At 67.8% G+C, this 115343-nt stretch carries 93 protein-coding genes and 1 pseudogene (1 of these 94 running past the window's edge); 43 read left to right on the forward strand and 51 right to left on the reverse strand.

Annotation, left to right across the window (positions count from 1 at the left end; genetic code table 11):
* Nucleotides 1-329, reverse strand: the 5' portion of a protein-coding gene (locus PDM28_RS06025) for a barstar family protein (protein ID WP_311184162.1). It extends 76 nt beyond the left edge of the window; the window shows 329 of its 405 coding nt (coding positions 1-329); the start codon lies at nt 327-329; the stop codon falls past the left edge of the window.
* Nucleotides 330-456: 127 nt separating this feature from the next.
* On the opposite strand from PDM28_RS06025, the gene PDM28_RS06030 reads away from it, so the two are divergent.
* The 5 genes from PDM28_RS06030 to PDM28_RS06050 all read left to right on the forward strand — a co-directional run bounded on the left by PDM28_RS06030 (nt 457) and on the right by PDM28_RS06050 (nt 8219).
* Entirely contained in the window at nt 457-1650 is a 1194-nt protein-coding gene (locus tag PDM28_RS06030; RefSeq protein WP_311184163.1) for an OsmC family protein, read from the forward strand.
* Entirely contained in the window at nt 1631-4645 is a 3015-nt protein-coding gene (locus tag PDM28_RS06035; protein WP_311184164.1) for a TonB-dependent receptor plug domain-containing protein, read from the forward strand. The genes PDM28_RS06030 and PDM28_RS06035 overlap by 20 nt, the downstream gene beginning before the upstream one ends.
* Nucleotides 4646-4650: 5 nt before the next feature.
* Complete coding sequence (locus PDM28_RS06040) at nt 4651-5619, forward strand: DUF1684 domain-containing protein (protein ID WP_311184165.1); 969 nt, start codon at nt 4651-4653, stop codon at nt 5617-5619.
* A 144-nt stretch (nt 5620-5763) separates the two neighbouring features.
* Nucleotides 5764-6123, forward strand: a complete 360-nt coding sequence (locus PDM28_RS06045; protein ID WP_425507637.1) for a glycine zipper 2TM domain-containing protein — start codon at nt 5764-5766, stop codon at nt 6121-6123.
* Between the two features lie 212 nt (nt 6124-6335).
* The gene (locus PDM28_RS06050) at nt 6336-8219 is read left to right on the forward strand and encodes a metallophosphoesterase family protein (protein WP_311184166.1); all 1884 of its coding nucleotides are present in this window, start codon (nt 6336-6338) and stop codon (nt 8217-8219) included.
* Here PDM28_RS06050 and fabR read toward each other — a convergent pair.
* Nucleotides 8216-8881 carry an HTH-type transcriptional repressor FabR gene (gene fabR / locus PDM28_RS06055; RefSeq protein WP_311184167.1) on the reverse strand — a complete coding sequence of 222 codons (666 nt, stop codon included), beginning with the start codon at nt 8879-8881 and terminating at the stop codon, nt 8216-8218. The genes PDM28_RS06050 and fabR overlap by 4 nt on opposite strands.
* Nucleotides 8882-8975: 94 nt before the next feature.
* On the opposite strand from fabR, the gene PDM28_RS06060 reads away from it, so the two are divergent.
* Entirely contained in the window at nt 8976-10049 is a 1074-nt protein-coding gene (locus PDM28_RS06060) for a ferredoxin reductase (protein WP_311184168.1), read from the forward strand.
* Nucleotides 10050-10051: 2 nt separating this feature from the next.
* Nucleotides 10052-11173, forward strand: coding sequence for a fatty acid desaturase family protein (locus PDM28_RS06065; protein WP_102946742.1), 1122 nt, complete (start codon nt 10052-10054; stop codon nt 11171-11173).
* Between the two features lie 10 nt (nt 11174-11183).
* Here the strand turns inward: PDM28_RS06065 and PDM28_RS06070 are convergent, their stop codons facing one another.
* The 5 genes from PDM28_RS06070 to PDM28_RS06090 all read right to left on the reverse strand — a co-directional run bounded on the left by PDM28_RS06070 (nt 11184) and on the right by PDM28_RS06090 (nt 16913).
* On the reverse strand, nt 11184-12311 hold the full coding sequence (locus PDM28_RS06070; protein WP_425507638.1) for a metallophosphoesterase: 1128 nt from the start codon (nt 12309-12311) through the stop codon (nt 11184-11186).
* A gap of 111 nt (nt 12312-12422) precedes the next feature.
* The gene (locus PDM28_RS06075) at nt 12423-14660 is read right to left on the reverse strand and encodes a TonB-dependent siderophore receptor (protein WP_311184170.1); all 2238 of its coding nucleotides are present in this window, start codon (nt 14658-14660) and stop codon (nt 12423-12425) included.
* A gap of 23 nt (nt 14661-14683) precedes the next feature.
* Nucleotides 14684-14989 carry a DUF3325 domain-containing protein gene (locus PDM28_RS06080; protein WP_311184171.1) on the reverse strand — a complete coding sequence of 102 codons (306 nt, stop codon included), beginning with the start codon at nt 14987-14989 and terminating at the stop codon, nt 14684-14686.
* Nucleotides 14986-16563 (reverse strand): PepSY-associated TM helix domain-containing protein, encoded by a 1578-nt coding sequence (locus tag PDM28_RS06085; RefSeq protein WP_311184172.1) that lies wholly within the window; start codon nt 16561-16563, stop codon nt 14986-14988. The genes PDM28_RS06080 and PDM28_RS06085 overlap by 4 nt, the downstream gene beginning before the upstream one ends.
* A complete protein-coding gene (locus tag PDM28_RS06090; protein ID WP_311184173.1) occupies nt 16560-16913 on the reverse strand; it encodes a hypothetical protein in 354 nt (117 codons plus the stop codon). Before PDM28_RS06090 ends, PDM28_RS06085 begins: the two co-directional genes overlap by 4 nt.
* A 217-nt stretch (nt 16914-17130) precedes the next feature.
* Between PDM28_RS06090 and PDM28_RS06095 the strand changes: the two genes are divergently transcribed.
* From PDM28_RS06095 to PDM28_RS06105, 3 genes are all read left to right on the forward strand, one after another.
* Nucleotides 17131-18126: a cation diffusion facilitator family transporter gene (locus PDM28_RS06095; RefSeq protein WP_311184174.1), complete on the forward strand. Its 996-nt coding sequence runs from the start codon at nt 17131-17133 to the stop codon at nt 18124-18126.
* Between the two features lie 57 nt (nt 18127-18183).
* Complete coding sequence (gene gpmA, locus PDM28_RS06100; protein WP_102946735.1) at nt 18184-18933, forward strand: 2,3-diphosphoglycerate-dependent phosphoglycerate mutase; 750 nt, start codon at nt 18184-18186, stop codon at nt 18931-18933.
* A gap of 290 nt (nt 18934-19223) precedes the next feature.
* Nucleotides 19224-21320: a M13 family metallopeptidase gene (locus PDM28_RS06105; protein WP_311184175.1), complete on the forward strand. Its 2097-nt coding sequence runs from the start codon at nt 19224-19226 to the stop codon at nt 21318-21320.
* Nucleotides 21321-21490: 170 nt separating this feature from the next.
* On the opposite strand, the gene mfd is transcribed toward PDM28_RS06105, so the two are convergent.
* From mfd to PDM28_RS06120, 3 genes are all read right to left on the reverse strand, one after another.
* The gene (gene mfd / locus PDM28_RS06110) at nt 21491-24958 is read right to left on the reverse strand and encodes a transcription-repair coupling factor (protein WP_311184176.1); all 3468 of its coding nucleotides are present in this window, start codon (nt 24956-24958) and stop codon (nt 21491-21493) included.
* Nucleotides 24959-24996: 38 nt separating this feature from the next.
* Nucleotides 24997-25548, reverse strand: coding sequence for a GNAT family N-acetyltransferase (locus PDM28_RS06115; RefSeq protein WP_070208934.1), 552 nt, complete (start codon nt 25546-25548; stop codon nt 24997-24999).
* 75 nt (nt 25549-25623) lie between these two features.
* Nucleotides 25624-26481 (reverse strand): 23S rRNA (adenine(2030)-N(6))-methyltransferase RlmJ, encoded by an 858-nt coding sequence (locus tag PDM28_RS06120; protein WP_311184178.1) that lies wholly within the window; start codon nt 26479-26481, stop codon nt 25624-25626.
* A gap of 45 nt (nt 26482-26526) precedes the next feature.
* On the opposite strand from PDM28_RS06120, the gene creB reads away from it, so the two are divergent.
* The 6 genes from creB (at nt 26527) to PDM28_RS06150 (ending at nt 37789) form a co-directional block, all read left to right on the forward strand.
* On the forward strand, nt 26527-27222 hold the full coding sequence (gene creB / locus PDM28_RS06125) for a two-component system response regulator CreB (protein WP_311184180.1): 696 nt from the start codon (nt 26527-26529) through the stop codon (nt 27220-27222).
* A 1-nt stretch (nt 27223) separates the two neighbouring features.
* Nucleotides 27224-28654: a two-component system sensor histidine kinase CreC gene (gene creC / locus PDM28_RS06130; protein ID WP_311184181.1), complete on the forward strand. Its 1431-nt coding sequence runs from the start codon at nt 27224-27226 to the stop codon at nt 28652-28654.
* A 107-nt stretch (nt 28655-28761) separates the two neighbouring features.
* Nucleotides 28762-30081: a cell envelope integrity protein CreD gene (gene creD, locus PDM28_RS06135; RefSeq protein ID WP_311184182.1), complete on the forward strand. Its 1320-nt coding sequence runs from the start codon at nt 28762-28764 to the stop codon at nt 30079-30081.
* Nucleotides 30082-30391: 310 nt separating this feature from the next.
* Nucleotides 30392-35818 (forward strand): dermonecrotic toxin domain-containing protein, encoded by a 5427-nt coding sequence (locus tag PDM28_RS06140; protein WP_311184183.1) that lies wholly within the window; start codon nt 30392-30394, stop codon nt 35816-35818.
* 65 nt (nt 35819-35883) lie between these two features.
* The gene (gltX, locus tag PDM28_RS06145; RefSeq protein WP_311184184.1) at nt 35884-37287 is read left to right on the forward strand and encodes a glutamate--tRNA ligase; all 1404 of its coding nucleotides are present in this window, start codon (nt 35884-35886) and stop codon (nt 37285-37287) included.
* Between the two features lie 16 nt (nt 37288-37303).
* Nucleotides 37304-37789: a Fur family transcriptional regulator gene (locus PDM28_RS06150; RefSeq protein ID WP_068850345.1), complete on the forward strand. Its 486-nt coding sequence runs from the start codon at nt 37304-37306 to the stop codon at nt 37787-37789.
* A gap of 133 nt (nt 37790-37922) precedes the next feature.
* Here PDM28_RS06150 and PDM28_RS06155 read toward each other — a convergent pair whose 3' ends face one another.
* The 4 genes from PDM28_RS06155 to PDM28_RS06170 all read right to left on the reverse strand — a co-directional run bounded on the left by PDM28_RS06155 (nt 37923) and on the right by PDM28_RS06170 (nt 43654).
* Complete coding sequence (locus PDM28_RS06155) at nt 37923-39083, reverse strand: HlyD family secretion protein (protein WP_311184186.1); 1161 nt, start codon at nt 39081-39083, stop codon at nt 37923-37925.
* Between the two features lie 7 nt (nt 39084-39090).
* Nucleotides 39091-40752, reverse strand: coding sequence for an MFS transporter (locus PDM28_RS06160; protein WP_311184656.1), 1662 nt, complete (start codon nt 40750-40752; stop codon nt 39091-39093).
* Nucleotides 40749-41315: a TetR/AcrR family transcriptional regulator gene (locus PDM28_RS06165; protein WP_102946787.1), complete on the reverse strand. Its 567-nt coding sequence runs from the start codon at nt 41313-41315 to the stop codon at nt 40749-40751. The genes PDM28_RS06160 and PDM28_RS06165 overlap by 4 nt, the downstream gene beginning before the upstream one ends.
* Nucleotides 41316-41467: 152 nt before the next feature.
* On the reverse strand, nt 41468-43654 hold the full coding sequence (locus PDM28_RS06170) for a TonB-dependent receptor (protein WP_425507639.1): 2187 nt from the start codon (nt 43652-43654) through the stop codon (nt 41468-41470).
* Between the two features lie 160 nt (nt 43655-43814).
* Here PDM28_RS06170 and PDM28_RS06175 point away from each other — a divergent pair, with 160 nt between their 5' ends.
* Nucleotides 43815-44228: a MerC domain-containing protein gene (locus PDM28_RS06175; protein ID WP_311184188.1), complete on the forward strand. Its 414-nt coding sequence runs from the start codon at nt 43815-43817 to the stop codon at nt 44226-44228.
* A 108-nt stretch (nt 44229-44336) separates the two neighbouring features.
* Nucleotides 44337-44519, forward strand: coding sequence for a 30S ribosomal protein THX (locus PDM28_RS06180; protein ID WP_070208646.1), 183 nt, complete (start codon nt 44337-44339; stop codon nt 44517-44519).
* 197 nt (nt 44520-44716) lie between these two features.
* On the opposite strand, the gene PDM28_RS06185 is transcribed toward PDM28_RS06180, so the two are convergent.
* From PDM28_RS06185 to PDM28_RS06195, 3 genes are read right to left on the reverse strand one after another with little or no spacing between them, the layout of a single operon-like run.
* Nucleotides 44717-45976 carry an alkaline phosphatase family protein gene (locus PDM28_RS06185; RefSeq protein ID WP_311184189.1) on the reverse strand — a complete coding sequence of 420 codons (1260 nt, stop codon included), beginning with the start codon at nt 45974-45976 and terminating at the stop codon, nt 44717-44719.
* Between the two features lie 52 nt (nt 45977-46028).
* Nucleotides 46029-46520, reverse strand: a complete 492-nt coding sequence (locus PDM28_RS06190) for a methylated-DNA--[protein]-cysteine S-methyltransferase (protein WP_102946722.1) — start codon at nt 46518-46520, stop codon at nt 46029-46031.
* A gap of 4 nt (nt 46521-46524) precedes the next feature.
* Nucleotides 46525-47982: an AlkA N-terminal domain-containing protein gene (locus PDM28_RS06195; RefSeq protein WP_311184190.1), complete on the reverse strand. Its 1458-nt coding sequence runs from the start codon at nt 47980-47982 to the stop codon at nt 46525-46527.
* A gap of 158 nt (nt 47983-48140) precedes the next feature.
* Between PDM28_RS06195 and PDM28_RS06200 the strand changes: the two genes are divergently transcribed.
* From PDM28_RS06200 to ubiM, 4 genes are all read left to right on the forward strand, one after another.
* Nucleotides 48141-49283 (forward strand): COG3904 family protein, encoded by a 1143-nt coding sequence (locus PDM28_RS06200; protein WP_311184657.1) that lies wholly within the window; start codon nt 48141-48143, stop codon nt 49281-49283.
* A gap of 61 nt (nt 49284-49344) precedes the next feature.
* Complete coding sequence (locus PDM28_RS06205; RefSeq protein ID WP_311184191.1) at nt 49345-49893, forward strand: DUF4019 domain-containing protein; 549 nt, start codon at nt 49345-49347, stop codon at nt 49891-49893.
* Nucleotides 49894-49911: 18 nt separating this feature from the next.
* Nucleotides 49912-50313, forward strand: a complete 402-nt coding sequence (locus tag PDM28_RS06210) for an MAPEG family protein (RefSeq protein WP_311184192.1) — start codon at nt 49912-49914, stop codon at nt 50311-50313.
* 88 nt (nt 50314-50401) lie between these two features.
* Nucleotides 50402-51598, forward strand: coding sequence for a 5-demethoxyubiquinol-8 5-hydroxylase UbiM (ubiM, locus tag PDM28_RS06215; protein WP_311184193.1), 1197 nt, complete (start codon nt 50402-50404; stop codon nt 51596-51598).
* Here the strand turns inward: ubiM and PDM28_RS06220 are convergent.
* Nucleotides 51595-51825, reverse strand: coding sequence for an RNA-binding S4 domain-containing protein (locus PDM28_RS06220; RefSeq protein ID WP_070208654.1), 231 nt, complete (start codon nt 51823-51825; stop codon nt 51595-51597). The genes ubiM and PDM28_RS06220 overlap by 4 nt on opposite strands.
* A gap of 237 nt (nt 51826-52062) precedes the next feature.
* Between PDM28_RS06220 and PDM28_RS06225 the strand changes: the two genes are divergently transcribed.
* The 6 genes from PDM28_RS06225 to PDM28_RS06250 all read left to right on the forward strand — a co-directional run bounded on the left by PDM28_RS06225 (nt 52063) and on the right by PDM28_RS06250 (nt 61453).
* Nucleotides 52063-53994 carry a DEAD/DEAH box helicase gene (locus tag PDM28_RS06225; protein ID WP_102946716.1) on the forward strand — a complete coding sequence of 644 codons (1932 nt, stop codon included), beginning with the start codon at nt 52063-52065 and terminating at the stop codon, nt 53992-53994.
* A 112-nt stretch (nt 53995-54106) separates the two neighbouring features.
* A complete protein-coding gene (locus tag PDM28_RS06230; protein ID WP_311184658.1) occupies nt 54107-56521 on the forward strand; it encodes a putative bifunctional diguanylate cyclase/phosphodiesterase in 2415 nt (804 codons plus the stop codon).
* 171 nt (nt 56522-56692) lie between these two features.
* Nucleotides 56693-58294, forward strand: coding sequence for a sensor domain-containing diguanylate cyclase (locus PDM28_RS06235; RefSeq protein WP_311184659.1), 1602 nt, complete (start codon nt 56693-56695; stop codon nt 58292-58294).
* Between the two features lie 37 nt (nt 58295-58331).
* Nucleotides 58332-59054, forward strand: a complete 723-nt coding sequence (locus PDM28_RS06240) for a pseudouridine synthase (protein WP_311184194.1) — start codon at nt 58332-58334, stop codon at nt 59052-59054.
* Nucleotides 59055-59118: 64 nt separating this feature from the next.
* Nucleotides 59119-60189: a sensor domain-containing diguanylate cyclase gene (locus PDM28_RS06245; protein ID WP_311184195.1), complete on the forward strand. Its 1071-nt coding sequence runs from the start codon at nt 59119-59121 to the stop codon at nt 60187-60189.
* A 103-nt stretch (nt 60190-60292) separates the two neighbouring features.
* Complete coding sequence (locus tag PDM28_RS06250; RefSeq protein WP_311184196.1) at nt 60293-61453, forward strand: AAA family ATPase; 1161 nt, start codon at nt 60293-60295, stop codon at nt 61451-61453.
* Here PDM28_RS06250 and PDM28_RS06255 read toward each other — a convergent pair whose 3' ends face one another.
* The 3 genes from PDM28_RS06255 to PDM28_RS06265 are packed head-to-tail and all read right to left on the reverse strand — an operon-like array spanning nt 61454 to nt 63704.
* Entirely contained in the window at nt 61454-62401 is a 948-nt protein-coding gene (locus tag PDM28_RS06255; protein WP_311184197.1) for a DMT family transporter, read from the reverse strand.
* A 53-nt stretch (nt 62402-62454) separates the two neighbouring features.
* Complete coding sequence (locus tag PDM28_RS06260) at nt 62455-63273, reverse strand: DUF72 domain-containing protein (RefSeq protein ID WP_311184198.1); 819 nt, start codon at nt 63271-63273, stop codon at nt 62455-62457.
* Entirely contained in the window at nt 63270-63704 is a 435-nt protein-coding gene (locus PDM28_RS06265; protein ID WP_311184199.1) for a VOC family protein, read from the reverse strand. The genes PDM28_RS06260 and PDM28_RS06265 overlap by 4 nt, the downstream gene beginning before the upstream one ends.
* 133 nt (nt 63705-63837) lie before the next feature.
* Here PDM28_RS06265 and PDM28_RS06270 point away from each other — a divergent pair, with 133 nt between their 5' ends.
* Together PDM28_RS06270 and smrA are read left to right on the forward strand one after the other, a co-directional pair.
* Nucleotides 63838-65388 (forward strand): serine hydrolase, encoded by a 1551-nt coding sequence (locus PDM28_RS06270; RefSeq protein ID WP_311184200.1) that lies wholly within the window; start codon nt 63838-63840, stop codon nt 65386-65388.
* 78 nt (nt 65389-65466) lie between these two features.
* Nucleotides 65467-67302, forward strand: coding sequence for a multidrug efflux ABC transporter SmrA (gene smrA / locus PDM28_RS06275; RefSeq protein ID WP_311184201.1), 1836 nt, complete (start codon nt 65467-65469; stop codon nt 67300-67302).
* A 411-nt stretch (nt 67303-67713) separates the two neighbouring features.
* Here smrA and PDM28_RS06280 read toward each other — a convergent pair whose 3' ends face one another.
* Entirely contained in the window at nt 67714-69522 is a 1809-nt protein-coding gene (locus tag PDM28_RS06280; protein ID WP_311184202.1) for a DUF885 domain-containing protein, read from the reverse strand.
* A 105-nt stretch (nt 69523-69627) separates the two neighbouring features.
* On the opposite strand from PDM28_RS06280, the gene PDM28_RS06285 reads away from it, so the two are divergent.
* Nucleotides 69628-69984, forward strand: coding sequence for a GFA family protein (locus PDM28_RS06285; protein ID WP_102946706.1), 357 nt, complete (start codon nt 69628-69630; stop codon nt 69982-69984).
* Between the two features lie 16 nt (nt 69985-70000).
* On the opposite strand, the gene PDM28_RS06290 is transcribed toward PDM28_RS06285, so the two are convergent.
* Together PDM28_RS06290 and PDM28_RS06295 are read right to left on the reverse strand one after the other, a co-directional pair.
* Nucleotides 70001-70294 carry a hypothetical protein gene (locus PDM28_RS06290; protein ID WP_102946705.1) on the reverse strand — a complete coding sequence of 98 codons (294 nt, stop codon included), beginning with the start codon at nt 70292-70294 and terminating at the stop codon, nt 70001-70003.
* A gap of 85 nt (nt 70295-70379) precedes the next feature.
* Complete coding sequence (locus PDM28_RS06295) at nt 70380-71315, reverse strand: LysR substrate-binding domain-containing protein (protein ID WP_311184203.1); 936 nt, start codon at nt 71313-71315, stop codon at nt 70380-70382.
* A gap of 160 nt (nt 71316-71475) precedes the next feature.
* Between PDM28_RS06295 and PDM28_RS06300 the strand changes: the two genes are divergently transcribed.
* A complete protein-coding gene (locus PDM28_RS06300; RefSeq protein ID WP_070209576.1) occupies nt 71476-72354 on the forward strand; it encodes a DMT family transporter in 879 nt (292 codons plus the stop codon).
* Nucleotides 72355-73098: 744 nt separating this feature from the next.
* Here the strand turns inward: PDM28_RS06300 and PDM28_RS06305 are convergent.
* A complete protein-coding gene (locus tag PDM28_RS06305) occupies nt 73099-73998 on the reverse strand; it encodes a peptidylprolyl isomerase (protein ID WP_311184204.1) in 900 nt (299 codons plus the stop codon).
* Between the two features lie 209 nt (nt 73999-74207).
* Between PDM28_RS06305 and PDM28_RS06310 the strand changes: the two genes are divergently transcribed.
* From PDM28_RS06310 to PDM28_RS06315, 3 genes and pseudogenes are all read left to right on the forward strand, one after another.
* Nucleotides 74208-74573: a PadR family transcriptional regulator gene (locus PDM28_RS06310; RefSeq protein WP_070207550.1), complete on the forward strand. Its 366-nt coding sequence runs from the start codon at nt 74208-74210 to the stop codon at nt 74571-74573.
* 11 nt (nt 74574-74584) lie between these two features.
* A pseudogene (locus PDM28_RS19260) lies at nt 74585-74845 on the forward strand (DUF1700 domain-containing protein); the annotation flags it as partial.
* 183 nt (nt 74846-75028) lie between these two features.
* Nucleotides 75029-75586: a sensor domain-containing protein gene (locus PDM28_RS06315; RefSeq protein ID WP_484605322.1), complete on the forward strand. Its 558-nt coding sequence runs from the start codon at nt 75029-75031 to the stop codon at nt 75584-75586.
* A gap of 44 nt (nt 75587-75630) precedes the next feature.
* Here the strand turns inward: PDM28_RS06315 and PDM28_RS06320 are convergent, their stop codons facing one another.
* Both PDM28_RS06320 and PDM28_RS06325 read right to left on the reverse strand, forming a co-directional pair.
* Entirely contained in the window at nt 75631-76944 is a 1314-nt protein-coding gene (locus PDM28_RS06320) for a polyhydroxyalkanoate depolymerase (protein WP_311184206.1), read from the reverse strand.
* Between the two features lie 104 nt (nt 76945-77048).
* On the reverse strand, nt 77049-77642 hold the full coding sequence (locus tag PDM28_RS06325; RefSeq protein ID WP_102946700.1) for a class I SAM-dependent DNA methyltransferase: 594 nt from the start codon (nt 77640-77642) through the stop codon (nt 77049-77051).
* A 126-nt stretch (nt 77643-77768) separates the two neighbouring features.
* On the opposite strand from PDM28_RS06325, the gene PDM28_RS06330 reads away from it, so the two are divergent.
* Nucleotides 77769-78224: a CopD family protein gene (locus PDM28_RS06330; RefSeq protein WP_311184207.1), complete on the forward strand. Its 456-nt coding sequence runs from the start codon at nt 77769-77771 to the stop codon at nt 78222-78224.
* Between the two features lie 58 nt (nt 78225-78282).
* Here the strand turns inward: PDM28_RS06330 and PDM28_RS06335 are convergent, their stop codons facing one another.
* The 15 genes from PDM28_RS06335 to PDM28_RS06405 form a co-directional block, all read right to left on the reverse strand.
* The gene (locus tag PDM28_RS06335) at nt 78283-79242 is read right to left on the reverse strand and encodes an acetyl-CoA carboxylase carboxyltransferase subunit alpha (RefSeq protein WP_102946698.1); all 960 of its coding nucleotides are present in this window, start codon (nt 79240-79242) and stop codon (nt 78283-78285) included.
* Nucleotides 79243-79320: 78 nt separating this feature from the next.
* Complete coding sequence (dnaE, locus tag PDM28_RS06340; protein ID WP_311184208.1) at nt 79321-82902, reverse strand: DNA polymerase III subunit alpha; 3582 nt, start codon at nt 82900-82902, stop codon at nt 79321-79323.
* A gap of 210 nt (nt 82903-83112) precedes the next feature.
* Nucleotides 83113-83757 (reverse strand): ribonuclease HII, encoded by a 645-nt coding sequence (locus PDM28_RS06345; protein ID WP_311184209.1) that lies wholly within the window; start codon nt 83755-83757, stop codon nt 83113-83115.
* A complete protein-coding gene (lpxB, locus tag PDM28_RS06350) occupies nt 83754-84935 on the reverse strand; it encodes a lipid-A-disaccharide synthase (protein WP_311184210.1) in 1182 nt (393 codons plus the stop codon). Before lpxB ends, PDM28_RS06345 begins: the two co-directional genes overlap by 4 nt.
* Nucleotides 84932-85717 (reverse strand): acyl-ACP--UDP-N-acetylglucosamine O-acyltransferase, encoded by a 786-nt coding sequence (lpxA, locus tag PDM28_RS06355; protein ID WP_070207542.1) that lies wholly within the window; start codon nt 85715-85717, stop codon nt 84932-84934. Before lpxA ends, lpxB begins: the two co-directional genes overlap by 4 nt.
* Nucleotides 85714-86169 carry a 3-hydroxyacyl-ACP dehydratase FabZ gene (gene fabZ / locus PDM28_RS06360; RefSeq protein WP_102946694.1) on the reverse strand — a complete coding sequence of 152 codons (456 nt, stop codon included), beginning with the start codon at nt 86167-86169 and terminating at the stop codon, nt 85714-85716. Before fabZ ends, lpxA begins: the two co-directional genes overlap by 4 nt.
* The gene (gene lpxD / locus PDM28_RS06365; RefSeq protein WP_070207540.1) at nt 86166-87188 is read right to left on the reverse strand and encodes a UDP-3-O-(3-hydroxymyristoyl)glucosamine N-acyltransferase; all 1023 of its coding nucleotides are present in this window, start codon (nt 87186-87188) and stop codon (nt 86166-86168) included. The genes fabZ and lpxD overlap by 4 nt, the downstream gene beginning before the upstream one ends.
* 355 nt (nt 87189-87543) lie before the next feature.
* Nucleotides 87544-89910, reverse strand: coding sequence for an outer membrane protein assembly factor BamA (bamA, locus tag PDM28_RS06370; RefSeq protein ID WP_311184211.1), 2367 nt, complete (start codon nt 89908-89910; stop codon nt 87544-87546).
* Between the two features lie 73 nt (nt 89911-89983).
* Nucleotides 89984-91342, reverse strand: a complete 1359-nt coding sequence (gene rseP / locus PDM28_RS06375) for an RIP metalloprotease RseP (RefSeq protein WP_311184212.1) — start codon at nt 91340-91342, stop codon at nt 89984-89986.
* Between the two features lie 34 nt (nt 91343-91376).
* On the reverse strand, nt 91377-92567 hold the full coding sequence (gene dxr / locus PDM28_RS06380) for a 1-deoxy-D-xylulose-5-phosphate reductoisomerase (RefSeq protein WP_311184213.1): 1191 nt from the start codon (nt 92565-92567) through the stop codon (nt 91377-91379).
* Between the two features lies 1 nt (nt 92568).
* Nucleotides 92569-93393: a phosphatidate cytidylyltransferase gene (locus PDM28_RS06385; RefSeq protein ID WP_102946689.1), complete on the reverse strand. Its 825-nt coding sequence runs from the start codon at nt 93391-93393 to the stop codon at nt 92569-92571.
* A complete protein-coding gene (gene uppS, locus PDM28_RS06390; RefSeq protein ID WP_102946688.1) occupies nt 93390-94160 on the reverse strand; it encodes a polyprenyl diphosphate synthase in 771 nt (256 codons plus the stop codon). Before uppS ends, PDM28_RS06385 begins: the two co-directional genes overlap by 4 nt.
* A gap of 5 nt (nt 94161-94165) precedes the next feature.
* Nucleotides 94166-94723 (reverse strand): ribosome recycling factor, encoded by a 558-nt coding sequence (gene frr / locus PDM28_RS06395; RefSeq protein ID WP_102946687.1) that lies wholly within the window; start codon nt 94721-94723, stop codon nt 94166-94168.
* A gap of 47 nt (nt 94724-94770) precedes the next feature.
* A complete protein-coding gene (pyrH, locus tag PDM28_RS06400; protein WP_102946686.1) occupies nt 94771-95499 on the reverse strand; it encodes a UMP kinase in 729 nt (242 codons plus the stop codon).
* A 124-nt stretch (nt 95500-95623) separates the two neighbouring features.
* Nucleotides 95624-97129 (reverse strand): HDOD domain-containing protein, encoded by a 1506-nt coding sequence (locus PDM28_RS06405; protein ID WP_311184214.1) that lies wholly within the window; start codon nt 97127-97129, stop codon nt 95624-95626.
* A 170-nt stretch (nt 97130-97299) separates the two neighbouring features.
* Between PDM28_RS06405 and PDM28_RS06410 the strand changes: the two genes are divergently transcribed.
* Nucleotides 97300-97995 (forward strand): AIM24 family protein, encoded by a 696-nt coding sequence (locus tag PDM28_RS06410; RefSeq protein ID WP_102946684.1) that lies wholly within the window; start codon nt 97300-97302, stop codon nt 97993-97995.
* A 253-nt stretch (nt 97996-98248) separates the two neighbouring features.
* Here PDM28_RS06410 and tsf read toward each other — a convergent pair whose 3' ends face one another.
* From tsf to PDM28_RS06450, 8 genes are all read right to left on the reverse strand, one after another.
* Nucleotides 98249-99130: a translation elongation factor Ts gene (tsf, locus tag PDM28_RS06415; RefSeq protein WP_102946683.1), complete on the reverse strand. Its 882-nt coding sequence runs from the start codon at nt 99128-99130 to the stop codon at nt 98249-98251.
* Between the two features lie 125 nt (nt 99131-99255).
* Nucleotides 99256-100062 (reverse strand): 30S ribosomal protein S2, encoded by an 807-nt coding sequence (gene rpsB / locus PDM28_RS06420; RefSeq protein ID WP_102946682.1) that lies wholly within the window; start codon nt 100060-100062, stop codon nt 99256-99258.
* 212 nt (nt 100063-100274) lie between these two features.
* Nucleotides 100275-101006, reverse strand: coding sequence for a fimbrial biogenesis chaperone (locus PDM28_RS06425; protein ID WP_311184215.1), 732 nt, complete (start codon nt 101004-101006; stop codon nt 100275-100277).
* The gene (locus tag PDM28_RS06430; RefSeq protein WP_146033480.1) at nt 100985-101302 is read right to left on the reverse strand and encodes a hypothetical protein; all 318 of its coding nucleotides are present in this window, start codon (nt 101300-101302) and stop codon (nt 100985-100987) included. The genes PDM28_RS06425 and PDM28_RS06430 overlap by 22 nt, the downstream gene beginning before the upstream one ends.
* Before the next feature lie 38 nt (nt 101303-101340).
* Nucleotides 101341-102381: a Csu type fimbrial protein gene (locus PDM28_RS06435; protein WP_311184216.1), complete on the reverse strand. Its 1041-nt coding sequence runs from the start codon at nt 102379-102381 to the stop codon at nt 101341-101343.
* Nucleotides 102378-104759 (reverse strand): fimbria/pilus outer membrane usher protein, encoded by a 2382-nt coding sequence (locus tag PDM28_RS06440; protein WP_172448163.1) that lies wholly within the window; start codon nt 104757-104759, stop codon nt 102378-102380. The genes PDM28_RS06435 and PDM28_RS06440 overlap by 4 nt, the downstream gene beginning before the upstream one ends.
* A 7-nt stretch (nt 104760-104766) precedes the next feature.
* On the reverse strand, nt 104767-105522 hold the full coding sequence (locus tag PDM28_RS06445) for a fimbrial biogenesis chaperone (protein WP_311184217.1): 756 nt from the start codon (nt 105520-105522) through the stop codon (nt 104767-104769).
* An 8-nt stretch (nt 105523-105530) separates the two neighbouring features.
* Entirely contained in the window at nt 105531-106064 is a 534-nt protein-coding gene (locus tag PDM28_RS06450) for a Csu type fimbrial protein (protein WP_102946678.1), read from the reverse strand.
* Between the two features lie 236 nt (nt 106065-106300).
* Here PDM28_RS06450 and map point away from each other — a divergent pair, with 236 nt between their 5' ends.
* The 6 genes from map to dapE all read left to right on the forward strand — a co-directional run bounded on the left by map (nt 106301) and on the right by dapE (nt 114138).
* On the forward strand, nt 106301-107074 hold the full coding sequence (gene map / locus PDM28_RS06455; RefSeq protein WP_084738912.1) for a type I methionyl aminopeptidase: 774 nt from the start codon (nt 106301-106303) through the stop codon (nt 107072-107074).
* A gap of 2 nt (nt 107075-107076) precedes the next feature.
* A complete protein-coding gene (locus PDM28_RS06460; protein WP_311184218.1) occupies nt 107077-109716 on the forward strand; it encodes a [protein-PII] uridylyltransferase in 2640 nt (879 codons plus the stop codon).
* Nucleotides 109716-110786: a 2,3,4,5-tetrahydropyridine-2,6-dicarboxylate N-succinyltransferase gene (gene dapD / locus PDM28_RS06465; RefSeq protein ID WP_311184219.1), complete on the forward strand. Its 1071-nt coding sequence runs from the start codon at nt 109716-109718 to the stop codon at nt 110784-110786. The genes PDM28_RS06460 and dapD overlap by 1 nt, the downstream gene beginning before the upstream one ends.
* Nucleotides 110787-110944: 158 nt before the next feature.
* Nucleotides 110945-112591: a hypothetical protein gene (locus tag PDM28_RS06470; protein ID WP_311184220.1), complete on the forward strand. Its 1647-nt coding sequence runs from the start codon at nt 110945-110947 to the stop codon at nt 112589-112591.
* Nucleotides 112592-112648: 57 nt separating this feature from the next.
* A complete protein-coding gene (locus tag PDM28_RS06475) occupies nt 112649-113011 on the forward strand; it encodes an arsenate reductase (RefSeq protein WP_102946673.1) in 363 nt (120 codons plus the stop codon).
* Nucleotides 113008-114138: a succinyl-diaminopimelate desuccinylase gene (gene dapE / locus PDM28_RS06480; protein ID WP_311184221.1), complete on the forward strand. Its 1131-nt coding sequence runs from the start codon at nt 113008-113010 to the stop codon at nt 114136-114138. The genes PDM28_RS06475 and dapE overlap by 4 nt, the downstream gene beginning before the upstream one ends.
* 60 nt (nt 114139-114198) lie before the next feature.
* Here the strand turns inward: dapE and PDM28_RS06485 are convergent, their stop codons facing one another.
* The gene (locus PDM28_RS06485; RefSeq protein ID WP_311184222.1) at nt 114199-114882 is read right to left on the reverse strand and encodes a pentapeptide repeat-containing protein; all 684 of its coding nucleotides are present in this window, start codon (nt 114880-114882) and stop codon (nt 114199-114201) included.
* Nucleotides 114883-115343 lie beyond the last annotated feature (461 nt).

Raw genomic sequence — 115343 nt, forward strand, 5'->3', positions numbered from 1 at the left:
CCAGCGTCCAGCGCCTGCAACTGGCCCGCGATGTGCGGTCGGTTGAACCTGTCGTTTCCATCCAGCTTAGCCTGCAGCCAGGCACGGGTAGTCTCCACACCGAGCGCTCTGCGGCTATGTTCGATGTCCTTCCAGATCAACGTCGCGCCTGCGTGTCCGGCCAACACCCCGTAGCCGCCGTAAAGCATGTCATCCAGCGCATCAAGGCTATGCCCGAGCTGCCAGTCCTCGTCGGCCATGAAGACGCGGTTGATCTCCGCGTAGAAGCTGGGGATGTCGTGCACGGCGCCGCCCTCGAAAACCAGCACCAGGGGATCCGGGTTCGTCATTCCGTCCTGTCCGTCGGGATGGGGTGTCACACATGTATATGGGAATCGCCAACGGTTATTTAACTGCGGCGTTGCGGCATGGAAGAGTGGGCTTCTGTTCACGATCCGCCTCGGAGACCGCTCGCCCATGTCCATCGCCCGCTCCATGTCGCCGCTCAAGGTTATCGGTGCCACCGCACTGTCTGCAATGCTGCTGTTGGCTGCCCCGCAGGTCGTTTCCGCCGAAGACGCGGCCTCGCCGCTGCGTGCCTACCTGGCCGCCAAGCACGATGCCATCCAGGCACAGTCGACCAAGCCGGCCACGCCCACCGCCATCCACGCCAAGGTCACCGCCGAAAGCCGCTCGGGCGTGCGCCGCCTGCGCATAGGTCAGACCGGGGAATTCCAGTACATCAGCGACAGCGGCCGCGATTACGCCGGCTACAACCTCGGCGCCGGTTCCTGGGACTCGCTGGTGGGCACGCTGGCCAGTGCCGTGGCCGACGAATACATCGTGCAGGCGGCTGCGCAGGGCGTGCCGCTGGATGCGCTGGACGTGGTGTTCACCAGCATTCCCGAGCGCAAGAGCGAGAACCTGGCCTACCCGAACAACCTTTCCTACGTGGCCTACATCGACTCACCGGCCACCGATGCGCAGCTGCAGGCACTCAAGCGCGCCGTGCATGAGAAGTCCTCGGCCATCGACCTGGTGACCCGGCCGCAGCAGGTCAGCCATGCCGACGTCGAGTACATCCACAGTCCAGCGACGCGCGATTCGAAGCTTCCGCCTGGCCTGCGTGACTTCATCACCGAAGAAAAGCGTCCGGCGGTGCTGGCAAGGCAGGTCAAGCCGGCCGCCGGGAAGGCCAAGCCGGCTGGCCCGGAGCCGCTGGTCGCACGCGCCCACGTCGAGCCCCACACCGGCCTGCGCCGCACATTCCTGGGCAAGGACGGGTACCACCAGCAGCTGCACGACAGCGCGCCCGAACTGCTGGGCTATGCGCTCGCCCCGACCGTCGAGGAACACCTGCTTGGCGTGACCGGTACCTGCCTGACCCACATCTTCGAGGTGCAGGCCGCCTCGCGGAACGTGCTGCTGGATTCGCTTGAACTCACCGTGGACGGCCAGGTGAGCCCGCGCTTCGGCAGCAACGTCACCTCGCCGGCCCGCTTCAGCGATATCCGCTACAAGGTGCGCATTGAATCGCCGGCGTCGGAGCAGGAGATCGACGCGCTGCGCCAGTCGGTCGAAGCCACCTGCCCGCTGTACAACCTGGTCAAGGACGAACAGAAGCTGGAAGGCAGCATCGTGCGAGGCGCGTATGCAGAAGCCGCGCGCTGAGAGCGGGCTGGTGCGCCGCAGCCAACGCGGACTGCCGTGGCGTCGCAGCCACCTGGCGCTGGCGTTGTGCACGCTGCTGGCGCCCGTGGGCGAGGCTGCCGAGCCTGCCGAGGAAAGCACTGCGTCCGCCTCGCAGACCCAGGGCTCCAACGCCCGGTTGCTGGACAAGGTCTCGGTGCTCGGTTCGCAGATCGCCGGGGGCGGCGCGCAGGCGGCGCTGCCGGTGGTTGCGGTGGACCGTGAGCAGATCGACGCCACGGCGGCGACCAACGGCAACGAGCTGTTCCGCAGCCTGCCGCAGTTCGGCGATGTGGCCATCACCGAGAAGGGCACCACCAATGCAGGCCGCAACTCCAACGTTGCGCGCGGCGATGTCGGCTCGGTGAACCTGCGCAACCTGGGCTCCAAGTACACGCTGCTGCTGGTCAACGGCCGCCGTACCGTGCAGCACCCGATCAGCAACAGCGGCGACGACACCACCTACAACGCCAATGCCATTCCGGTGTTCGGCCTGGAACGGGTCAACCTGCTGCTGGATGGCGCGTCGTCCATCTACGGCTCCGACGCCATCGCAGGCGTTGTCGACCTGGTGATGCCGAGCAACCTGGCCGATGGCGGTGGGATCAAACTGAACTACGGCAAGGTGAGCGACGGCCACCGCGAAGACGTGTCGCTGGAAGGATACTTCGGCAGCGACTTTGCCGGAGGGCGCGGCAACCTGTCGCTGCTGTACGGCTTCTCGAAGCGCACCGCACAGCTGAACTCCGATGCGTGGTTCACCGCCACCGATGGCCGCCGTCCGCTCGGCGACGGCACCAGCGTGCCGGACCCGAACGGCACCACCGGCTTCAGCACGCGAACCCCCTGGGGCCACTTCGAGACCTACACCGGTGGGCGCCGTACCGGCAGCTGGTACGTCAATCCGACCACGGGTGCCTTGACCAGTGGTTCGGTGCCGACGCGCTACCACTACGATTCGGCGGCCGAGCCCGGCATCACCTCGTCGCCGGCAATCCGCAAGGGCAACGTGTTTGCCAGCGGCCGCTACGACCTGACCGACAACCTGCAGCTGTTCGGCGAACTGGCCTATTACCGTGCCAGTTCCGAGTCCTGGGTGAGCAGCGAGTCCGGCTTCGGCGGTGATGGCTTCCTGCTGCACATCCGCCCGGACGCATATTGGGTGCCGCAGTCGCTGCGCGGTGCGGACGCGATCCGGCTGCTCAACTATCAGTTCGCAGACTCCGGCATTCGAAAGGTCAAGGTGGACAACGACCAGTCGCGGTTCCTGCTGGGCGTGCGCGGCTGGACCGAAGGTGGCTGGAACTGGGAAAGCGCGCTGCTGTACTCGCGGGCGCGCAGCACCGACACCCAGCAGGGCGGGCTGACCGATGCTTTCATCGAAGCGGTGAACCGCACCGATGCCAGCGCCTACAACCCCTTCAGCGGCGGCGACCCGGCCAGCATCCGCGTCGGTGACGCCACGCCCTACGACACCTCGACGTTCATCGGCGAGGCCACCCGCGAAGGAACGGCGGAACTGGCGCTGTGGGACTTCAAGATCAACCGTTCCGACCTGTTGAGCTGGTACGCGGGTGACATTGGCATGGCGGCGGGCGTTGAGTACCGTTATGAGAGCCGCACCGACGACCGCGATGACAACATCGACGGCAGCAACCCCTACACGGACTGGTACACCGGCACCATCGCGCGCAGCAATTTCTTCACCCATAGCCCGCGACCGGATGTCCACGGCAGCCGCAACGTCAAGTCAGCGCTGATCGAGTTCGCGGTACCGCTGGTCTCGCCCGCGCAGAACGTGCCGTTCGTGCAGTCGTTGGACCTGCAGTTGGCCGGACGGTGGGAGGACTACAGTGATGCGGGGCAGGTCGCCAAACCGAAACTGGCGGCGGCCTGGAAGGTTAACGACAGCGTGCTGCTGCGCGGCTCGGTAAGTGGTGGCTTCCGCGCACCCGGACTGGAGCTGGTCAACTCGCCGCCGACCTACGGGTTCGGTTTCAACAACGATGCCATCCGCTGCCACGCGCTGATCGCCAAGGGTGCGCAGCCAGACTACAGCGCCTGCTTGAATGCTTTCAGCAGCGGCTCGGTGGTAAAGCCGTCGGTAAGCGCAGTGACCTCCTACGGTGAGGATGTCAAACCGGAAACCACCCGGCAGTCGTCGTGGGGCGCAGTGTTCGAGCCGCGGTTCGTGCCGGAACGCTTCGGCACGATCAGCCTGAGCGTGGATGCGTGGCGGGTAAAGGTCGAGAATCCGATCAGCACGCTGGGGGATGAATTGCTCTACGACGCGTACCTGCGCGTGGTGGAGGGCAGCAGCAACCCGAACGTGGTGCGCGCTGCGGTGACCGCCGAGGACATTGCGCAGTTCGAAGGTTCGGGTCTGGCGCCGGCCGGCGTGGTGACGCATGTCTACAACCGCTACCAGAACCGCAATCCGCTGACCGCCTCGGGCGTGGACTACAACTTCAACTGGCGCCTGACCGGGACCGCGTGGGGCAACTTCGCGTTTCTGGTCAGTGCCAGCCAGCTGAGGGAATACACCCAGCAGAAGCCCGCCGAGGTGCAGCTGGTGGCGGCCGCCATCGCCAGTGGGCAGCTGAACATCATCGCGCCGGACCTGGGCGCGGCCAACGAAGTCGGCATCAATGGCGCCAAGCCCGAATGGCGGGCCAGCGCCACCCTGATCTGGAACCTGCAGGACTGGACGGTGCGCCTGCGCGACGACTACATCGACAGCGTGACCGCCGGTGCCTACGCCGACCGCACGCCGTTCGTGGTGGGCTCCACCCAGCGCTGGACGCTGTCGGTGAAGAAGGAGTTCACCCAGGGCGCGCTCGCTGGCGCTGCGGTGGAGGTGGGCGCAAGAAACCTGTTCGACAAGGAACCGCCGCTCAATGCCTCCGGCAATTACCTGAGCGCGCTGCACGAAACCTACGGGCGTTACCTCTACGCCGGCATTTCCAAAAACTGGTGAACGACATGAAGACACGCGCACGTGCCTGTTTGTTTGTAACGAGCCTGTTCGTAACGGCCTGCAGCCAGCAGGACAGGGTGGCAGTCGCCACGCCCGCCGTTGCGCCGGTGGCCGATGCGTTCCAACGCGAGCACGCCGCGTGGGTCCGCGAGCGTGCCGCCGACCTGGGCAAGCCCGACGGCTGGATCAGCCTGATCGGACTGCACTGGATCGAGCCCGGGACGCACAGCGTGGGCGGCGGCGAGGAGAACGCCATCCACCTGGCGATCGCGCCGGATCGGCTGGGCCAGGTGGAGCAGCGCGCCGACGGCCTGTACTTCCAACCCACCGAGGGCGTGCCGATCACCGCCGACGGCACGCCGCTGCACGGCGAGCTGAAGTTGACGCCGGAAGGCGCGGGCGGAGGGACCAAGCTGGAGTATGACGGGGGCAAGGGCCAGATCACCGCGATCAAGCGCGGCCAGCGGCTGGCGCTGCGGGTGCGCCATGCGGACGCGCCGGCACGCTTGGCCTTCCATGGCCTGGACTTCTTCCCAGCCGACCCGGACTGGCGGGTGCAGGCGCACTTCGTGCCGCACCCGGCCGGCAGGACGCTGCCCATCGCGAGCGTGATCGGCACGGTGACCGACACGCCCAATCCGGGCTATGTGACCTTCGAGAAAAAGGGACGCGAGTGGCGGTTGGAAGCGCTGGGGGATCCGGAAAAGGGGTTGAACCTGATGTTCCAGGACCAGACCACCGGCAAACTGAGTTACGGGGTAGGGCGCTACCTGCACACCGATCCGGTCGCGGCGGACGGCACGGTTGTCGTGGACTTCAATCGCGCCTACAACCCGCCCTGCGCGTATACCGATTACGCGACCTGCCCGCTGCCGCCGCCGGAAAACCGCCTCGCCTGGCAGCACGGCAACGGTCAGCGCGAACGGCTGGCGGTGCTTGCCGGGGAGAAGAAGTACGCGTTGGCAAAGCACTGAGCTGCACGCTGCATGCCAGGTTCGCGCCCCCGGCTGCCGCCTGAACGGGGCGAACCACCTTGACGCGGTATCGACGGGTTTTCACGGTGGATTGTCAGCCGCGCGCCGACACTGGCGCTACGTGATGAGACGAGGGAGACAACCATGAATCTTTCAACCCGGAACATGCTGTGTGCAGCCGCCCTGATGGCCTCGGTATTCAGCGCCAGCGCCCAGACCTACGGGCCGAAGGACGAAGGGCGCCGCTTCAATGACGGCACCAAGGTGGTCTGCAAGAACGTCGAGGTACAGCGCAACAGCAAGGATCCGAACCGCATTGCCGGTACCGCTACCGGTGCGGTGGTCGGTGGCCTGCTCGGCAATCAGGTCGGCGGCGGTAGCGGCAAGAAGATCGCCACCGTGGCCGGCGCGGTAGCCGGTGGCGCGGCCGGTCGCCAGATCCAGGGCAACTCGCAGAGCAAGAACGGCGACCGCATAGTCGAGCGTCAGTGCTATCGCCGCTGATTCAGGCGTCGGTACAACCAGGCAAATGAAAAGGGCTGGCCTTGTGCCAGCCCTTTTCACGTCTGTTGAATGTTCGCAGGCTCAGCATCGAGCGTGATCGGGGGATCACCAGCGGGGGCAATGCTTCAGACTGCGATGAGTGCGGCCGGTCTTCTGCCTGTCCGATGGACGGCGGGTAACCGGCGGGTGCCGCTTGTCGCCGGGAGAAGACCGTGGCAAGCCTCTGTTCCCGGGTGCTTCGGGCGCTCGTATTGGGCTGCGTGGGTGCCGTATCGATCGATGTTGCCTGCGCGCAGGGTGCTGGGGCCGATGAGGGCCCAGGCGTGCTGTACAACGGGTGCGCCCGCACCGACACGCAATCGTATGCAGGTTACATACAGCCCGGCTGGGCATCAGCAGCCCGTTCGGGCCAGTTCGTGGTGGCATCCGACCCGCAGTACCCGAGGACGCTGCTGAACTCCGGCGCAGAGGGCGAGGATCGAGCGCTGTCGGAGCAGCGGCTGTCAGCTGTATTCGACGACATCGCGGGGTTCCGAAAGACCAACGCCAGCTACGTTCCGGTGTTGATCAACGGCGACCTGACCGAGTTCGGGCACGGCTGGCAGCGCAGCACCACGCAGACCCTGTTTCGGCGGCTGGCCGGCACCGCCAAGGGGCCGCTGATGTTCCCGGGCATGGGCAATCACGATTACCGCAACAACGTGGACGACTGCGCCAATAATGGCTGCGCGCGCGACAGCATCTGCGATGTGATCCGGTGGTATTCGGAGATCCATCCGACCGCGCTGCAGCCGGCTTCCATGGACCATTACGCCTCCGAGGACCTGCATCGCGGCAGCTTCGGCTACTCCATCACCTATGGGCCATTGCACTTCATCCAGCTCAACGATGAACCCACCTACCGGAGGGAGTTCGGGTCGGACATCATCATTCCGTTCGACAAGGTCAAGTTCTCGATCGTGCCTTCGCTGCGGTGGCTGCAGGCCGATCTGCGCGAAGCGCGTCGCAAGGGCCTGATCATCTTCGTCAGCCTCCACAAGCGCGTGGACTGGAATGGAAGCCTGGTGTTCAAGGAGCTGATCGAATCGTACGGCGTCAGTGCGGTCTTTGCCGGGCACGTGCACGCCCAGCTTGGCGCCTATCCCACACCCGCCTTCTTCGGCAACATACCGGTGTTCCAGAGTGGTGCGCTGGCGTATCGCAGCTATCTGACCGTCAGCTACAACGCGGATGCGGGTACTGCAACGGTCTTCAAGGTGCCGCCGGGGCGGTCGCACACGCAGAAAGAGCGGGTCCAGGACATTGCGCTGAAGGCGGGGACACAGCTTCCTGCGCCGATCATCTTCGACGATGCGCTGACCTTCTTCGAGGGCAACAGCGCCACCGAGAAGGCGATCTGCGATGTTCCGCTCGGTCCACAGCAGTTCAACATGGGCGGCACGCACGGGTGCCCGAACGATGAGGCGCGGTCGCTGCTCATCATGCAGGCCAGCAAGGGCACCGTGATCCATCTGTACGGAAACTACAACTACAACGGCGACCAGGGCTATGCGGCGATCACGGTCACCGACGACATCGTCCAACCCACGTTGGTGGGATCGTTCAATCGCGACTACAACGGCACGCAGTGGAACATCCGCAAGTTCGGGCCGGATACGCTGGATGGCAAGATATCGAGCGTCAGGATAAGCCGGCTCAACTATGACAACGGATACATCACGCTGTACGAGGGTCACGGCCAGACGCAGAACGTTGTGTGCACGGAAACCGTCGCCTACAACCGCTCGTACAATATGGGAGGGAAGTGCGCAAACGATGAGGCGCAGTCGGGCATTCTGCACTACGTAAAGCGCGGCACAGAGGTGTGCTACTACGGCGACTGGGACAACAAGACCGGGCAGGGGTATGCGTGCATTGTCGTCTACCGGAACATGGACGAGATCCGGATAGACACGTTCGACGCCAGCGTCGCCGTGCCCGGCAGCTACACCATCACCAGCTGGGGCAAGATGATCGACGGCAAGATATCCAGCACCAAGGTGTATCACTACCCGTGGAACAAGGAAGACGGGTCCGAAGCGCAGGTGTCGGACTAACGCGTCGGCGGATACCCGGCAATCGTGCGCGCCCCGGTGATGATCATGCGCAGCATCTGCGCGGTCTGTTCGATCATTTCCGGGTCGCGCTCGGGCGGCTGGTCCAACGCGGTGCCGCCCATGGCGAACACCAGCCGGGTGATCGCCTTGGCCACCAGGTGCGGCTCATGCAGCCGCGCGCCGTTGTCGGCATGCGCCAGCCGGATCAGGTCCACGCAGAGCTCTTCTTCGAAGTAGTTCAGTTCGCGCTCCACCGCCTGCTTGAACGCGTCCGAACCGGCGCTGCCTTCGCGCAGCAGCACGTGCAGCAGGCGGTCGTCGGCGCGCAGCTGCTCGAAGAAGGTTTCCACCGAAAGGCGGATCACGCTGCGGTCGGACGACGCCGCGCGCTGCCGCGACTCACCGATGATGGTGCGCAGCGAACGGCCGGCCAGGTCGATCAGCGCCACGGTCAGCTCGTCCATGTCGCGGAACTGGCGGTAGAACGAGTTCGGCGCGATCCCCGCTTCGCGGGCCACTTCGCGCAGGCTCAGGGTCGAGACGCTGCGGTGCGGGCCGATCAGCGCCAACGCGGCGGCCAGCAGGTCCTCGCGGGAAATCGAGGCTTTGCGGGCCGGCAGGGCGTCGTCGTGGACGGTCAGGTGCGAATCGGGCGGTGTCATCCAGGGGCCAGACGGTCAAGTCCCTGAATCATAGCCGGTCTGGGCAATATACAAGTGTATACACAGCTGTATGCTCGCCCGTATAGTGTGCTCCATGAGCGCTCTCCCTCGTCCTGCCGCCCGCCGTTCGTCCCTCTCACCCCGTCACTGGGTATCTGAAGAGCTGTTCGACTTCTGGGCCGGTCGCGTGAATCCCCTCTGGACCCAGCGCCGTGCGCGGGCCCGGCTGGTGGCCCGCGATGCGGCCAGCGCCGATGCGGTCACCCTGGTGCTGCGCCCGAACCGGCATTTCCGCGGCGTGGCGCCGGGCCAGCACATCACCCTGGGCGTGGAGGTGGACGGCCGCCGGCTGAGCCGCAGCTACAGCCCCACCGTGCTGGACGACGGCAGCCTGGCGATCACGGTCAAGGCCGTGGCCGGCGGCAAGGTCAGCCAGCATCTGGCGCAGCACGCACAGGTGGGCGAGGTATTCGAGCTGGGCGAGGCGTTCGGCGAGATGACCCTGCCCGCAGTTCCTTCCGCTCGCCTGCTGTTGCTGGCGGCCGGCAGCGGCATCACCCCGATGCGCGCGCTGCTGCGTCAGCTGGACAGCGCAGGCATGCCGGTACAGGTCGACCTGGTGTACTGGGCGCAGCAGCGCGATGCCCTGTGCTTTGCCGAGGAGCTGGCCAGCATCGCGGCGCGCCACCCTGGCTTCCAGGTGCATCTGGCGCTGACCCGCGACCCGGCCGCGCGTGCAGCGCGGGTCGGCGACTACGATTTCAGCGCGCTGGGCGATCTGTCCGGCGCGCACGTGATGGCCTGTGGCCCGGGTGGGTTCGTCGACGCCGCACAGGCCCGCCTGCACGGCCAGGTGGCCACGCTGCAGTCCGAGGCCTTTACCCCGCCTGTGCTGCCGGATGTGGAAACCGGCACGGTGCAGGTGGAGCTGCGCCGCAGCGGCCGCACCCTGGAACTGCCGCGCGGCACCTCGCTGCTGCAGGCGCTGGAAGCCGAAGGGCTGCGCCCGGCCAGTGGCTGCCGCATGGGCATCTGCAATACCTGCGTGTGCGGCAAGGCCAGTGGCGTGACCCGCCACACCCTGACCGGCGAATACGCGGCCGAACCGGCCACGCAAGTGAAGCTGTGCGTGAACAGCGCCAGCACCGACCTGATCCTGGAGCTCTGAGCATGCCTGCCGTGCAGAACCGCGTGTTGTCCGCCGCCGAACTCGATGCATTCGGCTCTGAACTCGACGCCTTGCGCGCGCGCCACCTGGAAACGCTGGGTGCCGCCGACGCGCGCTACATCCGCCGCGTGGTGGCCGGCGTGCGCTGGACCGGCGTGGCCGGCCGTGCGCTGCTGTTCCTGGGTGCGTTCGTGCACAGCGTGCTGATTCCCGCGTGGATCGCCGGCGTGGTGCTGTTGGCGCTGTCCAAGATCCTGGAAAACATGGAGCTGGCGCACAACGTCATCCATGGCCAATACGACTGGATGGGCGACCCGCAGCTGCAGGGCAGCACCTACGAATGGGACATCGTCGGCACCGCCGACAACTGGCGCAAGACCCACAACTTCCGCCACCACACCTACACCAACGTGCGCGGGCTCGACGACGACATCGGCTATGGCCTGCTGCGGATCTTCCCCGAACAGCGCTGGCGCCCGTTCTACCTGGCCCAGCCGGTGGTGGCGGTGGTGTTCGCGCTGCTGTTCGAATGGGGTATCGCCATACAGGATCTGCGCCTGGGCCGCTGGTTCGCCGGCAAGATCACCTTCCGCCAGCTGCTGGCGCAGGCGCGCCCGGTGGGCCGCAAGATGGGCACGCAGATGTTCAAGGACTACCTGCTGTTCCCGGCGCTGGCCGGCCCGTTCTTCCTGCCGGTGCTGCTGGGCAACGTGGTGGCCAACCTGATCCGCAACGTGTGGACCTACGTGGTGATCTTCTGCGGGCATTTCACCGCCGACGCGGAAACCTTCCCGAAGGAATGCGTGCGCGACGAGCGCCGTGGCCACTGGTACCTGCGCCAGCTGCGCGGTTCCTCGAATATTGCCGGGGGCAAGGTGATGAACCTGATGACCGGCAACCTCAGCCACCAGATCGAGCATCACTTCTTCCCGGACGTGCCGGCCAACCGCTATGCGGCCATTGCCGTTGAAGTGCGCGAGATCTGCACGCGCTATGGCCAGCACTACAACACCGGGTCGCTGCCGAAGCAGTTCGGCCAGGTGGTCTGGCGCATCCTGCGCCACGCGTTCCCGAGCCGACCGGCACGGGTGCGTCCGCTGGTGGCGGCGGAGCAGGGGGCGTAACGCCCCCGCTTCAGTCGCTTTCGCCCATCCGGCCTTCGGCCAGCGGCATCCGCGAACCATCCAGCAGCCCGCGCGTCACCTTGCCGTCTTCAATGAACAGCAGCTCGCCGTTCTCGCCCTTCTTGATGCTGCTGTCGATGGCGATGATGCGCCCGTCGTGGAAGCTGCTGACGTGCGGCATCGAGGTGTGGCCGACCACGATGCGCTTGAGTTCCAGCTGCTTGAGCAGCGCATCGACCTGGGCGGTGTCCATGCGGCCGTCGAAGTAGCCGCGGTACCAGATCGGGCTGGTCTTGCCGTCGAACAGGCGGGCGGTATCCGGTGCGGCTTTCACCTGATCCTTGGGCAGGCCGACCGAGGCCTGGTATAGCGTGTTGGTGGCCTCCAGGTTGCGCACCAGGTCCAGGTTCTCCGGCGCGATGCCGCCGTGCAGGAACAGGGTGTCGCCGATCTGCAGCAGCACCGGGCGGGTGCGCAGCCACTGGCCGATCACCGAGTCGGCGCCGTACAGGGCCGGGTAGCTGCGGCCCAGCAGCTGTGCGCTCTTGAGGTACTTCGGGTTGACGTAGCGGAGGTCGTCGTAGAGCACCATGGTTTCGTGGTTGCCCAGTACGAAATGCACCGCACCGCCGGCAGCGGCTGCCTGCTGCTGCAGGCTGTACAGCAGCCAGAACGCTTCGGTCACCTGCGGGCCACGGTCGAACACGTCGCCGGCCACCACCAGGGTGGCGTTGCCCAGCGACCAGCGGTCTTCATGGTCGATCACATGGTGGGCGCGCAGCAGTTTCACCAGCAGGCCGTACTGGCCGTGGATGTCCGACAGCGCGATGATGCGCGGCGTGGCCGGGTAGCGCGCGCGGGTGGCCTGCTTCGGCCCCATCACGGCCAGGGGGTGCGGATACCCGCATTCGGGCAGCACAACGGTGGTGTTGCCGCGCGTGGGCAGGTCGCGCTGGACCACATGGTCGTTGCAGACCCACTGCGCCTGGTGGCCCTTGGCGGTGGTGAACACATACGGGCCGTCGGCGTCCACGTGCTCTGCGGGAGCGGCGACCTCGCGTGCGACGCCCAGCAGCGGCATCAGCAGCAGGCCGGCCAGCAGCAGTCGCGCGGGGGTGGAACAGGAAGAGTGCGGCATTGGGGGCTTTCCAGCAGGGCGGGCGGCCAGCTGCCGCCTGCCCGATGCTACCCGCCGGTCGTGCCGGCGGGTATGCCCCATTGGTCAGCTTGCCATGCGCAATGCGGTCGATCAGAAGTTCGCGCGCAGGTTGAACAGGACCCGCCGCGGCTCGCCCCAGTAGCCGGAATTGAAGAAGCCGACGTTGCGGTAGTAGACCTTGTCGAACACGTTGGTCACCGTGACGCCGACGCTCACGTTGTCGTTGATCCGGTAACGCCCCATCAGGTCGAACAGCATGTAACCCCCCTGGGTCATCTTGCCGGTCGCCGTGATCGGTGCACCGGTGGCGGTGTAGCGGCCGGTGGGGATCGGCTGCAGCTGGTAAATCTCGCTCTGCACGGTGAACCCGCCGCCCACCATCCAGCGACCATGGCGCCAGGTGGTATTGAAGCGGGCCAGGTGCATCGGGCTGGTGCTGGCGAAACGGCTGCCGTCCGGGTTGGTGCTGTAGGCGTAGGTGTAGCCGCCGGTCACGCTCCAGTTGTCGGTGATCGAGCCGGACAGTTCGAACTCGGCGCCGTTGGTTTCGATGCCCTTGCTGGCGATGTACGGCACGCTGCCGTCGGGCAGGATGACGTCCGCACCGGCCGGGTCGCGCGTGGCCACGTTGTCCTGCTTCATATGGAAGCCGTTGAGTGAGCCGTACAGCCGGCCACCGAAGAACTCGCCCTTGAAGCCGTATTCGTAGTTGTCGCCGGTGACCGGGTCCAGCAGCTGGTTGTTGATGTCGCGCAGCGCGGTGGCCTGGAACACGTCCGAGTAGCTGGCAAACGCGGAGATGTTGGCGTTGATGTCGTAGATCGCGCCCAGGTAGGGCGTGGGCTCGTGCGCGGTGGTGCGTGCGCTGCGGCCGGTGAAGTTGCCGTTGACGTCGAAGTTGTCGGTGGTGGTTTTGTAGTCCGAGTAACGCGCGCCGGCGATCACCTTCAGGTCGTCCATCGGGTTCAGGCGAACGGCGGCGTAATAGCCGGTCTCGGTGGTGTTGACCGTGCTCGACGGGATGCCGTAGTTGACTGTGGTCGGTTTGCCGATGTTGCCGTCCCAGCTGAAGATGCTGGGGAAGGCGGCCACGTTGTACGGGCGCGCGGTGATGCTGGCGCGGATCGTGTCCAGGTCGCGGTCGTAGTGGTTGATGCCGGCCACCAGCTCATGCGAACGGCCGAACAGCTGGAACGGGCCGGAGGCATACAGGTCGAACGCGTCCTCGCGGGTTTCCGACACCGAGTAGGTGTCGGCAATGCGCAGCCCCAACCCGGTGACCGGGTCGGCCCAGTTGCCGGTGTTGGAGCCCGCCAGCAGCAGGCTGTCGGTGTCGGTGTTGCGGCGGTTGTAGGCCAGGCGACCGCTCCAGCCCGCGCCGAACTGCTGCTCCAGGGTGAGGAAGTAATTGGTGCTTTCGCGGTTCCACGCGTTCCAGCGCGCCGCTGCGCTGTACGAACGCGGCATCTTCGCCGTGCTGCCGTCGCGGAAGTACAGCGGCGACGCGCTCCACGCACCGCCGTCGGATTCGGTTTCCAGGTGGTCGATACCGGCGCGCAGGCGGGTGCTGTCGGTCAGGTCGGCTTCAACCACGCCATACAAGCTGGGCGAGGTGTCGTGCTGGAAGCGCACCCAGCTTTCCTTGTCGGTGTAGGCGCCAACGAAGCGGCCGCGCACGCGCCCGCCGGAGGTCAACGGGCCGGACACGTCCACTTCGGCGCGCCGGTAGTCCCAGGAGCCGGCGCTGAGGCTGGTGCTGGCCTGGAAGGTGTCGGTGGGGCGCTTGCGCACCATGTTGACCGTGGCCGACGGGTTGCCCGAGCCGGTGACCAGGCCGCTGGCGCCGCGCACGATCTCGATGCGTTCGTAGATGGAGGTGTCGCTGAGGATCGAGTTGCCGCCGGCGCCGGTGGTGTAGTTGGTCGGCACGCCGTCGAACATGAAGTTGTTGATCGCAAAGCCGCGCGCGGTGAACAGGGTGCGGTTGCTGTCGTAGGACTGCACGGTCACGCCGGGGGTCTGCTGCAGCACCTCGGCAATGGTGATGAGGTTGAAGTCTTCGATGCGCTGGCGGGTGAACACGGTCAGCGACTGCGGGGTTTCGCGCAGGGTCAGCGGCAGCTTGGTCGCGGTGTTGGTGCCATACACCTGGTAGCCCTCGGTGCGCTGGGTCACCATCACCTTGTCCAGCTCTGTGGTACGCGGGGTGTCGCCCTCCGGCGTGGCAGGGGCCTGCGCGAATGCCTGCGGTGAGGCAGCGGCGGCCAGCGCCAGGCACAGCGCAAGCGTGTTCCGGCGCGGAGCGCCAGCGGTGGGGGAACGGGACATGGGGACCTCGGTGGGAGCGGATATCAGGGTTTGGAAGGGGCGCGTGGCGTGGGTCGCGCCTTGGGCGCGGTCCGGTAGCTGAGCCAGAGCAGGGGCAGGGCGGCGCCGATCGCGAAAATGCCGCAGCCGGCAATCACGCCATAGGCCACGCCCCAACCGACGATGCAGCAGGCGACAGCGGCCAGCAGCGCGGCCCAGCCGCCCAGGCGGAACAACCGGCGGAGCCGCGCGACGGGCAGGGCGCCGAACACATCGCGATGATGGCGGTCCATCGCCAGCGACAGGCAGGCGAAACCCACCAGTGCCAGCAGCAGGGCGAGCACGGTCATGCGCTGGGCTCCGCTGCCACGGCCGTAGTCGCGCGCGGAACGCGCACGCGGCGCTGCGCCGGAACGTGGCGATGCACGCGGCGCGCGGTCCAGAGCAGGCCCGCGCCGATCAGCAGCAGGCCCACGTCGAGCCCACCCTTGGCCAAATCCCCTGCGGCGAATGCGCCGAACAGCCCGCCGTGCCAGGCCACCATGTTGAACGCCGGCAACAGCAGGGCCAGTACACCGGCGGCGGCCAGCTGTTCGACCCAGGCGCGGCGCGGCTGGCGCAGCGTGGCGTGTACCAGACACAGTGCCCAGGCGGCGAAGAACACGCTGATTTCAGTTTTGGAGCGCTGCTCGAGCGCTGCCGGCAGCAACCGGTTGCCCCACAGGAACGCCAGCATCGCCACCGGCAGGCCGGCTACGAACGTGATGTTCATGCGTTCGACGAAGCGAAACGCGCGCGGCGGCCGGGTCGGGTCGGGCAGCTGCTCGCGGCGCTTCACCGTCCACAGCACCAGCCCGCTGGCCACCATCAAGGTGCCGGCCACGCCAGAGAGGAAGAACAGCCAGCGCATCGCCGTGGGCGCAAAGCGTCCGGCATGCAGTCCGATCATGCCGTCGCGGGTGTACACCGTGGCCGAGCGCTGCGGTGCTTCGTCCATCAGCATGCCTTGGGCATCGAAGCGCAGCGGTTCGCCGCTGTCGGCGATGCGGTCGCCGCTGTCGCGGCGCAGGGTGATGCGCATGGCGGCATCGCCGGGCTGCTCGACCACCACCGAAGCGGCATGGCCGTCGCCCCATTGGCGCGCGGCGACCGGAAGCAGGCCCGCCAATGCCGGCGGCGTCACCGTTACACCACTGGGTTCGACCTTCGCATCGCGTGGGAACAACTCTGCGAAAAACGCGTCGCGCCCGCCGAAGTTGGCGTCCACGGCCCAGGGCATGTACACCGTCATCAGGGTGATCAGGCCGGTGTAGGTGATCATCAGGTGGAACGGCAGCGACAGCACCGCCAACGCGTTGTGCCCGTCCAGCCAGCTGCGCTGGCCCTTGCCGCGGCGCAGGGTGAAGAAGTCGGCGAAGATCTTCTTGTGCGTGATCACGCCGCTGACGATGGCCACCAGCATGAACATGGTGCAGAAGCACACGAACCAGCGCGCCCAGATCACCGGCACGTAATGCAGGTCGAAATGCAGCCGGTAGAAGAAGTCGCCACCGCGGGTCTCGCGCGCCTGCACCGGCTGGCCGCTGGCGTCGAGCGTGGCCTGCCACGGATTGGGCTGGCCGCGCTTCGGCTCCGGCGCGTCCTTGGGTTGCCAGCGCACGCTGGTGGCATTGCTGCGGCTGCCAGGCAGTTCGATCTGCCAGCGGTTGGCGTCCGGTGCGGTGCGCGCCAGGAACGCCTGGGCCTGGTCGAGGGCGACCTCGGCGCTGGCCGGCAGGGTCAGTTCCGGCTGCATCCAGCGGGTCAGTTCCACCCGCCAATAGCTGGCGGTGCCGGCGATGAAAATCAGGTACAGCACCCAGCCCACGACCAGCCCGGACCAGGTATGCAGCACCGCCTGCGACTGCCGGAACCCCTGGCTCATGCCGCGCCCCCGGCCAGCAGCAGCGACAGCCCGCCGCCGAGTGCGGCCACCACGGCCAGCCCCACGGCAGCGCGCACGCTGCTGCGCGCGGCGTAAGCCCAGATCGCGGCCAGCGTGTAGATCACGAACGAGGCCATGGTCGCGGCCAGCGCGGTGTCGGCCAGGCTGCCGGGCAGCAGCCGGGCCAGTGCCGAGGCCCAGGTCGCGGCGACCGCGTAGCCGCCGAGCAGGGCCAGCAGTCCGCGCGCCCAGAGCACGCCATTGCCACCGCCCTTGCGGGTAGCGCTGCGGCGGGGAGGAGAAGCGGCGGGCGCGGTGTGCGGCGGGGCAGGCGGCAGCGGGAGGGACATCGCGGGAATCGGCAGGACGACAGGTAATTGAGAATCAATATTATTTGACCGGGGCGGCCCTGTCGAATCACCCGATGGAGGGATGTATGCGGCCAGCCCTTGTGCTGCGGGGGTTCCGGGCGCGCATCGGGGTGCCGGCTGCAATGTTATAAACAGCGTAATAGTCTCCTTCGCGCCGCCCGCAGTAGGCTCTTGCCATTGCACAGGAGCTGTTCCGATGGGCCACGACCACGATCACCTGCCAAGCGAGATCCGCCACGAGAAACCCCTGTGGTGGGCGCTGGGACTCACCACCACGTTCCTCGTGGTCGAGGTCGTGGGCGCGTTCTGGACCAACAGCCTGGCGCTGCTGTCCGACGCGGCGCACATGGCTACCGATACGCTGGCGCTGATGATCGCGCTGGTGGCGGTGCGGCTGAGCCGGCGCCCGCCAGACGCGCGCCGCACCTACGGCTACGCGCGGCTGGAAGCGCTGGGTGCGATGATCAACGGCGGCATGCTGTTCGTGGTGGCCGCCTACATCCTGTGGGAAGCGGTGGCGCGGTTCCGCGAGCCGCAGGAGATCGCCTCCACCGGCATGCTGGTGATCGCCGCGTTCGGACTGCTGATCAACCTGATCTCGATGCGCCTGCTGCGCGCCGGCAGCGGTGAGAGCCTCAACGTGAAGGGCGCATACCTGGAAGTGTGGGCCGACATGCTCGGCTCGGTGGCGGTGATCATCGGTGCGCTGCTGATCCGCTGGACCGGCTGGAAGCCGATCGACCCGATCCTGGCGGTGCTGATCGGCCTGTGGGTGCTGCCGCGCACCTGGGTGTTGATGCGCGAGGCGATCAACGTGCTGTTGGAAGGCGTGCCCAAGGGCATCCAGGTCGACGCCGTGCGCACGCGGCTGTGTGCGCACGAGGGCGTGCTGGACGTGCACGACCTGCACGTGTGGGCACTCGCCTCCAGTACCCCGGCGTTGACCGCGCACGTGGTGATGGGCGAAGGCGTGGATGCCGACGCGCTGCGCCGCCGGCTGGGCAGCGCATTGCACGAGGACTTCGGGATCGACCACGTGACCCTGCAGATCGAAGCGGACCATTGCGGCGATGACTGCGGCGACGGCACGCCGGCGGGCAAGGCCGGGCATGCCGGACACGACCACGGTCATGATCACGATCACGACCATGGCGCCGACGCGCAGGGCCACCACGGTCATCCGCACGCCTGAGCGGGGGAACGCCGCTACAATGGCAGCCTGCCTTGCCACCCCCTCGGAGAAACCGCAGTGACCCGGAAACTCGTACTGTTGCGCCACGGCCAGAGCCAGTGGAACCTGGACAACCGCTTCACCGGTTGGGTGGACGTGGAACTCACCGAGCAGGGCCGCCGCGAAGCCGCCGCCGCCGGGCGCCTGATGCGCGAAGAAGGCCTGCAGTTCGACGTGGCCCACACCTCGGTGCTCAAGCGCGCGATCCACACGCTGCAGGGCGCGCTGGCCGAGCTGGACCAGGACTGGCTGCCGGTGAGCAAGAGCTGGCGCCTGAACGAGCGTCATTACGGTGGCCTGCAGGGCCTGGACAAGGCTGAAACCGCCGCCAAGCACGGCGAGGACCAAGTCAAGATCTGGCGCCGTTCGTACGACATCCCGCCGCCGGCGATGGACCGCGAAGACCCGGGCCACCCGATCCACGACCGCCGCTACGCCGGCCTGGACCGCAACGCGCTGCCGGGTACCGAGTCGCTGGCGACCACGCTGGAACGCGTGCTGCCGTACTGGTTCGACGCGATCGCGCCGCAGCTGAAGGACGGCAAGACGGTGCTGGTCACCGCGCACGGCAACTCGCTCCGCGCGCTGTACAAGTACCTCAACAACGTCTCGCAGGAAGCCATCCTGGAATTGAACATCCCCACCGGCATCCCGCTGCTGTTCGAACTCAACGACGACCTCACCGTGCAGTCGTTCCGCTACCTGGGCGACCCGGAAGCGGCGCGCAAGGCGGCTGAAGCCGTGGCGAACCAGGGCAAGGCCAAGTAACAAAGAACACGCTTTGGGCTTGTCCTACCGGCCTCGACCCACTATCGGGGGAGACCGGCGGGTAGCCCCCGGAGGGACGCTAGAAAACATGGATGTTTTCTAGCAGCCCCCATGGATGGGTTCACGGCGTGTCCCGGAGCGGGGCTGCCCGCCGGTCTCCCCAGCCCGTAGCCCATCGGAGCCAGCGCTTTCCGCCTGTGACCTTTGGCCGGTCCACCCGGCGCACTCCCGCGCTACGCTGCAAGATTGCCCGCCTCGCGGGTAATGCCTTTCCGCAGCTGGAGTGACGCATGACCCTTTCCAAGCTGGCCCCGCTGGGCCTGAACCTTGCCATTGCCGCCTCGCTGGCCGCGTGTGGCAAGACCGAGACCGCTCCGGCGGCCACCACGACCGATGCCAAGCCGGCCTTCGACCTGTCGCAGATCAAGACCCCGCTGATCTCGCTCAACAGCGCCGACCTCGACCCGGCCATTGCCGCCTGTACCGACCTCAACGGCTTCGTCAACAGCAAGTGGCTCAAGGCCAACCCGGTGCCGAACGACCAGACCACCTGGGGCAGCTTCGAAATCCTGCGCGAGCGCTCGCTGGAAGTGCAGCACGCACTGGTCCAGCAGGCCGCCGCCAGCCAGGCCAAGGCCGGCTCGGTGGAAGCCAAGATCGGTGATATCTGGAAGACCGGCTCGGACGAAGCCAAGATCGAAGCCGCCGGCATCGCCCCGCTGCAGCCGCAGCTGGACAAGATTGCCGCGCTGAACGACACCGCCGCCATCAGCCAGTACCTGCGCGACAGCCAGGCGCAGGGCCAGGGCGTGCTGTTCTCGCTGTTCGCCAACGCCGACTACAAGGATTCGGCGAATGTGATCGCCTACGTCGGCCAGGGCGGCCTCGGCCTGCCGGAGAAGGGCTACTACTTCGACGAATCGCAGGCCAAGATCCGCGACGCCTATGTGGCCTACATCGCGCAGGCGCTGACCCTGTCCGGCGTCGACGCCGCGCAGGCCAAGACCGATGCACAGGCGGTGATGGACTTCGAAACCCGCCTGGCCAAGGCCTCGCTGTCGCGCATCGAACTGCGCGACCCGGCCAAGCGCTACAACCCGCTCAGCGCCGCCGAAGCCGACAAGCTCACCCCGAACTTCAGCTGGACCGCGCTGTTCGACACCCTGAAGATTCCGGCCGCGCAGAAGTTCTCGCTGGCCCAGCCGGCCTTCTTCAGCGAAGTGGACAAGATGCTGACCGACGTGCCGGCCTCCACCTGGCAGGCCTACCTGCGCTTCCACACCGTCGATGACGCCGCGCCGTACCTGAGCAGCGCCTTCGAAAAGGCCAACTTCGACTTCTACGGCACCACCCTGCGTGGCCAGAAGGAAATGCAGCCGCGCTGGAAGCGCGTGCTGGAATCGGTCAACAGCTCGATCGGCGAAGGCCTGGGCCAGCTGTACGTCGACGCCGTGTTCCCCGCCGAATCCAAGGAGCAGATGCAGCACCTGGTGGAAAACCTCTCGGTCGCACTGAAGGCGCGCCTGGAGAAGCTGGAATGGATGGGCGAAGACACCCGCAAGAAGGCGCTGGAGAAGTGGGCCAGCTTCACCCCGAAGATCGGCTACCCGGACAAGTGGCGCGACTGGTCGGGCTTTGAAACCAACGCCGACAGCTACCTGGGCAACATGCAGGCCGCGCGCGCGTTCAACTACCGCTACATGCTGGACAAGGTCGGCAAGCCGGTCGACAAGACCGAGTGGGGCATGACCCCGCAGACCGTCAACGCCTACTACAACGCGACCAAGAACGAGATCGTGTTCCCGGCGGCGATCCTGCAGGCGCCGTTCTTCGACGCCAAGGCCGACCCGGCGTTGAACTACGGCGGCATCGGCGCGGTGATCGGCCACGAAATGATGCACGGCTACGACGACTCGGGCAGCCAGTTCGCCGCCAACGGCAACTTCGACAACTGGTGGACCGACAGCGACCGCAAGGCCTTCACCGGCCGCACCGACCAGCTGGTCGCGCAGTTCGACGGCTACGAGTCGCTGCCGGGTGTGAACGTGAAGGGCAAGCTGACCCTGGGCGAGAACATCGGCGACCTCGGCGGCCTGACCGTGGCCTATGACGCGCTGCAGATGGCGCTGAAGGAAAACCCCAAGGCGAATGTCGAGGTCGACGGCCACAGCCAGGACCAGCGCTTCTTCATGAACTGGGCCACCGTGTGGCGTCGCAACTTCACCGACGGTGAGCTGCGCGTGCGCCTGAACACCGACCCGCACGCCCCGGCGAACTTCCGTGCCAACGGCGCGCCCTCGAACATGCCGGCCTTCGCGCAGGCGTTCGAGTGCAAGAGCGGCGACGCGATGGTGCGCGCCGACGACAAGCGCGTGGTGATCTGGTAACAGCAACAGCGATGTAACAAGGAGGCCCGGCATCTGCCGGGCCTCTGCGTATCTGGCACCGCCTGGGTCGGCCAACGGCCGACGCTACCCGAAGCGGGCGCAGATAACGGAACGGGCACGACCTGGTAGCGTCGGCCGTTGGCCGACCCAGGCGGTGCCGGCTTCGTTCGTCAGCCCGGCGTCAACGTAGTCAACAATGCCTTGGCCGCATTGAAACGGTCTTCCGGCAACGGCAGCGGCACCTTGATGCGCAGCTTGTCCGGGCCGTCCATCGTGTACAGCTTGGGCTGCTTCTGGATCATCTGGATCACCGCCATCGGGTCGATGCGCGGCTGCGCCTCGAACACGATGCGGCCGCCGTTCTCGCCCAGCTCCAGCTTGCGGATGCCCAGCGCGTTGCACTGCAGTTTCAACTCCGCCACCGCGAACAGATGCTTGGCCGCGTCCGGCAATAGCCCGAAGCGGTCGATCATCTCCACCTGCAGCTCACGCAGCTCACCACTGTCGCGCGCGCTGCTGATCCGCTTGTACAGGGTCAGGCGGGTGTGCACGTCGGGCAGGTAATCGTCCGGGATCAACGCCGGTACATGCAGCTCCACTTCGGCACCGCGCACTTCCTCGCCCGCATCCAGGTCGGGCAGCTTGCCCAGCCGGATGCTGCGTACCGCGCGCTCCAGCAGCTCGGTGTACAGGCTGAAGCCCACCTCGGCCATCTGCCCGCTCTGGTCTTCGCCCAGCAGCTCGCCCGCACCCCGGATCTCCAGGTCGTGGGTAGCCAACGTGAAACCGGCGCCCAGCGAATCCATCGAGGAAATGGCTTCCAGCCGCTTTTCCGCATCCGGCGTCATCGAACGCTTGTCCGGCACCACCAGGTACGCATACGCGCGATGGTGCGAACGGCCGACACGGCCGCGCAGCTGGTGCAGCTGGGCCAGGCCGAAGCGGTCGGCGCGGTTGATGATGATAGTGTTGGCGTTGGGGATGTCGATGCCCGACTCGATGATCGTGGTCGACAGCAGCACGTTGTAGCGCTGCTTCTGGAAGTCCAGCATCACCCGTTCCAGCTCGCGCTCGGGCATCTGCCCATGGGCGATGCCGATGCGCGCTTCGGGGACCAGTTCGGCCAGGTCGCGCTGCATTCGGCCGATGCTTTCCACGTCGTTGTGCAGGAAATACAGCTGTCCGCCGCGCGACAGTTCGCGCTGGAACGCCTCGCGCAGCAGCGCGTTGTCCCACGCAGTAATGATCGTCTGTACCGCCAGCCGGTTCGGCGGCGGGGTGGCGATGATCGAAAGGTCGCGCAGCCCGGCCATGGCCATGTTGAGCGTGCGCGGGATCGGCGTGGCGGTCAGGGTCAGCAGGTGCACGTTGGCGCGCATCGCCTTCAGCGCTTCCTTCTGGCGCACGCCGAAGCGCTGCTCTTCGTCCACCACCACCAGGCCCAGGTCCTTGAACTTCACGTCCGGCTGCAGCAGGCGATGGGTGCCGATGATTACATCGATGGTACCGGCGGCCACCTTCTCCAGCTCGGCCTTGATTTCCTTGGCGGTCTTGAAGCGCGAGAGCACTTCCACCCGCAGCGGCCAGTCGGCGAAGCGGTCGCGGAAGTTGCGGTAATGCTGTTCGGCCAGCAGCGTGGTCGGTACAAGCACCGCCACCTGCTTGCCGGCACTGGCCGCCGCGAAGGCGGCGCGCACGGCCACTTCGGTCTTGCCGAAGCCGACGTCGCCGCAGACCACGCGGTCCATCGGCTGGCTGCTGGCCAGGTCGCGCAGGGTCGCTTCAATGGCGGCGATCTGGTCCTGGGTTTCCTCGAACGGGAAGCCGGCCGCGAACGGTTCGTACATCGCCCGGTCCACGTGCAGCGCCAGCCCGGCGCGCGCGCGGCGGCGGGCCTGAATTTCCAGCAGCTCGGCGGCGACGTCGCGGACCTTTTCTGCGGCGCGGCGCTTGGCCTTGCTCCACTGTTCGCCGCCCAGCGAATGCAGCGGTGCGGTTTCCGGCGATGCACCGGAGTAGCGGCTGATCAGGTGCAGCTGGGCCACGGGCACGTACAGCCGGTCGCCCTTGGCGTATTCGATTTCCAGGAACTCGCCCGGCATGCCACCGGCGTCGAGCACGATCAGGCCGCGGTAGCGGCCGACACCGTGGTCTTCGTGGACGATCGGCGCGCCTTCGGTCAACTCGCCCAGGTCGCGGATGATCGCTTCGGGCTCGCGCCCGGCGCGACGGCTGCGCCGGGTCTGGCCGGCGCGCTCGGGGAACAGCTGGCGTTCGGTCAGCACCGCCAGTGGCGGCATGTCGAGCGCGAAGCCATCTTCCAGCGGCGCCACCGTGATCGCGAAGCGCTGGCTGTCGTCGGCCAGGAAGGTGGGCAGGTCAGCTACCACCGGCGGCTTCAACTCCGCTGCCAGCAGGACCTCGAGCAGCGCTTCGCGACGGCCCGGCGAGTCGGCCGCGATCAGTACCCGGCCCGGATAGTGGCCGATGAAGGATTTCAACGCCTCGCCCGCCGGCGCGTCGCGCGCGGCCACCGGCAACGGCGGCAGCGGCTGGTCGCCGAGCGGCGAAGCCTCCTCGATGCGCGCATGGTCCGCGCCCCACACTTCGATGCGGGGCAGGGTGTTCAGGTGTGCGTTGAGTGCTTCCGGACTGAGGTACAGCTCGCTCGGCGCCAGCAGCGGGCGCTCCACGTCGTGACGTCGCTGCTCGTAGCGGTTCTGGGTCTGGGCCCAGAACGAAGCCGCCGCTTCGCCCACACCGTTGGCGATCACCGGCAGCGCGTTCGGCTGCAGGTAGTCGAACAGCGTCGCGGTCTCATCGAAGAACAGCGGCAGGTAGTACTCCACGCCGGCCGGCGCCAGGCCCGCCTTGAGATCCTGGTACAACGCGCTGCGCCGGGTGTCGACGTCGAAGCGCTCGCGCAGGGTGGCCAGCACCCGCGACACGCTCAGCTCGTCCAGCGGCACCTCACGGCCAGGCAGCATGCGCACCGCGTCGACCTTGTCCAGCGAACGCTGGCTTTCCGGGTCGAACGCGCGGATCGAATCGATGTCCTCGTCGAGCAGCTCGACCCGCAGCGGCGCGTCGGCACCCATCGGGAACACGTCGAGCAGGCCGCCGCGCACGGCGAAATCGCCCGGGTCCATCACCTGCGGCACGTTGCGGTAGGCGGCCGCTTCAAGGCGGCGCTTCTCTGCGTCCAGGTCAAGGCGCTGCCCGACCTTCAGGTCGAAGCTGCCACCAATGATGTACTTGAGCGGGGCCAGCTGCTGCAGCAGCGTCTGCACCGGCACCACCACGATGCCGCGCTTGAGCGTGGGCAGCTGGTGCAGGGCGGCGAGGCGTTGCGAGATGATGTCCGGGTGCGGGCTGAAGGCGTCGTACGGCAGCGTTTCCCAGTCCGGGAACGCCACCACCGGCAGGTCCGACGCGCTGCCCAGCAGGGTGCGCAGGTCGGACTCGATCTGGTTGGCGCCGTGGTTGTCGCGGGCGATGACCAGCAGCGGGCCGGCATGCGCATCGGCGGCGCGCGCGATGTACCACGCCAGCGCCGTCGGCGATGCAGGAGCGCGCCACCAGGCGCGGAGCTGCCCGGAACGGGGCAGCGGCGGAGCGGGATAGGAAGTGCGTGACATGAGCTGCCGATTTTAGCAGACGCCCACGTGATGACTTCCTATTGGCCCGGGTCGAGCTCCAGCACCATCCGCACCAGGCCGGAGCCTTCATTCGGGTGCGGCACCTGCTTGAAGCCGAGCGAGGCGGCCAGCTGCTTCATCGGCACGTTCGCTTCCAGCACGTCGCCGTACAGGCGGTCCAGGTACTTGCCGCGCGCCCACTTGACCAGCTTGCGCATCAGCTGCCGGCCCAGGCCCTGGCCGATCAGGAAGCGGCTGATCAGGATGGCGTACTCGGCCTCGCGGGTACCGGGCACGATGGAGGCGCGCGCCAACGCACCGACCACGGCATCGCCGGGCGTTTCGTTTTCGGCAGCCACCAGGGTGATCTCGCCCTTGGGGTTGGGATGGGTCAGGCGCTGCATCGACTCGTCGGACAGCTCGGTGACCGACTGCAGCAGGCGGTCGCGGATTTCCTCCGGCCCGAACAGGCTGAAAGCGGCCTTCAACGGTGCGCCGTCTTCCGGACGGATCGGGCGGATCAGCAGTTCGTGGCCGCTGGGAGCCTTGAAGATTTCGTGCCAGGGCGGCATGCGGTTACGGGTAGCCATACCGGTGATTCCTTGGTGGTCTTCGGATTCTCGCATCCCCGGGGGCGCGTTCCGTGAACGGAACGCTCACGCCGGTCATTCGGCCTGCTTGAGCCACTGCAGGCGGGTAGTGGCGCCAGCTTCGCCCAGATGCTGCTTGAGCGCGGGCATGGCCGGGGCCAGCACCTGGTCGAACTGCCAGGGCGGGTTGAGCAGCAGCATGCCACTGCCGTTTAGCCTGAGGGGAGAGTCGTCGGGCCGCACCAGTAGTTCTACTGTAAGCACCGACTTCACCGGCAGGGCGCAGGCCTTGCGCAGGAAATGCAGGATGGTGCGGCGCTGCTTGATCGGGAACCAGATCGCGAAGCTGGCCTGCGGCCAACGCCCCAGGATCTCGCCCACCGAGGCGAGGATGCGCTGGTACTCGGCGTCCTGGCCCTCGTACGGCGGGTCGATCAGGACCAGGCCGCGGCCGATCTTGACCCCGTTGGCCTTGGGCGGCAGCAGCGCCTTGTTCTGTGCGTACCCGTCGGCGTGCAGCACTGCAACCCGACTGTCGTGCGCGAACAGGGCCTTCAGCGACGCCGTTTCGGCGTCCTGCAGTTCGCACACCGCCATGCGGTCCTGCTCGCGCATGGCCTGCGCGCTGAGCAGCGGCGAACCCGGGTAGCTGACCATCGCGCCGACCGGATTGTCGGCCTGCACCGCCTTGAGATAGCGCTCCACCACGGCCGGCAGGGTCGGCTGTGCCATCAGTCGCATCACGCCGTCTTCGGCCTCCAGGGTCTTGCGGCTCTCCTCGCTGGCCAGCAGGTAGCGGCCGGCGCCGCCATGGGTGTCCAGCACGAAGAACGGGCTGTCCTTGCGCTTGAAGCTGTCGAGCAGGGCAAGCTGCACGATGTGCTTGAGCACATCGGCGTGGTTGCCGGCATGGAAGGCGTGGTGGTAATTCATCGGCGCAGTGTACGGCGCGGCGGCCCCAGCGGCTATGCTGCGCGCATGAACCGCCCCCCGCATACCGTCCTGGTCGTCGAAGACGAGGCTGCCATCGCCGATACCGTGCTCTATGCGCTGCGCAGCGAGGGCTACGCTGCGGAGCACTGCCTGCTGGGCGCGCATGCCCTGCAACGGCTGCGCCAGGTGCCGGTGGACGTGGTGGTGCTGGACGTGGGCCTGCCGGACATGAGCGGGTTCGAGGTGTGCCGCGCGCTGCGCACCTTCAGCCAGGTGCCGGTGATCTTCCTGACCGCCCGCAACGACGAGTTCGACCGGGTGCTGGGGCTGGAGCTCGGGGCCGACGACTACATGGCCAAGCCGTTCTCGCCGCGCGAACTGGTGGCGCGGGTGCGTGCCCGGCTGCGCCGCAGCGGGCCGGTGGAGGAGGCCGGGGTGGTGCGCTGGCAGCCGCACGGCCGTTTCGCGATCGACCGAGAGGGCCGCCGCATCCGGTTCGACGACAAGGCATTGGACCTGACCCGCTACGAGTACGCGCTGCTGGCCGCGCTGCTCCAACGCCCCGGTGCCATCCTCAGCCGCGCCCAGCTGATGGACCGGGGCTGGGACAGCGACACCGACAGCGCCGACCGCACCGTGGACACCCACGTGAAGACCCTGCGCATCAAACTGCGCGCGGCCGGGGCGGACCCCGACCCGATCCGCACCCATCGCGGCGTGGGTTACGCCCTGGAGGTGTAGCGTGCGGCTGGGCCTGAAACTGTTCCTGGGCTTCTTCCTGATCGTGGGCATCGCCGCGTTCTTCGTGATGCGCGTGTTCGTCAATGAAGTGAAGCCGGGGGTGCGCCAGGCGATGGAGGCGACCCTGGTGGACGCGGCCAACGTGCTGGCGGAGATGGCCGCGCCCGACCTCAAGGCTGGCCATATCGACAACGGCCCGTTCGTAGCCAACCTGGCGCGCGCGCAGCGTCGCGACCCGAAGGCGATGGTGTGGCGCTTCCCCAAGCGCAGCCTCGACTACCGCGTGACCATCACCGATGCGCGCGGGATCGTGGTGTACGACTCCACCGGCCAGGACATCGGCCGCGACAATTCGCGCTGGAACGACGTCTACCGCACCCTGCGCGGCGAGTACGGCGCGCGTTCCAGCCCGGAGACGCCCGGCGACGAGGTGCACTCGGTGATGCACGTGGCCGCGCCGATCCATGACCCGGCCGATGCCACCCGCCTGATCGGTGTGCTCACCCTGGCCCAGCCCAACCGCAGCATCGACCCGTTCATCGCGGCCAGCCAGCGCGCCATCCTGCAGCGCAGCGCGTGGCTGATCGGGATTTCGGCACTGATCGGGTTGTTGATGACCGCTTGGCTGATGCATGGCGTGAACCGGCTGAACCGTTATGCCCAGGCGGTCAGTGCCGGTGAGCCGGTAGCGCCGCCCAAGCCGCGCCGCGACGAGATCGGCGACCTGGGCCGCGCGCTGGAAACCATGCGCCGCAAGCTGGAAGGCAAGGCGTACGTGGAGCAGTACGTACAGTCGCTGACCCACGAGATGAAGAGCCCGCTGGCGGCCATCCGCGGCGCGGCCGAGCTGCTGCAGGAGCCGCTGCCTGAGGCGGACCGGGTGCACTTCGCGCGCAGCATCCAGGGCCAGGAGCAGCGCCTGACCGAAACCATCGACAAGCTGCTGGCGCTGGCGGAGGTGGAGCAGCATGGCTGGCTGCAGACGCGCGAGCGGATTGCGGTGGCGCCGCTGCTGCAGGCCGCCGCAGATGCAGTGGCGGTGCGGGCGCAGGCGGCCGGGGTCGGCGTTGACGTTGAGGCGGGGGCGGACCTGGAAGTGCAGGGCGACGCCTACCTGCTGCGGCAGGCGTTGAACAACCTGCTGGAAAATGCGCTCGCGTTTTCAACGGAGGGCAGTCGGATCACCTTGGGCGCGGTGCGCGAGGGCGATGCGGTGGTGCTGCGCGTGGCCGACCGGGGAAGCGGGGTGCCGGACTACGCGTTGGAGCGCGTGTTCGAGCGGTTCTATTCGCTGGCGCGGCCGGCCACCGGACAGCGCAGCTCGGGGTTGGGGTTGTCGTTCGTGCAGGAAGTGGCGCGGTTGCACGGGGGCAGGGTGACGTTGGTGAATCGAGAGGGTGGGGGAGCGGTGGCCGGCGTCTGGCTTCGGTGAGTCTGCAGCCACGCAGGGCGTGGCTCTACCCTCTGACTTCACATTCGCTTCAAACCTGGCGCACAGTCTGTTGGGAAGCTGGCACCCTTCCCAACCGAGGACGGGTGATGAAATCCCTGAAAATGCTGTTGCGGTTCGCCATCGTGGGCGGGCTGATCCTGTTGCTGCTGATTCCGTTGATGATGATCCGCGGGGTGATCAGCGAGCGCGAGGCGTATCGTGACCAGGCCTACCTGCGCGTGGCGCAGAGCCGGGCCGGGGCGCAGACCCTGACCGGGCCGATCCGGGTGGTGCCGTGGACCGACACCCGCCAGGTCGAAGTGGTGGATGCCACCGGCGTCCGCAAGGTCGAAACGCAGGTCGAGCAGAGCTACTGGCTGCAGATGCCGTCGAAGCTGGTCGTGGACGGCGGCATGGTGCCAGATGAACGCCGGATCGGCCTGTTCCGCGTGCCGGTGTACACCTGGAAGGCCAAGGTCAGTGCAGTGTTCAGCGATGACGACTACCCGATCAAGGTCGGCCGCGTGTACGGCACCCCATACCTGGCGGTCGGCATCGCAGACGTGCGTGGCCTGGTCGGCTCGCCCGACCTGAAGGTCGACGGCGAAGCGCTGACCCTGCAGCCGGGCATCGGCGATGTCAGTGGCATCGGCAAAGGCCTGCACGTGCCGCTGCAGGGCTTCACCGATACCACCGGTGGCCTGCTCAAGGCGAGCAAGGTGGACTTGTCGCTCGTGCTCGACGGGACCCGTTCGCTGGCGGTGGTGCCGGTGGGCGACGACAGCCGCATCGCGATCCGCTCGCCGTGGCCGCACCCGCTGTTCGGCGGCAGCTTCCTGCCGAACGAGCGTCGGGTGGACGAGAAGGGATTCGATGCGCAGTGGGCCGTTTCCTCGTTGGCTTCCGAGGCGCAGCGCCAGCTGCGCAGTGCCCGCGACGTGGAGCCGGAAACGGTCAGCGTGGAGCTGGTCAACCCGGTCGACATCTATACCCAGGCCGACCGCGCCAGCAAGTACGGCATCCTCTTCATCGTGCTGACGTTCGTCGGCTTCATCCTGTTCGAACTGATCAAGCAGCTCCGTATCCACCCGCTGCAGTACCTGATGGTCGGGCTGGCGCTGGCGATCTTCTTCCTGCTGCTGCTCAGCCTGTCCGAACACATCCCGTTCTGGGTGGCCTACGTGGTCTCGGCCGTGGCCTGTATCGGGCTGCAGGCGGTGTATCTGTCCGGGGTGCTGGGCAGCTGGCTGCGCGGCCTCGGGTTTGCCGGCATGCTCACCGTGTTGTACGGCGCGCTGTATGGCCTGCTGGTCTCGGAGAACAACGCGCTGCTGATGGGCTCACTGCTGCTGTTCGGCGTGCTGACCACCGCGATGTGGATCACCCGTCGGATCGACTGGTACGAACTCGGCGCGAGCCTGAAGTAAGGCGATGGCCCGTGCGCCATACGGTGTGGCGCACGGGCGAGTGCTGTTGCCGACACAGAGCGAGTGCGGGTTCGGTTGGCGGCGTTGACGCTTCCGGCTTCTGCTTGCGTGGCGCGATGCTGCTGGCGCAAGGACGGACTGGAAATGCTGGAGGATCGCGTTAGGTTTACGCCACTCGTCACCTCACTCTGTATCCATGGCGAACCTGACCCTGTCCCCCGCAGGACGCGCTGACGTCGCATCGACCGCGGCGTCGGCCCTGCCGATGTCGCGGCGCTCCACGACCGCTGTTTCGGTATCGAACCGCAGCATGCATCCCATTCCCAACGCGCGTCGTCTGTGGCTGGACGGCGTACCGCAGGACGAGCTTGACGCGCTCGCCACGGCGCTTGGCAAGGGCCCATTGGACGCCCATTTTTTCCTGACACTGGAATCGGGTTTCCACCGGACCGCGCTGGCTACGTCGATGGCACAGGAACTGGTGGACGACGCGCTGCCCGGGCTGCTTCCCACCCAGCTGCCGGAGGAGCAGCGTGCCGCGTGGCGAATCTGCCTGACCTCGCTGCTGACCGTGCCACGGGTGGACTGGGAAGTGCAGTGCGTCCCATTGCGTACGCTGCTGGCCGACGTCGTGGCAGCACGCAACTCACTGTTTCGGGCCATGCGTGATGCGCTGTACCGGCCGCTGGATGTTCCGCGCGCTGAATGGAACGCCACCCTCGACGCGCGGCGAGTGAACGCTGCACATGATGTGCGGGCGTCAGCGCTGGAGCTGCGGCCGCATTCCCCGGCACTGCAGTGGGAGATCGCCCGCAACCAGCTGTCTCAGTGGTTGCCGGCGCTGCCGTCCGCGCAGGTCGAACGTGCGCTGGCACGGGTGGCCGCCAGCGCTGCGGCAGCGGGCGATGTAATCGATGCGCGGGCCGCGCTGCCGGCCTTGTTTGACGTGCTGGACTTCGACCGGCGTCCACTGATCAGCGATGGGCAGCGTGCGACGTTGCTGGAGAGGCTGGATCATGCGGCGGGTGGCGCTGCTCCTCCGCTGCTGTGCACCGACGGCGGCAGCGGTGACCGCCTGGGGCAGTGGTTGCTGTCGGTGGCGCAGCGAGCGAGCGCGCCGCCACATCCTTCCACCGGACTGCGCCGCGCGCTGGCGGATGCGCTTCTGTACGTCGCGTCCCTGGCGCCAGGCCGGCAGCCACTCCTGTCCCGCGATGCGGTTGCGTCACCGGCGCCGATCAACACACCCGGCACTGTGCGCGCTGCAGACGATGTTGAAGGCGTGCCGCTGCCGATGGCCTCCGGCGCGGCGCGGCACGGCGGGCACGGCATGCTGGCCGCGGCCGCTGGGCTGGTTGGCAGCGGGGTGGGCCTGGTAGCGCTGGGATGGCACCTGGCATTCAGCGACTCGCGGCCCGCAGTGCCTGTGCCTTCACCCACGCCTGCATCGCCCCGGCGCGTAGCGCATGCCGTGGCGCTACTGGACGAGATCATCGACCGCGAAGCCGGCGGGTCGATCTGGCACGCGCTCTGGCATCGGGTACACGGCGTACCGTACCCGGACATGGCAGGGTTGACCGCACAGGTCGCCGAACTGCTCGAGGGCAACCACGTCGCGCGCGAGGTGATCGCTGCATTGGCGCCGCCAACACCGACAGACGCCTTGGAGACGCGGCATCGCATGCGTCGATCCATCGCAACCCCCTCGCTGATCGGCCACAGCGAAACCGTTCTGGATGCCAGCGAACGCAGCCAGCTGGATGACGTCAGCCGGGTGCTGGTGGACGTGGCGCGGCAGGCGCCGCCGCCGGATCCTGAGCCTGCCATTCCGCTGCCCGGATTGGACCTGGCGCTGACCCGCTCGCGGATGCTGACCTGGGTGCAGTCGATGGGACGCAATGCCAGCGAACAGCATCATCGCCTGCGCACAGCCTGGCGCCAGGTGGTGGCGTCCGAGCACAGCCTGGTCCTGGCTTACGCCGAGCTGCCCCACCTCGACCGTGACCTGACGCAGCTGGTGACGGCGGACCTGCGCAGCGTGACCGGCAAGGAGATCGACCCCACCCAGATCTACCTCAATACCTTCCAGACCAGCGAGACCTGGCCGCAATGGGAGGCCCGACAGTTGCGCCCGCCGGGGGCAACCTTCCGCAGCCAGCACCGGCTGGTACCGCCCGACCAGCGCGTGCGCAGCGGGCTGGTCAGTGCGCACACGCTGGTGGCTGCGGCACTGCTGCCGGTCCCGCCCGACAGGAAGTACGCCGGTCTGTATTACCGGGGGGTGCCGGAGATCTATTTCCCGGTGCAGGAGTGTCGAGAGCTGACCCTCGACCAGTTTTCCCGTGCGGTGGACGGCCGCGATTACCTCGGTGCGTTCGGGCGCCGCCATTACGCATGCCTGGAAGAGGCCTGGCATGGACGACCCGTTGCCGGTTCGTCGCGCTTTGTCACTGCCATCGGCCGCCGCCTGGCAGGTGCAGCGGTCCTGCTCAACGCGGCCGGCCAGCTCAGCGACCCGGCGGCGGCCGCGATCAAGGCGCTGGTCGATTTCCCGACCCGATTCAACGTGGCAGAAGCGGGCGACGGCCGCGCGCTGGCCCTGCCGGGCTGGCAGGTCGATGTGCACGCATTGGCCGCCAACGCGTCCGGCCACGTGGTGCCCCTGCACGGCGTGCTGCTGGTCACCGCCGTGGCCGGCGAGCTGCAGCCGGCGCCGGTCACGCTGCTGGTCAGCACCACGCGTACGCCACTCATCGAGGCGTTCGATTCCGCTGCCGAGGCGATGCAGCAGCTCGCCACCGAAGTGCCGCACCAGCTTCCGCTGCGGGTGGCGGTGAACCAACACGCGCGCTGGCAGGATGGCGTTCTGCCGGTGATGCCCGCCTATGTGATTGATGGCGACTTCCGCTGGGCGTTGTTCCTGCAGGCACTCGAGCTGCGGCATGCGCAGTTGAGCGCTACGGGCCTGCCCTCGCGGGCACAGCTGCGCCAGGCGTTCAATGCACTGGACGCAGAACTTGCCTCGCCCTACCTGCCCATTCCGGTACCGGTGTTGGCCGCCGCCGGCGAGCTGGCGGCGCTGGATGCTGTCGGCCTGGCGGCGCGAAGCTCCGCTCATTGGCTGGCGCGGTTCCCGCCGGGCACTCCGGGCGCGCTGCAGAACGCCGGCATGGACGGCGCGCGCTGGCTCCATGCGCTGAGTGTAGGGCGCAGCCTGGTCGAGCGCGCCTACCCGTTGCTGGTGCCGTTCGTGCAGCAGCGGCTGGACGATGAAATCATGCGCCGTCACCGCACCGCGTTCGACAGCAGCTGCTGCTTCGTCGTGTCGTTCAAGGATGGACATGCCGGCGAGCAGACCTACAGCGGCTGGGTGCACAACCGCGCGCAGAAGAAGGCCGCCGCCAGTTTCGCCGAATGCGCGATGACCCGCGCGGCCGGGTTCGACGACCCGCCCGGGCGCCTGCTGGGCCTGTACACCAGCAGTGACAGCGCGCTGTTCGACGAGAACAACGAAGTGGTGGGGCTGGAGGCATCGCAGCTGCTTTCGATCGCACGTGAACTGGACGTGCAGGGTGATTACCTGCGTGCGCTGGACCAGTTCTGGCAACGCCATCAAACCGATGTGCTGGCCACCCTGCGCGGCGGCTACCTGTACGGCTGCGCCCAGCAGCATGCCGACGGATCGCTGTCCACGCGCGGCGCGCACCTGGCCCTGGGGGTCTTCGGCACCATGACGGCAGCCCAGTCGCAGGACCCGCGCTACACGCCCGTGCCGCGCAGCGGCATGCGCACCGGCTGGTTGCAGATCCACGGCATTGCCTCGACGGTCCTGCATATTGGCGACGCGGATGGCCCGGAAGTGCTGCTGTACTTCCCCAACGACCGACACCGCTTCCATGAGTTCGCCAGCGATGCGGACATGTTGGGCTGGATCGAACGCGCCGCCGCCACCGACATCGGACGGAAATGGCTGGAGACGGCGTTCGACCTGGCCGACCTGCAGGACGGCTGGATCTCCAACGGCGTGCATACGGCGTTGGGTGACGGGGCGCAGGCGATGTTCGGGCATGGCGGTGCGGTGCTTCCGATCGAAGGCGAAACCTCGCGGGCGCTGATGGCGCGGCTGCAGCAACGCGCGCGTCGCGATGCGCAGACCCTGATGACGTCACCGTGGGAAGCGTTCCGACGGACGTGGATGCCACGCCTGGAACGCTGCCAGGAAGCGATGGGCCTGGTCGCCCTCGTGCTCCCCGAGGTGCTGCCGGTCGTGGCATTGTTGTCAGCCGCGGAACTGGGCGTGGGCGTGCAGCAGGCCGTAGGCGGCAATACCGCAGCCCAGCGTCGCGACGGTGCCGGTGCTGCGCTGTTCGGCGCGTTCGGCGTGGCACTTTCGGCCCCCTTGGGGACGGCGCGCTTGGCAGGGCTTGCCGCGCGCGATGGAGCGCGGTTGCAACCGGCCATACAGGCGCCCTCGTGGGAGCGTGTGGTCGACCCGCTTGAGCACCTGGCGGAGCGGTATGCGCGGCCAGTGTCGCTGTCAGGCTCGCGCGCGGCCGACAACGGCGTGCACGACTACCTGGGAGGCAAGTACATCGAGCAGGGCGGGCACGCCTATCAGGTGGCGTTCGACCGGTCGCACGGCACCTGGCGCCTGCAGAACCCGGCGCCGGGAAACTTCTACCACCAGCCGGTGCGCCTGAATGCCGACGGCGCGTGGGAGCCACATAGCGACGTCGGGCTGCGCGGTGGCGCGCCCAACAGCGGCTCGCGCAGGCGCCAGCAGTGGGTGGACCGCAGCTACCGTGGGTCGTTGAACTCGCTGGTTGAGCGCTCGGTGTCGCGCTCGGTGGACAGCAGTTCGCAGGACTTTGCCTGGGGCCAGGAGAACTGGGGACGGGTGACCACGCCAACGAACGCCGACACGGTGTCGCTGGAGCGCATGAAGGAACTGTTCGTGTCGGGCAATCTCGACCCGGTGCAGCAGGGCGCGCTGTCGGTGATCATCGAGCGGCTGGACAACACCCTGCGCGCCGAGCGTTACATCGTGGTCAACGAGGTGGTACACGACTCGGTCTACATTGCCGGGGGCGAATTCGTTCCCGCATCCCAGACGCTGCTCGGCGAGGACATGGGCATTGCCGCGTCCGGCATGTGCACCGGGTTGTCGCGGATCATGGTCACCGCGATGGGGCAGGGCGAAGAAATGCATGTGCTCAACCAGCTGCGCAGGGCCATCCGCGAGCCGGGTAGCGCCCACGCCGGGGTGGTGCGTGCCCTGATCCGCGACGCCCAGGGTGCGGCGTTGCAGCCGGGTTCGGTCTCGGCCGCCTCGCTGATCGGGATCGACGAATTGGCCGATTTCCTGTCGAAGGTCGCCCGCAGCAGCCAGTTCATCCTCAACGGCGCCAGGCACAGCATGGCCCTGGCGGTGGACGTGCTTGCCAACGGGCAGCGGGAGTACAAGCTTCTGGATCCGAATTTCGGCCTCATGGTGTTCAAGCGACGGTCCAAACTGGACCGCTGGATGAACAACCTGTTCGGCTCGCGCTATTTCAGCCGACTGTCGGGCGGCGCGACCGGCAGCAAGGCCGATGAAACCCTGGCCGAAATGTACGGCGCGGTGCCTGTGCCAGGGACGGCGCGCATGCAGTTCCACCTTCGCCAGGTCGACACCGAACGCATGAAGGCCCAGGCCGCCGCACGCGGCTGGACCGCCCTGTTCGAGCATGTCCGCTGACCCCCGGCCCCCATTGCCGCCCGGGGCAGGTAAAATTGTCCCGGACCCTGTACCCCGAGCCTTCCATGACCTGCCGCACCCGCTTTGCCCCCAGTCCCACCGGCTACCTGCACATCGGCGGCGCCCGCACCGCGCTGTACTGCTGGCTGGAAGCGCGCCACCGTGGCGGCGAGTTTGTGCTGCGCATCGAAGACACGGACCGCGAGCGCAGCACCCAGGGCGCCATCGACGCGATCCTGGAGGCGATGGACTGGCTGGGCCTGGGCTATGACGAAGGCCCGATCTACCAGACCCAGCGCGTGGCCCGTTACAAGGAAGTGGCCGAGCAGCTGGTCGCCGACGGCAAGGCGTACTACGCCTACGAAACCCGCGAAGAGCTCGACGCGATGCGCGAAGCGGCGATGGCGCGCCAGGAAAAGCCGCGCTACAACGGCGCCGCGCGCGAGCTGGGCCTGCCGTACCGTGACGACCCGAACCGGGTGATCCGCTTCAAGAACCCGCAGGAAGGCACGGTCGTGTTCGACGACCTGATCAAGGGCCGCATCGAGATCGCCAACAGCGAGCTCGACGACATGGTGATCTTCCGTCCGGACGGCTTCCCCACCTACAACTTCGCGGTGGTGGTGGACGACTGGGACATGCGCATTTCCGAAGTGATCCGCGGCGACGACCACATCAACAACACCCCGCGCCAGATCAACCTGTACGAAGGCATTGGCGCTCCGGTGCCGAAGTTCGGGCACATGCCGATGATCCTGGACGAGCAGGGCGCCAAGCTGTCCAAGCGCACCGGCGCGGCCGACGTGATGCAGTACAAGGACGCCGGTTACCTGCCCGACGCGCTGCTCAGCTACCTGGCCCGCCTGGGCTGGTCGCACGGCGACCAGGAGCTGTTCAGCCGCCAGGAGCTGATCGACCTGTTCGACGTGACCCACTGCAACTCCAAGGCCTCGCGCCTGGACATGGCCAAGCTGGGCTGGGTCAACCAGCACTTCCTGAAGAGCGAAGACCCGGCCAGCATCGCCCCGCACCTGGTTTACCAGCTGAATAAGCTGGGCCTGGACCTGACTGCCGGCCCGGCCCCGGCCGACGTGGTGGTGGCGCTGCGCGACCGCGTGCAGACCCTGAAGGAAATGGCCGAAAAGTCCGTGGTCTGGTACCAGCCGCTGGTCGAATACGACGACGCCGCGGTGGCCAAGCACTTCAAGCCGGGCGCCGAACTGGCGCTGGGCAAGACCCGCGAGCTGCTGGCGGGGCTGGGCGAGTGGACCTTGGACGGCGTGGCGGTGGCCCTGCATGACGTCGCAACGGCGCTGGAGATCGGCATGGGCAAGGTGGCGCAGCCGCTGCGCGTGGCCATCACCGGCACCCAGGTCAGCCCGGATATTTCGCAGACCGTGTTCCTGGCCGGGCGTGAAGAGGCCTTGAAACGCATCGACGTCGCACTTACTAAAGTACCGACCGCCTGACGCCAGGAGACCGCGCATGTCCGCCAAGACCGCTTGTACCGCCCCCCATCACCACGTTCACGATGCCTCGGACTTCGTGAAGGTGGTGGAGCGCGTGTGCACGGAACGCGGACTGCGGCTGACGCCGATCCGCGCCAACGTGCTGCGCCTGATCGCCGAGGCCGGCAAGCCGGTCAAGGCGTATGAGCTGCTGGAGTGGGTGCGCAGCGGCAAGGGCGTGGGCGCCGACGCCCCGCCCACCGTGTACCGCGCGCTGGACTTCCTGATGGCCAATGGCTTCGTGCACAAGCTCGAGTCGGTGAACGCCTTCGTGGCCTGCCACCACCCGAGCAGCGCCCAGCACTCGGTGCCGTTCCTGATCTGCAACAGCTGCCACAGCGCAGTGGAGCTGGAAGACCGCGACATCGTCAGCCAGCTGGAGAAGCGCGCCAAGGAGCTGGGGTTCCAGCCGCAGGCACAGACCCTGGAAGTGCATGGTCTCTGCGCCCGCTGCGCGGGCTAGGACACGCATGGCGTGTCCCTACGCGGTTCGCCGCATCGCCTGATCTGGACACGCATGGCGTGTCCCTACGCAACGCCCGCGTAGTGACACGCCATGCATGTCATCGCGGTGCCGGATCATCGCAGTGCCCGAATCATCGCGACGCGTCGGCGGTATTGACCCGAACCACCACCGACATCCCCGGCCGCAACCGCTCTACCAATTTCTGATCCGGATCAATCGCAATCCGAATCGGCAATCGCTGCACCACCTTGGTGAAATTGCCGCTGGCATTGTCCGGCCGCAGCACGCTGAATTCCGACCCGGTCGCGGGCGCGATCTGTTCCACATGTCCGGTCATCCGCTCCCCATCAAACGCATCCACGGAAAACGACGCCGGCTGGCCAATCCGCATGCGCCAGGTCTGGCCTTCCTTGAAGTTCGCCACCACCCAGAGCGTGTCCGGCACCAGGAACAACAGCTGCGAGCCGGCGGTAACGTACTGGCCCAGGCGCACCGAGGCTTCGCTGACCTGACCGTCGCGCGGTGCGTGGATCACCGTATTGGCGAGGTCGATACGCGCCAGTTCCAGCTGCGCCTTCGCCGTTTCCACGCCCGCTTCCAGCCCTTTTCGCGCGACCTGGGTGGAGGTCAGGGTTTCTTCGGCAATCCGGATCTGCGCCTGCGACTGCTGCACGGACGACTGCGCGGCCTGCGCGCTGGTACGGAACTTGTCGCGGTCGTTGAGCGCCACCAGTTGCTGGTCGGCCAGCTGTTCGTAACGCTTGAGCTCACTGCGCGAGCGCGAGAGCTCGGATTGACCGGCCGACAGATTGGCCTTGGCCGCCCCGATCTGCGCCCGGTTCTGCGCCTGGGCCTGGTCGGAGTTGGCCAGCGCCGCCAGCGCGCTGTCGACGTTGGCCTGCGCCTGCGCCACCTTTTCCTTGTAGATGAGGTCGTCGATGCGCACCAGCGCCTCGCCCTGCTTCACGTGCTGGAAGTCCTTGACCAGCACCTCGGTGACATACCCATTGACCTGCGGCGCCAGCACCGTGATCTGCCCGCGCACATAGGCGTTGTCGGTGCTCACCCAGGTGCTGTTGAACGGCCACAGCGACCACGCGCGCAGGATCAGCGCGATGCCGATCAGCGCCACCACGATCATCACCACCACCGCGCGCGCGCTCGGCTTGAGGTACTTCGGCGCGCCGCCGCCGCTGGGGGCGGCCGCGGCGGCCGGGGCCGGCGCGGCGTCGGTGGGCGGTGGCGGGTTGACGTCGTCGGGGGCGTCGTCGCGCGGGGGCGTGCTGGACATGGGGAACTCAGGGCGAAGGGGAAAGGACAGGGCGCGGGTGGCGCTTGCGCCACTGCTTGAGCACGGCGGTGCGCACCGACAACAGCAGCAGCCAGCCGAGGAAGCAGAGCGCAACGCGCCCGCTGAGCGAGAACACGTCATTGAAGCCGCGCACGTTGGCTTCGCGGCGGGTCACCTGGGCCAGCTGCGCGGTGCCCTGCGCGCTGCGCTGCACCGGGTCGGTGATCTGCGCGGTGTACACCTGCTGCTGCAGCTTCAGGCGTTGCGCAACGACGTTGTCGGCCGGGTCGAGCTGGCTGACCAGCGCGCTGGAATAGACCTGCTCGCGGTGGACCTGGTAGGTGCCGAGCAGCGCTGAGCCGGCCAGCCCGCCCAGGGTCTGGGTGATCGAGACCGTGACCAGGAAGGTGATCATGTGGTCGGTGCCCTGTTTCAGCGCCTGGGTGATGCCGAGCATGATCAGCGGGCCCATGAACATGCCCGAGCCCATGGCCGCCAGGAACTGGCTCAGGAAGAAGTCGTGCGGGCGGTCCTGGCTGGTGCGGCTCTGGTCGAGCAGGGCGGCGCTGCCCAGCAGCAGGATCGCCATCAGCAGCTGCGCGATGATCCGCTTCGGGCCAAACGTCAACGAACTGGTCGCGATGCCGGTGATCACTCCGGCCAGAATGACCGCGAACAACGGTCGCATCTGGTCAGGCCCCATGCCGAGCTGGCGCATCAGTCCGACCACGCCGAACGATTGCTCGGTGGTCAGGAAGCGCAGCAGGAACGCGCCGAGGATGAAGTGCAGCATCGGCAAGGTGGCCAGCCAGCGGATCTGCAGCAGCGGATTGCGTCGATAGTGCTCCACCACCAGCCCGGCGGTGCCCAGTGTGATCGAGGCAATCAACGCCCAACCCAGCCACGGCGTGTCGAGCCACCAGCGCAGGGTGCCCTGTGCGAGCACCACCACAAGCAGCGCAACCGCAGGGGCAAGCAGCGCGAAGCTGACGAAATCCATCGGCTCGAATACCTTGATCTGTGCACCGGGCGGCAGCTTCAGCATGACCACCGCCGCGAACGCACATAGCGCCAGCCCGGCTTCGAACAGATAAAGGTTATGCCACTGGCCGGTGTCGATCAGGCCGGGCGAGACCAGCCAGGCAATCGGCACCGCCATCTGCGAAATGCCGACGCCGATCACCAGCAGGTTGCCGGTGAAGCGACGTGGCAAAGACTGCAGCATGTACAACGTGCCGAGTGTGCTGCAGGCCGCGCCGGCAAAGCCGCTCGCCGCGCGCATCATCATGGTGGTTTCGAAACTGCCCACGAACAGGTGCAGCACCGCCAGCGCGGCGTACAGCCCCAGGCCGATCTCGGCAAACAGGCGGATGCCGTACTGCTGGCGGAACTTGAAGGCGAGCAGGTTGGCGGTGACGTTGACCATCGCATAGGCCGCCACCAGCCAGCTGCCCTGGGTAGGGGTGAGCCCGAGCTGACCCTGCAGGAACGGCAGGTTGGCGGTGACCAGCGCGCTGCCCAGGCCGCCGGTGATACCGACCAGCAGCGACACCAGCGCATAGGCCAGGCGGCGGTGCGGCGGATGCCAGGGCATTGAAGCGGAGCCGGGCAGGGTCGGCTTTTCGTGTTCCTCCCAGTCGGGAATCGGCTTGAGGTACTCGGGCATCAGCCGCTCCCGTCGACCTGCCCGCCCAGCCCTCCACGCAGCAGCTGCAGGGCGCGCGTGGCAAGCCGTGCGCGTTCGTCCTTGGTCTTGCCGCGCAGCGCCGCGCCGAGCATGCTGGAGATCAGCGAGATGTCGGCCGCCTGCAGGTCCGGGCGGCACAGGCCGGCATCGATCGCGCGCTGGATCGGCACTTTGAGCAGGGCGTGCACGGTCTGCCGCGCAGCCTTGATGCTGGGTTCGTCCGGATCCACCGCACGCCAGTAGTCAGCCAGCGCCGGCGAATGCACCAGCCGTGAGGCCATGCCCTGCAGCACTTCGAACAGTACGTCGTCGCGGTCGCCCAAGGTCTCGACCTGCCGCGCGATTTTGGCCACGGTGCGATCCAGCAGCGCTTCGATCAGGGCGGTGCGGTCGGGAAAGTTGCGGTAAAGCGTGGCGCGCCCGACCTGTGCCTTTTCCACCACCAGGTCAAGCGGTGCGGTGACGCCATGCTGGCCGAACACCGCATCGGCGGCATCCAGGATGAGGGCGCGGCGGGCAGCCGCATCGGCACGTTGACTTTGCATGGGCTATTTTCGGACAGGAATGTCCGTAATGGAAGCCGGGGCAGGCGTTACCGGTATAAGGCGGCTGGGGATGGTCAACGAGGCGTGAATTCAGGACAACAAAAAACGGGGGCCTCGCGGCCCCCGAAGATCAGGCATGACCCCAGCGGGAATCAGAAGTACGCGCGGATGCCAAAGGCGACACCACGGCCCGGCAGCGGCGAGTAGTCGCGCAGCAGCGAGGTGTGGGCACGGGCCTCGCGGTTGGTCAGGTTGTTGCCGTCCAGGAACACCTCGTAGCTGTTGCTGTCGCTGCGGTCCCAGCGGTAGGCGAAGTGCGCGTCGACCAGGGTGTAGCCGGCGCTCGGTTCTTCGTTCTGGGCGGTGTCCTTCTGGCTGCTGTAACGCACCGCGCCCACCGAGGCGCGCCAGCCGTCACGCGACCAGCGCAGGTCGGCACCGACGCGGGCCGGGGCGATGCGCGGCAGGTAGCCGCTGTTGGCCAGGTCCACGGTGTAGTTGTGGTCGTGGTCGCCATGCGGCACGGCGATGTCGACCGTGCGGCTGCCGCTGCCATCCAGTTCGGCCTTCACGTAGTCGCCGAACACGCGCAGGTCCCAGTCGCCGCTGTTGCCTTCGAACAGGTGCACCAGCGCTTCGGCCTCGGCGCCCTTGAAGGTGGCGTCCTGCTGCGTCCACAGGCGCACGGGCAGGCTTTCAACCACGCCGGTATCGGCCAGGTAGATGAAGTCCTTGAACTTGGTCTGGTAGATCGACGCAGAGAAGTCCAGGCGGTCGCTGTGGGTGTGGATGCCCAGCTCCACGCGCTGGCCGCGCTCGGTCTTCAGGTTGGCGTCGCCGATTTCCAGCGAGCGGGTGGCGATGTGCGCACCGGCGGCGTACAGCTCTTCGTTGGTGGGGGCACGCTCGGAGCCGTCCACGCCAAAGCGCAGGTCGACCGCATCGTTGAGCTTCCAGATACCCGCTGCCGACAGGTTGGTGGCGTCGAAGGTGCGCGCGCGGTAGTCGCCGGTGGGGTCCAGCTTGACCTGGTCGTGGCGGCCGCCGAGTTCCAGCTTGAACGGACCGAACTGCTTTTCCTGCAGCACGAACACGCCAAGGTTGCGGGTGCCGGTGTCGGGCACGAACGCTTCTTCCCCCTTGGCGCCGAAGTCGCTGTTGCCGAACTGCAGGCCGAACGCGCCGTCCCAGCCGCCGATCTGCTGCTGCACCGCTTCCAGACGGCCTTCGATGCCGCGGTTGGTGAAGCGGGTGGAGGGCGTGCCGGCTTTGAGTTCGACGTGTTCGTAATCGGTGTAGGCGGTGCGCAGGTTGATGTTCTTCAGGAACGAGACCGGGTTGTAGATGCCGCCCTTGGCTTCGAAGCGGTTCTGCACCATGTCGATGCGCACGTCGTGCTCGTCGCCTTCTTCCTCTTCGTCGCCATGGTCGTGATCGTGGTCATGGTCGTCGTCGGCGTGCACGTGGGCGCCGTTGGGAATGCCGTAATTGGTGCGGTAGGTGCTGGCCGAGGCACCGAAGAAGCCGCCTTCGCCGAGCCAGGTCGCGCCAACGCCGCCGGCGCGGGTGCGGATCGAGCTGTTGTCCAGGGTGCCGCGACGCGGTTCGTCGGTGTCGCCTTCTTCGTGGTCGTGGCCGCTGTGGTCTTCCAGGCCGTCGATCACGGCGTAACCGGGAATGCGGTAATCGTCGCCGTTGCGCACCAGGCCGTCGACATGCAGCACCCAGTTGCCGTTGACGCCGTCGAGCCGGAACATGCCGCTGCGCTCGTCGTTGACCGAGTTGCCACGCAGTTCAGCGCGGCCGCTGAGCGGTCGGTCGGGCAGGTCGCGGGCGATGCGGCCGTCCACCACGTTCACTGCACCACCGATGGCGCCGCTGCCGAACAGCAGGGTGGCCGGGCCCTTGAGCACTTCGATCTGGTCGGCCAGGAACGGTTCGATGCTGGTGGCATGGTCGGCGCTGACGGTGGAGGCATCCATGTTGCCCATGCCGTTGGAGAGAACGGCCACGCGCGGGCCTTCCTGGCCGCGGATGATCGGGCGGCCGACGCCGGGGCCGAAGAAGGTGCTCTGTACGCCGGGCAGCTTGGCCACGGTGTCGCCGAGGGTGCCGGCCTTCTGTTCATCCAGGCGTTCGCCGGCGAGCACGTCGACCGGACGTGCCAGCGATTCGGCATCGCCCTGCAGCGGGGTAGCGGTGACCTTGACCGCAGACAGCTCGGTCAGGTGGTGGTCACGTTCGCCGGCATCGTCGGCGGCCGTGGCCAGGGAGGGAACCAGGGCCACGGCGAGGGCCAGGGAGAGGGCGTGCGGCGTGAGGGAGCGGGAAGAACGCATGGTCAAAGGGTCCGTCAGTCAAATGTTATAACGTATCAAACATGGGGCGCGCCGATCCCCGGAGAAGTGGGGGGTGGAGGCAGGAAACGACAGGGGAGGGAGTGCGCGTCGGGATTGATGTTATATTATTCCATATCGTTTCGCCGCCCTGCTGGAAGTCATGCCCCTGCTCTCGCGCCTCCGCCATCTGCTGGATCGTTTCGGTTCCACCGCCTCGCTGCTGTGTGCGGTGCACTGTGCGGTGCTGCCCGTACTTCTCGCCGCGGCGCCGTCGCTGGGGCTGTCGGTGTGGCTGGGTGATGAGGTGGAGCTGGCGCTGGTCAGCTTCGTGTCCCTGCTGGGTCTGTTCAGCCTGGTGTGGGGCTACCGCCGCCACGGGGCGCTGCGCGCGCTGGGCTTCCTGATCCCGGGCCTGACCGCGCTGTGGGCGGGCCTGCTGTACGGCCCGCTGCATCATGCGCCGGTGCCGCACGCGGTGGTGATGACGCTGGGCGGGGTGCTGGTGGGCGTGGCCCATCTGGTCAACCTGCGCTTGAACCACGGGCACGTCCACGACGCGAGCTGTGCGCACTGAGGGGCTGTGATAGTCTTCTTGATCGTGCGCGGGGGCGTCTGAGAGACGGGCCCGCCGAACCCGTGCCAGCACGGGGTAATCAGAATTCAGACTTAAGGAGTTGACGACATGGGTAAGGGTGACCGCAAGACCGCCAAGGGCAAGCGCTACAACGCCAGCTACGGCAATTCGCGCTCGCATGTGGTGAGCAAGGTGGCCGTGGGCGCAGCTGCGCCGGTCGCCAAGAAGACCGTGGCCAAGGCCCCGGCGAAGAAGGCCGTGGCCAAGAAGGCTGTTGCCAAGGCTGGCTGAGTCTCGCCAAACGCCTGAAGAAAAAACGCGGCGCATTGCGCCGCGTTTTTTTTGTGCGCGAACAGCAGCGTTGCAAACCGGCACCGGGCGGCCCAAGCCAGGGAAACCGCGCACCCCAGGGTTGTTCGCCCAAATGCGTGAAGCCGGGCGCAGCCCGGCACCAGGTGATCGCCCGCAATCATGGGCGCCGGCCGGCGTTACCGCAGTGCCGGCAGCAACGTTTCCGGGTTGCCGTCGTTCGGCGCGGCAGGAATACCCAGCAGGCGCGTCGTCAGTGGATAGACGTCGACGTTGTCGAATGCAGGAAGCGTTACGCCCTGCTTGAACGAAGGGCCGTGCGCGATGAACACCGCGCGCATCGAGGGCAGGGCGTTGTCGTAGCCGTGCGAGCCGCGGTCGCCCGGTTCGCGCTTGGCCAGACGTTCGCGCTTCAGCGCGTTCCAGCCTTCGTGCATCTGGCAGATGATCGGCGGGATGCGTGGATTGGAGCCGTATTCCCAGCGTGCCGGCAGCGTCTGCCGCGTCCAGCAGTCGTAGGTGGCGTGCTTGCCCAGCAGAATCTTTTCGGCCGCGGCCTGCTTTCCCGGCATTGGCGCAAAACCTATCGACTGGCCCGTGGAAATGTTCGTGGCGATCGTCGGATCCACCATGTCTTCCACCGCGATGGTCTGGCCATCGGGCACCTGCGCCATGCCGTGGTCGGACAGCACGATCACGTTCGTGTCGGTGTCCAGTCGACGCGCAGCAAGGCCGTCCAGCAGGCGGCCGATCGCCGCGTCCACCGCCACGATCGCGGCCGCATATTCCTGCGAATCCGGGCCGTAGTGATGCCCGGCCTTGTCCACCTGTTCCATGTACAGCGTGACCAGGCGCGGCGCGTCCTTGTCGGTCTGCGACAGCCAGCCCAGCACCTGGTCGACCCGATCGTCCAGTGGCACGTCGGCGTTGTACACCCGCCACTGGCTGGGGCGCACGCCCTGGATCGCAGCCTCGCTGCCCGGCCACGACCACGTCGCGCTGCGCACCCCGGCCTTCTCCGCGCCTACCCAGATCGGTTCGCCGCCCCACCAGCGCGAATCGGTCACGGCTGCGGGCAGGTTCACCTGGAACCGGCCCAGGCCGTCTTCCTGCATGCTGTTGTGGATGATGCCGTGGTGGTTCGGGCGCAGCCCGGTCACCAGGGTGTAGTGGTTCGGGAAGGTCAGCGACGGGTAGGACGGGGTCATCCACCGTGCGCGGACGCCGTCCTGCGCGATCCGCGACAGGTTGGGCGTGATGCCCTTGTCCAGCATGTCCGCGCGCAGGCCGTCGATCGACACCAGCAGCAGTTTCGGCGCGTGCGCGGCGACCGGGGTGCCTGCACCGGCAGCCGCGGCCGGCGGGGTGGGCGGGGCGCTGGCACAGCTGGTCAACGCGAGGGCGGCGGCAAGCGCCAGCGAAAGGCGGACGGAAATCATCCGCCCATCATAGTTCCCCGCAGTGACGCAGCGAAGACAACCAATGGCACGGTCAGGCGAACAGCGGCTGCGTGCGCGACTCCAGTTCCAGCAGCGCCGCCTTGGTTTCCAGCCCGCCGCCGAACCCGGTGAGTGCACCGCTGCTGCCGATCACGCGGTGGCAAGGCAGCACGATCGGCAAAGGATTGCGCCCGTTGGCGGCGCCAACCGCGCGGCTGGCGGTGGGGTGGCCGATATGGCGCGCCAGCTGCACGTAACTCCACGTCTCACCGAATGGAATGTCGGCCAGCGCCTTCCATACCCGCAGCTGGAACGCCGTACCATGCGGCGCCAGCGGCAGCGCGAAGCCGCTGCGCTCGCCGCGCAGGTACTGCAGCAGTTGCGTGCGCGCCTCGCGCATCGCGTTCGCATCGCGCTGCCATTGCGCGCGGCCCTTGGCGTCGTAGCGGTTGTTCTCGAACAGGATGTGGTGGATGCCCTGGCTGTCGCCGGCCACGGTGAGCGCGCCGATCGGACTGTCGAAGGTGTCGTAGAGCAGGTTCATGCGGTTACTCCGAAGCGGACGTGGCCAGATGCCACAGGTGCAGTACGGCGTAGGCACGCCAGGGTCGCCAGGCCTGCGAACGGGCCTCGGTGGCGCGTTCGCTCAGGCGGGTGTCGCCGCCGAGCACCTGCTGCAGCACCAGGTCGCCGGCGGGGAAGGCATCGGGCAGCGCAAGCGCGCGCAGCGCGATGTAGTGCGCGGTCCACGGCCCGATCCCGGGCAGCGCCACGCAGCGTTCGATGAAACTGTCCAGGCGCTGGCCGGCATGGAAATCCAGGCGGCCTTCGGCGACCGCCGTGGCCACCGCGCGCACCGTGGCCGCACGCGTGCGCGGCAGGCCGATGCCTTCCAGCGGCGCCTCGGCCAGCTGCGCCGGGCTCGGGAACTGCCGGTCCAGGCCCTCGGGCATTCCCTCCAGCGGGGTGCCGAAGCGGTCGACCACCCGACGCGCCAGGGTGATCGCCGCGGCGACGCTGACCTGCTGGCCGAGCACCGCGCGCACCGCCACTTCAAACCCGTCCCAGCCCCCCGGCACGCGCAGTCCCGGGCGCTGCGCGATGCCGCGCGCCAGCAGCGGGTCCTGCGCCAGGGTGGCGTGCACGATGCGCAGATCGGCATCGAGGTCGAAGATGCGCCGCACCCGGCGCACGATGCCCGGAATCGCGCGCGGGTCGACCTGGCCCAGCTGCAGCAGGAGTTCGGGCCGGCGCGGATCGGCGGTCACGCGGATCACCGAGGGGCGCTCGACTGGCCCGATCACGCGCTGGTAGCTGTTGTCATCGATCTGCTCGATGCCCGGAATGCAGCGCCGGCGCAGGAACCCGAGCATCGCACTGAAATCCAGCGGTGGCCGGTAGCCCAGGCGCAGCGTAAGCGCGCCGTCGGCGAGCGTGCCGCGCTGGCGGCGGATCGCGGTGGGCGGCATGCCGCAGCCTTCCACGAACGCGGCGTTGAAGCGGCGCAGGCTGTTGTAGCCGGCGGCCATGGCCACGTCGGTGACCGGCAGCGCGGTTTCGGTCAGCAGCTGCTTGGCCAGCAGCAGCCGCCGGGTGGCATGGATCTGCGCCGGAGCGGCGCCGAGCCGGGCCACGAACAGGCGCTGCAGCTGTCGCGCGCTCAGGCCCAGCCGAGCGGCCAGGTCGCCGACCGCGGCGTCCTGCAGGTAGCCGTCGTGGATCAGGGCGAGCGCGCGCTGCAGGGTTTCGTTGCTCAGCGCGTCCTGCGCTTCCGGGGCCAGCTCCGGGCGGCAGCGCAGGCAGGGCCGGAAGCCGGCCGCGGCGGCTGCGGCGGCGGTGGGGTAGTAATCCACGTTGGCCGGTTTCGGCGCCGGTGCCGGGCAGACCGGGCGGCAGTAGATCCCGGTGCTGCGCACGGCGGTGAAGAATACCCCGTCGAAGCGCGCATCGCGGGCCAGGCGAGCGCTTTCGCAGGCGGCGTAGTCCAGGGGCAGGGCGGCGTTCATGGGGCCAGCATAGGCCCAGAGACCCACCGCCGCTCGCCATTTTCGGACACCTATGCGGGGGATTCAGGGCAGGTTGCAGCGCAGCGCCCCGGCGGAACTAGACTGTGGGTCCACGTGCCGCATCCGGCACGCCAGTAATCGGGATCCGGGGATTCATGGTGTTCAAGTCGTGCGCGGTGTCACTGCTCCTTTGCCTGGGGCTGGCTGCCTGCAGCCAGCTGGAAAACCCGGGCAACGTCACTGCGGCCGACAAGGCCGTGCGCGCGCAGACTGGCGACGGCGACCACATGGTGTCGTTCAACGCCGCCGATGCACCGCCGGCACCCGCGCCGCCGCCCAAGCGCGGCGAACAGGGCTGGCCCGAAGTAGCACTGGACAACGGCAAGGCCTGGATCAGCTGCGACACCGAATATGCCGACGCGGCCGGTGATGGCGCGCCACTGGAAGCGCTGGACCGCGCCAGCCTGGAGGCGGCCATCGGCCCCTGCGTCGAACGCGGCCTGCTGCGCCTGCGCTACGCCGGCAAGATCAATCCCGGCTTCACCGAACTGGTGGCGCGCGTGGCGCTGGTGGCCGAGGCGCAGCATGTGTCGCGGCGCATCCTTGACCTGGATTCCAGCGGCGGGCAGGTGGAAGCGGCGATCGTCGCCGGCGACCGCATCGGCGAGTCGAACTGGACCATCTGGGTACGCGAAGGCTCGGTCTGCCACAGTGCCTGCGTGTTCGTGCTGGCCGCCGGCGACAACCGGCTGGTGTCGGGCAAGGTCGGCATCCACCGCATGATGCGGATCAGCTCCAAGGCGACCTCGCGCGCCGAACTCAACCGCGAGCTCCACGAGGTCTACGACAACGTCAAGGATTACCTGCAGCGCAACGGGGTGGCGGTGGGCGTGGCCGACCTGATGATGACCGTGCCCAACCGCAGCCTGCGCCTGCTCAGCAGCGACGAGCTGCGCCAGTTCGGCCTGGACGGCACCAACGCGGTGCAGGACGACCTGGAACGTATCAAGCAGATGCGCAAGTGCGGCGACGATTTCGTGCGCCGCAAGGACGCGTTCCTGGTGGCGTTCGACCAGGACTGCAAGCGCGAGGGCAGCGAGCTGGAGACGATCACCCGGTGCGGCCAGACCCTCAAGCAGCGCTACGGCTTTCCGGATGCGACCTGCCCGGATGAAAGTCCGTTGTCGGAAATCGATGTATCGATCCTGCTGCCGCCCAGCGACAAGCCGCGCGACGCGGTCGCCGAGCGTACCGCCAGCGATGCCGAGCAGCCGGCGTCGGAGGCGGCCGAACGCAACTGACGGACCGCTCACGGGATTCCCTTACACTGGCCCGTAGTCCACTGCCACTGACGGTGTCCCGATGCGCATTCCGCTGCTGCTGTCGCTGTTGCTTCCGGCCGTTGCCCTGGCCCAGACCCCGCCGCCGGCCACCCCGGCCCCGGCGCCCGCACGCCCGGCGGCGTCCGCGCCCGCTGCGCCGACCGCTCCGGCTGCGCCGGCACGTCCCGCGCTCACTCCGCAGCAGCAGGCCCAGGTGCAGAAGCAGGACGCCGAAATGGCCGCCGCCGGCCTGAAGGTCGCCCAGTTGGTGGATACCAACCGGGCAGCTGAAGCCTGGAAAGGCGCCTCGGCCATCGCCCGCAAGTCGGTCACCGAGCAGGCCTTCGTGAGCCAGCTGGCGGCCGACCGCACCCGCCTCGGCGCGTTGCAGTCGCGCGGTACGCCGGTGGTGACCCGGGTCAAGTACGCACCCGGCGCCACGGTGCCCGAGGGCCTGTACATCAACGTCAGCTTCCCCACCCGGTTCGCCAACAATGCCCAGCCGGTGCGTGAACTGGTCTCGTTCCGCCTGGACGAAGACAAGGTCTGGCGCCTGGCCGGTTACAGCGTGCGCGCCGCCGCTCCCTGACACCACAAGGAACATCGCATGGGTATCGAAATCCAGATGCTGGGCTGGGCCATCGTGCTCGGCCTGGTGCAGGTGATGCTGGCCGCTGCGGCGGTCACCCGCGAACGCGGCACGGCTTGGAACGCGTCGGCGCGCGACGGCACCCCGCCGCCTCCGGGGTTGCTGGCCGGGCGCCTGCAGCGCGCACAGTCCAATTTCCTGGAAACGTTTGCGTTCTTCGCCGCTGCCGTGCTCGCGGTGGTGCTGACCCAGCGCCAGGACGCGACCACCGCGCTGGCGGTGCAGCTGTATTTCTGGGCGCGGGTGGTCTACCTGCCGCTCTACGCTGCCGGCATTCCGTACGTACGCAGCCTGGTCTGGCTGGTGTCGATGGCCGGCATCGTACTGTTGCTGTGGCGCCTGCTGCACGGCCTGGCGTGAACTGTTGCCGACGCGGCTGATCCAGATCAAGGGCGGCCATCCGCTGTAGCGGTAAGCTTGAAGCTGGACCCACATCGGATAACGGACCATGGCGGACACGCCCGGAAAGGATGCGCAGTCAGTGGATGTGCTGGTGGTTGGCGCCGGACCGGCCGGGCTGTGTTTCGCGCGTGCGCTGGCCGGCACGGGCCTGAAGGTGACCGTGGTGGAACAGCAGCCGCGCGCGGCGCTGGCCGAGGCTGCGTTCGATGGCCGCGAGATCGCGCTGACCCATGCCTCGCGCCAGATCCTGGAGCATCTGGGCCTGTGGGCCCGGCTCGATCCGGCTGAAATATCGCCGCTGCGCGATGCGCGGGTGATGGACGGCGGCTCGCCGTTCGCGTTGACCTTCGCTGCCGGTGAAAAGCACGGCGGCGACCTCGGTTGGCTGGTGCCCAACCATCTGATCCGGCGCGCGGCGTGGGACAGCGTGCAGGGCCAGGCCGACCTGGAAATCCTGGACCAGTGCAGTGTGCGTGGCATCCTGCCCGGCGCCCGCCACAGCACGGTGACCCTGGCCGACGGCCGCGAACTGCACGCGAAGCTGGTCGTGGCGGCCGACAGCCGCTTTTCCTCGACCCGGCGCATGCTGGGCATCGGCGCGCGCATGCGCGACTTCGGCAAGTCGATGCTGGTCTGCCGCATGCAGATCGAGGTGCCGCACCAGCACACTGCGTGGGAGTGGTTCGGCTATGGCCGCACCCTGGCGCTGCTGCCGCTCAACGGTGACCAGGCTTCTGCGGTGATCACGCTGCCGCCACGTGAGATCGAGGCGCTGCTGGCACAGGACGAGGCCGGCTTCGGGCAGCGCATCAGCGAATACTTTGAACATCGGCTGGGCGCGATGACGCCGGTAGCGAAACCCATCGCGTACCCGCTGGTGGGCGTGTTTGCCAACGCATTCGTGGGCGAGCGCTGCGCGCTGATCGGCGACGCCGCGGTGGGCATGCACCCGGTCACCGCGCATGGGTTCAACCTGGGGCTGCAGTGCCAGCAGCGGCTGGCCGAGGTGCTGCGGCGCGCCGCGCAGCGGGGCACCGACATCGCCGCGCCGGCCGGGCTGGCCCGCTACGAGCGCGGCCACCGGCTGGCGTCACGGCCGCTGTACGAGGCGACCAATGCGATCGCCACGCTGTACACCGACGACCGCCTGCCAGCGCGCCTGCTGCGCCGGGCCGGGCTGCGGCTGGCGCAGGGAGTCACCCCGTTCCGGCAGCTGATCGCCGCGCACCTGACCCAGCGTTAGGGGGCGTCCGAGTCGGCGATGACGTTGATCACGGTGTCGCCGAACTGGACCTGCTGGCCTGCGCGGATCTTGCAGGCCTTGCGCAGCTCCACTTCACCATCAACGGTGACATGGCCATCGCCGATCACGGTCTTGGCTTCACCGCCGCTGGTGACCAGGTCGGCCAGCTTCAGCAGCTGCTTCAGTTCCACGTAGTCGCGGTCGAGTTCGAATTCCAGGGTCTGCATGGAAGGGGTATCCTAGGGGGCCGGAAGAGGGCGCGTATTGTGCGCCAGGACGGCGTTCCTGCGCGTATCTGTACACGTCGTTCAGGAACCATGCGGTATCATTCCGCCCTGAGCGAGTGAATCCTCCTCCAGACCGAGCAGCGCCAGGGCACGCGATAAGAAAGGGCGCCCAAAGCGCGGACCATCCTTTTTTTGTATCGCACTGCCCTGTGAAGGGTAGTGCCTTCGGAGTTCCCCATGTCCCAAGAATCCCCCGCGCCGCTGCTGTTCGCAGACCTCGGCCTGTCCGACGCTGTGATGCAGGCCGTGGCCGCCGTCGGCTATGAAACCCCCTCGCCGATCCAGGCCGCCACCATTCCAGCCATGCTGGAAGGGCGCGACGTGCTCGGCCAGGCCCAGACCGGTACCGGCAAGACCGCCGCCTTCGCGCTGCCGGTGCTGTCCAACCTCGATTTCAACCAGACCAAGCCGCAGGTGCTGGTGCTGGCGCCGACCCGTGAACTCGCCATCCAGGTCGCCGAGGCGTTCCAGACCTATTCCTCGAAGATCCCCGGCTTCCGCGTGCTGCCGGTGTACGGCGGCCAGCCCTACGGCCAGCAGCTGCAGGCCCTGCGCCGTGGCGTGCACGTCATCGTCGGCACCCCGGGCCGGGTCATCGACCACCTGGACCGCGGCACCCTGGACCTGTCCGAGCTGAAGACGCTGGTGCTGGACGAAGCCGACGAAATGCTGCGCATGGGCTTCATCGACGACGTTGAAGCCGTGCTCAAGAAGCTGCCGGAAAGCCGCCAGGTCGCGCTGTTCTCGGCGACCATGCCGCCGCAGATCCGCCGCATCGCGCAGACCTACCTGCAGAACCCGGCCGAAGTCACCATCGCGGCCAAGACCACCACCTCGGCCAACATCCGCCAGCGTTACTGGTGGGTGAGTGGCATGCACAAGCTGGACGCGCTGACCCGCATCCTGGAAGTGGAGCCGTTCGACGCGATGATCATCTTCGCGCGGACCAAGGCCGCCACCGAAGAACTGGCCGAAAAGCTGCAGGCCCGTGGCCTGGCCGCCGCCGCCATCAATGGCGACATGCAGCAGGCGCAGCGCGAGCGCACCATCGCCCAGCTCAAGGAAGGCAAGCTGGACATCCTGGTCGCCACCGACGTGGCCGCGCGCGGCCTGGACGTGGAGCGCATCAGCCACGTGCTGAACTACGACATTCCGTACGACACCGAAAGCTACGTGCACCGCATCGGCCGTACCGGTCGTGCCGGCCGCACCGGTGACGCAATCCTGTTCGCCACCCCGCGCGAGAAGGGCATGCTGCGTGCGATCGAGCGCGCCACCCGCCAGCCGATCGAAGAGATGCAGCTGCCGAGCGTGGATGCAGTCAACGACACCCGCATCAGCAAGTTCATGAGCCGCATCAGCGACGCACTCGATGCCGGCGGTACCGAGTTCTACCGCGACCTGCTGCAGCGCCTGGAAGGCGAGAAGAACGTGCCGGCTATCGAGATTGCCGCCGCGCTGGCCAAGCTGCTGCAGGGCGATGCTCCGTTCCTGCTGACCCCGCCGGTGCGTGGCGCGCGCGAAGAGCGTGCCCCGCGCAGCAACGACCGCAACGACCGTGGCGAGCGCCCGGCCCGTTTCGAACCGCGCTTCGAGCGTGGTCCGCGTCGTGAAGACGACCGCGGCCCGCGCCCGGAACGCGATTTCGGCAACAACGATGGTGGCTTCGAACGCGCGCCGCGCCGTGACATCGCCCCGCGTGGTCCGGCCGAACAGGGCATGGAAACCTTCCGCATCGAAGTGGGCCACGTGCATGGCGTCAAGCCGGGCAACATCGTCGGCGCGATCGCCAACGAAGCCGGGCTGGAAAGCCGCTTCATCGGCCGCATCGACATCCATGACGACTTCTCGATCCTGGACCTGCCGGCCGAAATGCCGGGCGACCTGCTCACCCACCTGAAGAAGGTGTGGGTCTCGGGCCAGCAGCTTCAGATGCGCAAGGTCGAGCCGGGCGAAGACCTGACCCCGTCGGCGCGCCCGCCGTTCAAGCCGAAGTTCGGCCGCGGCGGCAAGCCGGGCGGCCCGGGTGGCCACCGTGGCGGTCCGGGCGGCAACGACCGCCCGCCGCGCCGCGACGGCTTCAAGCCGCGCGGTCCGCGCAACGGCTGATCGTCCAGCGATCTTCCCAACAACGCCAGCCTTCGGGCTGGCGTTGTTGTTTGCACCAGCCTCACGGTGCAGGGTTATGCTCTGATCACCATGGCGCCGGAGGGATCTGATGCTGGGACGCAGCAGTGACATGGGCAGTGCCGCAGTACCGCATGTCACGCGGGGCTTGACCCTGCGCTTCGTGCTGCTCACCGGCATGGCGATCGGGCTGGTGGGATTGTCGGCGCTGGTCCAGGAACTGCAGGCGGCGTCCACCGCGTGGATCGTCGGCCAGAGCCACTGGTCGCGCAGCCAGCAGCACGCGACTTTCGCGCTGGAGCGTTACATCACCTCCGGCAACCCGTCGGCGCTGGCCGAAGCCCGCTCGGCATTGCAGGTGCCGCTGGGCGACCTGGAGGCGCGGCGCGCGCTGGAGCAGAACCCACCGGACATTGCGCGCGCGCGGCAGGGGTTTCTGCAGGGGGGCAATGCCCCGAGCGATATCAACCGGCTGATCCTTTCGTTCCAGTACCTGGGCAGGATGGGCTATTTCCAGGACGCCGTCCGCGTATGGCGGCAGACCGACCACGGCCTGGCCCAGATGGAGGAGATAGCCCGGACCGCACACGCCAACAAGGCCGACGGCAGCCCGGAGCCCGCCCTGCGCGACGCCTTGCTGGTGCAGTTGCAGGCGCTGGACCGCAGCCTGCAGGCGCAGGCCCGTGCCTTCTCGCTGGCGCTGCTCAACACCGCGTCCATCGTGCGCATCGCCACGCTGGTCGTGGCCGGGTTGTCGGTGCTGTTGATCACGCTGGTGGCGGTACTGCTGGCGCGCCGTGTCCGGCACGACCTGATCGAACAGGAAAGCCGCTTCCGCGCCGCGTTCTACCAGGCCACGGTAGGCATGCTCAAACTCGACCACGCCGGTGGCATCGTCGAAGCCAACCAGGCGGTGGCCGACATCCTCGGCTACCGGCGCGACGAGCTGCTGGGCATGGAGCTGCCGGAACTGCTGGTGGACGGCGAGCTGGTGCTCGACGAGGCCGAGGGCATCGACTGGATCCGCCAGCTGCGCCCCGGTGAGCTGCGCTTCCTGCGTGCCGACGGTGGCCTGCTCTGGGGGCGCTGGAGCGGCACCCTGGTGCGCAGCCCCGGCCGCGAGCCCACCGTGTTCGCGATCATCGAAGACGTGTCGCAGAACCACGCCCTGGCCCGCGAAGTCGAACACCACGCCAGCCACGACCCCCTGACCGGGCTGATCAACCGCCGCGAGATCGAACGCCTGCTGGAGCTGGCCCTGCTCGACGTGCGCAGCCACGGTGGCACCCACAGCCTGTGCTACCTGGACCTGGACTACTTCAAGCTGGTAAATGACGGGCTTGGCCACGCGGCAGGCGATCAGCTGCTGCGGGGATTCGCCGACTATCTGGAAGGTGCGGTGCGCGAAGGCGACTGGGTCGGCCGCATGGGCGGCGACGAGTTCGCGCTGTTCCTGCGCGGGGCGCGCCAGGAAGAAGCCAGGCAGGTGCTGCAGCGGATCGCGCGCAACCTGGGCCAGGCCGGCTTCCAGCGCGACGACGGCACGCCCAAGGTCAGCTGCAGCATCGGCGTGGTCGAGATCGACGCCGACGTGGCCGATGTCAACTGGCTGATGAGCGCGGCCGACAGTGCCTGTTACGCAGCCAAGCAGGCCGGGCGCAACCGCGTGCATCTCTTCAACGAGAACCGCATGGCGCTGGAAGAACGGCTGGCCGAGGCCGACCGGCTGGCCCATGTCTCCAGTGCGATCGCCGAGAACCGCATGCTGCTGTACGCGCAGCGGATCGAGCAGGTCGGCGACCCCGGGTTCCTGCATTACGAAGTACTGGTGCGCATGCGCGGAACAGACGGCCAGCTGCACGGGCCGGGCGACTTCATGCCGGCGGTGGAGCGCTACGGCATGGGCATGGCGCTGGACCGGCACGTGCTCGGCCTGCTGTTCCGCCACCTGCAGCTGTGTCCGGCGCATGTGCAGCGGCTGGGCCTGTGCAACGTGAACGTGTCGGCGCAGTCCATCGCCGAACCCAGCTTCCTGGCCTTCGTCTGCGACCTGCTGGAACGCAACCGCGGCCTGGCCCGCAAGCTGTGTTTCGAGATCACTGAAACCGCCGCGATCAGCAACCTGGAGCAGGCGCGGAGCTTCGTCGAGGGCGTAAAGGCGCGCGGCTGCCGGGTGGCGCTGGACGACTTCGGCTCCGGGCTGTCCTCATTCGGCTACCTGCGCCAGCTGCCGGCGGACATGCTCAAGATCGACGGCGTGTTCGTGCGCGACATGGACGTCGACCCGGTCAGCCGTGCCACCGTGCGCGCGATTACCGAGATTGGCCGCGAACTGCACATGAGCGTGGTGGCCGAATGGGTGGAGACCGAAGAGGTGGCCCGCCAGCTGCAGGCGCTGGGCGTGGAAGGCCTGCAGGGCTATGCGGTCGAGCGGCCGATGCCGCTAGAAAAGCTGACCCAGCCCTCGTTGTGGCGGGAAGCGCCGAGCGCCTCCGGGCGCCTGTCCTGAACGGTCACGCGCGCGGCCGGGCTTCTTGCGATAATGCCGCCGGGGACGCGGCGCGATGTGCGTAGCGGGGGACGGCAACAGGATGGTGGCGTGAGGCGCAGCAACGGCAGGTGGCGGGGAACCGGAACAGGAATCGGCTGGCTGCTGGGCGTGCTGTGCCTGCTGCTGTCGATGACCGCGCTGGCCAGCACCGCCCAGGTCGGGCGCGACGTACTGCTGCTGGGCGCGGCCACGTCCGACCAGACCCCGCAGCGTGCCTGTCCGCCGGAAGTGCTGGCCCGGCACCAGGACATCCTGTCGATCCCGGCGCCGGCCGAGGGCTGGTCGGGTGCACCGCAGGCGGTGGATGTGTTCGGCGTGTTGACCGGCGAAGTCCGCATCAGCCACGGCGACCGCGTGATCTGCGGCAACATGCACGACGCGCGCACCCGCGACTCGCGCTTCCGCGCCGGCGTGGGCATGGTAGTGGTGCCCAAGGCCGGCGAACGCGAACCCATCGTGGTGTCCTGGGCCACTCCGCTCAAGCCGCGCTGGATTCCCACGGTCCGGCTGGGCGCACCCAGCCCGGTGCAGCAGAACGACACCGCGCGCCTGCTGGTGCGCGCGGCCTGCATCGCGGTGGCGATCGCGCTGGCGCTGTCGGCGTTGATGGGGTTTGCCACCGCGCGCGACCGCACCTTCCTCTATTACGTCTCGATCTGCCTGGTGTTCGTGCTGTGGCAGGCGGTGCTGGGCGGATTGAGCGGCTATCCCGAGCCGTGGCTGCCGGTGCATGACCGCGCCTCGTGGTGGCTGGTCGGCCTGACCGCGATGGTGCTGGCCCTGCTGCTGCCGGTGCTGTGGCGGCTCAATGGCGGCGCGCGGCTGTGGCCGGGCTCCCGCAACGGGCAGCGCGTGGTGCTGTGGGCGTTGATCGGCGCCGGCCTGTGCGTGCCTTGGCTGGGCGTGACCGGACTGGTTCGGATGGCGGCAGCGCTGGAACTGGTGTTCATACTGGGCTGCATCGCCTGCCTGGGCGTGGGGCTGTGGGCGCTGTTCAAGCGCGACGGCTACGCCCTGACCGGGCTGCTTGCATTGGCCCCGTGGTGGATCCTGATTCTCGCCGACGCGGCGCAGGCGCAGTGGTTGACCTCCTACCGGATCGAGGCGCTGCAGCTGTCGGCCACCTGGTTCCTGATGATGGCCGCCTATGCGCTCAACCTGCGCCTGGGCCGGCTGCGCCAGCAGCGCGACGAAATGCGCCAGCTGGCCGACACCGATGCGCTGACCGGGCTGCCCAACCGCCGCCACGGCCTGCACCTGCTGGCCCGACACCTGGAACGCGCCGGCGCCGAGCAGCAGCCGCTGGCGATCGGCTTCCTCGACATCGACCTGTTCAAGGACATCAACGACCGCTTCGGACACGACGTGGGCGACCAGGTGCTGGTGGCGGTGGCGCGTGGCCTGCGCGGCGCGGTGCGGGTGCAGGACGACGTGATCCGCATGGGCGGCGAGGAATTCCTGGTGCTGCTGCCGGGGGCCTCGCACGGCGCGGCGCTGGCGCGGCTGGAAAATGTGCGCCTGCAGATGGCGTCGGTCGCCGCGCCGCTGGGCATCGCCGGGCTCGACGTGACCGTGAGCATCGGGCTGGCCGCACTGCGACCGGGTCGTGACGACCTGGCCGGACTGCTGCGGCGGGCCGACCATGCCATGTACCGGGCCAAGCGCGCCGGCCGCGACCAGGTCTGCGACGGCGAACAGCCGCTGACCGCCGACGACCCGCTGATTGCCTGAACCCGCGCCGGGCCGGCTTTTGCCGGATAATGGCTCGATGACAACCCGACTCAACAAACATATCGCCGAAACCGGCTTCTGCTCCCGGCGTGAAGCCGACCGCCTGATCGGCGAGCGCCGCGTCACCGTCAACGGCCGCCCGGCCGGGGCCGGCGCGGTGGTCGGCGAGGGCGACATGGTGCTGGTCGACGGCCAGCCGCTGCGCGCCCGCGAGGCGAAGAAGGCCGGCGGCCGCCGCCATGTGTACATCGCGCTGAACAAGCCGGTGGGCATCACCTGCACCACCGAAAGCGCCGTGAAGGGGAACATCGTGGACTTCGTCGGCCACGAGCAGCGCATCTTCCCGGTCGGCCGCCTGGACAAGGACTCCGAAGGCTTGATCCTGATGACCAGCAACGGCGACATCGTCAACCAGATCCTGCGCGCCGAGAACAACCACCAGAAGGAATACATGGTGGCGGTGAACAAGCCGGTGACCGATGAGTTCCTGCGTGGCATGGCCCGCGGCGTGCGCATCCGCGACGAAACCACGCTGCCGTGCCGGACCTCGCGCATCGCCAAGTTCGGCTTCCGGATCGTGCTGCAGCAGGGCCTGAACCGGCAGATCCGCTTGATGGCCGCCGCGTTCGACTACCGCGTGACCCAGCTGCGCCGGGTGCGGATCGACAACGTCAAGCTGGGCGCGCTCAAGCCCGGGCAGTGGCGCAACCTGACCGACGCCGAGTTGAAGGGCCTGCTGCCCAAGCAGCTGGACTGGTAAGCCTGCACTTGCCGGTAACCGGGGACGGGCTAAGCTGTGCCCAGCTCCCGGATGCGACCACTGCATGATCAAGCCCGAGAAGCCCGCCAACGAGGCGATCCGCCTGGCGGCGCTGTACCGTTACAACATCCTCGATTCGGAGAGGGAAAAGTCCTTCGACGACCTGGTCACCATCGCCAAGGCGGTGTGTGGCGCCTCGATGGCAGCGGTGACCCTGATCGACGCCGAACGGCAATGGTTCAAGTCGATCCAGGGCACCGACGCGCAGGAACTGCCGCGGTCCGAATCGATGTGCGGCCATGCGATCCTGCATCCGTCCGAGGTGATGGTGGTGGAAGACGCGCAGCGGGACGTGCGTTTCCACGACAACCCGATCGTGACCGGCGACCCGAAGGTGCGCTTCTACGCAGGCGCGCCGCTGATCACTACGGACGGAATGCCGTTGGGTACGCTGTGCGTGTTCGACCCGCAGCCGCACCGGCTCGACCACCAGCAGACCGAGGCGCTGGCCGCGTTGTCGCGGCAGGTGATGCTGGTGATGGAACTGCGTCGCTTCGCGCTGGACATCCAGGCCCACATGCTCGAACGCGACGACTACGAGAAGCTGCTGGCCGAATACCACGAGGTGCTGCTGGCGCAGAACGCAGACCTGGCCGAACAGAGCCGCACCGACGTGCTCACCGGCCTGCCCAACCGCCGTGCGATGTCGGTGGCGCTGGAGGCCTCGGTGCAGGACGCGGACGGCCAGCCGCGGCAGACCGCCGTGGCGTTGGTGGATATCGACCACTTCAAGCACATCAACGACTTCAACGGCCACGCCACCGGCGACCGGGTGCTGGCCGAGCTGGGCGTGCTGCTGCGCGCGCAGTTTTCCGGGCGCGGCCTGGCCGCGCGCTATGGCGGCGAGGAGTTCGTGGTGCTGATGCCCGACACCGAACTGCGCACCGCCGAACTGCAGTGCGATTTCCTGCGCATGGCGGTGGCCGACCTGCCGCTGGGGTTCCCGGTGACGGTCAGCATCGGCGTGGCCGCGCACCGTGCCGGCGATACCGTCGACCAGACGGTGGCGCGGGCCGATGCGGCGCTGTACAAGGCAAAAGGCAACGGCCGCAACCGGGTGGAAACCGCTCCGTAACGCCGGGTCCTACCCGGCTTCGTGACGTGTTCGACCCGTTCGCACCCACTGCGACGCGGGAGAGGCATCCTGCGTGTTCGTAGTTCCCGTTCGGACCCCGCGCATGCTCCAGACCCTGGCCATTTCCCGCTATCGCTCCCTGCACGACCTGGTCGTGCCGATGGGGCGGCTGAACCTGGTGACCGGCGACAACGGCAGCGGCAAGTCGAGCCTGTACCGCGCGCTGCGCCTGCTGGCCGACACCGCCCAGGGCGGCGTCGCGGCGGCGCTGGCCCGCGAAGGCGGCCTGGGCTCCGCGCTGTGGGCCGGCCCGGCACAGACCAGCCGGGCCATGCGGCAGGGCGAGGTGCCGGTGCAAGGCGCCGCGCGCAGCGAACCGGTGGCGCTGCGGCTGGGATTCGCCGCCGACGCCTTCGGCTATGCGATCGACCTGGGCTTTCCGGTCCCCAGCAATTCGGCGTTCGCGCTTGATCCGCAGATCAAATGCGAAAGCATCTGGGCAGGCCCGTTCCTGCGCGGCAGTACGGTGCTGGTGGAACGGCGCGGACCGCTGGTGCGGCGACGCAATGGCCGGCACTGGGAAACGGTGGATGACCGGTTGTCGGTGTTCGACAGCGTGTTCTCGCAGCTGGCCGACCCGCAGCGCATGCCAGAGGTGCTGACCCTGCGCGAGATGATCCGCGCCTGGCGCTTCTACGATCACTTCCGTACCGACACCGACGCACCCGCGCGGCAGTCGCCACTGGCCACGCGCACGCCGGTGCTGGCGCAGGACGGACGCGACCTGGCGGCGGCCTGGCAGACCATTGTCGAAGTGGGCGATGAGCAGGGCCTTGCGGATGCGGTGGAAGATGCCTTTCCCGGTGCGCAGGTGCGCATTGAGTGCAGCGAAGGCCGGCTGCACCTGAAATTCCATCAGCACGGGCTGCTGCGGCCGTTGTCGGCCGCTGAGCTGTCCGACGGGACCCTGCGTTACCTGCTCCTGATCGCGGCGCTGCACACGCCGCGACCCCCGCCGCTGATGGTGCTCAACGAACCGGAAACCAGCCTGCACCCGGACCTGCTGCCGGCACTGGGTCGATTGATCATCGCGGCCACCGCGCGCAGCCAGCTGTGGGTGGTGTCGCACGCCACGCGGCTGGTGGCGGCGCTGCGCGAGTCGCCCTTGTGCAACCCGATCGCGCTGGAAAAACAGATGAGCCGCACCACCCTGGTCGGGCAGGGGCTGCTCGACGCGCCGGCCTGGTATTGGCCCGAGCGCTGATCAGTCGGCGATGTTGCGCGCCTCGGCGGTGCCCAGGATTTCCGGGTGCTGCACCGGCTTGCGACGGTTCAACAGCGGGTGCAGGAACACCGCGCCGACGATGATCGCCACCCCGGCGTAGAACAGCGGGGTGAGTTCACGCTGTTCGCTCAGCAGCACCATCGCCAGCAGGATCGCGTACACCGGCTCCAGGTTGGTCACCAGCTGAACGGTGTAGGCACTCAGGTGGCGCAGCGCGACCAGCGCCAGCGCGAACGGCAGCAGCGTGCACACCCCGGCCAGAATCATAAGCAGCAGGCTGTCGTGCAGGTTCGGCACCACCCACAGCGGGCTGGCGAGCGCTGGCAGCAGGAACGGCAGCAGCGGGGCGAGCAGGGTCAGGGTCACGGTGCCGGCGCCCAGCTCCACCGCGGTCACGGTGAGCGGGTCGGCATGGCTGACCAGGCGCTTGTTGAGCGAGCCGAAGATCGCCACCAGCAGCGCCGACATCGCCCCCACCAGCACGCCCAGGCGCATGCCATCGGGCACGCCGCCGACCACCATGCCGACCCCCGGCAGCACCGCGATGCCGAACGCCAGTTCGCGCAGCTGGAACGGGCGCTTGGCCACCCACGGTTCGATCACTGCGGTGAATACCGGGGCCAGCGCGATGCAGGTCGCGGCCACGGAAGCGTTGGCCAGCTTCACCGCGCCATAGAAGGTGAGCCAGTGCAGCGCGACCAGCGCGCCCACCCCGCAGTAGCCGGCGAACAGGGCAGGGGAGAGCTGGCGCAGTCCGCGCCACACGCGCGGCAGCAGCGCCAGCATCGCCACCACCAGCAGCATGCGCCACCACACCAGCGGCAACGCGGGCAGGGTGATCAGCTTGCCGAGGATGGCAGTGATGCCCCACAGCAGCACGCAGAAGTGGATTTGCAGCAGGGCTTTGCGGGTGTCGGTCATCGGCATCCGACCATTGTCCGCGAATGGCCCGGACCGCGCCATCCACGCAGGGCGTGGATCTACCCGCCCACACCTTCCAACTGCGCGCGCAACGCCACCGCCGCCCCCGGGTTGCGCTGCTTGGCCGCGCCAATGAACAGCACATACACCTCCCGTGGCGCCTCCGCTTTTGCGGCGGGCAGCACGTGCGGCAGGTCCGGATTGTCCCCGCCACGCGCCCAGCGCATCGCGCGCAGGCACCACTGCTCCAGCGTGCGTTGCGGATACCCGGCGCGCAGGTTGGCGCGCGACTGCATCAGCCGCGCGTAGATGAAGTCCGCGGTAGGGTCGGCAAAGCTCGGGTGCTCTTTCGACCCGCTGAACACCAGCGCGGCGTTGTGCGCGCGCGCCACCGCGACCAGCTCCGGGGTCCACGCATCCGGATTTCGCACCTCCAGCGCATGCTGCAAGGGGCGACCATCCGTCTGCTTCGGCAGGGCATCGAGAAAGCGGTCGAACTCCTGCGCGCCGGCCGGATGGCGGTCGGCGAATTGCCAGACCAGCGGGCCCAGCCGGTCCTGCAGTGTGCTGATGCCTTCGATGAAGCCTTCCGCACGCGCGCCGGCCTCGGCCAGGTCGTGGCGTTGGGTGATCGTGCGCGGCGCCTTGGCCGAGAACCGAAACCCCGGCGGCGTCTGCTCGCGCCATTGCGCGTACACTGCCGGCTTCTGCGCGCGGTAGAAGGTGCTGTTGATCTCGATGCAGCCCAGCTGCCGGCTGGCATGCGCCAGTTCGTCGCGTTGCGGCAGGCCGGCCGGGTAGAAGGTGCCGCCGCGCCAGGCCGGGAACACCCAGCCGCCGATACCGGTGCGGATCGGCCCGGGCGCCTGCTTCTTCAAACGCTGGCTTCCTTCCACGGATCGTAGCTGCCGAACCACCACAGGTGGCCTTCCAGGTCGCGGCAGGCATAGCCACGGCCGCCGTAGTCCTGGCTGGCGATGGGGATCACGACCTCGGCCCCGGCGGCGACCGCGCGTTCGTGGTGGGCATCGGCGTCGGTCACGATCACGCAGGCGCTCTGGGTTTCGCGGTGGCCGATCTCGTCGGGCTGGACCACCCACTTGCCCCATTCGCCGCCGTTGTCGACCGAGCCAAGCATGATCATGCCGCGGCCGTACACCAGCTGGGCGTGGTAGACGATATCGCCTTCGGCATACACGGCCTGTGCGGTGAATCCGAACGCCTTCTCCAGCCACGCGATGGCCGCGTGGGCGTCGCGGTAGCGCAGGCAGGGAATGATGGTGGAACCGGCATCGGGGGGCGTGGTCATCGGGGACTTCGGGTGGACGGCTTCTGGCACAGGCGAGCCTGCGACCGCCCGCGTTACCATCGTGCGAAACCTCGACGTCCCTGCAACACGCAACCGGAGACACTGTTTGAACACATCCTGGATCGGAGGCCTCGTGCTGCTGGCATGCGCACCCCTGGCGTCGGCGGCCGTGCCGACCGAACTGCAGCGGCTGGACGCCACCGTGGAGCGCGTGCGCAGCCAGTTCGACGTGCCTGGCATCGCGGTGGCGGTGGTCAAGGACGGCCAGGTGGTGCTGGAGCGCGGCTACGGCGTGCGCACGCTGGGCCAGCCGGATCCGATCGAAGCCGACACGCTGTTCGCGATCGCCTCCAACACCAAGGCGTTCACCGCGACCTCGCTGAACCTGCTGGCCGAGCAGGGCAAGCTGAAGATGGACGACCGGGTGATCGACCACCTGCCGTCGTTCCGCATGTCCGACCCCTACGTGACCGGCGAGATGCGCATCCGCGACCTGCTCGCGCACCGCAGCGGGCTGAGCCTGGGGGCGGGCGACCTGCTGTTCTGGCCGACCACCACCTACAGCAATGCCGAGGTGGTGGAGCGGCTGGGCAAGGTGCCGCTGAAAGCCGGCTTCCGTGACCGCTACGCCTACGACAACATCCTGTACGCGGTGGCGCAGCAGGTGATCGAAAAGGTGTCGGGCCAGTCCTATGCCGACTTCCTGCAGCAGCACATCTTCACCCCGGTCGGCATGACCGGCACCCGCTTCAATGCGGACCACCTGCAGAAGGGCGACAAGGCCGCGACCGGGCACGCCAAATTCGATTTCACCGAGCTGCGCACGGTGGCGCCGCTGACCTGGTCGAACAACGCCGGTGCCGGCGGTATCTACTCCAGCGTGCACGACATGGCGCGCTGGATGCAGGTGCAGCTGGCCCAGGGCAAGCTGGAAAACGGGAAGCCGCTGTTCAGCCCGAAGACCCAGCAGGCGATGTGGCAGATGATCACGCCGCAGGTGGTGCCGGAGCCCAGCGTGCCGCAGCTGGCGGCGGCGCGCCCGAATTTCGCGGGATACGGCGAAGGCTGGAGCCTGAGCGACTACCGGGGGCAGAAGCTGGTCTGGCATACCGGCGGCTGGCCGGGCATGGTGTCGCGGGTGACCCTGGTGCCGGAGAAGAACCTGGGCGTGGTGGTGCTGACCAACCAGGAAGTGGGCGCGGCGTTCAATGCGGTGACCATGGCGGTGCTGGACGCGTACTTTGGTGCGCCGGACACCGACTGGGTGGCGGCATACGCGGCGGCGGTGGCCAAGGCGCAGGACAAGGCCGACGAAGGCTGGGCGGCGCACCAGGCCGCCCGCGACCCGAAGTCGACGCCGTCGCTGGCGCTGGGTGGGTATGCCGGCACCTATCGGGACCCGTGGTATGGCGAGGTGTTCGTGGAGCCGCGCGGCAAGGCGCTGCGCCTGCGCTTCGGCAAGACGGCGCAGCTGGTGGGGACGATGGAGCACTGGCAGCACGATACGTTCATCGTGCGCTGGGACGACCGTTCGCTCAACGCGGACGCGTTCGTGAACTTCAGCCTGGATCCGGACGGCAAGGTGCGCGAGGTGCGCATGCAGCCGGTGTCGTCGTTGACAGACTTCAGTTTCGATTTCCAGGACCTGGTGTTGACCCCGGTGCGTACCGACGCCGCGAAATGAACGGCGTGTTGCGCGGGTGAAAACAAACGGCAGGCCGCGGTGGGATAATCGCGGCCTGTCTGCTTTTCGGGAAAGGGAATGTTCCGCTGGTTCGAGTCGCTGATTCCGGTGTTTCCGCCGACCGACGCGCGCATGCCGCCGCGCCGGGTGCTGCCGTTCTACATCCACTACCTGCGCCCGGTCTGGCCGGTGCTGCTGGCGACGCTGATCGCGGGGTTGCTGCTGGCGCTGGTGGAAGTGGCCATGTTCGATTTCCTGGGCCGCATCGTGGACATGGTCAGCGAGCAGCCGGACGCGGGCTTCTTCGCGCGGCATGCCGATACGCTGCTGTGGATGGCGGCGATCACGCTGGTCGCGCGGCCGGTGCTGGTGGGGCTGCACAACCTGCTGGTGAACCAGGCGATCGTGCCGGGCCTGAGTAACCGTTCGCGCTGGTTGATGCACAACTACGTGGTGCGGCAGAGCCTGTCGTTCTTCCAGAACGACTTTGCGGGCAGCATGGCCAACCGGGTGATGCAGACGGGGACGTCGCTGCGCGAGTCGGCGGTGCAGATGGTGGATTCGCTGTGGTACATCGTGGTCTACACGGGCACGGCGCTGTACCTGTTCGCGCAGGCGGACTGGCGGCTGATGATTCCGCTGGTGCTGTGGCTGGGGGCGTACGTGGCGATCATGGTGTACTTCGTGCCGCGCGCGAAGCAGCGGGCGTGGATCGCGTCGGAAGCGCGTTCGAAGGCGATGGGCCGGATCGTGGACGGCTACACGAACATTCCGACGTTGAAGCTGTTCGCGCATGGCGGGCGCGAACAGGCGTACGTGGCGGAGGCGATCGAGGAGCTGGCGGTGAAGCATCGCCGGCAGACGCGGATCACGACGAGCCTGGACCTGACCATTTCGATCGTGAACGGGTTCCTGATCGCGGGGACCTGCGGGTTGGCGCTATGGCTGTGGAGCCACGGCAACATCACGGTGGGGTCGATCACGCTGGCGACGGGGCTGGTGATCCGCATCCACAACATGTCGGGCTGGATCATGTGGACGATCAACGGGATTTTCGAGGACATCGGGACGGTGCAGGACGGGATCACGACGATCTCGCAGCCGCTGAGCGTGCAGGACCGCGTGGACGCGGTGCCGCTGGTGGTGGGCGAGGGCGGGGTGCAGTTCGACGACATCCACTTCCACTACGGCAAGAAGGGCGGGGTGATCGCGGGGCTGGACCTGGTGGTGAAGCCGGGCGAGAAGATCGGGCTGGTGGGTCCGTCGGGCGCGGGCAAGTCGACGCTGGTGAACGTGCTGCTGCGGCTGTACGACCTGGAAAGCGGGCAGATCCGCATCGACGGGCAGGACATTGCCGCGGTGACGCAGGAAAGCCTGCGCCGGCAGATCGGGGTGGTGACGCAGGACACGTCGCTGCTGCATCGGTCGATCCGCGACAACCTGTTGTACGGCCGGCCGGATGCGACGGAGGAGCAGCTGCACGCGGCCGTTGCGAAGGCGCGTGCTGCCAGTTTCATCGAGACGCTGCGCGACGGCGAAGGCCGGCAGGGGTACGACGCGCATGTAGGCGAGCGCGGGGTAAAACTTTCGGGTGGTCAGCGGCAGCGCATCGCGATCGCGCGGGTGCTGCTGAAGGATGCGCCGATCCTGGTGCTGGATGAGGCAACCTCGGCACTGGATTCGGAAGTGGAAGCGGCGATCCAGGAGAACCTGGACGAGCTGATGGCAGGCAAGACGGTGATCGCCATTGCACACCGCCTGAGCACGATCGCGCGCATGGACCGGCTGGTAGTGATGGACCAGGGCCGGATCGTGGAAACCGGCACGCATGCCGAACTGGTGGCTGCCGGTGGCCTGTATGCGCGCCTGTGGGCGCGGCAGACCGGCGGGTTTGTTGCGGCGGACGAAGCGTAAAGCTGCGGTTGCACGGAATGGCGTAGAGCCGGGCTCTGCCCGGCTGCTGTTGGATTCGTGCGAACAGCCGTCGTTTGCACGGTGTCCCTGGCTTGGGCCGCCCGGTGCCGGTTTGCGGGGTCGCCGTAAACCCATCCATGGGGGCTACGCGGACGCCATCCATGGCGCCGAGTCCCCCGCAAACCGACCCCGGTCGACCCTTTGACAGTGGGCCGGTGGCCACGGGAAATGCGGATCCGCTGCGCGGAGTGGGTCGCCGCGTAGTGACACGCCACGCGTGTCGGCTCTTTCCAACCGCACACGCCCCTGCACGTAGCGGTGAGACGCTGCTTTTCGCGATCCAACAAGCAGCACGCAAAAAAAACGGCCCGGTTCTCACCGGGCCGTTCGCTTCTCAACAGGACCGTCCAATCACTCGATCGGCTGGTCCAGCATCAGCTGGCGGGCGAAGCGCACCGGCGGGGCGCCGTAGGACAGCATCTGGTCGTGGTAGGCCTTCAGGTTGAACGTGTCGCCCTGCTTTTCCTGCACGGCCTTGCGGGTGTCGAAGTGTTCCTGCGCACCGACGAAGTAGGTCGGCAGCTGTGCGGACGTCAGCTGTGCACGCACCCACTTGCCCGAGGCTTCGCTTTCCTGCTGGAAGGCGTCGTGGGTCATCAGCTGCATGGCCTGCTCGCGGGTCCAGTTGTCCACGTGCACGCCCTGGTCCAGGATCGCGTTGGAAATGGTGCGCAGGTAGAACTTCAGCTGCACCAGGTGGAACAACGGGTCGTTGTCCAGGTAACCCTGCTCCTGCATCATCCGCTCGGTGTAGACCGCCCAGCCTTCGGCGAACAGGCCCGAACGCAGCACGGCGCGCAGGGTCGACGGGAACTTGCCCGAATGCCAGCCTTCCAGGTAGTGGCCCGGGGTGCCTTCGTGGATGCTCAACAGGTGGATCATGCGGCTGTTGTATTCGCGCAGGAACGAGTCGACCTGCTTGTCGGTCCAGTCGTCCGGAATCGGCGACACCGCGTAGAAGGTCTTCAGGTTCTTGTCGAGCGGGCCCGGCGAGTCGCAGTAGGCCACGGCCACGCCACGCTGGAATTCCGGCATCAGGATGATGTCCACCGGCGCGTCGGGCAGGGTCATCAGGTCGTGCGTGCGCACGAACTCGGTGGACTGGGCCAGCGCGGCCTTGGCGTCTTCAACCACCTTGTCGCGTGCCGGCTTGTCGGCATACGCCAGTTCCAGCGCGGCTTCGATCGCCGCCTGCTGCTGCGCGTCGGTCGGGTTGGCCGGCAGTTCCGGGGCACCCGGCTTGTCCTTCAGCACCGTCTGCGCGATGCCGTACATGTCCTGGCGCACGCGCTTGAGTTCGGCACGCGCGCGCTCGCCGATCTCGGCGCGCGACAGCGAGGAATTCAGCGCGAACTTCAGCTTCTGGTCGTACAGCTCGGCGCCGATCCGGAAGTCGCCCTTGGCGTTCGGCACCAGGGTCTTGTCCAGCCAGGTCTGCTGCGCGTCCACGGCCTTCTTCAGGCCGTCGATGGCGGCCTGCAGGCGCTTGCCGTCTTCGGCCGGCAGTTCGCCGATGTGCGGGGTGATGAAAGTGTCGACGATGCTGAGGATGCCGCGGTTCTGCTTGGCCACGGTTTCGGCATGGATCTTCGGCACGCGCGCCGGGTCCAGGTTCTCACGGGCCTGGGCGAAGATCTGCGGCAGCTTTTCCATGCGCGCGGTGGCCGACTTCAGGCGCTCGGGCAGCGGCGCGAACTCACGCGCCATCAGGCCGTACAGCGCGCTGCCGGCGGCACCGTTGTAGATCTGCGGGTCCCACTTGGACGACTGCAGCACTTCGGCGGTCCAGATTTCCTGCTGCAGCTGGTTGCGCAGGATCGCGGCGTCGACCTGGTTTTCGCGGCCGAGCTTGCTGACCTCGATCTTGTCCAGTTCGCCGAGCAGGCCCTTGTAGGCGGTCAGCATCTTCTGCTGGCCGGCCGCGCTCAGGTCGTCGATCTCGCTGTCGTAGCGGTGGTCGCCGATCTGGGTGGCGCTGATCGGGGACAGCTGCATCCAGGTGTCCAGGGCGCGCTTGGACAGGTCGGCGAACGCGGCGTCGACGGCGGCGTCGGCCGGAGCGCTGGCGGCGGTACCGGCGGCCGGTGCGGTGGGGGCGTCGGCCTGCTGGCAGCCACCCAGGGCGGCGATCAGGGCGAGGGCGAGAAGATGCTGGCGCATCGGCGATCCTGTGCTGTGGTCAATCGGCCAGCATAGGCGGCCCGGCGGGGTGCCGCCCGTGCCATTGGATTACCATGGCGCTTTCCAGACCGGCGGGGTGGTGCCATGCAGTACCAGGGAGGCTGTCACTGTGGAAACATCGCATTCACGTTGGAGGCGGCAGAGCCCATCACCGAGGCGATGGACTGCAACTGCTCGCTGTGCCGCAAGCGGGGCGGGCTGCTCTGGTTCGGTCCGCGCGCGGCGCTGACCCTGACCACGGACCCGGCGGCGGTGAGCACCTATCAGTTCAACCAGCGCCATCTTGAGCACCATTTCTGCGCCACGTGCGGCATCGCGCCGTTCAGCGAGGGCATCGACCCGCGCAGCAACCAGCCGATGGCGGCGGTGAACGTGCGCTGCCTGCCGGAGGTAGACCTGGCCGGGCTCAGGATCACCCAGTACGACGGGGCCAAGGTCTGAGCCCCGCGCGGTTCCGTCAGCCTTCGTCTTCTTCGTACTCGACGAACACGTCCAGCTCGCGGGCGAGCACTTCCACGGCATCGCGTACGCGCTGGGTGGTGTACTCGTTGCCGACTTCCACTTCGAGCTCATGGGTACCCGGTCCGATGTCATCGGAGAGACCGGCCGAGCTGGAGTCGTCGTCGTCCATGTGCGGCATCAGGTCATCGGTTTCCTCGACATGCTCGATGCCGTCGATGCTCTGCAGCAGGTCGCTGATGGCGCGGGCATCGTCTTCGGTGCCGGTGATCCGGATACGCAGCATGGCCATGGGGAGGTCTCTGGGAAGGGAATTCCAGCCTAGCCAGCGGGTGGACAAGGGCAGGTGAGGAACGAGCCGCTTCAGGTGCATCTGTTCAGTCGCGCGCAATTCCCATCAGTTCTTCCGGCAACGCGGGTATCGGCGTGCGGTCGTCCTGCGCTTCGCGCTTGAGCCAATCCATGAACGCAACAGCGGTGGGGCTGAGCGGGCGGTGCTCGGGATGCACGATGTAATAGGCGTAGCGCGCCTTGAGCGCGGGCCCGGGCAGGCGCACCAGTTCGTAACGTTGCAGGTAGGGCTGGGCGATGTGCTTGCGCGCGAGCACGGCGCCGATGCCGTAGACGGCGGCGCGCATGGCGTCGGTGCTGTCGCTGAAGGTGTGCTGGGCGGGCAGGTCGAGGCCACGCACGCCGGCGGCGCGGAACCAGTCGCGCCAGCCCTGCGGTGACATGTCGCTGACCAGCGGCAGGCTGGCGATCTGGGCGGGCTCGCGCAGGGCGGAGACGCCGGGCAGCGCGGGTGAGGCGACGGGGCAGAGTTCGTCGTCCATCAGATGGTGGGCGGTGAGCCCGGGCCATTGGCCAAGGCCGTAGCGGATGCCGAGCTCGGGGCCGTTCTCGTCGAAGCGCAGCAGTTCGCTGCTGGTCTGCAGTTGGATGCGCATGCGCGGGTGCTGGCGGGTGAAACGCGGCAGGCGGGGTACCAGCCAGCAGTAGGAGAGGGAGCGGAGGGTGGTGATGCGCAGGGGAACGATGTCGGCCTGGGGGTGCAGGTTGCCGGCGACGGCATTGAGGTCGCTGAGCGCGGCGGCGGCGGCGTCGGCGAGCTGGCGGCCTTCGGCGGTGAGGCGGACGCCGCGCGCCTGGCGCTGGAACAAGACGGTACCGAGCAAAGATTCGAGCCGGCGCACGTGGTGGCTGACGGCGCTGGCAGTGAGGTGCAGTTCTTCGGCGGCGTGGGCGAAGTTCTGGTGGCGGGCGGCGACGGCGAACACGCCGAGGGCGGGCAGTAGGGCAGGGCGCAGGATCATCGGCAAGACCCAAATCTGATTTGTGGCTGGCACTGATACTACGCGCTTGCGGGGTTTGGGGCGCAGGCGGATGCTGTACCTCTTCCCCCGGAGCCTTCGCCATGTTGCTGCCCGTCGTGTTGCCGTGTGTTGGTGGTGTTGTTTCGAGCGGGGGCCGCCCGTGAGCGCGGATCTGGCCGGTACGGCTGCCCGCGACTGGCGCACGCCGCTGGAGCTGACGCTGCTGGGGGCGATCTGGGGCTGCTCCTTCCTGTTCATGCGGGTGGCGGTGCCGTCGTTCGGGCCGTACGCGCTGGTGGAGGTGCGGTTGCTGCTGGGGGCGCTGGTGCTGCTGCCGTTCCTGTGGAAGGCGCGTGCGCAGTTCCCGGCGCGTCGGTGGCGCTGGCTGGTGCCGATCGGTCTGATCAATTCGGCGATTCCGTTCGTGCTGTTCGCGTGGGCGGCGCAGCGTGCGCCGGCGGCGATCGGGGCGATCTGCAATGCGATGACGGTGTTGTTCGCGGCGTTGATCGCGTTCCTGTTCTTCGGTGAAAAAATCGGCATGCGCCGTGCTATCGCGCTGCTGGTCGGCTTCACCGGGGTGGTGGTGCTGGCGACGGCCAAGGTGTCGGGACTGAGCATTGGCGCGGCGGTGATCGCCGGTTCGCTGGCGGCGTTGCTGTACGGGCTGGGGGTGAACCTGGTGAAGCGCCACATGACTGGTTTGCCGCCGGCGGCATCGGCGGGTGCAACGCTGGGCAGCGCGGCGCTGGTGATGCTGCCTCTGGCGCTGACGCATTGGCCGGAGGCTCCCATTCCTGTGGTTTCCTGGGCGTGCGCGATCGCGCTGGGCGTGGTCTGCACCGGCTTCGCCTTCCTGATGTTCTATCGCCTGATCGCCCGCATCGGCCCGGCTCGCGCTTCCACCGTCACCTATCTGGTGCCGATGTTCGGCGCGCTGTTCGCCTGGATGTTCCTGGGTGAGCCGGTGACGCTGGCGATGTTGATCGCAGGTGCGTTGATCCTCGGCAGCGTCGCGGTCTCCCAGCGCTCGCGGTAGAGCCGGGGCATGCCCGGCCGCTCTTGATTGCAACGTATGCGTAGAGCCGGGCTCTGCCCGGCTCGCTGTTGGATTCAGGCGAACAGCCCGTCGGCGGCGAGGTTTCCTGGTGTTGGGCCGGCGGGTGGGGGGTACGGGACACGCCTCAAATCTCCCGTTAGGCTCGGGCGGCACATCCATGTGCCTTCACGGTCCCGTACCCCCCACCCGCCGACCCATCGATAGGTCGTCGGCTGCCACGGGAAAAACCGGTGTGTCGACCGTTGGTCGACACGAATGATTGCTGCGTTGGTTTACGGTGGACACACATGGCGTGTCACTACGCGACTGGTTCGCCTCGCGCGGTAGGGTTGGTTCCCAAACAACCGCCGTGGAATCGCCCGCGTCCGGTAACGCATGACAATCGAACGAAACCGCATGTCGGCCAATGGCCGACATCCGCGTGTCCCTTGGCCACCGGCCAACTGTCAAAGGGTCGCCCGGTGTCGGTTTGCGGGGGACTCGGCGCCATGGATGGCGTCCGCGTAGCCCCCATGGATGGGTTTACGGCGACCCCGCAAACCGGCACCGGGCGGCCCAAGCCAGGGAAACGGTGCACCTGCGGCTGTTCGCCTGAATCCAACAGCAGCCGGGCGCAGCCGCGCCGCAGCCGCAATGACGCGTCCAACCGATGAACGCGTCGCCACGCGCCGTTGCAACGAATGACCCGTCGTAGAGCCGGGCAGAGCCCGGCTCTACGGTCCCTCACCGAACCGGCACAGGAATGTTGCACAGATCGATATGCCCCGCCGCACGCTTGTAGAAATCGTCCACGCGGTTTCGGCGCGCTTCCACCGTGTCGATGAACGTCTTTGAGTCGGTGCGCAGCACCTGCAGCGTCGGTCGCTGCGCTTCGGACAGGTCGCTCACGCGCTGGATCGAGGTGATCGGCGTGCGCTGTGCAGCGTCCGCATAGAAACCCATCGGCGCCGGACCGCGCGGTAGCGCGCTGAGCAGCTCCATGCCCTTGAGCACGCGCCCCACCACCGTGATGTTGCGGTCCAGCTGGCGCGGCGACTGCCCGGTGACCACGTACAGCTCCGCACCGATGCTGCTGTCTTCCTCATTGTTGCGGCCTGCGCCCAGCGCACCGTAGCAATGCGCCAGCCACGTCTTGCCGTCCGCCTTGTCCTGGCCCACCGCGAACCCGTCAATGAATCCGGTCTGGTCCGCCCAGCCGTCGCGGTCCGGCAGCACCGTGACCTTCAGACCCTTGCTGTCGCGCTGGAACTCTGCCGGCAGCTTGCGCTTGGCACTGCCCAGCGGCTTCGCCTTCGCCGCATCGTCCGCATCCGCATCGCCGAACTGCACCACGAAATTGTCTTGCGCCCGGTAGATGCTCTCGCCGTCCCAGAAGTGCTCGTGCGCCAGCGTCTGGATGTTCGCCACGTGCTGCGGCGCAAACGCCGGGGCCAGCTCGATCACCACCTGGCCCGCCGCCAGGTTCATCACCAGCAGGTTGGCCGGGTCCGGCGTGCGCCAGTCGCTGTCCGGCGACGCCTCCAGGATCTGCTGGGCGCTGCGATAGGGCGTGGCCGCCGTGGCCAGGGTCGGTAGGACGCAGGTGAGGGCGAGGGCGAGCAGCGCAGGACGGCGTGGCGACATGGCAGGGCCTTTTAGGAGGTAGCCCCGATTCTGGCGCAGATGTCTCCCCCCAAGGTAGTGCCGGCCGCCGGCCGGCTCCTCGTGAATCCGGCATCGCGTGGAGCCGGCCAGCGGCCGGCACTACGCACCCACCCGGCAGGGTGACTAACGGCACGTTCGCTATAGCTGACTTCACACTAGTGTTGACTCCACGCTAGCTGGAGATCGCCATGAGCGACCACGAGGTCCACCTCAAGAAGTTCCAGAAAGAGCTCAGCGCCGGCACCGTTTCGCTAGCGTTGCTGGCGGTGCTGGCCCGTACCGGCGAGCCGCTGTACGGCTACCTGATTGCCAAGGAGCTCGAACGCGTGGGCGAAGGCGTGCTCAGCGGCAAGCAGAGCGCGCTGTACCCGGTGCTGCGCAACCTGGAAGGCGCCGGCCTGCTCGAGAGCCAGATCGAACCGTCGGTGGCCGGGCCACCGCGGCGCTACTACCGAATCAACGAACGCGGCCGTCAGGTCCTGGAGCAGTGGACCCAGGCCTGGCGTGCCACCCGAGATTCCGTCGATTCCGTGCTGGAAGGGGTACTGCAATGAACGAACAGAGCATGGCGGGCGTGGGCCTGCCCACCACCATCGGGCAGTACCTGGCGCAGCTGCGCGCTGCCCTGCACGACGCCGACCCGGCGATGGTGCAGGACGCGCTGTATGACGCCGAGGAATACCTGCGCTCGGAGCTGGCCGCCCAGCCCGGCCGCAGCGAAGCCGAGGTCATCGCCGACGTCGCCGGCAGCTACGGCGCGCCGGAGGAAGTGGCCGAGATCTACCGCGAAACCGAAATCACCGTGAACCGCGCGCTGCGCACGCCCAGTGCCAGCATCCGTCCGATCGCGCGGGTCGTCCCCGCCCAGGTCGCGCCCGGAGCCGCCGCCGCAGCGGCCGCTGCGGGCGAGGTTCCGCCGGTGGACCGCGTGCCGCCGCCGCCGCGTTCGGCACTGGCCCGGTTTTTCGGTGTCGCACTGGAACCGCGCACCTATGGCGCGCTGTTCTACATGCTGCTGTCGCTGGCCACCGGCACGTTCTTCTTCACCTGGGTGATCACCGGCCTGTCGATGTCGCTGGGCCTGCTGATCCTGATCATCGGCATCCCGCTGACCGTGCTGTTCTTCGGCTCGGTACGCGGCCTGGCGCTGCTGGAAGGGCGCCTGATCGAAGTCCTGCTCGGCGAACGCATGCCACGCCGGCCGCGCTACTCCGACCGCAGCCGCACCTGGCTGCAGCGGATCGGCGACATGTTCACCGACGGGCGCACCTGGCTGACCATGCTGTATTTCGTGCTGATGCTGCCGCTGGGCATCCTGTACTTCACCGTCGCCGTGACCCTGCTGTCGGTGTCGCTGGCCTTCATCTGGGCACCGGTGGCGGCGATGTTCGCGCTGGACGGCGTGCCCGGGCTGTACATCGACGGGAACGTCACCACGCTGCCGCTGTGGACCACGCCGGCATTCGCGGCACTGGGCGTAGTGATCCTGTTCTGCACCATGCACCTGGCGCGCTTCATCGGCCACCTGCACGGGCAGATGGCGAAGCATCTGCTGGTTCGCCTGTAGCAATCGGCGGGTGACGACCGACGGTCGTCACCCGCTGCGATCCTTTACCCCACCTTCTTGCGGATCGGGGTGACGTTGCTGGCGGCCTTGGCCGCCTTCTTCGGCTTTGCCGCCGCCTGCGCATTGGCCGCGAAGAAGTCGCGCACCTTCGGGTACACCGTTTCGCGCCAGCGGCGACCGCTGAAGATGCCGTAATGACCCGCGCCTTCAACGATGAAATGCTCGCGGCGCTCGGCCGGGATGCCCGTGCACAGTTCCTGCGCCGCTTCGGTCTGGCCCAGGCCGGCGATGTCGTCCAGCTCGCCTTCGATGCTCAGCAGCGCGGTGCCGGTGATCGCGCCCGGGTCGACACGCTCGCCCTGCACATACCACTCGCCGCGCGGCAGCAGGAATTCCTGGAAGACCACGCGGATGGTGTCCAGGTAGTAGCGGGCCGGCATGTCCAGCACCGCGTTGTACTCGTCGTAGAAGCGGCGGTGTGCGTCGGCGTCTTCCATGTCGCCCTTCACCAGGTCGGCATAGAAATCCCAGTGCGAACTGAAATGCCGGCTGGGGTTCATCGACAGGAACCCGGCGTGCTGCAGGAAGCCCGGGTACACGCGGCGGCCCGCGCCCGGGTAACCCGGCGGCACCGTGTGGATGACGTTGTTCTCGAACCACGACAGCGGGTTCTGCGTGGCCAGGTTGTTCACTGCGGTGGGGCTGCAGCGTGCATCGATCGGGCCGCCCATCATCACCAGCGAACGCGGCGTGGGTTCGCCGCGGCTGGCCATCAGCGAAACGGCGGCCAGCACCGGCACGGTGGGCTGGCACACGCTCACCACGTGCAGCTTTTCAGCGCCGAGGTGGCGGATGAATTCCTGCACGTACGCGATGTAGTCGTCCAGGCCGAACTCGCCTTCGCTGCCCGGCACCATGCGTGCGTCCACCCAGTCGGTGACGTACACGCGGTGGTCGCGCAGCAGCGTGCGCACGGTGTCGCGCAGCAGCGTCGCGTGGTGCCCCGACAGCGGCGCCACCACCAGCACGAACGGCTGGTTGAGCATGGTGTTGAGCTGGTCGGCCTCGTTGCTGTGGCGCTTGAAGCGCAGCAGCTTGCAGAACGGCTTGGTGACCTCTTCGTGGACTACGATCGGCACGCGCTCGCCATCGACCTCGATTTCGTTGATGCCCCACTCGGGCTTCTCGTAATCCTTGCCGATACGATGGAACAGCTCGTTCACCGCCGCCAGGCGGTCGGCACCGGGCATCTGCGACCACCAATGGCCCTGGTTGGCGAAGAATCTGGCATTGGCCTGGGCCTGGTGCACCCACGGGGCGAGCATGTTGCGGGTCAATTCATGCAGTTGGTAAAGCATGACGTCCGAATATGTATGGTCTTATGTTGCCGCGCAGCATATAGCAACCGGGGCAGAAGCGCCTTAATAGGCGTCAGTCGCATTTGGGTATGCGACCGGTGGGATCAACCGGCACGCTCGAGGGCAGCGGCGTGGCCCGCCAATGCCGGCGACAGCCAGCAATGCGAGCCCAGCGCGGTAAACCCCTCGGCCTTCAGATTGCGCCGGTACCAGGCCGCCGGCCGCGCCTGGAACCCCTCGTGGTCGCCCTCGAACTCGTCCTCGGCGGTGAACGCCTCCAGGAAGGCCACGCCGGCGGTGAGCTCGGCGAAGCCGGCCAGCGCTGGGCGCAGCTCGCGGCTGGGCACGTAGTGCATCACGTCGGCGCAGACCAGAAGGTCCACCGGCGCGCAGGGCCGCAGCCAGGCGAAGTCGCCCACCGTTGCCGGATGCAGGTTGCGGCTGCGCCCGTAGCGCTGCACCGCATACGCGCTGCTGTCGAAGCCCATGTACTGCACGCGCGGGCGCAGCTTGAGCAGCGGCGCGCGCCAGGCGCCTTCGCCGGCGCCGATGTCCAGCACGCTGCGGATCGGCCGTTCCAGGTAGTACTCGGCACTGGCCACGGCCAACGCGACCTTGCGCGCCAGGCGCGCGGCGCCGCCGGTCTGGTCGGGCTGGTACCAGCGCTTGAAATAGGCCTGGTCGTAGGTCTTGGACATGGAAGCAGTGGGCCGGAACGGAAACGGAGGCCATGGTACCGCGCTGCGTCAAACCGTCGCGCATGCGCGTGCGCGGGGAATCGGCCAGAATGAACGACATCCCAAGCCAGCCGCCGGAGCAAGCGCATGCAGTCCTACTACTGGGTCAAGACCTTCCACCTGGTGTTCGTGGTGGCGTGGATGGCGTCGGTGTTCTACCTGCCGCGGATCCTGGTCAACCTCAGCGAGACCGCGGGCCAGCTGCCGGTGATCGAACGGCTGCAGCTGATGGGCCTGCGCCTGTACCGGTTCGGCCACATGATGTTTGGTTTTGCGCTGATTTTCGGGCTGGTGCTGTGGCTGGGCTACAAGGTGATTCCGGATTTCCCGACCATGGTCGCGCCGGGCGCGGCGGGGTGGCTGCACGCCAAGCTGGGGCTGGTGGTGCTGCTGCTGGTGTATTTCAGCTGGACCGGGCGCTTGTTGAAGGGCGCGGTGAAGGGGAAGGTGCTGCCGTCTTCGCGCGCGCTGCGCTGGTTCAATGAGTTGCCGTTGGTGCTGTTTGTCGGGGTGGTGTGGTTGGTGTTGGCCAAGCCGTTCTGAGGCGCAGTAAAAAACCGGGCGCAAGGCCCGGTTTTTCAATGCTCGAAACAACGGCGGATCACGCCGCTTCGTAAGCCCCATAGCTGCGCAGCCGCTCATAGCGCTTCTGCAGCAGGTCTTCGGTGGTCAGCGCTTCCAGCGCGTCCAGCTCATTGAGCAGCACCGCCTTCAAACGCTTGGCCATCTGGGCAGGATTACGATGCGCACCGCCGGTCGGCTCGCGCACGACCTTGTCGACCAGGCCCAGGCTCTTCAGGCGCGGGGCGGTCAAACCCAGCTGCTCTGCAGCGTCCTTGGCCTTGCCCGCGTCCTTCCACAGGATCGAGGCGCAGCCTTCCGGGCTGATCGTCGAGTACACGCTGTACTCCAGCATCAGGGTGCGGTCGCCCACGCCCAGCGCCAGCGCGCCGCCGGAACCGCCTTCACCGATCACTGTGCAGATCACCGGTACCTTCAGCTCGGCCATTTCCATCAGGTTGCGCGCGATCGCCTCGGACTGGTTGCGCGATTCGGCGTCGATGCCCGGCCAGGCACCGGCGGTGTCGATCAGGGTCAACACCGGCAGGCCGAAGCGCTCGGCCATCTTCATCAGGCGCAGCGCCTTGCGGTAGCCCTCCGGCTTGGGCATGCCGAAGTTGCGCTTGATCTTTTCCTTGGTGTCGCGGCCCTTCTGGTGGCCGATCAGCATCACCGAACGGCCACCCACGCGGGCCAGGCCGCCGATGATCGCCTTGTCGTCGGCGAAGGCGCGGTCGCCGGCCAGCTCCTGGAACTCATCGCAGATGATGCGGATGTAGTCGGCGGTGTACGGGCGCGACGGATGCCGGGCCAGCTGCAGCACCTGCCACGAGGTCAGGTTGCGGAAGATCTGGGCAGTGCGCAGGCGCAGCTTGTCCTGCAGGGTGCGCACTTCGGCCTCGACATTGACCGCCGGGCCGGCGCTTGCGCTGCGCAGCTCCTGGATCTTTGCCTCCAGATCAGCGATGGGTTGCTCGAAGTCGAGGTAGTTCGGATTCATCGGAAGCCGTCGTGAAGTAAAGAGGGAAAGTGTAGCCGAATGCGTCGAAATGCCCCGTACGGGGTCGTCTGGTAGGGCCTAGTTGGCCCACGGCGGACTGTAACGCACCTTCAGTGTGCGCACCGCCGGGTCGGCCCGCAGGGCGTCCACCAGCTGGCTGTCCACGCGCACGGCGACGTCGCCGGCCACGTCCAGCATGCCGGCCACCGGGCCCTGTTCGGAGCCGAGCAGCAGGTCCAGGCGCAGGGGCGTGCGGCCGGGGCGGTGGCGGTCGAGCAGGGCATTGACCCGGCTCCAGACCGGCTCGCCCTGGCGCAGGTCCAGGCGCAGCGACAGGCGCGTGGCGTAGTTGGCGCAGATTTCCTCGAAGTCCCAGCACTGGCGGATGCGCAGCGCGTAGCCGCCGTTGAACTCGTCCTCGCGCAGGCCGCCCTTGACCACCAGGATGCGGTCCTTGGTCATCAGGTGGCCGAACTCGGCCAGGCCGTCGGTGAAGGCGCTGCACTCGACCCGGCCCTTGCCGTCCTCGAGCTGCATGAAGATCTGGCTTTCGCCCTTGCGGCGCACGCCGACCACCAGGCCGGCCAGGATCACCGGGGTTTCCTGGCGCCAGGCGCGCTTCTCGCCGTCCTTGCCGGGTCGGGCCGGCGGAATCAGCTTGTCCAGCATGCCCAGGTCGGTGCCGACCAGTTCCTTGACGTCGTCGGCATGCGGGTCGAACGGATGGCCGCTGAGGTAGAAGCCCAAGGTTTCGCGCTCGCCGTCCAGCAGCTGGCCCAGCGCCCACTCCTTTGCTTCGGGCAGGTCAAGCTGCAGCGCGGTGCTGACCGGGTCGGGCGCGCCGAACAGCGAGTTCTGGCCGGAGGCCTTCTCGCGCGACATCTGGTCGGTGGCCTTGAGCACTTCGGGCAGCTGCAGCATCAGCGAGGCGCGGTTCTTGCCGAGGCCGTCGAGCGCACCGCAGTTGATCATCGCTTCCAGGGTGCGCCGGTTGAGCTTGCCCGATTCGATGCGCATGCAGAAATCGAGCAGCGATTCGTAACGGCCCTTGGCGACGCGCTCGTCGACCACGGCTTCGCACGCGCCCTGGCCGACGCCCTTGATCGCGCCGAGGCCGTATTGGATGGTGTCGGCGCTGGAGGCTTCGAACATGTACGCCGACTCGTTCACGCGCGGCGGCAGCACGGTCAGGCCGAGGTTGCGGACCTCGGCCAGGAAGCCGACCACCTTGTCGGTGTTGTCCATGTCCGAGGACAGCGTGGCCGCCATGAATTCGGCCGGGTAATGCCGTTTCAGCCAGGCGGTCTGGTAACTGACCAGCGCATAGGCGGCGGCGTGCGACTTGTTGAAGCCGTAGCCGGCGAACTTCTCCATCAGGTCGAAGATTTCGTCGGCCTTCGGGCCTTCCACGCCGCCCTTGGCCGCACCCTCGCGGAAGATCTCGCGGTGCTTGGCCATTTCCGCCGGCACCTTCTTGCCCATCGCGCGGCGCAGCAGGTCGGCGCCGCCGAGCGAGTAATCGCCCACGATCTGCGCCATCTGCATCACCTGCTCCTGGTACACCATGATGCCGTAGGTGTCCTTCAGGATCGCTTCGGTGCGCGGGTCGGGGTAGATGATTTCTTCCTGGCCGTGCTTACGCGCGTTGAAGGAGGGAATCAGGTCCATCGGGCCGGGGCGGTACAGCGACACCAGCGCGATCAGGTCTTCGAAGCGGTCGGGGCGCGCGTCCTTCAGCAGGCGGCGCATGCCCGAGGATTCGAACTGGAACACCGCGCCGGTATTGCCGTTGGCGAAGATGTCCTTGTAGGTCGGCGCGTCGTCGAGTGGAATGGCGGTGATGTCCACCGGCGGGATGCCGGCGCGCGCATGCCGCTTGTTGATCGCCTTGACCGCCCAGTCGATGATCGTGAGCGTGCGCAGGCCCAGGAAGTCGAACTTCACCAGGCCGATTTCTTCGACGTCGTTCTTGTCGAACTGGGTGACCGGGTTGCGACCGCGGCCGCCTTCGTCGTGTTCGGCGAACAGTGGGCAGAACTCGGCCAGCGGCTCGGGCGCGATCACCACGCCACCGGCGTGCTTGCCGGCGTTGCGGGTGAGGTCTTCGAGCTGGCGCGCCAGGTCGATCAGGTCGCGCACGTCGTCTTCGTTCTGGTAGCGCTGGATCAGCTCCGGCGACGCCATTTCCGAATCCTTGCCTTCGCCCATGGCGTCCTTGAGCGAGATGCCCAGGATGTTGGGGATCAGCTTGGAAACGCCGTCGACCAGGCCATACGGGAACCCGAGCACGCGCCCGGAGTCGCGCACCACGGCCTTGGCCGCCATGGTGCCGTAGGTGATGATCTGGCTGACCCGCTCGCGCCCATACTTGCGCGCCACGTAGTCGATGACCTCGTCGCGGCGGTCCATGCAGAAGTCGATGTCGAAGTCGGGCATCGACACGCGTTCGGGGTTGAGGAACCGCTCGAACAGCAGGTTGTACGGAATCGGGTCGAGGTCGGTGATCTGCAGCGCCCAGGCCACCAGCGAGCCGGCACCGGAACCACGCCCGGGACCGATCGGAATGCCCTGGTTCTTGCCCCACTGGATGAAGTCGGCCACGATCAGGAAGTAGCCGGGGAAGCCCATCTTGATGATGGTGGCGAGTTCGAACTCGAGCCGCTCGAAGTAGTCTTCGCGGGTCTTGCCGGCGGCCAGCGGGTTCTTTTCCAGGCGCGCTTCCAGGCCCTTGCGCGATTCGCTGCAGATCCAGCTGTCCAGCGTTTCGTTGTCGGGCACCGGGTAGTCGGGCAGGAAGTAGGTGCCCAGCCGCATTTCCATGTTGCAGCGCTGCGCCAGCGCCAGCGTGTTGTCGATCGCGTCGGGAATGTCGGCAAACAGCGCGCACATTTCCTCGGGCGACTTCAGGTATTGCTGTTCGCTGTAGTCGCGCGGGCGCTTGGGATCGTCCAGCACGCGGCCGGAGGAAATGCAGACGCGCGCTTCGTGGGCGCTGAAGTCGTCCGGACGCAGGAACCGCACGTCATTGGTCGCGACCACCGGCAGGCCGCGCTGGCCGGCGGCCATCAGCGCGAACTGGTTGAAGGCTTCTTCACCGTCGCGCCCTGTGCGGGTCAGTTCCAGGTGCAGGCCGTCGCCGAACACGCGCTGCCAGTCGGCCAGCTGCTGTTCGGCCAGGTCGTGGCGACCGTCGCCGGCCAGGCGACCGGCCAGGCTGTCGCGGCCGGCCAGGGCAAACAGGTTGTGGCAACCGGCCTTCAGCCAGTCCGGATGCACGGCGACGCCGCCTTCGGGGCGGTGGCCTTCCATCCAGGCGCGGGTCAGCAGGCGCGAGAGGCTGAGGTAGCCTTCGCGGTCGCGGCAGAGCAGGGTCATGCGCCAGGGCGTCATGCCCTCTTCGGCGATCATGATGTCGGCGCCGGCGATGGGCTTGATGCCCACGGTTTCGGCGGCCTTGTAGAACTTGACCAGCGCGAACAGGTTGTTCAGGTCGGTCACGGCCAGGGCCGGCAGGTTCAGTTCGACCGCGCGGCTGAGCAGGTTGGCCTGCTTGGCCTTTTTCGGGTCAGCCTGATCCGGTTTCGCCGGGACACGGATGGTCGAATCCGCCAGCGAAAATTCGGTGTGGACGTGGAGATGTACGAAACGGGAAGTGGTCATGCCGGGCCAATGTAATGCCCGGTCAGGGTAGCGGTGCCGCGCAGGTGTAACAAGGCTTGACAGGGCACGGGGTTAAGGCGGGCCGCGTAGTGGCGGGGGGGGGGGGGGGCCCCCCCCCCCCCCCCCCCCCCCCCGCGCCCCCCCCCCCCCCGCCCCCCCCCCCCCCCCCCCCCCCCCCCCCCCCCCCGAGGAGCCGGCCAGCGGCCGGCACTACGGTGCTGCGGTGCAGTCCCTTACCGGTGCGAAACTCTGCCGGTGGTGGGCACACGGCCCATGCGCGCGCAGCGCGGCCAGGTGGGCCGGGGTGCCGTAGCCCTTGTGCTGGTCGAAGCCGTATTCGGGATGCTGTTCATGCAGCTGCAGCATGTAACGGTCGCGGCTGACCTTGGCCAGGATCGAGGCGGCCATGATGGCGCGGTCGAGGGCGTCGCCGCCGATCAGGGCCTCGGCCGGGCAGGGCAGGCCCTTGGGCACCTTGTTGCCGTCGATGCGGGCGAACTGGGCCACGTGCGACACCGCCTCAACGGCGCGGCGCATGCCCAGCATGGTGGCCTGGTAGATGTTGAGGGTGTCGATCTCGGCGACGTCGACCATCACCACGTGGAAGGCCAGGGCGCGCTGCTGGATCCGATCGAACAGCTGGTCGCGGCGCAGTGCGGTGAGCTGCTTGGAGTCGTCCAGGCCGTTCAGGCGCGGGCGGTCCGGGCAGAACACCACGGCGGCCACGGCCACCGGGCCGGCCAGCGGGCCACGCCCGGCTTCGTCGACCCCAGCTACGTAGCGCGGGGCAACGGTGGCCAGGGCGGCGCCGTCGAACAGCGCCAGTGAGGCAGCCGCGGCGTGGCGGCGGCTCATGCCGGGGTGCCGGGGGCGGGGCCGCGCGTGAGCAGTTCGGCGACGGCGTCGGCGGCGCGCGCGGAGGCGTCCTGGCGCAGCTGCAGGTGCAGCTGCTCGTAGGTCGGCTGGATGTCGAGGGCGCGTTGCGGGTGGTCGAACCACTGCTGGATGGCGTCGGCGAGCTTGTCCGGCACGCAGTCGTGCTGGATCAGCTCGGGGGCGAGGTCCTTGCCGGCCAGGATGTTGGGCAGGGCGAAGCGGTCGACCTTGATCAGGCCCAGCGCCTTGACGATGCGGTAGGTCAGTTCGGCGACGCGGTAGCCCACCACCATCGGGCGCTTGACCAGCATGGCTTCCAGGGTGGCGGTGCCGGAGGCGAGCACGACCACGTCGGCGGCGATCATCGCGGTTCGGGCCTGGCCGTCGAGCACGTGCGAATAGGCCACCGGCAGCGCGGAGCGCGAGAGCTGTTCGGTGATCAGGCGGCGGCAGGCCGGGTTGGCGGCGGGCACCACCACGTGCAGGCCGGGAATGCGTTCGGAGACCTGCCAGGCGGCTTCGAAGAACGCTTCGCCGAGCTTGCTGATCTCGCCCAGGCGGCTGCCGGGCAGCACGGCCAGGACCTTGGCGTTGCAGGGCAGGCCGAGGGCGACGCGGGCGGCATCGCGGTCGCTGTGCAGGGGAATGTCGTCGGCCATCGGGTGGCCGACGAAACGCGCGTCGATGCCGTGGCGGGCATAGATCGGCGGTTCCATCGGGAACAGGCACAGCACCAGGTCGGCGCTGGCACCGATCTTCTCGGCGCGCTTCTCGCGCCAGGCCCAGACCGAGGGGCTGACGTAGTGCACGGTGCGCACGCCGCGCTCCTTCAGCCAGCGCTCGACGCCGAGGTTGAAGTCGGGGGCGTCGATGCCGATGAACACGTCCGGCTGCCACTCGAGCACGCGGCTGCGGAAGGCCTTGCGCAGCGTGAGCAGGCGCGGCAGGTGGCGCAGCACTTCGGTCAGGCCCATGACGGCCAGTTCGCTGGCGTCGAACCAGGTCTGGCAGCCGGCGTTGCGCATGGCGTCGCCACCGATGCCGGCAAACTCGGCATCGGGGAAACGCTGTTGCAGTTCACGCACCAGGCCGGCGCCCAACAGATCGCCGGAGGCTTCGCCGGCGACCAGGGCGATCCGCAGCGGGCGGCCGGTCATCGCAGCAGGGGCCTCTCGGCGTGCTCGATGAAGTCCAGCATGTCCTTGACGTCAGGGCTGTGCGCGGCCTGTTCGGCGAGCTGCACCTTGGCTTCGGCCAGCGGCAGGCCGGCGACGTACAGGGTGCGGTAGGCGCGCTTGATGCTGGCGATGCGCTCGGCGTCGAAGCCACGGCGCTTGAGGCCTTCGCTGTTGATGCCGCGCGGGCGGCCGAGCGAGTCGCTGCCGACCATGGTGAACGGTGGCACGTCGCCATTGGTGAGCGCGCCCATGCCGAGGAAGGCGTGGGCACCGATCCGGCAGAACTGGTGGGCACCGGCGAAGCCGCTGATGATGACGTAGTCGCCGACGGTGACGTGCCCGGCCAGGGTGGTGTTGTTGGAGAACACGCAGTTGTTGCCCACGTGGCAGTCGTGCGCGACGTGGGTGTAGGCGAGCATCCAGTTGCCGTTGCCGATGGTGGTGATGCCACCGCCGCCACCGGTACCGCGGTTGAGGGTGACGAATTCGCGGAACACGTTGTCGTCGCCGATCACCAGTTCGGTGCGTTCGCCGGCGTACTTCTTGTCCTGCGGTTCGCCGCCGACGGCAACATGGCCGATGAAGCGGTTGTTGCGGCCGATCCGGGTCGGGCCGTGGATGGAGCAGTGCGGGCCGACCTCGGTGCCTTCACCGATCTCGACGTCGGCACCGATCAGGCAGAACGCACCGACACGCACATCCGCCGCCAGTTTCGCCGACGGGTCGATGACCGCGGTGGGGTGGATGAGCGGCGCGTTCATTCGCGGGTGCCGGCGCAGAGGACTTCGGCGCAGGCGACGACTTCGCCGTCGACCTTGGCCATGCAGTCGTACACGGCCATGTTGCGGATGACGCGCTTGATCTGGACGTGCATTTCAAGCACGTCGCCGGGGACGACCTGCTTGCTGAAGCGGGCCTTGTCGACCTTGACCATGTAGAACAGCTTGGACTGTGCGTCGCGGCCGAGGGTGAGCTGGGTCAGCACGCCACCGGCCTGGGCCATGGCTTCGATGATCAGCACGCCGGGCATGATCGGCTGGCTGGGGAAGTGGCCCTGGAAGAACGGTTCGTTGATGCTGACGTTCTTGGTGGCGACGATGGTACGGTTTTCGTAGTCGATGGAAACGACCTTGTCGACCAGCAGGAAGGGGTAGCGGTGCGGGATCAACGCCTGGATCTGGGTGATGTCCGGCAGCTTCTGTTCGTGGCTCATTCCTTCTCCTTGCTTACAGACAGGATGCGACGGGCCAGGGCATCGAGCTGCTTGAAGCGCGCGGCGTTCTTGCGCCACGTGCGGTTGTCGGTCAACGGGGTACCGGAAGAGTATTCGCCCGGTTCGGTAATGGAGTTGCGCACGACGGATTTGCCGGTGATGACCACCTTGTCGCAGATCTCGAGGTGGCCGACGACGCCGACGGCGCCGCCGAGCAGGCAGTAGCGGCCGATCTTGGCGCTGCCGGCAATGCCGGTGCAGCCGGCGATGGCGGAGTGGGCGCCGATCTGGACGTTGTGGGCGATCTGGACGAGGTTGTCCAGGCGGACGTCGTTGTCGAGCACGGTATCTTCAAGGGCGCCACGGTCGACGCAGGTATTGGCGCCGATCTCGCAGTCGTCGCCGATACGCACGCCGCCGAGCTGGGGCACCTTGATCCAGCTGCCGGCGTCCATGGCCAGGCCGAAGCCGTCGGCACCGAGCACGGCGCCGGGATGGATGCGCACGCGCTTGCCGATCCGGACGCGGGTGACGAGGGTGACGCGGGCGATCAGTTCGCAGCCGGTGTCGAGGGTGCAGTCTTCGCCGATGATGCTGCCGGGGCCGATGATGCAGTTTTCGCCGACGACGCTGCGGGCGCCGATGGTGACGAAGGGGCCGATGTGGGCGCTGGCGGCGATCCGGGCGTCGGGGTCGATGACGGCGCTGGGGTGGATGCCGGGCGGCCGGGTCGGGGCGATGTCGAACAGCGCGGCGATCTTGGCGAAGGTGGTGTAGGGGTCCTTGGCGATCAGCGCGGTGGCGGGGGCCGCCTCGGCGTCGTCGGCGCGCAGCACCACGATGCCGGCCTGGCTGTCGGCCAGCTGGGTCCGGTAGCGCGGGTTGGCCAGGAAGGTCAACTGGCCGGGACCGGCATGGGCAAGCGTGGCCACGCCACGGATGGCGGTGCTGCCATCGCCATGGACCTGCAGGCCAAACTGCTCGGCGAGTTGCTGGGCGGTATAGGTAGGAGTGTTCACGGCGGAAGTTTACCGTGTGGCGTGACTGCGGTCATGTTCCTGCGAAGAGCCTTCGTCTGACGGTTCTCCTGGCTGGGGCCGGCGGGAGGGGGGGTGCGGGACACGCCTTAAATCTCCCGTTAGGCTCGGGCGGCACATCCATGTGCCTTCACGGTCCCGTACCCCCCTCCCGCCGGCCCCTCGACAGTCTGTCGGTGGCCCCGAAAACAAAAACGCCGGGCAATGCCCGGCGTCTCGTGATGCGTCTGGTGGAACAGCCCCCTTTTGTTAAGGGGGCGCGCCGACAGGCGCGGGGTTAGGAAGCAGGACGGGCCCCAAGGTTTGCGCAGCAAACCTTGGGATTTACCTTCGTCGGTCAGAACTGACCGCCGAAGGTAAATTGGAGGCGTTCGATCTCGTCGCCGTCTTCCTTCTTGATCGGGAAGGCGTAGCTGATCGAGATCGGGCCGACCGGGGCGCGCCAGAGCAGGGCGACACCGGCCGACGCACGCAGTTCGTTGGCCTTGAAGTTGTCCGCACCGTTGTACACGTTGCCGACGTCGAAGAACGCGGAAACGCGGGCCGACGGGCTGTCGAACAGCCGCGGGAAGTAGGCTTCGACTGAGCCGACAGTCTTCAGGGAACCGCCAAGCGGCTGGCCACGGCTGTAGGAGTCGGTCGGCTCCGAACGCGGGCCCAGAGTGTTGTCTTCGAAGCCGCGCACCGAGTTTGTACCACCGGCGTAGAAGTTCTCGAAGAACGGCAGGCCCGAAGCGGTGACCGTGCGGGTGGTGCCGTCCGGGTCGGTGATGACGCGGGTGACGTCGTTGCCGTAGGCGTCGCCATAACCGAGTTCTGCGCGGGTGTTGATGACCAGCGACGGGATGATCGGCCAGTACTTGGAAACCTGGTAGTTGAGCTTGTAGTACTCGACCGTGGAGCCGGGCAGGGTGGTTTCCAGACCGACACGCTGGTACATGCCGCGGGTGGGCATGAAGTAGTCGTTTCGCGTGTCGCGCGCCCAGCCCAGTTCGGTGCGCCAGGAGTGGAAGGTGCGCTGGCCAATGGCATCGATGTAATCGATGATCGACTGCGGCGTGGCACCCTTGTACGTGGTGATCTGGTTGCTGTCGATGCCCACCATCAGCGAGACGGTGTCGTTCTCGGTGATCGGCACGCCGAACACGACCTGCGCGGCACCGTTGGTGCTGTTGTACTGCGCGGTGTTGAAGTCGGAGTAGTCCAGTTCGCGCCAGGACAGGTTGTAGCCCAGCGAGACGCCGTCGTCGGTGAAGTACGGGTTGGTGTAGGAGAAGCCGTAACGCTGCAGGTAGCTGCTGCGCGAGGCTTCGACCGACACGCGGTTGCCGCCGCCCAGGAAGTTGTTCTGGGACAGCTGCACCGAGGTGGTCATGCCGTACGACTGGGAATAGCCCAGGCCGAACACGAAGCTGCCCGAGGTGGTTTCCTTGACGTTGTAGACCACGTCGACCTGGTCGTTGCTGCCGGTGACCGGCGGCGTTTCGACGTCGACCGATTCGAAGTAACCCAGGCGCTGCAGGCGGATCTTGGAGCGGTCGATCGCGGCCTGCGAGTACCAGGTGTTTTCGAACTGGCGCATTTCACGACGCAGCACTTCGTCGGAGGTGCGGGTGTTGCCCTTGAACACGATGCGGCGCACGCCCACGCGCGGACCCGGGACGACCTGCATGTTGATCGCCACGGTGCGCTCGGCGCGGTTGCTGGTCGGGATCGGGTTCACCTTGGCGAACGCGTAACCGATGTTGGACAGCGAGTTGGTGATGGCGTCCGAGCTGAACTCCAGCAGGGCGCGCGAGAAGGTGTCGCCGGCCTTCTGGATCAGCATGCGCTCCACGTCTTCCTGCGGAAGGATGGTGTCGCCGGTGACCTTGATCTCGGAAATCTTGTACTGCTCACCCTCGGTCACGCCGGCGGTGATGAACATGTCGCGCTTGTCGGGGCTGATCGAGACCTGGGTGGAGTCGATGCTGAAGTCCACGTAGCCGCGGTCCAGGTACCAGGAGTTGAGCTTCTCCAGGTCGCCGGACAGTTTTTCCTTCGAGTACTGGTCATCGCGGCGGTACCACGAGGCCCAGTTGTGCTCCTTGGACTCCCAGGTCTTCAGGATGTCTTCGGATTCGAACTTTTCCGTGCCGACCAGGTTCACGTGCTGGATCTTGGCCGCCTTGCCTTCCTTGATCGCGATGGTGATGTCCACGCGGTTGCGGTCCAGCGGGCTCACCGTCGGGGTGATCTCGACGTTGTACTTGCCACGGTCGTTGTACTGGCGGCGCAGTTCCTGGGTCACGCGGTCCAGGCTGAGGCGATCGAAGGTGCCGCCCTCGCTCAGGCCGATGTCGCTCAGGCCCTTCAACAGCTGGTCGCTCTTGATGTCCTTGTTGCCGGTGACGGTCAGCTTGTTGATCGCCGGGCGTTCCTTGACCGTGACCACCAGGATGTCGCCCTGGCGCTGCAGCTGCACGTCTTCGAAGAAGCCCGTCTTGTACAGGGCACGGATGGACTCGCCGACCTTGTTGTCGGTCAGGGTTTCGCCACGTTCCACCGGCAGGTAGGTGAACACGGTACCGGAGGTGATGCGCTGCAGGCCGTCGACACGGATGTCGCTGACGGTGAAGGGCTCGGCTGCCTGGGCCAGAGCAGGCGCGCCGAAGACGGCAGCAAGTGCAAGGGCAAGCAGGCGGCGATTGGGGAGTCGCGTCATGTCACGTCCGGTTGGAGTCGAATACGTTGTTTCGGGATGCCGGCGCATAAGACGACGACAAAAGGGTAAAAGTTCATCGCGGGACCAGACCAAGGATGTCGTTGTAAAACGCCAGTCCCATCAGTCCGGCCAGCATGGCAAGGCCGATGTATTGGCCGGTCGCCATGGCACGCTCGCTCAGCGGGCTGCCCTTGACCAACTCAATAAGGTAATACAGCAGGTGCCCGCCGTCCAAGATGGGGATGGGCAACAGATTTATGATGCACAGGCTGAGCGAGAGCACGGCCAGGAACCAGAGGAACCAATCGAGCCCGCGCTGGGCGGTCTGGTTGGCCACGCGGGCGATGGTGACCGGGCCGGAAACGTTCTGCAGCGAGGCATTGCCGGTCACGATGCGGCGCATCATGCCCAGCGAATCGGTGGCCGCGCGCGCGGTTTCGCGCAGCGCGGCGGGGATCGCGGCCAGCGGGCCGTACTGCAGGGTGGTGTCGTAGGCCGGTGCGCTGGACTGCGGGAAACCCACCCCGACCTGCCAGGTGGGCTGGCCACGGCCGTCCTTGCCCTGGCGCGGGGTGATCTCCAGCGCCAGGCGCTCGCCGCCGCGCAGCACCTCGACCATGCCCGGGCCGCCGCGCTTGCCCAGCGCCTGGATTGCGGGGGAGACCTGGTCGGCCGCGTCGATGCGCTCGCCGTCCACGGCCACGATCAGGTCGCCGGGCAGCAGTACGCCCTGTGCGGCCGAGTCGGGCACGACCTGCTCGACCATGGCCGGCTGCAGGTGGAACTGCCAGGTGAGCCCGGCCAGCGAGGACACCCAGCGTTCGTCGAACCCGGCCGGCAGCTGCGAAAGCGGCAGGGTGCGGGTGCGTACTTCGTCCTGCGCGTCCCGGACTTCGACCTTGGCGTCGTGGCGGTCCATCGCGGCGGTGGTCAGCGCCATCGCCGCCTGGCTGGCGGTGACCACGCTGCGCGCGTCCACGCTCAGCACGCGGTCGCCGGCCTGCAGGCCGGCGGCCTGGGCCATGCCGGTGGTGCGGCCGATGGTGGCCGAGTAGTCCTGCTTGCCCAGCACGAACATGGCCCAGAGCAGGGCCACGCACAGGATCAGGTTGGCCAGCGGGCCGGCCGCGACGATGGCGATGCGCTGCCACACGGTCTTGTGGTTGAAGGCCAGGCCGCGTTCGGCCGGGTGCACCTCGACCTCGCGCTCGTCCAGCATCTTCACGTAGCCGCCGAGCGGAATGGCGGCGATGGCGAACTCGGTGCCGTTGCGGTTGCGGCGCATCCACAGCGGGCGGCCGAAGCCGACCGAGAAGCGCAGCACCTTTACCCCGCAGCGGCGCGCGACCCAGTAATGACCGAATTCATGGAAGGTCACCAGCACGCCAAGGCTGACGATCATCCACCAGACGGAGCCGATGAATTCACCCATGGTGGAGGTCGCTGGAAAGGAGCGGGAAGGGCATTCAGGCGTGGTCGATGGCGGCTTGGGTGATCTGGCGGGCGCGCTGGTCGGCGGCGAGCAGGCCCTCCAGTGTATCGGCGGACGCTGCCGGCAGTGTTGAAAGTGCGTTAGCGACCAGCCTTGGAATGGCTAGGAAAGCGATCCGCCCCTGAAGAAACGCTGAAACGGCGATTTCATTGGCCGCATTGAGGATGGCCGGGGCGGTGCCGCCGGCGGCCATGGCCTGCCAGGCCAGCGCCAGGCACGGGAAGGCCTCGGTGTCGGGCGCTTCGAAGTCCAGCCGGCCCTGGGCCAGCAGGTCCAGCCCGCCCACGCCCGATTCGATGCGGTCAGGCCAGCCCAGGCCGACCGCCAGGGTGGTGCGCATGTCCGGCAGGCCCATCTGGGCCAGGGTCGAACCGTCGACGAATTCGACCAGCGAATGCACCAGGCTCTGTGGGTGGACCAGCACTTCGATGCGCTCGCCCGGGATGTTGAACAGGTGGTGGGCCTCGATGACCTCCAGCCCCTTGTTCATCAACGTCGCCGAATCCACCGAGATCTTCGGGCCCATCGACCACTTCGGGTGGGCCACGGCCTGCGCGGGGGTGACCCCGGCCAGCTCGGCCCGGCCACGCCCGCGGAACGGGCCACCGGAGGCGGTGAGCAGGATCCGGCGGACGCCGGCCTGGTCCAGGCTGGCGTCGCGCGAGCGCAGGCACTGGAAGATGGCGCTGTGTTCGCTGTCGATCGGAATGATCTCGGCGCCGGCGGCGCTGGCACGGCGGGTCAGCAGCTCGCCGGCCAGCACCAGCGATTCCTTGTTGGCCAGCAGGATGCGCTTGCCGGCGTCGGCCGCGGCCAGGGTCGAGGACAACCCGGCGGCGCCGACGATGGCGGCCACCAGGGTGTCGCAGGCGTCACTGGCGGCCAGCTGGTCGAGCGCGGCGGCCCCGGCATGCGCCTGGGTGTCCAGGCCGGCTGCGCGCAGGCCGTCGCGGAGCTCGCCGTAGCAGGCTTCGTCGGCGATCACCGCATGCAGCGGGCGGTGCGCCACGCACAGTGCCAGCAGCGCTTGGACCTGGCTGCCGGCTGCGAGCACGGTGGCGCGGTAGCGGTCCGGGTGGCGCGCGATGACGTCCAGCGCGGACGCGCCGATCGAGCCGGTGGCACCGAAGACGGCAACCCGGCGGGGGGCAGAAGCGCTGTGCATGTCAGAACCCGAAGATTTCCTTGCCCAGCGCGAACACCGGCAGCGCGGCCAGCACGCCGTCGATGCGGTCCAGCACGCCGCCGTGGCCCGGGATGATATGGCCCGAGTCCTTGGCGCCGGCATGGCGCTTGATCAGGCTTTCGTACAGGTCGCCCAGCACCGAGGCGAACACGCTGACCACGGCGGTGACGACCAGGCCGAGCACATGGTCCGGACTGACACCGGCGATCCAGCCGAACAGCAGGGCCACGGCCAGGCCTGCCAGCATGCCGCCGGCCAGGCCTTCCCAGGTCTTGTTCGGGCTGATCCGCGGCGCCAGTTTGGTCCGGCCCAGGCTGCGCCCGGCGAAGTAGGCGCCCGAATCGGCCGCCCAGACGACTGCGAGCGCGGTCAGCAGCCACAGGTGGCCGTTGTCGCCGCTGGCGTGGATGAGCACCAGCGACGCCCAGGCCGGCACGATCGCCAGGCTGCCGGCGAGCAGCTTGAGCGCGCGCGCCGGGCTGCCCGGTTCGGCGCCGAAGGTGAAGAAGCGCAGCCACAGCAGGGCCAGCAGCCACCAGCCGATGCCGACCAGCGTGGCGATCTGGTACAGCACCATCGAGCCGGCGTCGGCCCACACGATGAGCACCATCAGCACCAGGTTCAGCACCAGCAGCACGGTGCGCGCCAGGGTGTCCTCCACGTCTGCCAGCTTCAGCCATTCCCACAGGCCGATCAGGAACACGGCGGCGGCGGCGGCCGCCAGCCACTGGGTGGGCAGCAGCAGGATGGCCGCGATGGCGAGCGGCGCCATGATCAGCGCGGCGATGACTCGGGTCTTGGTCATGGGGTCGAGGTCTCGGTGGCCAGGGCGGCGATCTGGGCACTGGTCAGGCCGAAGCGGCGTTCACGCACAGCGTAGGCGTCCAGCGCCTGCTGCAGGATGGCGGCGTCGAACTCGGGCCACAGCACCTCGGTGAACCACAGTTCGGTATAGGCCAGCTGCCACAGCAGGAAGTTGCTGACGCGGGTGTCGCCGCCGGTGCGGATGAACAGGTCCGGCGCCGGCAGGTCGGCCAGGGCGACGCGGCTGCCGAGCAGCGCTTCGTCGATCTGGTCGGGCAGCAGGCGACCGGCCGCGACCTCGGCGGCCAGTTCGCGTGCGGCACGGGCGATGTCCTGGCGGCCGCCATAGCTGGCGGCGATGCTCAGGGTCAGGGTGGTGTTGCCGGCGGTACGCTGCTCGGCGAGCTGCATGCGGCTGACCAGCCCGGCCCCGAAGCGTTCGCGTTCGCCGATGAAGCGCACGCGCACGCCGCGGCGGTGGAGTTCATCCACCTCGCGGTCCAGGGCATTGAGGAACAGCTTCATCAGCGCGTCGACTTCGTCGCTCGGCCGGCCCCAGTTTTCACTGGAGAAGGCGAACAGCGTGAGCGCGGCGATGCCGCGCTCCAGGCAGAAGTCGATGGTGCGGTTGACCGCGCGCGCGCCGGCACGGTGGCCGATCACGCGCGGACGGCGCCGCTTCTGCGCCCAGCGGCCGTTGCCATCCATGATGATGGCAACGTGGCGGGGCACGGCGGAGGACGCTGGATGGGTCGGGGCCTGGGACATGGGGCTCAGACCTGCATCAGTTCCTTTTCCTTGTCGGCGACCACACTGTCGACGTCCTTGATGGCCTTGTCGGTCAGCTTCTGGATGTCGTCTTCGCCGCGCTTCTTGTCGTCTTCGCTGATCGACTTGTCCTTGAGCAGGTTGCCGATGGCCTTGTTGGCGTCCTGGCGGATGTTGCGCACGGCGATCTTGGCGCCTTCGCCTTCCTTCTGCACCTGCTTGCCCAGCTCGCGGCGACGTTCTTCGGTCGGCGGCGGCAGGTTGAGGCGGATCACGGTGCCGGAGACGTTCGGGGTCAGGCCCAGGTCGGAGGCGTAGATGGCCTTCTCGACGTCCTTGATCATGCCCTTGTCGAACACGGTGATGACCAGTGAGATGCCTTCGGACACGGAGATCGAGGCGACCTGGTTCAACGGCACTTCGCTGCCGTAGGCACGGACCGAAACGCGGTCCAGCAGCGACGGCGAAGCGCGCCCGGTGCGGATGGAGGTGAGGGAGTGCTTCAGAGCATCGATGCTCTTTGCCATGCGCGTCTGCGCGTCCTGCTTGATATCGTTGAGCATCGCCCGAATCCTGGATGTCACTGGGAATCGGGCGATTATATCCCCTCTCAGGCGTTGTCGCGGCCCCGGACCAGGGTGCCGATGTTCTCGCCGTGCAGGATCTTCAGCAGTTCGCCCGGCTGGCCCATGTCGAACACGCGCAGCGGCAGGTCGCTGTCGCGGGCCAGGGCGAAGGCGGCGGTGTCCATCACTTCCAGCCCACGGCGGATCACTTCGTCGTAGGTCAGGCTGTCGAAACGGACCGCATCGCTGTACTTGTTGGGGTCCTTGTCGTACACGCCGTCGACCTTGGTGGCCTTCAGCAGCAGGTCCGCGCCGATCTCGATGGCACGCAGCGCGGCACCGGAGTCGGTGGTGAAGAACGGGCTGCCGACGCCGGCGGCGAAGATCACCAGGCGGCCCTTTTCCAGGTGGCGGATGGCGCGGCGGCGGATGTAGTCCTCGCACACGTCGTTGATCTTGATCGCGCTCATCACCCGGGCCTTCGCGCCCAGCTTCTCCAGCGCGTCCTGCATGGCCAGCGCGTTGATCACCGTGGCCAGCATGCCCATCTGGTCGCCGGTCACGCGGTCCATGCCACCGGCCGCCAGGCCGGCGCCGCGGAAGATGTTGCCGCCACCGATGACCAGCGCCACTTCGGCACCGGCCTGCTGGGCTTCGATCACTTCACGCGCCAGGCGGTTGATCACCTTGGGGTCGATGCCATAGTCCTCGTCTCCCATCAGCGCCTCCCCGGAAACTTTCAGCAGGATGCGGCGATAGGTGAGATTGGACATGGTGGCCTCTGGATGCGTGGAAAACGCGGGAATTCTACTGGAAGCGGCGACGCTCGGCGTGGAATTTTTGTTGCGCTGCGGCGGAGGCCCGCCACAGCGCACGGAGCCCGGTCGCTGACCCCCTTCAGGCCGGCGTGGGGCTGGGCGAACGCGCAATCACGCGGTTGCGCCCCAGGTTCTTGGAACGGTAAAGCACGTCGTCGGCGGCCTTCAACAGGTCCTGAACATCGGCGAAACGCTCATACCCGCCCTGGGTGGCCACGCCGGCGGAGAAGGTGACGAACAGCGGGCCGCTGGCCACCTCGGCCATCGGCGTGTTGACGATGCTGCCGAGCACCCGCCGCACCACTTCCAGTGCCACCGGTTCGGTGGTGTTGGGCAGCAGCGCGATGAATTCCTCGCCGCCGAAGCGGGCCACGGTATCGCTGTTGCGCAGGTGTTCCTGCAGCTTGCCGGCGAAGGCCCGCAGCACCTGGTCGCCGAGCAGGTGGCCGTGCGCGTCGTTGATCTTCTTGAAATCGTCCAGGTCGATGAACGCCACCGACAGCGGCCAGCCATGCCGGGTGGCGCGCAGGAATTCCTGCTCCAGCACCGCCTCCAGCTGGCGGCGGTTGAGCACGCCGGTGAGCGCATCGCGGTGGGCCTGTTCGGCCAGCCGGTTGGCGCGCGCCTCGAACTCGTCCGCACGCTGCCGGGCCAGGGCGGCGTCCTGCATTTCACGCAGGTTGCGCAGGGTCGCCAGCTCCTGGGCGTGGTCGATCAGCTGCTGCACCCGGGACGGCGAAATCAGCGTGGTTTCAAACAGTGCGCTGATCTCGGGCAGGGCTTCGCCGATCCGGGCCAGCACCTGGTCGAACTGCGCGCTGTCCAGCTGCAGGGCCTCGTTGACCTGCTGAAGGGCCTTTTCGCGCGCGGCGTCGGCGTCGGCGCTGAGCCAGATGTCCGCGACCGCCCCGGACAGGGCCACGCAGGTCTGGAAGGTGTCTTCCGGGGTGGCCGGCGCTTCGCTGTGGGCAATCGCCTCGACCAGATAGCGCGGCAGGTCCCACTGTTCGCCCATCCACGCGCCGACCTCGGCGTGGTTGCAGTCCAGCTGTTCCCGCTCCAGCGCCAGCAGTTCGTCGTTGTCGCGCGCCTCGCGCAGCAGCGGCAGGTAGCGGTCCGGCTCGCTCTGGGCCAGCACCAGCACCCCGATGTCCTGCAGCAGGCCGGCCAGCATCAGTTCCTCGGCCTTGCGCAGGCCGCGCGCCTGGCCCAGCAGGCTGGCCGCCAGCGCGCTCAGGATGCTGCGCCGCCAGGCCCGCGCACGCACGTCCTGGCCCTGGCCCTGCCCGGTGGCGGCCAGGTTCTGGGTGACGGTGAAACCCAGCGCCAGGCTGATGGTCGCGTTCAGGCCCAGCATGGTCAGCGCCTGGCCCAGGTTCTCGATCCGGCGGCGGCTGGCATACAGCGGCGAGTTGGCGATGCGCAGCATGCGCGCACTGAGCGCCATGTCGATGGCGATCACGTCCGCGGCCGTGGTGATGTCGGTTTCCGGATCCTGCGCCAGCTCAATGATGCGCAGCGCGATACCGGGCGGCGAGGGCAGGTTGCGGCAGAGCGCCAGGACGGCTGTCAGCTCGGGAGGCATGATGGAAATACTGAAGTGATGTGGCAAGAATACATGGAGTGCGTCACAGTTTTGAGTGCCGGCTCTTGCGCAGGCCAATGACGTCTTAGTTACCACATTCGCCACCGGATGGGCGAGTGCCACGACAGCGCAGGTACCATTCGGCTTCCAACAAGAACGGATATAGCCACATGGCAGTGAGAACCCTCAGCGAATTCCTTTCCAGCACGCGCGAAAAAGACCTCAGCGCCGACGCCTTCGAACTCGAAAGCCCGCACCTGCTCGAAGTCCGCGTCAACGGCCTGGTCTGGGCCAAGGCCGGCTCCATGGTCGCGCGCAAGGGCGCGGTGAAGTTCACCCGCCAGGGCATCCTCGAACAGGGCTTGGGCACCCTGCTGAAGAAAATGGTCAGCGGCGAAGGCCTGCAGCTGATGAAGATCGAAGGGCAGGGGCGTGCCTACCTGGCCGACGCCGGCAAGCAGGTCACCCTGCTGCGCCTGGCGGGCGAGTCGATCTTCGTCAACGGCAACGACGTGCTCGCCTTCGAGACCGGCATCGAGTCCAAGATCACCATGATGCGCCGCGTCGCCGGCATGCTCTCCGGCGGGCTGTTCAACATGCGCCTGAGCGGCCACGGCATCGTCGCCATCACCTCCCACTACGAGCCGCTGACCCTGCCGGTCAGTGCCCAGGGCGGCCCGGTATTCACTGATCCGAATGCAACCGTGGCCTGGTCCGGCACCCTCACTCCGGAAATTGTCACCGACATGTCTTTGGGTACCTTGGTCGGCCGGGGCTCGGGCGAAACCCTGCAATTGAAATTTGCGGGCGAAGGTTGGGTAGTAGTGCAGCCGTATGAAGAAGTGACATTCCAGGCCAAGGGTTAAAGGGGGCCGGCCAGCGGCCGGCACTACCTACCGCATTGCGGCCATGTATGGGGGCGGGCGGCGGGCAGCCCCCGGAGGGACGCTAGAAAACATGGATGTTTTCTAGCAGCCCCCATGGATGGGTTCACGGCGTGTCCCGGAAGCGGGGCTGCCCGCCGCCCGCCCCAGCACGTAACAGTGAGGCGCTGCCCTTCGCGCAGACAAAAAAAAGCCCGGCGAACCGGGCTTCTTTCGTACCACAAGGCGCAATGGATCAGGCCAGACCAGCCTGCTTCATCACTTCGGCGGCGTAGTCTTCCACCACCTTCTCGATGCCTTCGCCCACGATCAGCAGCTTGAAGCCGACCACGTCGGCCTTGGCCGCAGTGACGACCTGCTCGACGGTCTTGTCGCCGTCCAGAACATAGCTCTGGCCGTACAGGGTCACGTCGCTGACGATCTTGTTCAGCTTGCCGCTGATGATCTTTTCCAGGATGTCGGCCGGCTTCGACTTGTCCTTCTCGGACATCTTCGCCAGTTCGATTTCCTTTTCCTTTTCCACGAACTCGGCCGGCACGTCGCCCGCCTTGTTGTGCGGCGGCTTCATCGCAGCAACGTGCATCGCCAGGCCACGGGCCAGTTCCGGCGTACCGCCGGTCAGGTCCACCAGCACGCCGACCTTGCCGTTGGTGTGCACGTACGCACCGATGTTGCCGGTGGTGTCGACCTGCACCATGCGACGGATCTGGATGTTTTCACCCAGCGTCTGCACCGCGATGGCGCGGGCTTCTTCAACGGTCTGGCCGGTCGGCAGCGCAGCGGCCTTCAGGGCCTCCACGTCGGCAGCGCCCGATTCCAGCGCGGCGTTGGCCACCGCGTCCACGAACGACTTGAAGTTCGAGTCGTTGGCGACGAAGTCGGTTTCCGAGTTGACTTCAACCAGCACGGCCTTGCCGTCCTTCTGGGCCAGGCCCAGGCGGCCTTCAGCGGCTACGCGGTCAGCCTTCTTGTCGGCCTTGGCAGCGCCGGACTTGCGCATCGCCTCGGCAGCGGCGTCGATGTCGCCGTTGGCTTCGGTAAGAGCGCGCTTGCACTCCATCATGCCGGCGCCAGTGCGCTCGCGCAGTTCCTTGACCAGGGAAGCAGTGATTTCCACGGGAATTCCTCACGAAAGAAAGGGGTTGGGCCGGCATGGTGGCCGGCCCGTGTGACAGAACCCTGTCACCGCGCCATCGGCAGCGGACAGGAGCGGTGGGCGCCGGGCGCCCACCGTGGCCTGGATCAGGCCTGGGCTTCGCCCTTGTCGGCAGCAGCCTTCTTGGCCGGAGCGCGGCGGGCCGGCTTGGCTTCTTCGCCGGCAGCGGCGTCGGCGAAGTCTTCTTCACGGACGGTCGCAGCGTGCGGCGCGGCAGCCTTGCCTTCCAGCACGGCGTCGGCAGCAGCGCGGGCGTACAGCTGCACCGCACGGATGGCGTCGTCGTTGCCCGGGATCGCGTAATCGACCAGTTCCGGGTTGTAGTTGGTGTCGACCACCGCGATCACCGGAATGCCGAGCTTCTTGGCTTCCTTGATGGCGATGTCTTCGTGGCCGATGTCGATCACGAAGATCGCGTCCGGCAGGCGGTTCATGTCCTTGATGCCGCCCAGCGAAGCTTCGAGCTTGTCGCGCTCACGACGCAGGCCCAGCACTTCGTGCTTGACCAGCTTATCGAAGGTGCCGTCGGTTTCGCCGGCTTCCAGTTCCTTCAGGCGGGCAACCGACTGCTTCACGGTACGGAAGTTGGTCAGGGTGCCGCCCAGCCAACGCTGGTTCATGAACGGCATGCCGCAACGCTCGGCTTCTTCGCGGATCGACTCGCGCGCGCTGCGCTTGGTGCCCAGGAACAGGATGGTGCCGCGCTTCTGCGCGATGCTGGAAATGAAGTTCATCGCGTCATTGAAGAGCGGAACGGTCTTTTCCAGGTTGATGATGTGGATCTTGCCGCGGGCGCCGAAGATGTACTGGCCCATCTTGGGGTTCCAGTAACGGGTCTGGTGGCCGAAGTGGACGCCGGCTTCCAGCATCTGACGCATGGTGACCTGGGGCATTGCAATACTCCTGATAGGGAACCGGCCGCCACGGGTAATGATGGGCGGTCCGCCGCAAGGCGGGAGGTTCCGGGGTTTGGCTTCCCTGTCGCTTCCGTGTCCGAACTCCTCGCGGAGCACCCCGGCACGGATATGGGCGACAGGTGTGGATTCACCGGTGACGTCCGGTGTTGACGGGTCCTGGCACACGGGGCGCCGAGGAATCCGGTCGATTATAGCCCGGCCGGGGTTCCCGTTGCAATTGAAGGGGCCAGGGCGTCCAGCAGCTGCGCGGCCTGGTCGCCGATGCGCGCGCTGAAACGCCCGCCCCGGTAGGCCTCGGCCGTTCCCGGCAGGACCCAGCGTCGGGTCTGCCCGGCCAGCACGTAGCCGGCCAGCCCGGGCAGGATCGGCCGCGTCTGGCCATTGGCCGCGACCCAGGCCAGGTCTGCGAGCCGGGCGTGGCGGGCCCCGCCATTGTAAAGCTCCAGCACCGCCGGCTCGCCCGCGTCCAGCAGCCGCACCGCCATTGCCGGTGCCGGCGAGGCCGCGGCACCGGCCACGAATACCGGCAGCGATACCTGCACCGGCGGGCTCTCCGCGCCGGCGCGCAGCACCAGCCGGTAGCCCTGTTCGGCCACCGGCGCAGGCCCCAGCCTGACCACCCGCAGCCGCTGGCGCGCGTGCGCCGGCACCTGCAGCACGGCCGGACTGACCGCCAGCGCGGCGGTCGGCTGCAGCCGTTCCTCGTGCGTGCTCTGCTCCCAGGCATACAGCCGCGCCTGGCCGGCCCATGGTTGCGCGCTGTCGTTGTACAGCCACAGCTCGGCGTCGGCCTGGCCCGGGCCCATCTCGACCCGCAGCGGCGACACCTCCAGCGCCTGCGCCGTGCCACCCAGCAGCAGCGCGGCCAGCACTACGCCGAGCCGGGCGCGACCCGGGCTCAGAACGTGATGGTCTGCCATGCGCGAGGCTGCTGCCCGCCCTCCGGTGGCGGCGTCAATGCCTGGACCTGCGGCGGCGGTGGCGCCGCTGCGTCGCTGCGTTGATGCGCCGTGGCACAGCCGGCGGCGTCCCCGGCCGGCAGGCGGCAGCCGTCCACCACCCGCAGTTGCATGCGCAGCCCGGTGGCACCCGCCGCCGGGGTGGGTGCGGGCAACGGTCCCGCCTGCGCGGCGGCAGCCAGCGGGACCGCGACAAGCGCGGCCAGGCACAGGGCGGGAGCACGGAGGCTGAGGGCACGATGGCAACGGAAAGTCATGTCAGCCTTATCGGCCGCGCCGCGCCGCACTTGATCCCTCAGTAGGTGATGGTCACCTTGATCTGGTCGCTGTAGCTGCCCGCCGCCACCGCGCCACTGCTCGGCGGCGCGCGGCCATACACGGTCAGGGTCTGGGCCGCGCCGGTCCCGGTGCCGGAGACCAGATCGACATTGGCGGTGCTGCCCCAGCGCTGGGTACGCGTGCTCTCCCGATACAGCTCGTAGGGAATGAACCAGGCCGGATTGGTGTCGTGGCGCATCCGCCTGGCCGTGCCGTTGGCGTACAGGCCGTCGTCCAGCGCGATGGTATAGGCAGTGCGGTTGATGCAGGTCAGCCCGATCGTCGAGGTGCGGTCGATATTGCTGGCAATCGCGCCCGCATTGATGCCGAAGTCCATGTCGGTGGTGACGTAGGCGCTGCACTGGGGCAGCACGTTGGCCGTGACCGTGAACGGGAAACCGCCGGTGGCCACTTTGTTGCCGGTCACCCCGGCCACGGTGGTGCAGGCCGGTGGCGCGGTCGCGGTGCCCAGCAGGACCTCGTTGAAGGCGTACTGCAGGCGGACATCGCCACCACTGAAGGCACTGCTGTAGGCGCCGGCCGACAAGGTCTGCCCGGCCGGAATGCGGCCGTAGATGGTCACCGACACCGCGCCGCTGCCGCCGGTCAGCAGCGGCACGTTGCAGTTCAGGTTTACCACCAGCGGGGCCGGCGTGGCGCCCGGGGTCAGGCCCCAGATCGTGCTGTAGGCCGAGCTGGTGAACAGCTGGTAGCTCATCGGGTCGCCGCTGGCGTTGGTCATCCGCCGCAGCGGCGAAATGGCGGTGCCGGTGGTGCCCACGCCGATTCCCAGGCAGGCGCGCACCGAAGCCGTCGCCAGCAGGCTCAGGGCGGTGGTGCTGCAGGTGATGGTGAAGGTGGTGGTGGTGAACACCGGAGCGGCGGCCGCGTTGGCGACATTGCCGAACGCCGCCGTGACCGGCGTGGTCGTGGTGCAGGTGGTATCGGCGCGCGCCGCGCCGCCGGCCAGCAGTCCGGCCAGGCCCAGCAGCAGCGCCAGCAGCAGGCGCGGGCTCATGGCGTGCGCACCGGCTGGCAGCGCAGCGGGCCCAGCCGCAGCGGCGCGCTGCCTGCCGCCGCCGTCAGTGGCAGCTGGACCACGCACCGGCCGTCGTCGGTGTCCACCTGGAGCGGTCCGGTGCCAGGCAGATCCTCCAGGTACACCTCGCCGTCATAGCCCACCGGCGCGCTGCCCTGGTCGGGCAGGCGCACCTGGCTGCCGGCCGCCAGCGGCTGGTCCTGTGCGTCGTGCAGCACCAGGACGATGGCTCGGGTGCGGCGCAGGCCGAAGTCCACGCCCAGGCCGGCGCTCTGCCGCGGCGTGACCTGCGTATCCACGCGGTCGGCACGCAGGTCGGCGGGCAGGTCCAGGGTGTCGATCGAGATCCGGTTGCGCTGCCAGGACAGCAGCGGCGTCACCAGCAGCAGGCCGTTTTCGTCGGTAACCCCGATCGGACGGTTCTCCAGCCGCACCGGCACCCCGCCGACGCCGTCGGTGGAGACCACCGCGAAGGCGTCCGGCACCTCACGCGCGGCAAACACGTGGCCGCTCATCCAGACCAGGCTGCCGCTGGCATTGGCGTAGGCAAAGCTGGAATCGCCCTGGCGGGCCGCGCCCAGCGAGTAACGGCCGACCCGGTTCAACCAGCCCACCTCGGCCAGCCCGCCGGTGCCGTCGTCGCCGTGCCGCGCCTGCGCGCGCCAGCCGAAGCCGCCTTCGCTGCCGTCACCGGGGACCGGCTTGGACACGTCCACGGTGTACAGCATGCGGTCGCCGTTGCGCTGCGCGGCCACGCTGCTCTGGCGGTTCTGGCCCAGGCTGGCGGTGATCGAGACATACACGCTGCGGTCGGCGCGTTCGTCCAGGTTCTGGTTGAACGAGACATAGGCCGACCAGCGTTCGGAAAAGGTGCGGTTCCAGAACACGCTGGCGTAGCGGCGGTCCTCGTCGTCGGGGTAGGACAGGCGCAGGTAGCTCGCGCTCAATGCGCCGCCACGGCCGAGGCTGGCACCGGCGGTGACCTGGTCGGTGACATCCGGCGGCAGCGCGCCCTGCAGGCTGCCCAGATCCTGGAACTGCCCGTGGGTGCGCAGCGTGGACGCGTTGAAATTGAAGATCCGGTTGTTCCAGCTGTAGCCCAGCGCCCACTGGCCGCCGTCGCGCCCGTCGCGGCGGCTGCGGGCGTAGGACGCATTGAGCACGCCCGCCATCCCCAGCTGCCACCAGCCACCGGCACCGGCACTGGCCACGCCACCACCGCCTTCGGCATGCAGCTCGGCGGTGAAGCGGTTGCTCACGCCGCGACGCCAGGTGGCGCTGCCCACGGTCGCGTCGTCATAGGCGAAGGAGCGGATGCCATAGTCGCGGCGCATCCGGCCCACCCCTGCCGACCAGTCGGAGAGTCCTTCGGCCAGCAGCTGCTGCGTCCCGTAGAACGAAAAATCCAGGGTCTGCATGCGCCCGTAGGCGTCGGTGATCACCACCTGGGCGTTGCCGGTGCCGCTGATGCCCGGTTGTGCACCGAGCTGGAACGGCCCGACCGGCACCTCGCCGTTGTACTGGCGCAGGCCATCGACGTAGAGCTCCACCGTGGAGGGCACCACTGCTTCCCCGAGGAAGCTGGGGGTGGGGGTCAGCACGCGGTACGGCTGCAGGCCGTAGTTGCGTCCGATCTGGATGCCACCCATGCGCACCGGTCGGCTCCAGTCGACGAAGCCGCTGAAGAAATCGCCCACGGTCAGGGTCAGTGCGCTGTCGGGGAAGTCCAGCTGCCAGGCGCTGTCCAGCCGCACGCTTTCGCCGCGCCAGTCGCGCTCGCTGTCCTGGAACGTGCGCAGCAGCTGGGTGCTGCGCAGCACGCCCCGGCCCAGCCCGAACACGCGCCATTCGGTGGTCAGCGCGAGATTGCCGGCCTCTTCGTTCTGGCTGGCATACAGATCGTAATTGACCAGTGCGCCGGGCGATGCGCTGGCGGTGGGCGTGGTCGGCAGGGCCTGGCCCAGTTCCGTGGTGGGCAGCGACAGCTGCTCCAGCGGCACTTCCAGCGCCAGCGTCTGCAGGCCTGCGTCATAGCGCACCACCACGCCGCTGATCTGCGCCAGCGGCACCGGCGCGTCGCCGCGTGCGCCGAAGCCGAGCTGGCGCAGTACCGCCGGGTCCGCGCGCAGCTGGCCGCCCAGTTCGGTGAACGGCAGCAGCCCGCGCGGGCTGCCGTTGAGGGTCACCTCCAGGTACAGCGTCTGCGGCGCGGTCAGCGGGGTCGGGGCGGGGAGCATCACGTCATCGGCGGCGAACGCACCGATCTCCGCGCCGCTCTCCGCCGGCGCGTCGGCGGCACGGGCCGCGCCGGCCAGCATTCCAGACGAGACCGCGCCGGCAGCCAGGGCGACGCGCATGCAGGCCTCAGCGAGCCGGTGGCGTCGGAGACAGTGGCGTGGCTTGCGAAGCGCCATTGATCTTTGCCGAAAGGGTCGCGCCGGACAGGCGGCCGGCGGCGATGTCCAGCGGCCAGCGCATGGTCTGCCCGCCGAGGACGTAGCCGACCAGGCCGGGCTGGAAGATCTGCGGCCGCTCCGGCGTGCCGACCGCCAGGTCGGCCAGCTGGGCATAGCCGGTACCACGGTTGTGCACTTCCAGCACCGGCTTGCCGTCGGGCGGGGTCACCACCGTGGCCTGCAGGTCCGGCGTGGTGGCCGTGCCGCCCTCCGGCTGCACGAACACCGGCAATGAGTAGCGCAGCACGAACTGCATGCCTTGGCGGGTGGGGTCGAGCTTGGGCACTTCATCCACGATCACCCGATAGGAGAGCTGCGCGGCCGGCGCCTGCGGCACCGCGCGCACCACCCGGATCAGCTGCTGTTGGCCGGCCGCCAATGCCTGCATCGGCGGGCTCACCACCAGGTCGGTGGTCGGCTCCAGTTCGTCGCGCCCGTTGCGCTGGGTCCAGCGGAACACCCGGGCCTGCACGTCCACCGGCGCGGTGCCGCTGTTGCTGATCCACAGCGCCTCGGCATTCTGCCGGGGACCGAGCTGCAGCGAGGTCGGCGCGACCTGCAGGCTGGCCGCGTGCGCGTGCGGCAGCGCAAGCGCCACCGCCAGGACGCCGGCGCACAGCTTCGCCGTGGAGCGCTTCGCACCCCCCCGTATGAGCTGGTACATGGCGACCCTCAGTAGGTGATGGTGGCGGTGACCGTGTCCTGGTAGTTACCCGTCGCCGCGTTGTTCACGCTCGGATTGGCGACCTGGCCGTAGACCGGATAGGCCTGGGCCAGGCCGTTGCCGACACCGGCCACGGTATTGGTGCCCGCCGTGGCGCCCCAGACCGTGGTCCGGGTGGCGTTGGAATACAGCTGGTAGCCCACGAAGTTGTTGGTCGTCACCGTGGTGTCGGTATTGCGCATGCGCCGGGTGGTGACGTCATTGGCCGTGCCGGCATTGGAGCCGGCGTTGAGCGCGATGGTGTACGGGGTCAGCGCCGAGCACTGCGCCGTGACCGAGCCCTGTGCATTGATTGGCGTGGTCGCGGTGGATAGCGCCGAGCCGAAATCGACATCGGTGGCCGCCGCCGCCGTGATCGTGCAGGCCTTGGTGATGATCAGGCGCACGTTGAAGGTGGTGGTGTCGGCGGCGAGGGCCGGGGAGGCCAGGGCCACCAGGCCAAGGCCGAACAGCAGGGGACGCGGGGCGCGAAGGAATCGCATGGTCTTCTCCTTGGACGGGGGTCCTGGATGAACGGTTCGATGCCGGCGTACTGCAGGGGGAGGGCGCCAGGGGCGGCGCTGGGTTCGTTATAGGAGCAGGGGTGTAGGCGATATGTGACGGAAATTGGCCAGTTTTCACACTTTTTACGTTCCGGTCCCGGTCGACCCGAACCTGCGCTGTCAGCGTTCCAGCGGCTTCCGTTCAGAATGGCCCCGGATCGGCGATAATGGCCGCCATGAGCGTGAATCTGAAAACCCCCGAGGAAATCGAACTGATGCGCGTCGCCGGCCGCCTGGCCAGCGAGGTGCTCGACATCGTCACCCCGTACGTCAAGCCGGGCGTGACGACCGAAGAGCTCGACCGCATCTGCCACGACCACATCATCAACGTGCAGAAGGCCACGCCGGCCAATGTCGGCTACCGGGGCTTCCCGAAGACGGTGTGCACGTCGGTCAACAACGTCATCTGCCACGGCATCCCGAGCGAAGGGAAAGTCCTGAAGGACGGCGACATCGTCAACATCGACGTCACCGTGATCAAGGACGGCTGGCACGGCGACACCAGCCGCATGTACTTCGTCGGCACCCCGTCGACGATGGCCAAGCGCCTGGTCGACACCACCTACCAGGCGATGTGGGCCGGCATCCGCGCGGTCAAGCCGGGCGCGACCCTGGGCGACATCGGCCATGCGATCCAGTCGCTGGCCGAAGGCGAACGCTTCAGCGTGGTGCGTGAGTACTGCGGCCACGGCATCGGCAAGGTCTATCACGACGAGCCGCAGGTGGTGCATTACGGGCGTCCGGGCCAGGGCCTGGTACTGCAACCGGGCATGACCTTCACGATCGAACCGATGATCAACGAGGGCACCCGTTACAACAAGGTGCTGCCGGATGGCTGGACCGTGGTCACCAAGGACCGGAAGCTGTCGGCGCAGTGGGAGCACATGATCGCGGTCACCGAGACCGGCGTGGACGTGCTGACCCTCTCGCCTGGCGAATCGCAGGTCTGAGCATGCTGCCGGCGAGCCCGACCCTGGACGCGCCGGCCGACGCCGTCGCCGACCCCGAGTGGGCGGCGGAGGCCCGCCAGACCCTGCAGCAGGCCGACGCGCGCCTGTACCGCCGCTACGACCAGGGCGACAACATCGAGCGCCTGCTGGCGCTGCGCGCGCGCGCGGCCGACCACCTGATCCGCCTGGCGTGGCAGCGCTGCATTCCGGCCAACGCCGGGTTGGCGCTGTTCGCGGTGGGCGGCTACGGCCGCGGCGAATTGTTCCCGCGCTCGGACATCGACCTGCTGGTCTTTGGCCCGACGCAGGCGCAGCGCACCCATGAAACGGCACTGGCGCGCCTGTTCGCGCTGCTCTGGGATTGCGGCCTGCCGGTCAGCCACGCGGTGCGTTCGGCGCAGGAATGCGTGCAGGCCAGCGCCGACCAGACCGTGCTCACCGCGCTGATCGAATCGCGCCCGCTGGTGGCCGACGACGCGGCACGCCAGGCACTGAAGCAGGCGGTCAACAGCGACGGCCTGTGGCCGCCGCGCGAGTTCTTCCTGGCCAAGCGCGACGAGCTGCTGGCGCGCCACCAGCGCTTCGGCGACACCGCCGACAACCTGGAGCCGGACATCAAGGACGGCCCCGGCGGCCTGCGCGATCTCAACACCCTGGGCTGGATGGCGCTGCGCGCGTTCGGCGTGCGCGAACTGGAAGCACTGGTCGGCCTGGGCCACCTGGGCGCCGACGAAGCGGTGGCGCTGCGGCGTGAGCGCTGCGCGCTGGCCCGGCTGCGCTTCGGCCTGCACCTGGTGGCCAACCGCCCGGAAGAGCGCCTGCGCTTCGACTACCAGAAGACCCTGGCCGCGCGGCTCGGCTTCGTCGACGACGTGGAAAGCCTGGCGGTCGAAAAGATGATGCAGGGCTTCTACCGCAGCGCCACCGTGGTGCGGCGGATCAGCGACCGTCTTCTGCAGCGCTTCGAGGAACAGTTCGACGGCGAAGCCGTGCCCGAGCCGGTCAGCGTGGGCTTCTCGCTGCGCCGTGGCTACCTCGCCGCGAACGATCCGCAGTGGCCGCAGGGCGACATCGAACAGGTGTTTGCGCTGTTTTCCAGCTGGGCGTACAACCCCGACGTGCGTGGCCTGCATTCGCTGACCGCGCGCGCGCTGGCCGAATCGCTGGGTGAGCTGCCGGCGTACACCGACGCCAGCCCCGCCGCGCGCGAGCAGTTCATGGCCCTGCTGCGCAGCCCGCGCGCGGTCGACACGCTGGCGCGCATGGCGCGGCTGGGCGTGTTGGGGCAGTGGATTCCCGCGTTCGCGCAGGTGTCCGGGCGCATGCAGTTCGACCTGTTCCATGTGTACACCGTGGACCAGCACACGCTGATGGTCCTGCGCAACATGGGCCTGTTCGCGACCAGCCGCGCCGACGAACGTTTCTCCATCGCGCATGAAGTCTGGCCGCGCCTGCGCAAGCCGGAACTGCTGCTGCTGGCCGGGCTGTTCCATGACATCGCCAAGGGCCGGGGCGGCGACCATTCCGAACTGGGCGCGGTCGACGCGCGCGCGTTCTGCGAGGCGCATGGGCTGGGCAGCTCGGACACCGAACTGGTGGCCTGGCTGGTCGAACAACACCTGCGCATGTCGGTCACCGCGCAGAAGCAGGACATCTCCGACCCGGACGTGATCCACCGCTTCGCCACCCTGGTCGGCAGCCGCGACCGCCTCGATTATCTCTATCTGCTCACCTGTGCCGACATCGCCGGCACCAGCCCCAAATTGTGGAATACCTGGAAGGACCGGCTGCTGGCCGACCTGTACTTCGCCGCGCGCCGCGCGCTGCGCGACGGACTGGAAAACCAGATGCCGGCCGCCGAACGCGTGCTCGAGGCGCGCGAGACGGTACGCGCGCTCGTGCGCGAGCGCGGCTATGACGACGCCACCATCGAACGCCAGTTCACCGTGATGCCGGACGAGAGCTTCATCCGCCTGCGCCCGGAGCAGCTGGCCTGGCAGGCGGCGGCGCTGGTACCGGTCAAGCAGGGCCAGACCCTGGTCAAGGTGCGCCGGATCAACGCCGACGACGATGCGCTGGAAGTGTTCGTGCATTCGCCGGACCGCGACGGCCTGTTCGCCGCGATCGTGATGACCCTGGACCGCAAGGGCTACGGCATCCACCGCGCGCGCGTGCTGGATGGCCCGGTCGAAACCATTTTCGATACCTTCGAAGTGACCCCGGCCGACAGCTTCGCCGACGGCGACGCGCCGCGCCTGGAAGCGGCGCTGCGCGACGCGCTGGCCGGCGACCTCGCCCAGCTGCGGCCCTCGCGCCGGGTGGTGCCGCGCCAGCTGCGCCACTTCCGCTTCGCCCCGCGCATCGAGTTCCGCGACGCCAACGACAACGACACCGGCGGCACCCGCTTCAGCCTGGTCGCGCCCGACCGCCCCGGGCTGCTGGCCGATGTCGCCTTCGTGCTGCGCAACCAGGGCCTGCGCGTGCACGACGCGCGCATCGCCACGTTCGGCGAGCGCGCCGAAGACATGTTCGTGATCAGCGATGAACACGACCGCCCCCTTACCGAAACCGCCAGGCAGCAGCTGCGCGACGCGATGCTGGCCTGCCTGGACCCTGATCGAAAAGCCGGAGACCCCCACTGATGGCCACCAAGCCTGCCAAGAAGACTGCCGCGAAGACTGCGGCGGCCCAGAAGACTGCTGCCGCACCTTCGCCCGCGAAGAAGAACGCTGCGAAGAAGACCGCGCCGGTCGCGACGAAGGCCGCCGTGGCAAAGAAGGCACCGGCCAAGAAGACGGCCGCCAGCAGCGCCGCTGAAACCGCCGCCAAGCGCGCCGAAACCATCGCCCGCAAGTCGCTGCGCAAGCCGGCCACGCCGGGCGTGGAAGAGCTCAAGTTCGGCATCGAAAGCGCGTTCGAGCGCCGTGCCACGCTGACCCTGCATGAGATCGAAGGCTCGACCAAGCCGCTGGTCGGGCGCGTCATCGACGGCCTGGAAACCGGCGAATTCCGCGTGGCCGAACCCGACGGCCATGGCGGCTGGAAGGTCAACGAGTGGCTGAAGAAGGCGGTGCTGCTGTACTTCCGCGTCAACGACATGGCCGTGGTGGATGCGCGTCCGGCGCCGTTCTGGGACAAGGTCGAATCGCGCTTCGCCGGCTTCGACGAGGCGAAGTTCCGCCGCGCCGGCGTGCGCGTGGTGCCCGGTGCGATCGCGCGCCGTGGCAGCTACTTCGGCAAGGACGTGGTGCTGATGCCGAGCTTCACCAACATCGGCGCCTACGTGGGCGAAGGCACCATGGTCGACACCTGGGCCACGGTGGGTTCGTGCGCGCAGATCGGCAAGCACTGCCACCTGTCCGGCGGCGCCGGCATCGGCGGCGTGCTCGAGCCGCTGCAGGCCAGCCCGACCATCATCGAAGACCATTGCTTCATCGGCGCGCGTTCGGAAGTGGTGGAAGGCTTCGTGGTCGGCCACCACAGCGTGATCGGCATGGGCGTGTTCCTCGGCCAGAGCACCCGCGTGTACAACCGTGCCACCGGCGAGATCAGCTATGGCTCGGTGCCGCCGTACAGCGTGGTGGTGTCCGGCCAGCTGCCCTCCAAGGACGGTTCGCACTCGCTGTACTGCGCGGTGATCGTCAAGCAGGTGGATGCCAAGACCCGCAGCAAGACCAGCGTCAACGAGCTGCTGCGCGGCCTGGCCGACTGAGCAAGTGACGTAATCGGGGCATCGTTTCGATGCCCCGTGACGCTTCTGCCACGCGCAACGCGTTGGCTTCGCAAACCGCGTCACAGCTTGAACCGTCCATCGTCCCGGCACCGCCGGGGCGTGGCTATGCTGCCGTTTTCCCGGCAGAAGAGGCCTGTATGGAACGGCTCGGCAATACCGTATCGGTAATCCAGCATGCGTACTCCCCGCCGTTCGCGGTGCAGGCGACCGACGCGGGCAGGGTGGTGCCACACGAGGTGTTCAACGCATCCGGCTTCCAGGGCATGCCTTTCGTCCCGGCGGGCGAGCACTGTGTGCGGCTGACCGAGGCGGACTACCTGGTTTCCGCGCTGTACCAGAAAATCGTCAAAAGCGGCGAGCTGTCCACCCTCAACGCGGACCTCGATACGCTCAGTCGCGTCCTGACCCGCAGCATCGGCGCCGAAGACGGCGACCCGCAGCAGCGCGTGTCCAACATCTACGTGGGCAAGGCGCTGAACATCCTGTGCCAGCTGCTGCGCCGACGCGGTGAGTTCGACTACGACAGCACCCGCCTGCTGGCCGCGGCGCGCCACGCCATCCTGGCCATCCGCGCACGGCACGATTTCACCCTGGAAAACCTCAGCGTGATCATGTTCCACCTGGGCGAGCTGATCAATCACCCGAAGCTGCAGACCGTGTGCGGGCGGGCCATCACCCGACACCTGCTGCCGATTTTCGAGTCCAAGCTGCACGAGCTGCCGGAGCATGCGGTGACCGGCACCTGCCTGGCATTCGGGTTGGTCAGTGCGCTGCGGGCATCCGAACACCAGATGGTCCGCCCGTTGGACGGGGTGCTGCCGCGGCCAGCGGCCGACGCACTGCTGCTGCGGCTTCCCGCCCTGCTGCAGGCGCAACCCGACCTGCTGGTCCACTGGGAAAACCGCACGCTGGCGCTGGTTGCCAAGTACGGGGTGCAGTACCTGCGCCGGCTTGGGCAGCTTGGGCGCGGCCAGTGCCAGAAAGTAGCGGTGGATACGTTGCAGCTCAATGCGGCGAAGGCGCTCAAGCCGATCATCGACGAGGCACGGTTGCCCTCGCGAGGCGTGTGGGACCAGCGCGATGGCGAGTTCCATGGGTTTGGCCCCGAGAAGCAGCTCAAGGACTACCTGGCCTACAGCACGCACTACTACTGCGAGTGGCTGGGCAGGCAACAGGCATGGGTACAGGACCTGGTGGTCCTGCGGGAAGCTGCACGCGGGCCGCTCCCCGACAATCCGCACGACGGGCGCAACTTCGCCGAGGTCGCGCGCAACGGGGTGATCGTGGCACCCGTCGCGACCACGACGTGGAGTCACGCAGACGCTGCGCCTGTCGCTCCAGTGTCAGTACAGCGGTCGTCTTCGGACGAGACCGATGTCTGGCAGGCGCCTTCTGAGTTGAGCGAGTTCAGCCAGGCGGCTGGAAGGCTCATGCGCCTGCACGAGGCGGCGGATCGGCATGACCGCGAAGACGCCATCTCCGCCACCAACGCCCTGGTCGTGGCAGTCGTATCGGGCAGGATCGCGCTCGATACCGCCTCGCGCGTGCAGATGCTGCTGGACATGGATGGGGTATGCATGCGGCTGCACTTGGCCGATCCCTTCGATGCGCCGCAGTATGAGCATCAGCTGGAGGGCATGTGCGCCTTCATGTCCTCGGAGCTGTGCCTGCTGGTGGACCGCATGGGACGCCCCCTCATTGGCGATGCGGTGGCGTTCAGGACTGGGCTGTCGAGCTGGCAGCGTACCCTGCTGAACGCGCTCAACACGCCGGTTGGGGAGTGACAGGCGGCTATACTCGGCGTCGCACACCCTGTAGCCCAGTATGAGTATCTTCCTGCAATGACCACCACCCTTTACGGCCTCAAGAACTGCGACACCTGCAAGAAGGCCACCAAGTGGCTGGACCGCTTCCAGGTGGCGTACGCCTTCGTCGATTACCGCGAGCAGAAGCCCAGCCCGGAAACGCTGGTCGACTGGGCGGCGCAGGCGGGTGGCTTCCCAGCGCTGGTGAACCGTTCCTCGACCACGTGGCGGCAGCTGCCGGAGAACCGCAAGGCGGCCGCGTCGGACGCGGAATGGAAGCTGCTGCTGCGCGAGCATCCGCAGCTGATCAAGCGGCCGGTGGTGGTCACCGACGATGGGGTGATGAGCCAGGGTTTCTCCGACAACGGTTTCAAGCAGCGTTTCGGAGTGGGGGCATGAACGACGTCGTCGCACTGACCTGCGACCTGATCGCGCGCCCGTCGGTCACGCCGGAAGACGCGGGCTGCCAGGCGCTGCTGGCCGGGCGGCTTTCGCGTGCCGGTTTCGAGTGCGAGCACCTGCGGCTGGGCGAGGTCGACAACCTGTGGGCCACGCACGGGCAGGGCGCGCCGGTGCTGGTGCTGCTGGGCCACACCGACGTGGTGCCCAGCGGCCCGGTAGAGGCCTGGCGCAGCGATCCGTTCGATCCACAGATCCGTGACGGCGTGCTTTACGGGCGCGGCGCAGCGGACATGAAGGGCAGCGTGGCGGCATTCGTGGTGGCGGCCGAGCAGTTCGTGGCCGCGCACCCGCAGCACCCCGGCACGCTGGCGGTGCTGCTGACCAGCGACGAGGAAGGCGACGCCATCGACGGCGTGCGCCGGGTGGCAACCCTGTTCCGCGAGCGCGGCCAGGCGATCGACTGGTGCATTACCGGCGAACCGTCGTCGACGGCGGTGCTGGGCGATCTGCTGCGGGTAGGCCGGCGCGGCAGCCTCTCGGCGACGCTGACGGTGCAGGGGGTGCAGGGCCATGTGGCGTACCCGCACAAGGCGCGCAATCCGATCCATCTGGCCGCTGCGGCGCTGGCCGAGCTGACCGCGCGGGAGTGGGACGACGGCTACGAGAGCTTCCCGCCGACCAGCCTGCAGGTCTCCAACATCCACGCAGGCACCGGCGCCAACAACGTGATCCCGGGCGAGCTGCAGGTGCTGTTCAACCTGCGCTACAACCCGCACTGGAATGCCGATGCACTGGAACAGGAGATCACCGCGCTGCTGGACCGCCACGGTCTGGAGTACCGGCTGAAGTGGCACCGCAGCGGAGAGCCGTTCTACACGCCGGAAGGCACGCTGCGCCAGGTAGCGCGCGAAGTACTGGGCGAGTTCGCAGGCGCGCCGCCGGAAGAAAGCACCGGCGGCGGCACCTCCGACGCCCGCTTCATCGCGCCGCTGGGCGCGCAGTGCATCGAAGTAGGGCCGGTCAACGCCAGCATCCACCAGGTGGACGAGAACGTCTCGGTGGCCGACCTCGAAGCGCTCCCCGCGCTTTACCAGCGCCTGATAGAGCGCCTGCTCGCGCGCTGACACGCATGGCGTGTCACTACGCGCCGTAGAGCCGGGCTGTGCCCGGCTGCACGCAATCCATCACGCCACGATCAACCCGAACGCCGCCAACGCAGCGGCCGCCTGCCGCTGCGAGATCACCGCTTTCTTGAAGTGCTTGGCGTCCATCACATGGAGCCCGGTGATGTCGGCGCCCCGCAGGTCAGCGCCCTCGAACCGGGTCAACCGGGTCTGCGCATTGCGCAGGCTGCCCCCTTCAAACACGGCATCGCGGAAGTCGCAGCCAGACAGTTCGGCATCGGAAAAATCCATGCCCACCAGTTCCGCCTTGCGAAACGACAGCCCGCGCAGGTCGGCGCTGACCAGCAGGCAGTCGCGGAACTCCAGCGCCCAGCCGGTCACTTCCTGCAGGTGCGCGCCGGTCAGCTTGCAGTCCTCGAAGCGCACCGACGACAGCGTCGCGCGGCGCCAATGACTGTTGTTGAGATCGCAGTGCGAAAAGCGCGCATCGCTCAGCAGGGCCGAACTGAAATCGCACTGCCCGCCACGGCACTTGGTCCACTGGGTCTCTTCCAGCGATGCGGCCAACCAGGACGCCCCGGCGACCGAGCAGCGCACAAACTGGAATCCGTCCATGTCCAGTCGCGAAAAATCGCCCTCGTCGAACGTGCAATCCTCAAAAACAGCGTTGCGCGGATGTGCCGCAACGATCGCCTGCATGCGCGCACGACCGATCGTTTCGTCGCGGAAAGTGATGATGTCCATGCCGCGCATTGTCGACCATCGCCGAACCTCAATGCAGTCTTGCTGGGCGCTGGAATCTGTGTACAACGCGGCGTGTAGTGCCGGGGGCTGCCCGGCTGCCCTTGATTGCATGGCATCCGGGGCGCCGGGCTCTGCCCGGCTTCATACATCTGGGCGAACAGCCCTCGGCGGAGAGATTCCCTGGTGTTGGGCCGGCGGGTGGGGGGTACGGGACACGCATCAAATCTCCCGTTAAGCTCGGGCGGCACATCCATGTGCCTTCACGGTCCCGTACCCCCCACCCGCCGCATGGCGTGTCACTACGCGGTGCGCCTGCGCCGTTTGGTAGGGTCGGTTCCCAAACGACCGCCGTGAAATCATCTGCGCTCGGTGACGCATGGAAATGATCGGCATCGCCACGCCGGCCACCGGCGGGCAACCGCGTTTCCCTTGGCCACCGGCCAACTGTCAAAGGGTCGCCC

It is taken from the genome of Stenotrophomonas aracearum (assembly GCF_031834615.1).
Classification (GTDB): domain Bacteria; phylum Pseudomonadota; class Gammaproteobacteria; order Xanthomonadales; family Xanthomonadaceae; genus Stenotrophomonas; species Stenotrophomonas aracearum.

What these genes read in the sequence shown, in the direction of transcription:
- PDM28_RS06030 (WP_311184163.1), top strand. Translation starts at nt 457, where the DNA reads ATGTCCATCGCCCGCTCCATGTCGCCGCTCAAGGTTATCGGTGCCACC.
- PDM28_RS06035 (WP_311184164.1), top strand. Translation starts at nt 1,631, where the DNA reads ATGCAGAAGCCGCGCGCTGAGAGCGGGCTGGTGCGCCGCAGCCAACGC.
- PDM28_RS06040 (WP_311184165.1), top strand. Translation starts at nt 4,651, where the DNA reads ATGAAGACACGCGCACGTGCCTGTTTGTTTGTAACGAGCCTGTTCGTA.
- PDM28_RS06045 (WP_425507637.1), top strand. Translation starts at nt 5,764, where the DNA reads ATGAATCTTTCAACCCGGAACATGCTGTGTGCAGCCGCCCTGATGGCC.
- fabR (WP_311184167.1), bottom strand. Translation starts at nt 8,881, where the DNA reads ATGACACCGCCCGATTCGCACCTGACCGTCCACGACGACGCCCTGCCG.
- PDM28_RS06060 (WP_311184168.1), top strand. Translation starts at nt 8,976, where the DNA reads ATGAGCGCTCTCCCTCGTCCTGCCGCCCGCCGTTCGTCCCTCTCACCC.
- PDM28_RS06065 (WP_102946742.1), top strand. Translation starts at nt 10,052, where the DNA reads ATGCCTGCCGTGCAGAACCGCGTGTTGTCCGCCGCCGAACTCGATGCA.
- PDM28_RS06070 (WP_425507638.1), bottom strand. Translation starts at nt 12,311, where the DNA reads ATGCCGCACTCTTCCTGTTCCACCCCCGCGCGACTGCTGCTGGCCGGC.
- PDM28_RS06075 (WP_311184170.1), bottom strand. Translation starts at nt 14,660, where the DNA reads ATGTCCCGTTCCCCCACCGCTGGCGCTCCGCGCCGGAACACGCTTGCG.
- PDM28_RS06080 (WP_311184171.1), bottom strand. Translation starts at nt 14,989, where the DNA reads ATGACCGTGCTCGCCCTGCTGCTGGCACTGGTGGGTTTCGCCTGCCTG.
- PDM28_RS06085 (WP_311184172.1), bottom strand. Translation starts at nt 16,563, where the DNA reads ATGAGCCAGGGGTTCCGGCAGTCGCAGGCGGTGCTGCATACCTGGTCC.
- PDM28_RS06090 (WP_311184173.1), bottom strand. Translation starts at nt 16,913, where the DNA reads ATGTCCCTCCCGCTGCCGCCTGCCCCGCCGCACACCGCGCCCGCCGCT.
- PDM28_RS06095 (WP_311184174.1), top strand. Translation starts at nt 17,131, where the DNA reads ATGGGCCACGACCACGATCACCTGCCAAGCGAGATCCGCCACGAGAAA.
- PDM28_RS06105 (WP_311184175.1), top strand. Translation starts at nt 19,224, where the DNA reads ATGACCCTTTCCAAGCTGGCCCCGCTGGGCCTGAACCTTGCCATTGCC.
- mfd (WP_311184176.1), bottom strand. Translation starts at nt 24,958, where the DNA reads ATGTCACGCACTTCCTATCCCGCTCCGCCGCTGCCCCGTTCCGGGCAG.
- PDM28_RS06115 (WP_070208934.1), bottom strand. Translation starts at nt 25,548, where the DNA reads ATGGCTACCCGTAACCGCATGCCGCCCTGGCACGAAATCTTCAAGGCT.
- PDM28_RS06120 (WP_311184178.1), bottom strand. Translation starts at nt 26,481, where the DNA reads ATGAATTACCACCACGCCTTCCATGCCGGCAACCACGCCGATGTGCTC.
- creB (WP_311184180.1), top strand. Translation starts at nt 26,527, where the DNA reads ATGAACCGCCCCCCGCATACCGTCCTGGTCGTCGAAGACGAGGCTGCC.
- creD (WP_311184182.1), top strand. Translation starts at nt 28,762, where the DNA reads ATGAAATCCCTGAAAATGCTGTTGCGGTTCGCCATCGTGGGCGGGCTG.
- PDM28_RS06140 (WP_311184183.1), top strand. Translation starts at nt 30,392, where the DNA reads ATGCATCCCATTCCCAACGCGCGTCGTCTGTGGCTGGACGGCGTACCG.
- gltX (WP_311184184.1), top strand. Translation starts at nt 35,884, where the DNA reads ATGACCTGCCGCACCCGCTTTGCCCCCAGTCCCACCGGCTACCTGCAC.
- PDM28_RS06150 (WP_068850345.1), top strand. Translation starts at nt 37,304, where the DNA reads ATGTCCGCCAAGACCGCTTGTACCGCCCCCCATCACCACGTTCACGAT.
- PDM28_RS06155 (WP_311184186.1), bottom strand. Translation starts at nt 39,083, where the DNA reads ATGTCCAGCACGCCCCCGCGCGACGACGCCCCCGACGACGTCAACCCG.
- PDM28_RS06165 (WP_102946787.1), bottom strand. Translation starts at nt 41,315, where the DNA reads ATGCAAAGTCAACGTGCCGATGCGGCTGCCCGCCGCGCCCTCATCCTG.
- PDM28_RS06170 (WP_425507639.1), bottom strand. Translation starts at nt 43,654, where the DNA reads ATGCGTTCTTCCCGCTCCCTCACGCCGCACGCCCTCTCCCTGGCCCTC.
- PDM28_RS06175 (WP_311184188.1), top strand. Translation starts at nt 43,815, where the DNA reads ATGCCCCTGCTCTCGCGCCTCCGCCATCTGCTGGATCGTTTCGGTTCC.
- PDM28_RS06180 (WP_070208646.1), top strand. Translation starts at nt 44,337, where the DNA reads ATGGGTAAGGGTGACCGCAAGACCGCCAAGGGCAAGCGCTACAACGCC.
- PDM28_RS06185 (WP_311184189.1), bottom strand. Translation starts at nt 45,976, where the DNA reads ATGATTTCCGTCCGCCTTTCGCTGGCGCTTGCCGCCGCCCTCGCGTTG.
- PDM28_RS06190 (WP_102946722.1), bottom strand. Translation starts at nt 46,520, where the DNA reads ATGAACCTGCTCTACGACACCTTCGACAGTCCGATCGGCGCGCTCACC.
- PDM28_RS06195 (WP_311184190.1), bottom strand. Translation starts at nt 47,982, where the DNA reads ATGAACGCCGCCCTGCCCCTGGACTACGCCGCCTGCGAAAGCGCTCGC.
- PDM28_RS06205 (WP_311184191.1), top strand. Translation starts at nt 49,345, where the DNA reads ATGCGCATTCCGCTGCTGCTGTCGCTGTTGCTTCCGGCCGTTGCCCTG.
- PDM28_RS06210 (WP_311184192.1), top strand. Translation starts at nt 49,912, where the DNA reads ATGGGTATCGAAATCCAGATGCTGGGCTGGGCCATCGTGCTCGGCCTG.
- ubiM (WP_311184193.1), top strand. Translation starts at nt 50,402, where the DNA reads ATGGCGGACACGCCCGGAAAGGATGCGCAGTCAGTGGATGTGCTGGTG.
- PDM28_RS06220 (WP_070208654.1), bottom strand. Translation starts at nt 51,825, where the DNA reads ATGCAGACCCTGGAATTCGAACTCGACCGCGACTACGTGGAACTGAAG.
- PDM28_RS06225 (WP_102946716.1), top strand. Translation starts at nt 52,063, where the DNA reads ATGTCCCAAGAATCCCCCGCGCCGCTGCTGTTCGCAGACCTCGGCCTG.
- PDM28_RS06235 (WP_311184659.1), top strand. Translation starts at nt 56,693, where the DNA reads ATGACCGCGCTGGCCAGCACCGCCCAGGTCGGGCGCGACGTACTGCTG.
- PDM28_RS06240 (WP_311184194.1), top strand. Translation starts at nt 58,332, where the DNA reads ATGACAACCCGACTCAACAAACATATCGCCGAAACCGGCTTCTGCTCC.
- PDM28_RS06245 (WP_311184195.1), top strand. Translation starts at nt 59,119, where the DNA reads ATGATCAAGCCCGAGAAGCCCGCCAACGAGGCGATCCGCCTGGCGGCG.
- PDM28_RS06250 (WP_311184196.1), top strand. Translation starts at nt 60,293, where the DNA reads ATGCTCCAGACCCTGGCCATTTCCCGCTATCGCTCCCTGCACGACCTG.
- PDM28_RS06255 (WP_311184197.1), bottom strand. Translation starts at nt 62,401, where the DNA reads ATGCCGATGACCGACACCCGCAAAGCCCTGCTGCAAATCCACTTCTGC.
- PDM28_RS06265 (WP_311184199.1), bottom strand. Translation starts at nt 63,704, where the DNA reads ATGACCACGCCCCCCGATGCCGGTTCCACCATCATTCCCTGCCTGCGC.
- smrA (WP_311184201.1), top strand. Translation starts at nt 65,467, where the DNA reads ATGTTCCGCTGGTTCGAGTCGCTGATTCCGGTGTTTCCGCCGACCGAC.
- PDM28_RS06280 (WP_311184202.1), bottom strand. Translation starts at nt 69,522, where the DNA reads ATGCGCCAGCATCTTCTCGCCCTCGCCCTGATCGCCGCCCTGGGTGGC.
- PDM28_RS06285 (WP_102946706.1), top strand. Translation starts at nt 69,628, where the DNA reads ATGCAGTACCAGGGAGGCTGTCACTGTGGAAACATCGCATTCACGTTG.
- PDM28_RS06290 (WP_102946705.1), bottom strand. Translation starts at nt 70,294, where the DNA reads ATGGCCATGCTGCGTATCCGGATCACCGGCACCGAAGACGATGCCCGC.
- PDM28_RS06295 (WP_311184203.1), bottom strand. Translation starts at nt 71,315, where the DNA reads ATGATCCTGCGCCCTGCCCTACTGCCCGCCCTCGGCGTGTTCGCCGTC.
- PDM28_RS06305 (WP_311184204.1), bottom strand. Translation starts at nt 73,998, where the DNA reads ATGTCGCCACGCCGTCCTGCGCTGCTCGCCCTCGCCCTCACCTGCGTC.
- PDM28_RS06310 (WP_070207550.1), top strand. Translation starts at nt 74,208, where the DNA reads ATGAGCGACCACGAGGTCCACCTCAAGAAGTTCCAGAAAGAGCTCAGC.
- PDM28_RS06315 (WP_484605322.1), top strand. Translation starts at nt 75,029, where the DNA reads ATGCTGCTGTCGCTGGCCACCGGCACGTTCTTCTTCACCTGGGTGATC.
- PDM28_RS06320 (WP_311184206.1), bottom strand. Translation starts at nt 76,944, where the DNA reads ATGCTTTACCAACTGCATGAATTGACCCGCAACATGCTCGCCCCGTGG.
- PDM28_RS06325 (WP_102946700.1), bottom strand. Translation starts at nt 77,642, where the DNA reads ATGTCCAAGACCTACGACCAGGCCTATTTCAAGCGCTGGTACCAGCCC.
- PDM28_RS06330 (WP_311184207.1), top strand. Translation starts at nt 77,769, where the DNA reads ATGCAGTCCTACTACTGGGTCAAGACCTTCCACCTGGTGTTCGTGGTG.
- PDM28_RS06335 (WP_102946698.1), bottom strand. Translation starts at nt 79,242, where the DNA reads ATGAATCCGAACTACCTCGACTTCGAGCAACCCATCGCTGATCTGGAG.
- dnaE (WP_311184208.1), bottom strand. Translation starts at nt 82,902, where the DNA reads ATGACCACTTCCCGTTTCGTACATCTCCACGTCCACACCGAATTTTCG.
- PDM28_RS06345 (WP_311184209.1), bottom strand. Translation starts at nt 83,757, where the DNA reads ATGAGCCGCCGCCACGCCGCGGCTGCCTCACTGGCGCTGTTCGACGGC.
- lpxB (WP_311184210.1), bottom strand. Translation starts at nt 84,935, where the DNA reads ATGACCGGCCGCCCGCTGCGGATCGCCCTGGTCGCCGGCGAAGCCTCC.
- lpxA (WP_070207542.1), bottom strand. Translation starts at nt 85,717, where the DNA reads ATGAACGCGCCGCTCATCCACCCCACCGCGGTCATCGACCCGTCGGCG.
- fabZ (WP_102946694.1), bottom strand. Translation starts at nt 86,169, where the DNA reads ATGAGCCACGAACAGAAGCTGCCGGACATCACCCAGATCCAGGCGTTG.
- bamA (WP_311184211.1), bottom strand. Translation starts at nt 89,910, where the DNA reads ATGACGCGACTCCCCAATCGCCGCCTGCTTGCCCTTGCACTTGCTGCC.
- rseP (WP_311184212.1), bottom strand. Translation starts at nt 91,342, where the DNA reads ATGGGTGAATTCATCGGCTCCGTCTGGTGGATGATCGTCAGCCTTGGC.
- dxr (WP_311184213.1), bottom strand. Translation starts at nt 92,567, where the DNA reads ATGCACAGCGCTTCTGCCCCCCGCCGGGTTGCCGTCTTCGGTGCCACC.
- PDM28_RS06385 (WP_102946689.1), bottom strand. Translation starts at nt 93,393, where the DNA reads ATGACCAAGACCCGAGTCATCGCCGCGCTGATCATGGCGCCGCTCGCC.
- uppS (WP_102946688.1), bottom strand. Translation starts at nt 94,160, where the DNA reads ATGTCCCAGGCCCCGACCCATCCAGCGTCCTCCGCCGTGCCCCGCCAC.
- frr (WP_102946687.1), bottom strand. Translation starts at nt 94,723, where the DNA reads ATGCTCAACGATATCAAGCAGGACGCGCAGACGCGCATGGCAAAGAGC.
- pyrH (WP_102946686.1), bottom strand. Translation starts at nt 95,499, where the DNA reads ATGTCCAATCTCACCTATCGCCGCATCCTGCTGAAAGTTTCCGGGGAG.
- PDM28_RS06405 (WP_311184214.1), bottom strand. Translation starts at nt 97,129, where the DNA reads ATGCCTCCCGAGCTGACAGCCGTCCTGGCGCTCTGCCGCAACCTGCCC.
- PDM28_RS06410 (WP_102946684.1), top strand. Translation starts at nt 97,300, where the DNA reads ATGGCAGTGAGAACCCTCAGCGAATTCCTTTCCAGCACGCGCGAAAAA.
- rpsB (WP_102946682.1), bottom strand. Translation starts at nt 100,062, where the DNA reads ATGCCCCAGGTCACCATGCGTCAGATGCTGGAAGCCGGCGTCCACTTC.
- PDM28_RS06425 (WP_311184215.1), bottom strand. Translation starts at nt 101,006, where the DNA reads ATGGCAGACCATCACGTTCTGAGCCCGGGTCGCGCCCGGCTCGGCGTA.
- PDM28_RS06430 (WP_146033480.1), bottom strand. Translation starts at nt 101,302, where the DNA reads ATGACTTTCCGTTGCCATCGTGCCCTCAGCCTCCGTGCTCCCGCCCTG.
- PDM28_RS06435 (WP_311184216.1), bottom strand. Translation starts at nt 102,381, where the DNA reads ATGAGCCCGCGCCTGCTGCTGGCGCTGCTGCTGGGCCTGGCCGGACTG.
- PDM28_RS06440 (WP_172448163.1), bottom strand. Translation starts at nt 104,759, where the DNA reads ATGCGCGTCGCCCTGGCTGCCGGCGCGGTCTCGTCTGGAATGCTGGCC.
- PDM28_RS06445 (WP_311184217.1), bottom strand. Translation starts at nt 105,522, where the DNA reads ATGTACCAGCTCATACGGGGGGGTGCGAAGCGCTCCACGGCGAAGCTG.
- PDM28_RS06450 (WP_102946678.1), bottom strand. Translation starts at nt 106,064, where the DNA reads ATGCGATTCCTTCGCGCCCCGCGTCCCCTGCTGTTCGGCCTTGGCCTG.
- map (WP_084738912.1), top strand. Translation starts at nt 106,301, where the DNA reads ATGAGCGTGAATCTGAAAACCCCCGAGGAAATCGAACTGATGCGCGTC.
- PDM28_RS06460 (WP_311184218.1), top strand. Translation starts at nt 107,077, where the DNA reads ATGCTGCCGGCGAGCCCGACCCTGGACGCGCCGGCCGACGCCGTCGCC.
- dapD (WP_311184219.1), top strand. Translation starts at nt 109,716, where the DNA reads ATGGCCACCAAGCCTGCCAAGAAGACTGCCGCGAAGACTGCGGCGGCC.
- PDM28_RS06470 (WP_311184220.1), top strand. Translation starts at nt 110,945, where the DNA reads ATGGAACGGCTCGGCAATACCGTATCGGTAATCCAGCATGCGTACTCC.
- PDM28_RS06475 (WP_102946673.1), top strand. Translation starts at nt 112,649, where the DNA reads ATGACCACCACCCTTTACGGCCTCAAGAACTGCGACACCTGCAAGAAG.
- dapE (WP_311184221.1), top strand. Translation starts at nt 113,008, where the DNA reads ATGAACGACGTCGTCGCACTGACCTGCGACCTGATCGCGCGCCCGTCG.
- PDM28_RS06485 (WP_311184222.1), bottom strand. Translation starts at nt 114,882, where the DNA reads ATGGACATCATCACTTTCCGCGACGAAACGATCGGTCGTGCGCGCATG.